The sequence below is a fragment of the Desmospora activa DSM 45169 genome (assembly GCF_003046315.1).
Taxonomy (GTDB): Bacteria; Bacillota; Bacilli; order Thermoactinomycetales; family DSM-45169; genus Desmospora; species Desmospora activa.
In genome coordinates this window covers 1266225-1381567 of sequence record NZ_PZZP01000001.1, presented here as the reverse complement: position 1 = coordinate 1381567, position 115343 = coordinate 1266225, and the positions used below count along the sequence as shown (strand labels likewise).

Genomic DNA, 115343 nt, shown 5'->3' with positions numbered 1-115343 from the left:
TCACCTTAAAGCAAATCGTTGGATTGCGGTTCGCTAGCGATGCAGAGTTTCCTGAACTGTGTAAGCGGGCCGCTGAAGACAACTTGACAGGAGAACAAATCAAGAAATTAATCCAAGAATGGCAAGGGGATTATAATCGAATTTAAATCACAAAAACCACCGTTTGAAGCCGGTGGTTTTTGTGATTTTGGTATCCGGATCCCTTCATTTCGCGTTTCGGTCTATTTCCATCCCTTTGGGAAGAAGTTGTATAGCATATCCCTGTTACCTTTGCACCATGGGAAACAATAAATCTCCATCGTTTTCACCCCGATGAAATAGGGGGTGTACCATGAGTTTCTATGTTGGTTTTCATCTTGATCCTCCCAAAGGGTACGTTCCTTGTACGTACACAGTTTTATCATAAAACGGATGGCCAGAATTTTGTTATCTTGCTCTTACATTCCAAAACACGCTCAACTACCCATGAATTGGGGTATACTGCCTGTGGAGGTGACCGCATGGCACAGAGAAATTTACTCATGAACGACACCCATAAGCAACCGATTTATTGGTCGCTATTTGAATACGATAACTGGAAATTATATATGGCCGCAACATCTAGGGGACTTTGTTACGTCGGTTCCCCCAACAAGCCTTTTGCAGAACTGACGGATTGGGTTAACAATCGTTTCCCGCAGTTTGAACTTGTACGTAATGATGAAAGGTTACAGCCTTATCAAATGGAATTGGCTGAGTATTTTCAAGGCAAACGCCAATCGTTTTCGTTTCCAGTTGATATTCAAGGTACGAGCTTCCAACAGGCGATATGGAATGCCCTTAATCAAATCCCGTATGGGAAAACGGTTACGTATTCGCAAATTGCGGAGCTGATTGAAAAGCCCCAAGCCGTCCGGGCCGTTGGAGCCGCGATCGGAGCCAACCCCGTCCTCATATCCGTTCCATGCCACCGGGTGATCGGAAAAAATGGTACATTGACAGGCTATCGTGGCGGTTTGGAAATGAAAAAACATTTATTGCGCTTAGAAGGTGTGACAAATGATTGATCGATCGGAGCGGATTTTGCGACATAGGATTGGAATACCATTCACCAATCACTGAACAAGCAGGGGTACGTGAAACTCCCACCTTTGTTGAGCCGCCACCAATGTCAAGAAATCATTGACAGGTACGATGAGGAAACCGATTATCGCAGTCGAATCGAGATGACGCGATACCGGTTTGGAATATCGTCAAGCACCGATCTTTTGAGCGAATTTTTGTGAGTCAAGAAGGCTTTATGCCTTAACAACTTCGCGCCTGGGTTTCCGTGATCCACGGAAGCTCTTTTCTTTCTTTTTGGCTGTCTGGTTTCCATTTCAGAAAAATAATTTGACATTGCTGACAATCCTATGTTAGGAAAGGTTTATAGTTGGGGGAGGCGATTGCAAAGGAGGAGTAAACGTGAAACAAAAACCGATTATTGCTGTTTTTTTCGCTTTTTTATCCATTTTTCTCTTGAGCACTCCCATAGGACACGCAGCACCAGGCGACCGTATCGTCGATGAAGGGGAATTCTTTACTAATCAAGAGATACAAGAGTTACAGCAGCTGTTTAACGATCAGTCTTATGCTTACTATCTGAAAACGGTTCCGGACTTAAATGGAGAAAACATTGCCCGTTTTGCAGATGATGAGCTACGATCACTACCGCAGGGTGCAGTCTTAATCGTATTGGCGAAAGAAGAGCAAGAGATCTACATATCGACACGGAATGATCGCATTGATCAGAGGAAGATTGAGGAGGTGACATCTTCTTTTCCGGCATATGCGCAAAGGGGTGACTTCAGCGGCGGCGTCAAAGAGGTGGTACAACAAATTGAGGGATCATTCTTTGGTTCGATTTTCTCCAGTGCTTCTACTTTTTCCAAAGAGACACTATTCGTTATTGTTGGCGCCATAGTCGTCGTTCTCTCGTTTCCGGTCACCTTAGGTCACCAAGTGTATCACATCATCTTAGAGCGGCGCCGTTTCCGCGATCTCTCCAACAAATGGGCAACGCTGGAGCAATCGTTGTACGCTCCCTATAACGAAGTGGATGAGCGTATCAAACTGAGTGCTGGAAAAACATCCGAAAACTTGGACGCCATCAAAAACGGGTTATGGTCGTTAATTGAAGAGGTGAAGGCATATCGGGGTAGTCTTCATTATCCGATTCGATTGTTTAAAAGAAAACAGATGAAAAAAATGCTAAAGAAGATCAATTCGAAGTTAAAGGAAACAAAAGGGCGTTTTAACGAATTGAAAGCGCGGATCGATGAACTGAAGCAATTGGAAAAAGAAGTGTCAGCCAATTTGAAGCAGGGAAAAAGCCGTCTACAATCGATCCACCAACAAGTCACATCCTGGCAACAAGAGAAAGAATGGCCGTTACAGCAATTGCAACACTGCTATGAAGAAGCGAATAATTTACTGGAACAAGCGGAAAAACACGATCACTCCCTCGACTATGTGGCCAGCCACCATTATGCCGAAAAAGCGGAGAAACAAATCAATCAGCTGGAAAAAGACATTCAAACGATGGCGAAGCATGAAGAAGCGGTTCATACGTTGGAAAAGATACAGCAACAAGTATGGACTGACATCGACCAACAGGTAAAAGATGAAAACTTGTTGCTCCCGGACGCCGACCCATATCAATCTGTGAATGATGCCGTCGATTATATTGCAGGTATTCGCGAGCATTTTTGGCAAGGGGATGTTCCCGGGTTTCAGGAGCAATACGATCAGTTTCAACAACTCCTGCAAAAAGGGCAGCGCACAGTGGATCAACTGTTGGAGTTGCGAGACGGGACAGCGGTGGAAATGAATCAGATTCGCTCCACCATTCCGGCAACGGAGGAATTGGATCAGCTGTTTGCAGAGCAGATGGAACGATTGCAACCCATGTTTGAAGGGCTTCATTTTGACGATCTTCCGAATCGATACCAAAAAATGATCGAGCATGCTCACGATATAAAGAAACGCCTGTTTACGATCGAGGAGGATCTCGCCGTCAATGTGCAACAATATCATCGGGCAGGGCAGCGCATGAACGAGGCAAAACAGGTATTTCGCCAGTATAAACAAGAGCATAGGGAATGTTTTGGTCGATACGACCAGTTGCAACAACAATTGTCTAATATCAAACAACGGGTGCAAACTGCAGCGGATAATCTGAACAAATCCGTGAAAACGGCTGAAGCGGAACAGCTGCCGATAGCGGCGGCTACTGTAACCGTAGTTGATGTGCAACAGCAATTAAACGAGATCGATGTCCAGATCAAACAACCCCCGCTAAATATCCACGATTTGGAAACAGAAAGCAAGCAGCTTGAGCGAGATGCGCTCCAATTAAAGCGGGAAGTAAGCCAATGGCGAAAACAAAAGAAGCAAGCTACCGCAGAGTTGGAAAAGGTGCAAGAATCCTATCGTTCCTTCGGCATGTCGGGTGGATTGACGATGCACAGCTATCGTCGGGATTTTAAGCGCTCGACCGATACGGTTCAAATCGCGATCGATAACGGTTCCTATGCGGAAGCGATGGCCGATATCCGCCATGCCAAAGGCATCATCCGGGAGATGGAAAAGGAGTATCGCAGGATACAACAACAAAAACAACGAGATCGCTTGCGTAACTCTTCAACGAAAGGAGCGGGAGCAAGCTGGGGCAATTCTAACTCAAAAGGAGGAGGGGCAAAGTGGTGAATCACTTATATTGATCGGTATAAACACAAAAATGACTCGGAAGCCACAAAAGCGGTTCCTGAGTCATTTTTGTGTTAAATTAGAGCCCTTTATGTTGTTTTTCCATTGCATCCACATATTCTTTTGCTTCTTTTAAGCCAAAGTGGGGATAGAGCATCCTTGCCTCTTTGATTGCCTCGATTTTCTTCCCCTGCGCAAGAAGTTCCACAACCTTTTGATTCTGTTCTTCTTCACCTACATCTAATTTTTTGGCGATTTCACGAAGCAAATAGTGATTCCGCTCTACTTGTCGCTTGATTTGATTGAGTCGTTTTTCGAGCAAACCATAATAAATAGCGAAAAAAACGAGAAGTAATCCACCGACTGATAACACAATCGATTCCAACTCAATCACCCCTCTCTCCCATGCAGTTTGATGAACGGATTTTCGAGAAGATTCACTCTTTATTCAACCGAGCCTTTAACGCTGCTAACTCATCGTCTACTTTGTTAGAAGAGGTGAGGCTTTTCACTTCATCATCAAGGGAGCGGTTGGCACTGCGCATATCCTCGGAGGTTTCTGCTTCTGCTTCATATTGCAGTACTTTCTCTTCCATTTTGTTAAAGCCGTCACGGGCGCTACCATGGTTCACATCGGAAAGTGTTCGGTTTACTTTTGTTCTTGTTTTGGCACTGACGGCACGTGCTTGTAGTGCATCTTTCTTCAATTTCATCTGTTGATATTCATCTTTCATCTCTTGTAACTTGCCTCGTAATTCCTCCGACAACGATTGGGCTTCTTCATAAGAAGCTTGTAGTGTATCTACTTGTTGCTGATGGTTTTGCTTATCTTCCAACAGCCTACGTGCTAAATCTTCCTCACCGGCTTCAAGGGCGTGGATCGCCTGTTGTTCCCGCTTTTCTACAAGTGTCTGCGCGTCATTTAACTTTTTCTCCAACATTTTTTCATTGGCGATCTGGTTAGCTACTGCCGCTTCCACTTCAGCGATATCTTTCCCCATGTCGATCATATATTGATCCAACATTTTGACTGGATCTTCCGCTTTATCCAATGCGGAGTTTAGTTCAGCAGAAACCAGTGTACGAACCCGATTAAAAAAACGAAACATAGAAAGCCCTCCTTGTCATAATCGGTTTTAGTTTACCATAGCTACAGTCATTTGAGCGTTTATTTACAAACAAAGGGAGTCTACGTGATATCCAGAAGAAAATCAAAAATACATCTATTATCTATTGACAGACTAATATTCCTATTTTATTATAAGAACATACATACGAATTCTACTTTGTCTAGCTGATTGTGCGGTGTACCGCCGCACATGCCGTGATGTGTCACATTCATCACCCGGCTCCGCGCGACTTGGCAGGCCTAATGCGGGGATACCCCCCTTTTTCGCCTACTAGTCAAGCGTAGCTACGGCCAAAAAGGGGGGTATCCCCGCAGGCCTGTTCAGTGGCGAAGCCAGCTCCTATGAGTTGTAGTGGACGAAGTCGATTTCCGGCCTGGCCTTGCAAAAGGTCGGGCCCTTTTTCATTCAAGGGTGGGCGATTCATCAATTGCAAAGATGCATTGCTCTTCTATCTCCAGAAGGAGGGTTTCAAGCAATACCGTCTTTCATTCCACGACTAAATCTGCGGACTCTCAGACGGCAACATACTAAAGACGATGTAAGATCTAGCATAAAATCAAAAAATATTTCTATTATCCATTGACAGACTAATGTTCCTATTTTAAAATGGGAACATACATACGAATTCTGCTTTGTCCAGCTAATTGTATGGTGTACCGCCATACATGCCGTGATGTGTCACATTCATCACCCGGCTCCGCGCGACTTGGCAGGCCTAATGCGGGGTGGTGCACCCCTTGTGGCCGCCTAGTCAGGCGAAGCCGCAGCCAAAGGGGTGCACCACCCCGCAGGCCTGTTCAGTGGCGAAGCCAGCTCCTATGAGTTGTAGTGGACGAAGTCGATTTCCGGCCTGGCCTTGCAAAGGGTCGGGCCCTTTTTCATTCAAAGGAGGGATGAGTGATTGGGAGATTCATCAAAGTTGGTTCACGTTAACCGTGCCAAGCGGGAATACCAACAACAAGTTACCTGGTGGCGGGAACAGAAGCCGAAAGCGCAGTTGCCGCCAGAGTTGGAGAAGCTTCTGCGCAACAATGATCCTGCGTTTATTCAAGAGCTAAAAAGATTCGCAGTTGGATTTACAGTAACCGTCCAGCGATACAATCGCGAAACTCGTCGGTATGAGCGGATTGAACCAAACCCCGCTGTAGACACAAATGACGGTTCTTGGTTGTGGACGCTGTATCTGCGAAAAGAACCCTTGGCCAAAGAGGCAGTACGGACGTTGTTGGAGTATGCATCCGATGGTGAGATTAGAAGAATGGCTGAAAATCTAGTGGAGAATAAAGATCGCTACTATTGGATTAACCATTGGCAGTACAGATCATACTGGTCTGGGCGTTATTGGGAGAAATTCATCCCGTTTAGCCATGTCTTTTTCCGCTATGTTAAAGGGATTTATAAGCTGGCGGAACAGCGGAAAGATGAAAAAATATGGTCGGTGTTGGCTTATCGCTTTGATGTAGAGAAACAATTTGGCTGGTATCTTCCTCAAAGCCTTGACCCCTCCAAACGATTTTACTCCCCTAAGACTCATCACTACCTCCGCCGCCGTAGCTGGCGCACGTTGCGAGACCTAGGGGAAAAGGGCTCTCCCGACTATGTTCGGTTGGCGACGGAAGCTTTGTTATGCTATGAAAGCAAAAATGGCATCAAACGCTGGGATATGGATTCTAAAAACTATCGGGATTTTTCGCATTTATGGCTGTTTAACCATATCCTCTTCCACAATAGCTCCCGCTTCGTCTATAAAGGTAGTCAAACCTGGAAGGCTGCCACCGCAGAATCCCCCGATCCCCTCGCTTGGACCGAAGAGCGGGAAGAAGCTTTTCCGGAATTGTGGGATCATCATCCAGACCAATTGCGGCGGCTGTTTTTGGAAGGAAAGGCAGGCCCGGTGATCCAGTTTGCGGCACGGGCGCTCATCCAAGGTAATCCCTCTTATTTGCAAAAGATCTCTCTAGAGCAGCTGCAAGACTTGTTATCTTCGTCGGAACATTACACCCGAAGAAAATGGGCCACTTCGCTCATTCTGGACCGCTTGACGCATCCCGATTTACAAGCGCCGGATTTTGATGCCTGGATGTCCTTTTCTACCCATCAAGATCCGGCGATCCGGAAAGGGGCCACCTGGTTTATCCATCAGTATCGCGATCGCTGGAGTAACGAGCATGTCATTCAACTGCTGCAACGCTTTATCGCCGATTTACGCACAAAAAAAATAACGGATCCACAAACGATCAAAGACTGGGTAGAGCTGACCCAAAACGCTTTCGCTCATGTCTTATCGGAAATTACCACTATCGATCTCGTGAAAGAAATGGTAGAAAGCGATCATCCCGCTTTATTGGAATTGGCAGCTTCTCTGCTAGAGCAGCTCGACATCTCCAAGCACCCCCTAACTGGAGCACAGTTGTTGCCTTTTTTAAGCTGTGGACACGGATCGATCCAAGAGGCAGCACGAGGGATACTGTCGGAGCATTTTGTCGCTTTGGAATTGAATGGAGCGATATTAGCTGAGATCGCTTCAATTCCCGGCGAAGACCACCAGGCGTTTACAACCCAGTTTTTCCGGGAGCGGCGATTGTGGATGGTACCATTGTTGCCGGAGTTTCTGCAAGAGATGTGGATTCGTATGCTTCGTTCCGACCTTCCAGATGACGTCAAGGGGTATATTCGTGATGACCTCTTGGGAGGATTGTTTTTTGACGAATTGGCCGATATCCCCTTTGAAAAAGTGTTACGGCTGATTGAAAGCGACCAGGCTGAGTTACGGGAATTGGGTGAACGCCTGTTCTTGTTGACCGATCCAGAGCCGAGGAATCTGACTGCAGGACAATTGTTGCAGTTGGCCCATTGCCCGCTTGCACGAGTGCGAGAAGAAGTGCGCAATATGATCCCGCGGGAACACCATCGGTTAACGGATGATCTATGGGTCAACCTGGCTGAAACCGACTGGGACGACACTCGCAACTGGGTATTCGATCAGTTGGAGGCCCGACCTGCGGAAGCGATCTCCCCTGATCTCATTTATGGCTTACTGGATACCGCCCGCTCGGATGTGCAGCAGTTGGCGATGACATTGGTCCAAGCCCATGAACACCGGCTTGATCTGTCAGAATTGATGTTTCGCGCTGCTGAAAGCCCTCATCTGCAAGTGCAAGAGTATGCGCTGCAATTGGCCAGTCGGATGACATGGAGGCCGGAATCTCTTCAGCGGATGGAACTCTTTTTCCGCACCGTGCTGTTCCGCGTTCACGGAGGGCGGAAAGCGAAGGAGATGGCACTGGACCTATTATTGCCGCTTGGAGAAGAGAGCAGGGAAAACGCGGAAGTGATTGTGCCCCTATTGGCGGACGTTTCCCATAACTTTGGCCGACAAGATTTTGAACGAGTGTTGCTTGCTATTACACGGATTCAAGACCGTTATCCTGATTTGCAGTCGCCAGTGACGATTTTAGCTTAAGCGTGAAGAGAAGGAGGGATAATTGTGCAATTTCTACAATCGTACGCCAAATCCAGCGGTATCAGCCATGCGGATGGTCGGACACTGGTCGATTTCGCCCCGGACTTGGGGCGGGAGCCCACTTATTTTCAAGGGAAGATCAAAGATCCCATCCGCTACCGCGATGCCATGATCGCTCTTAGAGACGTGGTCGTATCGGATCTCAACTATAAACCGCGGGATCACAGCGCTTACCAGGCATGGGTACAGGAACAATACATGCTGGATATCGCCGATGCGATAGGGGAAAAGGAAGCCATCGGGGAAAAGATCAAGCATGTGCAGGAGCGGCTTAAGGAACTAAATCGATTGCGCAATGAACGGATGGGCAGCTTTTATCAAGCGCAACAACAGTATTTCAACTGGCTTTATAAGAATAGCCCGGATGCGTGGTGGGTGTTGGACCCTGTCATTACGGTTGCGCCGGATCAAGTCTTTTTTGAGGCATTTTCATTGGATGAATCCTCCTATGGGCGATTGGCTGTTCATTCGGAGTTGTTTGACGATGTAAAGGAATTCCAATATGGGACGACCAATATCGATTTCTCCGATAATCTCCTGGATGAGATTAAACGGATTCGCACCTATCGTCCTACCGAATTCCAGGTGGATCCTACGGGGTTTGAAGTGGCGACGGAAGGGCGAGAAGTATACAAAGAGAAAAAAATCGATGTCCCCGTCAGTTGGATTCGCGGCTTTTTACAGGTGCAGTCCGCGATGGGTATGCCTACTGATTCCTTCGATGTCAAGCCGATTGACATCTATAATGTATGTACCTTCCTGCGCCGCAACAAAGAACGGCACAGCCCGCGCTCGCTGCGATACATTTTGAAGCCGGGACAACCAGTTAAGCTGGTGATTCAACCCTGGAACGAGGAAATGACCTTCGCCGGCTCCGTCTATACCGGTGAGGAAGAGAAGGAAATCCGAACCTGGGGGAGAAGACGCCTGTTTCTGTTGGAACGGCTATTACCTTTGGCCGACAAAGTGACCGTTCATTTGTTGGGAACCGGTATGCCCAGCTTCTTTGTGGTCGACCTGGGGACTTTGAGTTTTACCCTCGGCCTTTCCGGCTGGACGCGCAATGACTGGGCTGGTGCTGCCAATTTCGATTTAATGATGGGCAGCGGTGGAGAGGCGACTCCTGATCAAAGCGCGCTGGTCTTTTCGCGGTTGAAACGGAAAAAGACGGCTACTGCAGAGGAGTTGGCACAGGAAACCAATCTCTTTTTATCCACTGTCCAGGCGGCCTTGCGGCAGCTGTGTAGCGCGGGCAGGGTGATGTTTGATCTGGAGATCAGCCGCTACCGTCTGCGGGAGTTGACCCGTGATCCCTTGCCGATAGAGCAATTGAAGTATGCCAATCCCCGGGAAGAAGAAGCGGAACAATGGATTCAAGAGGGGCGGGTATCGCTGGATTCCAGTATCCCTACGGCAGAAGGTGGCGTTGAGTTGAAGGGGAAAGCGAAGGGGAAAAACCGATCTTTTCAACCGGCGGCCACTTTGGACCGGGACGGCCGAATCGTTCACGCCTCCTGCGATTGCTGGTTCTATAAACAAAATCGTTTGATGCAGGGACCCTGTGAACACATCATTGCCGCAATGTCCTTGTATCGAATGCAATAAAGGAGGGAAAATCATGGCGGAAGAGGATATCAAGCAGGAGGCGGGCCCACTGACGCGGGAAGAGTGGATCGCTAAGGTACGCAGCCAGGGCCGGGACAATACCATTCGCGAGGAAATGATCCGCTTAGGATTTTGGAGCAACGATGAATTATCTTCAGAAGAGCAGCGCCAACAAGCAACCGAAGACGAAGAATACCAGCAACTCTTAAAAGAGCTGAATAAGCTAAAAGCGGAAAGCGCCAAGCTGTCCAATCTCAATGAGTTGCTAAAGATTGCAAGAAAAAAGCGCATTGAAGAGAGCAAGCGTAAACGGGCAGAACGAAAAGCTCGTCGCGAGCGGGAGCAGGCCGAGGCGGCACAGCGCTGGCAAGCACACAAGCAAACCCATGTGATCCATGCTGGCCGCGGAGTGTCTGGTGGGTTGCAGTCGACGGTATACGATGAAGCGAAACTGATAGAGAATAACCTTCCGCTGATTCGCTCTTCACTCGAATTGGCAGAAGCGATGGAGATCCCAGTGGGCCGCCTTAAGTGGCTAACCTATCATCGGAAAACGGCTACCCTTAACCACTATCAACGCTTTACAATCCCTAAGAAAAGCGGTGGCCGCCGGGAAATATCGGCCCCCAAAAAGTCATTGCGCGCCGCCCAACAATGGGTAAAAACCCATATTCTCGATGCCTTGACTGTTCATCCAGCTGCCCGCGGCTTTGTTTCCGGGAAAAGCACATTGGATCATGCTGAGCCCCATCTACAACAAGCGGCTGTCGTTAAAATGGATCTCAAAGATTTCTTTCCTACCATCCGTTTTCGCCGGGTAAAGGGATTTTTCCATTACCTTGGATATAGTGAAGCCGTTAGCACCATATTCGCCTTACTTTGTACGGAGCCGCCACGAAAAGAAATACAATTCAACGGCACCCGTTATTATGTGGCGATGGATGAACGTCAACTTCCTCAAGGCGCCTGCACCAGTCCGGCTCTTTCTAATCTGATCTGCCGCCGCCTGGATCAGCGTTTACGAGGGCTGGCAGAAAAGCACGGTTTTCATTATACCCGCTATGCGGATGATCTCGCTTTCTCCTGTGGGGAAGACGGATTGAATGAGATTGGAGCGATCATCAATACTTCTCGCGATATTATCCGCTTTGAAGGATTTGCGGTAAATGAGGAAAAGACGCGGATATTACGCGCTTCCAATCGACAAAACATCACCGGGATCGTTGTCAATCAAAAACCAAACATCCGGCGCAAGGATCTGCGAGCGTTTCGCGCTTTATTGTACAGTGTAGAAAAAAACGGCCTAGAACAGGAGAACCGGCACAATCACCCTCACTTCTGGGATTATATCAAAGGATATGCCAGCTACATACGAATGGTCCGCCCCGATCTAGAGGAAAAACTGGCACCACGCCTACTCCGTATCAGTCAAAAACACGGCCTCCATGCACCTGATTGGTGTAAGCAAGTAGCTGCAAAGTGATAAAAAATCGCTACCACCTTGAGCGTGGTAGCGATTTTTTACGTCCATGATAAAGTTTCACTTATTTAAGAACAAAGGTTCCGTTTGATGTTAAAATGAGAAGGCACCTATTTCTATTAAAAGAATACGAACGATAGCGGAGGGAGGAGCCATGGAATACCCAACAAGACAACAAAACGATCTCTCCACTGAATTTCAAGAAGTGTTAAAAAAAGCAAAGGATTACAGCCGCCATTCCAAAGCGGCCAACACTGCAAAAAGTTATCGTGCGGATTGGGAAGATTTCTCCGCCTGGTGTGAACAGCGCAACTTGTCACCACTCCCAGCCGATCCGCAGACCGTCGCCCTCTATCTGACGGATCTTGCAGACCGCCGTAAAACCTCTACCTTGCAGCGGCGCTTGTCAGCGATTAGTCAGGCCCATCAGGCAGCAGGACACGATTCCCCCACAAACGGATATCTGGTACGAACCGTATGGGCGGGAATCCGTCGGACAAAGGGAACCTATCAGGAAGGAAAAGATCCGATTTTGGTTGAGGACTTGCGGCTAATTGTAGAATCATTGCCCGACACGTTAACGGGAAAACGGGATCGGGCGCTTCTATTGGTCGGATTTGCCGGTGGATTCCGCCGTTCAGAGTTGGTCTCGATTAATCGCGAGGATGTAAAAACCGTTCCGCGGGGAGTGGTGATTCTGCTACGTCGATCCAAGACCGATCAGGATGGACGAGGAGAGAAGGTAGGGATTCCCCGCGGGTCCCGTCCGGAAACATGCCCGGTACGGTCGCTGGAAGCGTGGTTGACAGAGGCCGGTATTAGCGGCGGGCCTGTCTTTCGCCCGATTAACCGGCATAGCCAAGTGCGCAATCGGCGGCTTACGGATCGCTCTGTCGCTTTAATCGTAAAAAAAGCCGTGCAGCAGGTAGGATTGGATCCAACACGATTTGCCGGCCATAGCCTTCGTTCCGGTATCGCAACCTCTGCTGCTATGGCGGGGAAAGACGAACGGGCGATTATGAAACAGACGCGCCACAAATCAACCGGAATGGTACGAAGGTATATACGGGACGGGGAATTATTTAATGAAAACGCGGCATCAGATATCGGTTTATAATTGAAACGACAAAAAACCGGCATGAGCAGCCGGTTTTTTGTTGTAGACTCATTCAGGTTGATCCTGCTGTGATACAATGAAAAAGCGTAGCTACACTACCTGGTGCTTACTGTTGGGAAGCCCCCGGGTTGGCTTGGTTTCGGGAAAATACCGTTATTAATGAACGACCGAAGTACAAGATTAATGCTACCAAGGTGATTAACGCCACCATATATTTAGTCCAATGCGGCCAAGGTGCAGGGGTGATAAACCCTTCGATCAGGGCGGCGATGACAAACAACGGAATAACGCCGACGACCAACTGTCCGGTTACTTTCGCTTCCCGTTTAAAGGATTCGATTCGCGTTAACTCACCGGGTACCCAGAACGACCAAGCCAAGGAAAGCCCAGCAGCACCAGCGATAAAAATAGCGGCAAGTTCCAATACTCCATGGGGCCAGATCAAGGCCCAAAAACCGTACGATTCGCCAGCTCGATGAAAGAGAGCCGCCAAAGCGCCGATCAGCATCCCGTTCATAAACAACACCCATAAGGTGCCGATGCCTAGCAGTGCCCCCAATGCAAAACAGAGAAATGCCACCTTAATGTTGTTTTGCATAATCGCTCCTGAGGTGACCGCGTGATCCCATTGCTCCCGGTTTTCTACATCAGTGGAAGCGGCCGGATCAATGCCTTCTACCATCTCAGGTGGAAGAAAAGCTAAGGCATTCCGCTCATCGATGATGGTGGCACCGAAGGCCCATAAGCCGCCTGCGGTAAATATCAGCATGGCGATCAGAAAAAAGAGGGAGCGTTCATGGAAGAGTGCGGGAAAGCCTGAAGAAAAAAAGCGAATCATTCCCATGCCATCACTTTTGGTGCTGGCGGCATAGACGGCTTGATGACCACGGGCGGTTAAGGTGTTTAAATGACGGGTTACTGGATGTTCGGGGAAATACGTTTGGGCATAAGCCAAATGAGCGCTTACACGTCGGTATGTATGACCCAATTCGTCCAAGTTTTGTTTGGTGATGCGGCGGTCCTTGGCCAGCTCGATCAACGATTCCAAGCGGTTCCATGTTGCTTGATGTTTTTGAATGAATAGACTTAAACGATGTTGGGGTTGAACGGACATCCCATCAGTCACCTCCCGCTTTATTGTACCACGGATGGTGGCTGCGGGTAGAAGGAGAGATCAATCGATGAAGCAGGAAATACAGGTTTCCACTCCGGAATTTGTGAGTCTCCGTTTTACTGCAGCGGGATTGGGCACACGCATTTTGGCATTGCTATTGGATTGGATGATACTCAGCTTTGTATTGGGAGTTTTGGGATATATCGCTCTTTTATTTTTCGCTTTATTAGAAAGCATGGGATCACCACTATGGATGTCCATTATCGCCGGGATCGGATTTGTACTCGCGGTATTTATACCACAACTCTACTATATTCTGATGGAGACGTTTTTTCATGGCCAAACCTTGGGCAAAAAAGTACTCGGGATTCGAGTAGTGACCGACCGTGGTACCGCGCCCGGCTTTTTCGCCATTTTCTTGCGTAATGTACTGCGCGTAGTGGATAGTTTACCTCTTTTATATGTCGTCGGGATCAGTGCCGTATTTATCAACTCGCATGCCAAACGGTTAGGGGATTTGGCCGCCGGTACGATTGTGGTTAGGCAAGAAGAAGAAAGCAGGCTGCCACGAGTACGCCCCCTATACACCCGTGAGAAAAAACCCTTCTTTCAAGGGGAAAAATTGAGTCGAATTCCCGATTCCCGCTGGCTGCAGGTGGCAGAATTTTTGTCGCGCCGGGATGAGCTATTTCCTGAACGTCGAATAGAACTGGCTCAAATCATTTTTGCCAATCTCTTTCCTGGACGCACTTCGGATACGGCTGATACGGAGCGGCTGCTGGAAGCTGCATTCTTTCAATGGCGGGATGAACGACAACGAGTCAACCGCCCGGAAGGGGGTACCACGTGATGCAAGGGAAACGACGTGCACTTGTAACTGGAGCAGGAAGAACAAATGGAATCGGAGCAGCGATCTGTCGGGAATTGGCCCAGCGTGGAATGGATATTCGGTTTACTTATTGGCCTCTGGAAGAAAGGGAGGAGGCTACTGCCGCTGTAGAAGCTTTACAGGAATATGGAGTTAATGCAGAAGCAAGAGCATTTGACCTTTCCCAAACCGAGTCAATCGATTCCATCCTGGAGTGGGCGTCGGAGGGAGGAACCCTTCAGGTTTTGGTCAACAATGCTACTTATTCCCTGCGAGATATCAACTACCAAGCATTAACCCCGGAAATTTTGGATCAACATTATGCGGTGAATTTGCGTGCGCCCTTGTTGTTATCAGCAGCATTTGCCGATCGTTGCCCCGAAAACATAGGAGGGCGCATTATCTCGATGACATCAGGCCAATCATTAGGAGGGATGCCTGGCGAGATCGCCTATGCCGCCACCAAAGGGGGGATTGATGCTTTTACTCGTACACTGGCAGCAGAAGTGGCTGCGAAAGGAATTACCGTCAATGCAGTCAATCCTGGTCCAACCGATACAGGATGGGTAACGCCGGAGATTCGGCGTGAACTATTGCCCTATTTTCCCTTTGGCCGTTTGGGAGAACCGAAGGATGCTGCTCGTTTGGTCGCTTTCCTTGCCAGTGAGGAGGCATCCTGGATCACCGGTCAGATTCTTCACTCCGAAGGTGGGTTTATGTCTCGGTAATTATCATCGCTAGAAACCCTGGTAAAGATGAGCCAGGGTTTTATTTTGGTATTCTTACTCTTTTTCAATGATCCGATTGTGCTATTGTGGTGATACAGGTAAAAAAGGCATTTAATCTATAAAGTTTATAAGCCTTTTTGCTTCATATATAATAGGAAGTGAAATTATAACATTTGAAGCCACGATCCACCACCGCAGCAACTAATCTGCTTTTGCTTCAGGAAACATTGAAGCTGGAATTGGGGGTACATCAGTGGAAATAAAGAGGTTCACATGGAACAATCCATCGCTTAAAAGAGAGAAAAAAGATGATAGATCTGCTTGTGATTATGCGGGTAAAACGAGTGACTCCAACCAATCTTGCCCTGTCAGCAGCGGAAAATACTTTGGTACATATCAGAGAAGTCCATTTGAAAAGAGACGAGACCTTTTTAGTGAAGCGGAAAGCTTCATTCGTCGTTGCTATCAAGAACTAGGAAAACCAGCAATTCAAGCGGAGAAACGACTACTCGAAATTCGGCGAGAGATCGAAAGAAACGGCCATTATATACATACATCTGAAGAGTTAGCTCACGGTGCCAAAATGGCTTGGCGAAACAGCAATCGTTGCATCGGTCGCCTGTTCTGGAACTCCTTACAAGTATTTGATGCCCGTCACCTGCGAAAAGAAGAGGACATTTTTCACGCTCTTTGCCGCCATATTGATTACGCCACCAACAACGGTAAAATCAGGCCAACGATCACCATATTTAAGCCTAAGATCCAAGGCGCACAACAGACGCGCATCTGGAATCATCAACTAATCCGTTATGCCGGATATGAGACGGAAGAAGGTATTGTAGGGGATCCCCACTCCATTCCATTTACAAACGTGTGCCAAGCGCTCGGGTGGGAAGGAGAGGGGACTGATTTTGATGTGTTACCTCTTGTCGTCCAGGTCAGAAACCAAAAGCCCCGTTGGTTTCATATCCCCGAGTCACTGGTGTTGGAGGTACCCATTGATCACCCGGAATATCCTTGGTTTGAAGAGTTTAATCTGAGGTGGTATGCAGTTCCGATTATTTCCGAAATGCAACTGGAGATTGGTGGGATTCAGTACACGGCCGCCCCTTTTAACGGTTGGTACATGGAAACGGAGATCGGTGCCCGCAACCTAGCCGACACTGATCGCTACGATCTCCTTCCCCAAGTTGCAGCCGGCATGGGACTCTCCACCAAAAATAACTCCAACCTCTGGAAAGATAAAGCCCTGATCGAGCTCAACATCGCCGTACTGCATTCCTATAAAAACGCAGGTGTCAGTATCGTCGATCATCATACGGCGGCTCAACAATTTAAGCACTTTGAAAGAAAGGAGGAGGAAGGCGGTCGCGATGTAACCGGAGATTGGATTTGGCTGATCCCACCGGTATCACCAGCAACCACCCATATTTTTCACAACGAGTATGAGGATGAGATCTTATCACCCAATTATTTTTATCAGAGTCGACCTTATGAGTGATCGGGCGTAGTTGAATAATCGGTTTAGCGAAAGGCATTCTCTTCTAGAATGTCTTTTTTTTTGTGCAGGTCAGATAGAATTGAATAAGGCATAATCTTTCAATTGCTACCGCGATGAATCTCCTTTATTATAATAAAAAGATATGATAGCGTTTTCAATCATAGGGAGGTTGTGTTGATGCAAAAAAGATGGGCTTGGGTTTGTGTATTGCTGTTGATCGTAACACCGGCGTTAGCGGCATGTAGCAGTGATGGGGGAGGGGGAGATAAGCTGTTCCTAACCATTGCTGCCGGTGGTCAATCCGGGGTGTATTATCCATTAGGCGCCGCACTCGGTAAGCTGTATGAACAGGAGTTGGATGCTCAGTCGTCGGTGCAGGCTACGGGAGCTTCTGTAGAAAATATCAACCTACTGGATAAGGATCGGGCGGAGCTGGCCATTGTGATGGGAGATGCGGCCACTCAGGCTTATGAAGGAGCGGACCCCTTTGACGGCAAGGTGGAGTCGTTTCAGGCGATCGCATCCTTATATCCCAATTTTGTGCAAATCGTGACGACGGAAGGATCAGGGATCGAAACAGTGGAAGACCTGAAGGGAAAACGAGTTGGCGTTGGTGCTCCCAACAGCGGAGTGGAGTTAAATGCACGGGCTATTTTGGAAGCTTATGATCTGTCATATGATGATTTTAAAGAAGATTTTCTCTCTTATGCAGAAGCGATTGATGGCATTAAAAACGGCACTGTGGACGCGGCTTTTGTCACCTCGGGGCTTCCTAATCCATCCGTTACCGATTTGGGTACTACCAAAAAAGTAAAGGTAGTCCCTATCGAAGGGAAAGGGATGAAAAAACTGCAAGAGTTGTATCCTTACTATGCTGAGGGAGTCATTCCAAAAGATACGTACGGAAATAAAGAGGAGATTACGACTGCGACCATTATGAATTTGTTAGTGGTGAAAAAAGATATGGACGAAGAAAGCGTCTATCAATTGACCAAAACTTTGTTTGAAAACCTGGATCCGATTCATCAATCCCATCATGCGGCAGAGGAAATCAATCTGGAAACCGCGCAGGAAAGCATCCCGATTCCCGTTCATCCCGGTGCGGAAAAATACTTTAAGGAAATCGGAAAGTAAGCAGGCTGTTCATATTCTCGCTTTCATCGCTCCGCGTTTGGATGGGGGGAATGGTTCTTTTACTGGGATGCGCTTGGTTGTTGTGGCCATTGCATATGTTACAGGTTCGTGATGTAGAAACAGAAGAAGTTTATTTTCGAGTGCCGGTAGAAGAAAGTCAAACGGTACGTCTGTCGTGGATCCATTCCATTGAGCGAACGCCCTGGGTGGAAGAGTACACGGTCCGTGAAAAACAGTTTTGGTTGCGGGAAGTACGAGTGAAATCCTTTGGCGCCGGTGTCGATGTAGAGGCGGCAGAGGTGGTCAATCGCGACGGCTGGGTGATCATGCGCGGGATGGATCGCTCCGATCCCGCGTTAATCTTTCGCTATTCTACTAAAGCTGAGTATCGGTTAGAAGTAGAGGGGCATCTTTTCAATCTAAAGCAAAGGGTAGCGCATCACCGACCGCTACAGGTGCGGATCGAAACATACCCACGTTTTTGGTTACTGATTCAAGATGGAGGTGAACCCGATGAAAACACCCCAAGTACAAACGGATAATCAAGCAGTCTTGGAAAAGTACGACAAGGAATCGAAATATCGGGTTTTTGACTCCCGTTGGCCTGCGTTGGTGGTTAGCGTTCTAGCTATCGGAATATCGTTATACCATTTGTACACCTCCGCCTTTCCCGTTCTGAATACCTATCCCCATCGCGCCGTCCATCTGGCGGTGATGCTGGCTCTGGTGTTTTTACTCTATCCCATGCGCAGCAAAAGTCCGCGCAATCGTTTGACGTGGTTTGACGGGATTTTGGCTGGTATTGGTCTAGTTACGGGGGCCTATATTGTTATTAATTATACGGATTTGGTTCAACGTGGTACAACGCTTTACAATGATATAGATCTATGGCTTTCCATCATCACCGTGCTGTTGGTGCTGGAGGGTGCCCGGCGTGTCATCGGGTGGGGATTGCCGGTGTTGGCGATTCTGTTTGTACTTTATGGGGTGTACGGGCGAGAGATTCCGATCGACGCCTTTGTTCACCGTGGCTACAGCTGGGAGGATACCCTTGCCTATATGTTTATGGGGCTGGAGGGGATCTATGGCACTGCTATCGGTGTCTCTGCCACCTATATTTTCTTATTTATCCTGTTTGGCTCGATTCTGGCCAAATCAGGGATGGGTCAGTTTTTTAATGACTTGGCTTTGGCGTTGGCGGGCTCTTCTAAGGGTGGGCCGGCCAAAGTGGCGGTCTTATCCAGCGGATTTATGGGCTCCATCAACGGTTCGGCCATTGCCAACGTGGTATCCACCGGCGCGTTTACTATTCCGCTGATGAAAAAAATCGGTTATGATCGCAATTTTGCCGGAGCCGTGGAAGCCAGCGCATCCGTAGGCGGTCAGGTGCTACCACCGATTATGGGAGCCGCGGCGTTTATCATGGCTGAGACCTTAGGCATCGGTTATGGAACAATCGCCTTGGCTGGGTTGTTGCCGGCACTACTATTTTACCTGAGCGTATTGACACAGGTTCACCTTCGCGCCGAGCGCTTAGGGTTGACAGGAATTCCAAAGAAGGAAATTCCCCGGGTAAAAGATGTGATGAAAGAGCGGGGGCATCTTTTGATTCCGTTGTTGTTCTTGATTTATCTCTTGTTTTTCTCCAGTGTCACCATCTTGTACTCCGCTTTTTGGACCATTTTAGTTACCATCGGTGTGGCGTCTCTGCGTAAAACCACCCGGATGGGGATTGGTGATCTGTTGGATGCCCTGGAGACAGGGGCCCGGGCGACAATAGGTGTAGCCATGGCTTGTGCAGTGGTTGGTATTATCGTCGGTGTGGCTGCACTTACCGGTTTTGGCCTTAATCTGGCTGGCGGCATTATTGAATTTGGTGGTGGCTCTCTCTTCCTTACCTTAGTATTTACGATGCTGGCGTCGATTGTGTTAGGAATGGGCGTACCCTCCATTCCCGCCTATGTGATTACCGTCACCATGGCTGCACCCGCTTTACTGCAGATGGGAGTGGAGCCATTGGTGGCGCATATGTTTGTCTTTTATTTCGGCATCTTTGCCAATATAACCCCGCCCGTTGCACTGGCTGCATTCGCTGCTGCCGGTATCTCAAGGGGAGAACCGATGAAGACAGGGCTACAGGCCCTGAAATTGGCAGCAGCCGGATTTATCGTACCCTTTATGTTTGTCTATTCCGATCAGCTGCTGTTAGTAAATGCAGATTGGAGCGAAAGCATCATGGTGATCCTTACGGCTGTCCTGGGCGTGCTGATGTTGGGTACTGCCTTAGAAGGATATCTATTCGCTCCGGTGTCGGTTGTATTGCGGCTCGCTTTGGTCGTATGTGCGATACTATTGATTCAACCCAATTGGATAACCGACCTGATCGGGGTTTTGGTTGCTGCAATCACCCTGTTGTGGCAATGGCGCAAAAAAGGGAAGGGGAGCGAGAGAATCCTGCCGGCGTGATTTTAACCATTTATATTTCTAGGAAAAACACCCGCAACCTTAGCGGGTGTTTTTCATCATATAGCATTTACTTCTTAAACATCGATCGCAGTACAAAGCTGACATTAGCGGGGCGCTCAGCTAACCGCCGCATAAAATAGGCATACCAATCGGTCCCAAATGGCACATAGACACGAACAGGATACCCTTCTTTCACCAGATTCAGTTGCAATTGTGTCCGAATGCCATAAAGCATCTGAAACTCATATCGCTCTTTTGGGATATCCTGTTTCTCTATAAATTGTTTGATGTGATGAATAACGGTTTCGTCGTGGGTGGCAATGGCCGTAAAACTCCCACTGGTCAGATGTTGTTCAAGAAGGTCGATAAACTGTTTGTCCACATCCGTCTTATCAGGAAAGGCAACTTCTGAGGACTCCTTGTAGGCACCTTTTACTAGGCGAACATTGACACCCTTCTTTCCTAATTCAGCGAGATCTTGTTTACTTTTATGCAAACAAGCTTGGATTGCCAACCCGATCTGATTGGGGAATTCAGCGTGGAGTTTGTGAAACAAGCGAAATGTTGTCGCATTGTGGGCGTAATCTTCCATATCAATCCGGACAAAATAACCATTTTCTGCCGCCCGTGATACAATCTTTCTCGCATGATCATAGCAAAGGTTCTCATCGATATCCAATCCCAATTGGGTCAGTTTAATGGATAAATACATATCCAGATTCGCTTCCTTAACAACGTCTAGCGTCTGGATACAATCAGCGGTCGCCTGTGCAGCCTCGTCACGGGTATAGACGGATTCACCCAAGTGATCCAAGGTTACTTTCAATCCTTGGTCGTTTAATTGTTGTGTGGTTTTAACCGCATGTTTGATCGATTCTCCAGCTACAAACCGTTGCGCGCCAAAACGTAATCCATATCGTTTGGCTAAGCGGTTGGCGGTTTGGCTTTTTGCCATGGTTAAAAATAGATTTCGCATGATTGCTTCCATTCTGATCATCCTCCGTCACGATTAAAGTCCATCACTCACAAAAATAAGTAGCAATAATCATGCCATCGGCTAGTTCTCGATATAAAAGGAGATCATGGGATGAAATGGACAAGTGTGTTAAAATGCATTAAAATTTAAACAAAAGTGTTCATTAATGTTCGGTATATGGCGAGATTCCAATCCTTTCAATGGAGGATGGTCGGATGGCGCAGAAAATGTCTAACACCTTGTTGTTAAACACCTTATTGCAAAGCGTGGAGGAAGCAGTCACCATTGTGGATGAAAAAGCGATCGTCCGTTATTGGAACAAAGCGGCAGAGCGGCTTTATGAAATACCTGCTGACGAAATTATCGGAAAATCGATCTTGGATTTTCCATGGAAGTCCCTTATGGTACAGCGTGTGTTGGCGGATGGTGTTCCCATCCGCAACGCTTATCATGAGCCAAATCCGAATCTACATGTGTTGATCCATACCGTTCCGCTTATCGAAAATGGAAAAATCAGAGGTGCAATCTCAACGGAACGGGATGTGACGCAGATCGTAAGGTTGGGGCACGAGTTGATGCAGAGTTCAAACCACGGGGATGAAGAGGGGGGAGGTTTTGCTGTACAGCGAGATAACCGGCTATGGGATCGTATCTGCGGCAGAAGCGCCGCGATCCAAGAGAGCATCCAGATGGCGCAAAAAGTGGCGAAAACCGATGCCAACATTCTCTTGACCGGAGATTCAGGGGTGGGAAAGGAATTGTTTGCACATGCCATTCATCACTCCAGCTTGCGTGCAGACGGGCCTTTTATCGCCATCAACTGTGGTGCGATCCCGGCTCCATTATTTGAGAGCGAACTGTTCGGATATGTACCTGGCTCCTTTACGGGAGCTGACCGAAAAGGACGGGAAGGGAAGCTGGCCTTGACGGATAGCGGAACGTTATTCCTGGATGAGGTAGGCGAAATGCCTTTGGAGATGCAAGTAAAGTTATTGCGCGTGTTAGAGGAAAAAAGCTTTTATCCCATTGGTGCTGACAAACCAGTCCGTGTATCGATCCGAATCATTGCGGCGACCAACCGGAACTTGCTTGAAGAAGTGCGGCAGGGGCGATTTCGGGAGGATCTTTATTATCGATTAAATGTCGTCAACCTAAGGATTCCACCTTTGCGGGAGCGCCTGGAAGATATTCCACTCTTGGTGCAACGCTTTTTGAGAGAGTTTTCTGCGAAATATAACCGGGTTATACCAGAAATAAGTTCAGAGATGATGATTCATTTAATGCAGTATGAATGGCTGGGAAACGTTCGGCAATTACGAAACACGATGGAGCGGCTCGTGATCCTGGCCGTAGATGGTCAGGCTCATATCGAGCATTTACCAGAAGAGATCCGAGTCGATCGACCAGGGATCTCTATCGACCATGTTCAGTCTAGTTATACGCTAAAACCCAGTCTTTCTGCTTTAAACCAACACCGTCGAAAACATGTATCCAAGGAAGAATTAAAACGGGTACTACATCAGACATATGGCAATAAATCCGCAGCTGCAAAGGAGTTGGGGATTTCCCGTGGAACGCTTTATCATTATTTAAAACGATATGAGCTTTAGTTCTCTCTCAAATTAAACACTCATAGACATTCACTTGAACAATCGATAAACAATGTTGTTCAATTATGGACGGAATCCTTGGCTCTTCTTATAAAACCATCCTTGTTTAGGGGTAATCGTAGGGGAATCAGGAGGATAACAAAGGATTGGCATGAATCTTGTTTATATAAATAAATAACGCGTGGAATCTATTGGGTTCACGTTTATCTGATAAAGGAGGATGTATTCATGACCCTGATCCCTTTTCAAAATGAACCGTTTTTGGATTATTCATTACCAGAGAACAAACAAAAGATGACCCAAGCACTGCAAAAGGTGAAATCCCAACTGGAACAAACGTATCCGCTTTGGATTGGCGGCAAGGATATTGAAAGCGAAACGCTTGAAAAGTCAGTCAATCCGGCCAAACATCAGGAAGTGATCGGTTATATCAGTCAGGCGAACGCTGCGATGATCAAAGAGGCGATCCAGGCTGCTACCCAGGCATTTGATTCATGGCAATTCACTTCTTTTGAGGAGCGTGCCATGTATTTGGTGAAAGCGGCAGCCATTATGCGGCGTCGTAAGCATGAGCTATGCGCGTGGCAAATTTTGGAATCAGGAAAAAATTGGGCGGAAGCGGATGCGGATGTCGCTGAAGCAATTGATTTTCTTGAGTTTTATGCACACCAAGCGATTCGCCTCGGCCAAGGTCAGGAGTTACATCCTTATCCTGGGGAAGACAATCGCTTAGAATACATTCCGCTGGGTGTTGGGATTGTCATTCCGCCGTGGAACTTCCCGCTGGCAATCATAACGGGGATGACCGCTTCTGCAATTGTGACGGGGAATACGGTACTGCTGAAACCTGCGCCGCAATCCTCCGTCATGGCAGCAAAATTTGTGGAAATCATGAAAGAAATCCATTTGCCCAGTGGCGTAATTAACTTTATCCCTGGCCATCCGGAGGAAATCGGGGATCTGATGGTGGGTCACCGTGATACTCGCTTTATCTCTTTTACCGGATCGAAGGCGACTGGGAATCACATTGATGAGTATGCACATCGCAAAGTTGATGGACAGCGGTGGCTAAAGCGCGTCGTGGCAGAGCTGGGCGGCAAAGACGGAATCGTAGTGGATGAGACCGCAGACTTGGATGCTGCGGCAGAGGGAATTGTGGCGTCTGCATTCGGATTCCAGGGACAAAAGTGTTCGGCCGGTTCCCGTGCTATTATTCATGAAGATGTCTATGACGAATTGGTGGAAAAAGTGGTGGCTCAAACGAAAAAACTGAAAATGGGCGCACCGGAGGAAAACTATGCAGTTGGACCAGTCATCGACGACAAGTCATTCCAAAAAGTAACTAGTTACATCGAAATCGGCAAAAAAGAGGCTCACTTGCTTTTGGGCGGAAGCGCTGACGATTCCAAAGGATATTATATTGAACCGACCATCTTTGAAAACTGCACCCGTCATTCCCGGATTATGCAGGAAGAAATCTTTGGGCCCGTCCTTGCAATTTGTAAGGTCTCCAGCTTTGAAGAGGGGATCGATGTTTATAATGATACCGAGTACGGCCTTACCGGAAGTGTGTTCAGCCAAGATCGTCGCCGCTTGGAATATGCGCGCAAGCGGATGATGTGCGGAAATCTGTATTTCAACCGCAAATGTACGGGAGCGCTTGTCGGTGTTCAGCCTTTTGGCGGATTCAATATGTCTGGAACCGACTCAAAAGCGGGCGGGCAGGATTATCTCTTAAACTTTGTACAGCCAAAAGTGGTCACCGAACGATTTTAACCATAAGAGGTCGTGCTGTACGGCACGGCCTTTCATTCATCTTTCATCATAGGAGGGAAGGCGCATGGAGTATGAGTTGATCATTGCAATTGCGATGTATTTTCTCGTTATGCTCGGCATCGGCTATTATGCCTATCAACGGACGCACAATCTTTCTGACTATATGCTTGGGGGAAGGAATCTCGGATCGGCTGTTACAGCCTTAAGCGCAGGGGCATCCGATATGAGTGGTTGGCTGTTAATGGGACTACCCGGCGCGATGTATGCCACTGGATTGAGTAGTGGCTGGATTGTGATTGGATTGACTGTAGGAGCGTATCTAAACTGGCTATATGTAGCTCCCAGACTTCGGACTTATACAGAAATAGCAAATAACTCCATTACAATTCCGGATTATTTTGAAAACCGATTTAAAGACAGCACCGGAAGCCTACGAATCGTATCTGCCTTGGTAATTGTCATCTTTTTCACTTTCTATACGTCATCAGGGATGGTTTCCGGGGGCGAGCTTTTTAAAAGCACTTTTGGTCTGGAGTATGGATGGGGAGTATGGATTACGGCTGGTGTTGTCATCCTGTATACCTTATTCGGTGGATTTCTCGCGGTTAGTTGGACGGATTTTGTACAAGGCACGATCATGTTTCTTGCACTGATTCTTGTTCCCATCGTCGCTTTCACCCAGACGGGAGGAATTAACCCCACCTTTGATGAGATTCACTCGATCGATCCGGCATTGTTGGATATCTTTAAAGGAACCAGTGTTGTTGGTATTATTTCGCTAATGGCCTGGGGCTTGGGATACTTTGGCCAACCCCATATCGTTGTGCGGTTTATGGCGATCGATTCGGTTAAGGAAATGAAAAAAGCCCGTCGTATTGGGATGGGGTGGATGATTTTCTCCATCGTCGGGGCAATGTTTACCGGGTTGGTTGGAATCGCTTACTTTAATCAATACCCGCAGTCGTTGGAAAATCCTGAGACCGTATTTATTGTCCTTTCACAAGTTTTATTCCACCCATTGATCACCGGCTTTTTGTTGGCTGCAATCTTAGCTGCGATCATGAGTACGATTTCATCACAATTGTTGGTTACAGCCAGTGCTCTAACCGAAGATTTTTATAAGACGTTTTTCCGCCGTTCGGCATCTGACAAAGAGTTGGTATTGACCGGACGCCTCTCACTGTTGGGAGTAGCATTGGTTGCGCTTTATTTGGCATTTAACCCGAATGAAACCATTCTAAACCTGGTTGGCTACGCGTGGGCAGGGTTTGGTTCTGCCTTTGGCCCTGTGATCTTGCTCAGCCTGTACTGGAAGCGTATGAATAGGTGGGGAGCGCTAGCTGGTATATTGGTTGGAGCCATTACCGTAATCATCTGGGATCAGATCGAAGCTTTCAATGAGATTTATGAGATGATTCCCGGCTTTATCGCCTGTACGATTGCGATTGTCATCGTTACGTTATTAACCTCGAAGCCGACGGATGAGATGGAGGCAGAATTTGAGAAAGCAGTAAAACAGACCAACATCTAATTTGAAGGGGAGGGGGAGGGGGACAAACCCTGCCTCCTTAACTGCAAAAACCGCCAGTCTTGTATCAAGACTGGCGGTTTTTGCAGTGTATGGTGGGCGGATTGACAGATCAAATTGAATTTACTGAAAATAATCTTCAAAAGCGACGAAAGGAAACAGGTCTGACTTTGTTAAGGTTGCATGATATGATTCCTTTATTACGCAACTCTATGGTTACTTATTATTGACAGCAACCGTAAAGTTGCTTATACTTGATATATGAATTGGGACAAAGACGCTATCTTCAAAGCGCTTGGCGACTCGACTCGTCGGCTTATACTAGACGAACTATCCGAACGCAACGAGCTGACGTTGTATGAACTTACGGCCCGACTCATTATGAAGCACAACCTTTCCATTTCGCGACAGGCGATCGCTAAACATCTTACTACATTAGAAGATGCAGGGCTCGTAAAATCAAAACGAAAGGGAAAATATCGAGTACTTATGTTTAACAACGAACCACTTAAACACATACTGACAGGATGGATAGAGTAATTTTATAATTTCAGAACAGGACTTTCTGAGGAATGTTTGGGATGTTTTGCGTGCAACCCGATTGTTAGCACAGCACCATGCGTTACAAATAACAAAGGAGGCAACAATATGAAAATCGTTGTTACCAGTATATTCGTACAAGATCAAGACAAGGCACTGGAGTTTTATTCAGAAAAGCTGGGGTTTGTAAAAAAGGAGGATGTTCCAGTCGGAGAATTTAGGTGGATAACGCTTGTTTCTCCCAATGATCAGAACGGTACTGAGCTTTTACTCGAACCAAATGACCATCCCGCCGCCAAAGAGTATCAAAAGAAGATATTTGCCGATGGCATCCCAGCAACAATGTTTGGCGTTGCAGATATCCGTAACGAGTACAAACGATTACTGGAAAAAGGCGTGAAGTTTACTATGGAGCCCACAGAAATGGGTAAAATCACAATAGCTGTCTTCGACGATACATGCGGAAACCTTATTCAGATCGTGCAGAAGTAACTTCATGACGAAGTAACCGTACAAAACGACTTATTGGCAAGTTTTAAGATCGGTGAAGTGTTTTTTATCAAAAATGAATCAACTTTATGTTAACCCTGTCCTATTTTAGGATGGGGTTATACATTTATAAGGTATTATATGAGATTACAATGTTTTAACAGAATAAGAAGGTGCCGATTCTTATATTGATGAGGTTTTTTTTATCGAAAGCTCTTATTTCATCTTTCTGATAAGATGGACAATATTGGTGATAATATCTAACATCAATAAGATACCATGATTATGACAAAGAGTAGATTGATTGACTGTCAGCTAAACGAAAAATTGATGAGGGGTGTGTCTTGATGACAAAGAGTAGATTGAATCCTAAGGTCGACGAATTTTTAAGTAAAGCTAATAAATGGAGGGCGGAATATGAGAAGTTGAGAAATATCGCTCTTGATTGTGAGCTGACCGAAGAATTTAAGTGGATGCATCCTTGTTACACGTTCGAGAAGAAAAACATCGTTTTGATACATGGGTTTAAAGAATATTGTGCGCTTCTTTTTCACAAAGGTGCCTTGTTACAGGATGCCCATGGGATTCTAATCCAACAAACAGAGAATGTACAGGCGGCGCGCCAGATTCGATTCACCAATGTTCAAGAAATCGTTGAAATGGAAACCATCTTGAAAGCCTATATTTATGAAGCCATTGAAGTTGAAAAAGCGGGTTTGAAAGTGAAATTTAAGAATACGACAGAATTTATAATTCCTGAAGAGCTTCAAAATAAATTCGAAGAAATCCCTGCCTTGAAAAGCGCTTTTGAAGCATTGACGCCGGGACGGCAACGAGCATACATTCATTATTTTTCTAAGCCCAAACAATCCAAAACGCGAGAGTCAAGGGTTGAAAAATACATGCAGCAAATTCTTAATGGAAAGGGATTGAATGATTAGGTTGTTCGATGACAATTGTCGGTGGACAAGAACTTGCATTATATGCCACATGTCACTGAAGCTTTCAGCAATCCTGCAATAATATACTATATGCCATTGAACCTGAAGGTGTATTGTTGCATGAGAATGCTTGAAAGGGAGTATCCTCATGAATATTGCATCTTTATTGTGCAGTGAATTGCTCTTGTCCCTTACCGCCAGCCTTGTCGAAACGGATTTTTTCACTGATTGCGCGAAAGACAACACCTTTATCGAAAAAGCGAAGGATTTGCTCCATGGCAATCTGAAAAATGTCCTAAGGCTTGATGAGATCAGTGGAAAACTAGGGATATCGAAGTATCAGTTTATCCGATCATTCAAGGCACAAACCGGAATATCACCATACCAATATTTTCTGAACTCTAAGATTGAACACGCAAAGCAACTGATAGAGAAAACCGGTGATATATATGAAGTAGTAGCAGAATGCGGCTTTGTTGATCTTACCCATTTGAACAAACATTTTAAAAGCGTTTATGGAATAACTGCATTTGAGTATTTGTCTCATATCAACCGTGGGGCATAAGATATGGAATTGTTTACGAAGGTTTCTCGTGATGAAGGAGATCACCATCTGACTGATCCGATGTGTATCTTAACCTCAATCGGCTTTTATTTTCCAATTAACTCCTAAAAATTAGGAGCCCAAATTCGCCGTTTAAGCCGGTTTTATTTTTACGATAGTATGATTACACCCTCTGCAATTTTCATTTTTAGTATGTCTCGAAAGGGCTCTCGCGCGTGAGCATCTTGAGCTTTTCTATACAACGTAACAAAATCATTGTTTTGTGAAGTTATTTGAAGATAAAAGGACCATAAATTCGGGCTTACGGGCGAAGCGAGATATCGGATGAACTACTTTTTGGGCATGTTCCGTTATTCCTTATCAAACCGAGAGAATTAACTAGGACCCACCTCATCATACGACAATGTGGTCACATCTGTGCTTTCTCCGCGCTCGACCTCTTCGCGGGTCGCTTCTTGTTCCAACTCCTCGCTGTCATCCATTCCCGGTGCCACCTTAGGACTCTGTTGGTGCTCCTTTTTCTCTTTCATGGGATTCCCTCCAAACGTTTAATCTCACATTCATTATTTTCATTCGCATTGTTTCTATGCATTTTTTCAATCCTGACATATAAGCTGTCATAATTGTTGTTTTAAACTTTGAATCAGATTAATGACTTTGATTAAGAGAGGAGCTTTTGTATGACAAGTAAAAATATGCATTCACCAGCCATTCATCCCTTTCGTATTGAAGTATCCCAAAAAGAATACGTCGATCTGCTGGAACGGTTAAACCACAGCCGCTGGCCTGAAAATTCGCCAAAAACTGGATGGGAACGAGGTGTGCCGCTCCCTTATCTGAAAGAGCTTACCGATTACTGGCAACATCATTATGATTGGCGCGCTCATGAAGAGCAGCTAAACAAAATTCCACAATTCATCACGAATATTGAGGGTCAAAACATTCATTTTATTCATATCAAGTCTCCGGAACCGGCAGCGACTCCGCTGATGCTCATACATGGATGGCCTGGATCTTTTGTGGAGTTTTTGGATGTAATCGGCCCTTTAACCGATCCTCGTTCACATGGTAGTGAATCGTCTGAAGCCTTTCATCTGATTATTCCATCCATACCCGGCTTCGGCTTTTCTACACCTTTAAATGAACCTGGATGGACGCCAGGTAAAATCGCAAAAGTGTTTGTGCAATTGATGGATCTCCTGGGTTACGATAAGTTTGGAGTGCAGGGTGGCGACTCTGGCGCTTTTATAGCGCCTGAAATGGGACATCTTGCACCGGAACGTCTGATAGGAATCCACTTAAATGCCTTGATGACCTTTCCTTCAGGAGAAGAACATGAAATGGATGGCTTGACAGCGGAAGAGCAAATGCGCTTAAAAAGATTGGAAACTTTCAATGATGGATATTTGCAAATTCAGTCCAAGAGCCCTCAAACTCTCGCTTACGGACTTCATGATTCACCGGTCGGTCAATTGGCGTGGATTATTGAGATCTTTAAAAAGTGGACAAACCCAGAGGAAGCTTTGCCTGAGGAAACGATCGATCGTGACAGGCTGCTGACGAATATTAGTATCTACTGGTTTTCTGGAATTTCCGGCTCTTCCGCCCAAATCTATTATGAGTCTATGCACGATGAATCGGCTTGGATAGCCAAAGGTCGCGGTACCGTACCAACCGGAGTTCTGGTATCTCGCTCTCATGATACGACCATAAGGCGATTTGCTGAAAGAGATCATCATATTATACACTGGACTGAAAGCTCACAAGCTGGACATTTTTTCGCCATGGAGCAGCCGGGATGCTTTGTTGAAGATGTTCGGAGATTTTTTCAAAGTCTTAAGTATGGTGTTTAACTCCATTATCGTGGTATTTTCGTATGATTCGTGCTATATATAATAGAGACAACGTTACAAAATGATGGAGTGAGCACGGTGGCGGAAGTATTTTCGCGACGATTACCGGAAAACATTAATCGCATCATTGTTGCGTTTCCTGAAGACGTGCAGGAATTTTTCCATGAAATGATCAGTGCGGATCGTTCTCCGCAAACCATCGCCAATTATGCTTATGACTTCTCCCTCTTCTTTGATTTTCTTGCCAGCCGAAACTTGGAGCTGGAAGATATCACACCCAAGGAGATTAAACGCTTTTTTCGCCACATTGAAAACGGCTATGAACGGACGATTCAGGTGCAAATCACGAAAAAAGATCCTGTAACCGGTGAGACTCGCAAGGAATGGGTGGAAAGAAAACACTTTCGGGAAAACTCACGCTCCGGCAAGCGACGGAAACGGGCATCATTACGCTCTCTTTTTCGTTATCTCCTTAAAACCGATGTCCTGGATCGTGATCCGATGCAAGAGTATGAGGATGCCTCCCTTCGCTCTCGCCATCAGCAAAAAGTACCCGTTTTTCTGACTCGAGAAGAAGCCATGAGGCTGATCGATGCCGTCAGTACCTATCACAATAAACAAAAACGACGCACCCAAACCTGGTACGAATATCGGGATCGATCCATTCTCCTCCTCTTCTTAAACACAGGAATGCGTGTGTCTGAGTTGGTCGGCCTCAATTTGAACAGCATCCAGCATGATGGCGACACTGCCAGAGTTATCATTTTGGGTAAAGGCGGAAAAGAGCGCATGCTGAAACTAAACCGTCCCGCTTGGGAAGCCTTGCACGGCTACCTTGAACAACGTCCGCGAAACGGGTTGCAAACCGAGCACCAAGAGGCTTTATTTCTCAATAAAAACCGTGGCCGCATCAGTCGAAAGGGTGTCTATGAAGCCTTGCAAAAATATGTACGGGAAGCCAACCTCCCTCCCAAGGCTGCCAATATTTCGCCGCACAAATTGCGCCACACGCTGGCAACCCGCCTTCTTTCCAATGGTGAAAATCTACGGGTGGTACAGGAGATATTGGGACACTCCAGTATCCAAACCACCCAGATCTATACCCATGTGATCAACTCCGAGAAGGATGGCGCATTGGACCGGTTAGAATAAAAATGGTCCGTCTCATTAGAGACGGACCATTTTTATTTTTACTTATTGCTCCGATTTTTCTTCAAGGATTTCCCGCTCATGGACCGGCTGCACGGGGCGGCTGTTCATCGGGAAGATCTCTTTAAATGCATCGATTTGTGCTTTGGACATTTCGATCGGCTGTTTTACGACCGACCAGTTGACGCCTTCCGAGCACGGAGGTGTCGTCAGAGAGCCTTTATAGCGGTATGTGCTAGCATCGTCGGGCAGCAATGCGCTTGCATCCAACTTTTTGCCGAGCGCGACTTCTTCTTTGCTCTCTTCTTTCGGCATTTTATCCCAAACAGCGGTCAGCTGATGGTTTTCTTTCCCTTCCTTGATCATGAGACCGACGACTGCCAAGTTTCCATCTTTATCTTGGTGCACCAAGTGGAGCTCCATATCGGTCGGTTTGCCGTCAATCGTGTGCTCACTGGGGGTATGGAAATGGAATTGTTGCAATGTATAGGTGGTGCCGTCCAGCTTAATCGTATTGTCTTGAGAAGCGATATTGGCCTGGATGGTGTGACCGTTGTTAACTACTCCCCAGTCGGCTGCATGGTAACCGAATTTAATCGGGACAAGATCAGCCGGTTTATATTCGGAGATATCGATCGGGGATTGCTCCTTCCCTTCTTCACAGGCAGCAAATTCGGGCTTTAGCTTACCCCAATTTTCCGGTCCGTTCTCTCCTTCATAGGACCAGTGCACATCCTCCTTTGTTTCCGCTTGTTGTTGAGGATTGCCGGCATTGGCACTGCTGCATCCAACAACCAATGCAAAGCTGGCGGACAAAATCAGGCCTGATTTGATAAAGGAAAGTTTGCGCTTATTCACCTTGATTTCCCCTTCTTTAAAAAGATATGTGGTTTGTTGACTTATTTATTATACTAAAAATCTCGGAAATAGAAAGACCTAAATAAAAAATTAATCACAGTCTTAGCAAAACTTTATCCACTAGGTCTTGTACTCTTTATGTTTAAATTTCTCGAGGATTGAGATGGAAGCGATCGTGGAAAACTGAAGCGGGAGGGATAGTATGAGACGCATTCATATGATCGTTTATGGACGAGTGCAAGGAGTGGGTTTCCGATTTTTTGTACAACAGACAGCCAACCACTATCAAGTGAAGGAGTGGGTGCGCAATCGAGATGACGGGAGTGTTGAAGAGGCTCAAGCGGATTCGCCTGCGCTTGACTTCTTTGTCGAAACGGCAAAACAAGGGTCTCGCTATTCCGATATAAGTGACTGGGAAATACGAGAAAAAGAGTGGGATCCATCGCTGGAAAACTTTCGGATTCGTTATTGAGGGATTGGACACGGGATTGTAACCCTTAACCCTTTCATCTCTCTATCGTTATGGCAAAATAAGAAGTATCATTTATTTAGAGTTGTTCTAATTAACGAAAGGTGTGTCCCTATGTCTCAAAAATCCTTTAACGATACTTTTCTCCGCGCCTGTCACCAAGAGCCGGTCACCTATACGCCGGTATGGTATATGCGGCAAGCGGGTCGATATCAGCCGGAATACCGTGCGATCCGGCAAAAATACTCTTTCTTTGAAATGAACGAAATCCCAGAAGTATGTGCGGAAGTAACCCGCTTACCCGTTGACCAACTAGGGGTGGATGCGGCGATTCTATTTGCAGATATCATGACGCCGCTCAAACCGATCGGGGTAGATGTGGATATCCGTTCCGGCATTGGTCCGGTCATTTCAAATCCTATCCGGCATGTGGAAGACGTCAATCGATTGGGTAAACTGGACCCCGAAAGCGACGTTCCCTTTATTATGGCGTCTATTCGCCAATTGCGACGGGAATTGACCGTCCCCTTGATCGGGTTTGGCGGTGCTCCCTTTACCCTAGCCAGCTATATGATCGAAGGAGGCCCTTCGAAAAACTACCACCAAACCAAAGGCTTTATGTATGCCCAACCGGAGGCATGGACACGTTTGATGGATAAGTTGGGCGATTTGACAATTTCCTACCTCCAAGCCCAAGTACAAGCGGGTGCCCACGCTATTCAGATTTTTGATTCATGGGTAGGAGCTTTAAATGAGGAAGATTACCGCACCTATGTCGCGCCTGTTATGCAACGGATTTTTGCTGAACTGAAGGAAACGACGGATGTACCGACGATTTACTTTGGAATCGGTGCCGGGCACCTGTTGGAAGAGTGGAATCAGCTCCCAACCGATGTGCTGGGACTGGATTGGCGTACGTCGATTCCGGAAGCCCGTGGGCGCGGCATCCATAAAACCTTGCAGGGAAACCTAGATCCGTCGCTACTTCTAGGACCCTGGGAGAAAATCGAAGCCAAAGCGAAGGAAATCCTGGACCAAGGTCAAGCGCATCCGGGCCATATTTTTAACCTGGGACACGGAACATTCCCTGAAGTAAAAGTGGAGACCTTGCAACGACTGACCCAGTTTATCCATCAATACTCACGAAAGGAGGGGTAATCGTGACCAAACCGACGATCGGGGTGTTGGTCATGGCCTATGGCACCCCGCGCAGCACGGAAGAGATTGAACCCTATTACACTCATATTCGCCATGGCCGGAAACCACCGCAAGATTTGTTGCAAGACCTAAAAGATCGCTATGAAGCCATTGGCGGTATCTCGCCACTTGCCCGCATCACCGATGAGCAGGCGGCTCGATTAGAGGAGCGGCTTAATCAACTTCATGAGGATGTACAATTTAAAACCTACCTCGGTTTAAAACATATCGATCCTTTTGTAGAAGACGCCGTCCACCAGATGCACCAAGACGGCATCGAGGAAGCCGTCAGCATTGTATTGGCTCCCCACTACTCCACCTTTAGCATCCGCTCCTACAACGGCCGTGCTCAAAAAGAAGCGGAGGCACTGGGTGGCCCCCGTATCCATTCGGTCGAGAGCTGGTATCAACATCCGCACTATGTCCAATTTTGGGCGAATGGCATCCGTCAAATCACCGCCAACCTCTCTCGCGATGAGCGGGAAAAAACCTGTATCATTTTCTCCGCTCACAGTTTACCGGAAAAAATCATTCAAGCAGGCGATCCTTACCCGCAGCAGTTGGAAGAGAGCGCCCGCTTAGTGGCGGATACCGCCGGAATCGACCAATATGCCGTCGGTTGGCAGAGCGCCGGTAACACCCCGGAACCGTGGCTGGGACCCGATGTACAAGATCTAACCCGCGATCTGCACCGGGAAAAAGGCTATACCGGCTTTATCTATTGCCCCCTTGGTTTTGTGGCTGATCACCTGGAAGTGTTATATGACAACGACTATGAGTGTAAAGTCGTCTGTGATGAAATTGGAGCTCGTTACTACCGTCCCCCAATGCCCAATACCGAGCCGGAATTTATCACGTGTCTGGCGGAAGTGGTATCCGACCGATGGACAAATCGATGAATTCCCCGCGCATCGCCATCCTCGGTGGAGGCATCACCGGTCTTTCCGCCGCTTATTATCTGCTGCGGGAGGCAAGAGAGCAGGGTTTTACTCCCCAACTAACACTGTTGGAAGCGGATCGGCGCTTAGGGGGGAAAATTGACACCGAGCGGACCGATGGTTTTGTGATGGAAAAAGGACCGGACTCTTTTTTGGAGCGAAAACCCAGTGCCAAACAATTGGTTGTAGATCTGGGATTGGAAAAAGAATTGGTACGCAATCAGACCGGACAAGCGTATATCCTACACCGAGGCCGATTAACGCCGATCCCGGAAGGAGCCGTGATGGGAATTCCCACCCGTCTCAGTCCCTTTGTTACCACCCGTCTTTTCTCCCCTGCCGCCAAATTGCGGGCCGCAGCGGATTTGATTCTGCCACGGGGCAACTATGACGACGATGTCTCCGTCGGTCATTTTTTCCGGCGCCGATTGGGAGATGAAGTCGTGGATCACCTGATTGAACCCTTGCTCTCAGGGATCTACGCTGGGAATATCGATCATTTAAGCTTACAGGCTACTTTTCCGCAATTTGCAGCGATCGAGGAGAAATACCGCAGCCTCATCTTGGGGATGAAACGGACACGCTCCCCTCAAGCCAATGGCGGCAAGCCACAAGGGGCTTTTCTCACCTTAAAGAATGGATTACAATCCCTGGTGGATGCACTGGATAACGCCTTGCCTCCTGGGAGTATGCGTACAGGAATACGGGTAAAAGAAGTAAAAAAAGAAGCGAATGGGTATCATTTGCTGACCGATTACAGCGAAACAATCGCCGCAGACATCGTTATCGTCACCCTTCCTCAACCGGAAGTAGACTTACTCTTTCCGCGATACGACTTTTTAAAAGCGCACCATTCGTCTCCCGCCACTTCTGTCGCTAACGTGATCCTGGCTTACAATGCCGAAGATGCCCGCCTCGAAATGGACGGAACCGGATTTGTGGTGCCGCGGCGAGAGCCCACCACCATCACCGCCTGCACCTGGACACATCAAAAGTGGCCCCATACGACTCCCGCCGGAAAAGCCTTGATTCGCTGCTATGTGGGACGCTCTGGGGATGAAGCGATCGTCGATGAATCGGATGAGACCATAGTCGGGACGGTGCGACAAGATATCAATCAAATCATGGGGATCACGGATAAACCCCTCTTTACCCGTGTCACTCGTTGGAAAAAAGCAATGCCCCAGTATACCCCTGGGCATGCTGAGTGGGTGGCACAGGTTCGAGCGGGGAGTCGAGAACACCTTCCCGGCATCTTTTGGGCGGGCGCTTCTTATAGTGGAGTTGGGATTCCCGACTGTATCGACCAAGGCAAACACGCTGCCCATGATGCTTTGGCTTTCCTACAACGATAAAGCAACCGCCCTGGCGATATCGCCGGGGCGGTTTTCCTTTTCTTAAGATGATTCTTTTTCGTTTGGGTTGTCGGGCGAGGAAGGAGTAGGTAAAGTGGTTCCCTCCGGCAAGCGATCCTCTGCCTATGTAGAGATGGAGTGTGTCGTGCAGATGTCATAAAGTCTTCTCACTTCGATTCACCCACCAAAAAGGTATAAGCCTCCTCCCCTGTCCATATATATGGTACAAACCGTCTACAGACGGGAGGGGAATACGTGCGTGCCAAATGGAAACCATTGCTGCGATCCTTGCTCATCTATCTTGTCATTATTGGTGTTACTTTGCTGGGAGACCAATACTATCAGCAAAAACAGACACAGTCGTATATCCAGCATTTTAAAGATAAAAAGGGCCAATATCTTCTAAACGAGATCGCGGATACCTATAAGATGACAATTGAACTTTACTCCAACTACAAACTGAACAAAGAGAGAAAAAAGGGATTGGTCAAGAAACTGAATCAATTGAGCAACGACCTGCGCAAGATAGATCAGGAGATTAACAGCGGTAATGCCAATCATCGCATCGACTTTTCATTTGTGTATCATGACATTAAACTGGTTAACATCGCCTTATCCGATTCAACCAAAGATGATATCATTCCTGTTATCATCCTCCATGGGATGGAAGGATTGGGAGAGCTAAAAAAAGAAATCACTTATATCGAATACCGATGATAAGCTTTTTTCATAAATGGTAATGTTGCCCGAAGGCCAGGTGCTTCGAGCAACATTTTTTTATATAATAAAGGGTGAAATGGGCCATGATTGACGCCCCTGACTGAGGAACACTTATGGAGGAGGAGTCCGATTGCCCCAACGTATTTTAATTATTCAAGCTCATCCCCATTCGGACAGCCTTTCATCCTCATTGGCCCAAGCATATCAACGGGGTGCCGAGGCTGCTGGCCGACAGGTGCGTGTATTGGAGCTTGGAAAGCTCGACTTTGACCCCAACCTGGCTTATGGCTACAAACAACCGGTGCCTTTGGAAAAAGACTTGGTAACCGCTCAGGAATCAATCCTATGGGCGAACCATATCGTATGGATCTTTCCCGTCTGGTGGGGCATGCCTCCCGCTCTGCTAAAAGGATTTATCGATCGTGTCTTTTTGCCTGGGTTCGCTTTTCAGTATCATCCACAGGGACGCGGTTGGGAACGCCTATTGACAGGACGCACAGCCAGGGTCTTCGTAACCATGGATGCCCCCTACTGGTATTATCGTTGGATAAACGGAATGCCCGCTCATCGCAGCTTCAAGCGGATGATCTTGCAATTTTGCGGCATTCGTCCCGTACGATTTACCAATCTATGTTCCGTTAGACATGCTTCTGAAAAACAGATTCAACAATGGCTGGAACAGGCTGAGAAATTGGGCGGACAAGTTAGATAGTCTGCTGCCGCCAAGCAATAATAATCCCCCTTTCTACATAAAGGGGGATTATTATGTAGAAATTCGAACCTATGTTTGTTCTCGGTGTATCTTCATGATATACTGGAGGAAATCATATGGAGTTAATTTTGAAATGGTGATTGAAGTAAAAGGAAAGGGGATGAATGTCTTGTCAAAACTATCACCTCGGCAACAAGCCATTTTAGACTATATAAAACAGGAGGTGCGTGAAAAAGGATACCCTCCCTCCGTCCGTGAAATCGGAGAGGCCGTCGGGCTTGCATCCAGCTCAACCGTCCATGGACACCTTTCCCGTCTGGAGAAAAAGGGACTTATTCGCCGCGATCCTACCAAACCACGTGCCATCGAAGTGTTGGATGAAGACAGAGCCAATCGGCCAGATTTGGTGGCAAATACAGTAATGGTTCCGTTGGTGGGGAAAGTGACCGCTGGTGAGCCGATTACCGCCGTGGAAAACATTGAGGATTACTTTCCGATCCCTCGCCGTATGGTCGGTCAAGAGGATTCCGCTTTTCTATTGTCCGTCCGTGGAGACAGTATGATTAACGCCGGTGTAATGGACGGCGATTTTGTCCTGGTCCGTCAGCAACAATCTGCAGATAACGGCGATATCATTGTAGCCATGACCCCTGATACAGAAGCGACCGTCAAGCGTTTTTACAAAGAAAAGGACCATATCCGCCTACAGCCGGAAAACGACCAGATGGAACCGATCCTCTTACCGGAGGTAGCGATCCTGGGTAAAGTCGTCGGCTTGTTCCGGGAATTACATTAAAGGCAAAAAGGAACTGCAGATGCGGTTCCTTTTACGTACGAACCGGACTTTTGGGGTTAGCCCGAGACGACCTTTAACCCGATCACCGCAATCAGAATCAGCGCGAGAAAGAAAAGGCGCCAGCCATCTCGCGCTTCTCCATATATCGCCATCCCTACAAGCGCACTCCCGGCTGCACCGATCCCGGTCCAAACGGCATAGGCCGTTCCCATTGGCAATTCTTTCATCGCCACGGCAAGCAAAGCGAAACTGGTTCCAAACCCCAGCACCAACAGTAAAAACGATCGCCAGTCCCGATTTTGATGCAGTTGATTGATCATGGTGACGCCGACAACCTCAAAGAGACCGGCTAAAATGAGATACACCCATGCCATTACCCTTCGGCCTCCATTTTTGTGATTAACTTTAACCCAGTAACACCAGCCAACAACAACAGAATCAGCAGTAATTTCGCCATTGAAAACGGCTCTCCAAAAAAAGCGATCTCTGCAAAGACGGTGCCCGCTGTTCCCAAGCCGACAAAAACGGCATAAACCGTTCCCGTTGGCAAAGAGCGTCCAGCCATAATCATAAAAGTAAAGCTGATGATAATCGCGATCACCGTTCCCGTCCATGCATAGAAATCATTGGCATATTTTAACCCGATTACCCAAAAAACCTCAAAGAAAGCAGCAACGAATACTTTTAACCAACTTCGATTCACGATCATCCCTCCCATTTATCAAATAAAAAGCCCGAGAAGATACCATTAGGATATCCTCCCGGGCTTTTGTCCCTCCGTGTACACAACCGTTGTTGTGCGTTTTCTCTCGGACCAGTCCAGCGAATACGCTGCGGAACCCTAGAAAACCGTTTGCTATACAGTTCAATCTATATTATCAGAGAAGCGACGGTAAACGCAAGGCACCTAATCGTCTCCGTGAATCCACCTTAATAACTGAGCATCAAATGACTTCAAACATCGGATTGTGTCCACTGCGTTCAAAAACTACCTTTTTATGTTTGGATATTTCTCCTCAATCGAATCCCACAGTTCACACATCGAAAAAAAGGGGCATTAATCGCCTTCCCCCTTCACTTGCAGCGTCAGGGCTTGAAGGTCCAACACTTGGCCCTCTGGGCGGAAGGAACGAAAATCAAGGATGTGAAAGTATTGTTCCACTCGTTCACATAAGGCATCATTTGTATGGAAAGCAAAAAAGCGCTTTGGATTACAGTGGTCCTCTTCCCAAATGCCTTCGCTATCCCTTCCCCCGTAAACGCCCAGATAAAATAATCCTCCCGGAGCCAATATCCGACGAATCTCCGCTAACATTGAATTCCACTCTCGCTTGGGTAGGTGCAGGAGGCAATTGAAGCTCCAAACCGCATCAAACGAATTATCAGGAAATTGGAGATGGGTGGCGTCCATCACTTGCGCATCCAAGCCTTTCTCTTTACATTTCGCCACCATCTCCGGGGAAAGATCTATCGCAAGAGTGACAAATCCCTCCTCGTGAAAAAAGAGACTGTCCTGGCCTGTACCCGCACCAATCTCCAACAGGCGAACAGGCTCCTCCCTTTTCAACAAAGATGCAAACCGTTGTCGTTCCCGCTTCTTCCACTCCGGCTTGTAGCGGGTGTCTCTCATCTGAGCTTCCTGAGCGTAGGCGTGTCGAAGCCTACTCCTTAGCTCACTCACAATGGACCCCCCTTTGCAAAGATTACTGCTTTTTAAGCAGCATTCATTACTCTCCAATTTGTAATCCGATCTTCCCAAATTGCTCTCCTTCATCCAGCCGTTTAAACGCTTTGGCGGCTTCCGACAACGGATACACTTTGTCAACAACAGGGTGCAATTGATGCTGCTCCATAAAACGGATCATATTCCGGAATTCTTCGTTGCTTCCCATGGTCGTGCCAAGAAGGCTAATCTGTTTGTAAAATAGGCTAAATAGCGGAATTTCCACCGTTGGCCCGGTAGTCGTTCCAAAGTTGACCAAACGACCACCGTCGCGAAGTTGGTTGATCGATTGGTGGAAGGTGGCCGGACCCACACTGTCGATCACCAGATCCACCTTCTCCCCTCTCATCTGTTCATTCCAATCCCCTTTGCTGTCAAGGGCGGCATCGGCTCCTAGCTTCAGCGCCTGTTGTCGTTTTTCTTGGCTGCGGGATGTGACGGTTACCCGAGCGTCAGCAGCTTTGGCCATTAACAGAACAAAGGTAGCTACTCCACCTCCGATGCCGGGAAGGAGGAGATGTTGCCCTTTTTTCAATTGCCCTCGGGTAAACAAGGCACGAAAAGCGGTCAAGGCCGCCAGGGGTAACACACCCGCCTCTTCCCACGTGAGATAATCCGGCTTTTTCACTACGTTTTCCTCAGGGACAACTATGTTTTGGGCAAAGGTTCCAGGAGTCGGAACGCCGAGAATCTCAAACCCTGCAGGCGGTGCATCGCCATTCTAAGGCCAGCCGAGACTGGGGTTGATGATTACTTCATCACCGATTTTTACTTTGCTGACCCCTTCACCAACGGCTTCCACAATTCCCGCCCCGTCAGACCCGAGGATGACCGCATCATCTGTGGGGCGATCCCAGATCTGTACCAACAAATCGCGATGATTGAGTCCTGCAGCCTTTAGAGAAACCTTCACCTCTCCCATGCCCGCTTCCCTTTCGGTTACTTCTGTTATCTTTAACTCAGCTAATCCTTTTGGAGATTGATGAACAACTGCTTTCATATAAAAACCTCCTATCGCTATGTATCAGCCGATAAATATTTCCACTGATTTAGATCGATCAAACTTTAAAAAATAACATGACAATGGGTGTCACGATGAAAGGGTATCCTATAGGCGAAAGCAAAGGAGGGGATGTTGATGAAACCATTGCTAGGAAAAGTGGCACTGGTAACGGGAGCAAGCCGGGGAGCCGGACGTGGCATTGCGCTTGAGTTGGGAAAAGCCGGAGCGACTGTCTATGTAACCGGAAGAAGCGTGAGAGGAAATTCTACCTATAATCCGGCTATACAAGCGAATTCCCCGGGAACCATCGATGATACGGCAGATGAAATCAATGCTGAGGGCGGAACCGCGTTTCCAGTTCGATGTGATCATACGAATGATACGGAAGTGGAAGCCCTGATTGCGCGTATCCGCCAAGAGCAAGGGAAACTGGATATTTTAGTGAACAACGTTTGGGGCGGCAATGAACTTGCCGTTTGGGAACCAAATCCCTTTTGGGAACTAACATTGAAACATTGGGACAATATGTTTACCACCGGTGTACGGGCACAGTTGGCAACCAACCATTACGCCATTCCATTCATGCGTGAAAATGGAGGTGGTTTAATTCTACACACCACTTCCTGGGATGACGACAAATACATCGGTCATTTTTATTATGATCTGGCCAAAAATGCACTTAATCGGATGGCCTATGGCTTATCGCTTGAGTTGAAGGAAGAAAATATCGCCGTAGTGGCGGTTTCACCGGGATGGATGCGGACGGAGTTGGTATTAAAGATATTTCACACTGACGAGGAACATTGGCAGGAAGTAGATGACCTCAAACAGACGGAATCCACCCATTATGTCGGCCGTGCCGTCTGTGCATTAGCAAGCGACCCCAATGTAATGAAAAAAAGCGGCGGCGTTTGGCCGGTGGGACAATTGGCTGAGGAGTACGGCTTTACGGATATCGACGGACGGAAAGTGCCGGTTTTTCGCATCTAATCCCTCTTAGACTAAGGAACACCATTTTGTTTTTTAAAATCAAAAAGCCCCCCTCTTGCGAAGGGGGCAAAACTTATTGCCGCACAATTTCATCCAACAAACAAGCGGCCTGATCTTCCGATATCTCTTTTACCAATGCAAGCTCACTGATCAAGATCCGTTTTGCTTCCTCCAGCATCTTCTTATCGCCTGTTCCAAGCGTTCTCTCTTGGCAGGTCTGCTCCAAATCGCGGATCACTTCCGCCCCTTTATAGATATCGCCGCTTTTGATCTTTTCCATATTTAAGCGATATCGTTGATTCCAAGCAACAGAGGCATCCGTATCTTTCTTTTTAAAGAGGAGCAGCACTTTCTCCATCGTCTCATCGCTGACAATCCCACGTACACCGACACTGGGAGCCCGATCCATGGGCAGCATGATCTTCACGCCGCCGATGGGCATCTTCATGACATAGTACATCTGTTTTTTACCCAGAATCTCTTTCTCTTCAATCGCTTCGATGATCCCTGCGCCGTGCATCGGATAAACGACTTGATCCCCTACCTTAAACAGAGAACCACCTCCAACAAGCCCTTTTTCCTATTATAACATACCGGTCAAAAAAATAAATAATTTTAACACACACATTCAGAATGTGTCAATAATCTAAGTGTAAAAAAAGACTTTGATAATAAGACCAAATATGATACACTGTTAATGGTTGTAATATTGAGGTATATAATTCGCATGTTTGAAGGGATTATGATCTCATTTGTCATCCTTTCAAACATGCGAATTTTTACTGGAAAATATTTTCAACACATTTTTGGTGGAGGTTTTTACTGATGATTGAAGGTACCGTGAAATGGTTTAATGCTGAAAAGGGATTTGGGTTTATCGAAGTGGAAGGCCGGGATGATGTTTTTGTTCATTTTTCCGCTATTAACGCCGATGGTTTTAAAAGCCTAGATGAAGGCGACAAAGTACGGTTTGAAATTACCCAGGGCAACCGTGGGGACCAAGCTCAAAATGTAGTGAAGTTATAAGTTGCATGCCGGCAAATCGCCGGCATCTTTTATTTAAGCAAAATCCCGCCATATTGGCGGGATTTTGCTTAACTGCGTATAAACGATTCCATCCGATCCATCGCTTTTTCTAGTTCTTCCATTGAAGTGGCATAGGAAATGCGTACATGATCGGAGGAGCCAAAGGCGGAACCGGGGACCAAAGCTACTTTTTCTTTTTCCAACATCGCTTTTACCCAGTCATCGACCGAGTCGAAGCCGGCAGTAGCTGCCGCTTGTGCTACATTGGCAAACACATAGAATGCCCCTTGGGGAGTATCGGAAGTAACTCCTGGCATCTGCCGAAGCCGTTCCACCACATAATCACGTCGCTCATGGAACGCTTTTTTCATCTGCGCCACCGGAGTTTGGTCGCCGGCGAGGGCTTCCAGAGCGGCATACTGTGCAATGGAAGTGGGATTGGAGGTGCTATGGCTAGCCAGACTGGTCATCGCTTTGATGATGCGGGCATCACCGGCAGCATATCCGATGCGCCATCCAGTCATGGAGTAGGTTTTAGAAACGCCGTTGATGATGACGGTCCGCTCTTTAAAGTCCGCTAGACCGGCAATGCTGACCGGTTGTTGCTCTCCGTATACCAGTTGCTCATAAATTTCATCCGAGACGATCAAGAGATCGTGTTCCCGGCAACACTCCCCTAACGTACGCAACTCATCAGCGGAATACATCGCACCTGTGGGATTGGAGGGGGTGTTGATCAAAAACGCCACTGAGCGTTCTGTAACAGCTTGGCGCAGTTGCTCTACCGTCACCTTAAACCCATTCTCTTCTTTTCCTTCAATAACGACAGGCACGCCACCAGCCAGTTTTACTTGTTCAATATAACTCACCCAATACGGAGAGGGAATGATCACCTCATCTCCCTCATCCAGCGTCACTTGAAACAAATTATAGAGGGCGTGCTTGGCCCCTACCGTTACCGTTACCTCATCCCGAGTGTAGGAAAGGCCGTTTTCCCGCTGGAATTTGGCGATGATCGCATCTTTTAACTCTGGTATACCACCGGCGGGTGTATACTTGGTTTGACCTTCGCGCATCGCGCGATTGGCTGCTTCCAGGATTGCATCCGGTGTATTAAAATCCGGTTCACCTGCCCCCAACACAATCACATCATGACCCTGCTGCCGTAACGCTTTTGCTGTTGCTGTAATTTCAATCGTTTTGGAAGGTGTCAATTGTTGTACGCGGCGGGACAATTTCATCTGTGTTCTCCTCTCTGCATCTTGTCGCCATCATTGTAACATAGACGACAATCATGATGCGCTTTCCACCAGCCTTTTCGTTTCCCGTGCAATCATCAGTTCTTCATCCGTCGGAATCACCAACACTTTCACCCGGGATTCCGGTGTGCTGATTACTTGTAATCCGCGATTGGCGTTTTTCTCCTTATCCAGCTCTACCCCCAGATACGAAAGGCCGCGACAAGTCCACTCCCGTACCAGCGAAGCATTCTCCCCGACACCGGCGGTAAAGATAATCGCATCCACCCCATCCATGGCCGCAGCATAGGCACCTATTGTTTTGCGTAAGCGGTAAGTATACATTTCTAAAGCAAGCTTAGCCTGTTTATTCCCTTCAAACGTCCCTTCAACAATCTCCCGCATATCGCTGGAGAGTCCTGACACTCCGATCAAGCCGCTATGTTTATTCATCATCGAGTTAACTTCCGCCAGTGTTAACTCTTCCTTTGCCATAATAAAAGGAACGATGGCTGGATCGATATCGCCGCTGCGCGTTCCCATCATCAACCCTTCCAGTGGAGTCATGCCCATACTGGTGTCAACCGATTTTCCGCCCTGGATCGCCGTGCAACTGGCGCCGTTGCCGATATGGCACGAAATCAGTTTCAGCTCTTCCAACGGTTTTTCTAACATCTCCGCTGCGCGCTCCGATACATACTGATGAGAAGTACCATGAAAACCGTAGCGGCGCACTTTATGTTTCTGATACAACACTCGTGGCAACGCGTAGAGATATGCATAGTCCGGCATCGTCTGATGAAATGCCGTATCAAACACCGCCGCATGTTGTGCGTGAGGAAGGTGATGGCGGGCGGCATCAATCCCCAAAAGATTGGGTGGATTATGAAGCGGAGCCAGATCCACATTGGCTTGAATCGCTCGCACCACATCCGTGTTGATTAAAGCCGATTGGGAGAAAGCTTCACCGCCGTGCACCACCCGATGACCGACAGCATCCACTTCATCGACGGAATGAAGCACACCCAAGGTTTTATCTACCAACAAAGCGAGCACTTTGTTCAACCCTTGGCGATGATCCAAAATCTCTGCCGTTTCCACCCAAGGCTCTTTTCCGGTCACCTTATGGGTTAGAATGGAGCGATCGGAACCGATCCGTTCCACTAATCCGCTGGCCAATACACTTTCTTGGGCCATATCGAACAGTTCATATTTGATGGATGAGCTGCCACAATTGATCACCAGCACCTTCATTGTACACCCTCCTTCCCGATCCGATCGCCGTCCTCATCATAGTGGAAAAAACCTTCACCCGTTTTAACCCCCAGTTGACCTGCTCTCACCATCTTCTTCAACAAGGGTGCCGGACGGAATTTGTTGTCACCGTATTCGCGGAAGAGTTGCTCCATCGCCGCCAACACCGAATCCAGTCCAAATCGATCCGCCATTTCCAGTGGACCGTAGGGGAAGCGATAACCGCGCTTCATCGCCGTATCGATCGCTTCAGGCGAGGCCACTCCTTCCATCAGTGTATACAGTGCTTCGTTGATCAGGATCACAATCAGGCGCGTCGTGACAAAGCCAGGGGATTCATACACTTCCACCCCGACCAGGTGGAGTCGCTCCAGCAAGGCTTTTACTTCGTCAACCGTCTCTGGACTCGTCCGCAATCCCCGTACAATCTCCACCAAATCCACCCGTGTGCTGGGATGAACAAAATGGAGGCCGATCACCCTTTCTGGACGTCGGGTGACGGCCGCCAATTCGGTCAAGCTCAAGGTTGAGGTGTTGCTGGCCACAATCGTGTTAGAAGGGCACAGCCGATCACAACGATCAAACACCTCTTTTTTGGACTCCAGATCCTCTGTAATGGTTTCAATCACCAAATCTGCATACTGTAGCGGCGTCTCTTCATTGGTAAATTGAATGCGGGAGAGGATCAATTTTTTCTCCGCTTGCGTGATTCCCCACTTGGAAAGCTGTTTATCCAAACTGAGTTCAATGTGATGGTGTGCCTGTTTAGCCAAAGCTTGTGTTTTTTCGATGACACTGACATCAAACCCTTTTTTGGACAAAAGCTCCGCAATTCCTTGCCCCATCGTGCCGCCGCCATAAACGACGACATGTTGAATGTCTGACAAAACCCATTTCTCCTTCCCCAACCTTACACGCGGTCATCCATTGACCGCCTTAGGTTCTTCCATATATCGCTTCAATAATTCCCGGAACTGCTCCCCTGATAGCACCTCTTCTTTTAAAAGGATGGTAAGGGCAGCGTCAAAGACAGGGAAATAGCGATCCAACAGCTGGACCGTCCGAACATGAAGCTCCTTAAGTATCTTAACAGATTCTTGGTGGAGTGTCTCATTGCTAACCAAATCTTTATCAATGATTCCCAAATCCGACAAACCGGCTTCAATTAATGCACGGGTAAAACGATTGGCTTGTTCGTAATCGTTTTTAGCTCCAGTTGAGCGATTCTTGTATACCTGTTCCTCAGCGGCAGCACCGGCCAAACAGATCATAATCTGATCTTCAATTTGCTTTCGGGTGTGAAGGTAGCGATCCTGACCAGGGTGATGGCGCACATATCCCAATGCCTGTCCTCGTGGAGCCAACGAAACCTGAGAAACAGAGTGAGGACGAACCCATTCGGATACAATCGCATGACCCAACTCATGAATGGCGACGCGCTCCCGCTCTTCCTGTGTGGCTTCTCGATCCGTTTTTTCTCCCATCATCACCTTATCGATCGCCTCAGACAAATGCCGTTGCCCAATCTTATCACTGCCGTTCCGCATCGCATAAATCGCCGCTTCATTGGTGAGACTCTCCAACTGAGCACCGGAAAAGCCAAATGTCTCCACCCCAATTTGTTCCAGGTCCACATCATCAGCCAAGGGCTTATTATGCGTATGCAACTTTAAAATGGACATACGCGCTTTTTTATCCGGGAGATCCACCGTAATATGTCGATCAAAGCGTCCCGGGCGCAACAGGGCCGAGTCCAACATATCTTTGCGGTTGGTGGCGGCAACCACCAACACCTGCACTTTGCGGTCTGTCGTCATGCCGTCCATTTCCGTCAGCAACTGATTTAACGTCTGATCATATTCGCGATGCTGCGAGCCGGCGCGCTGTCCACCGATCACATCGATCTCGTCGATAAAGATGATAGCGCTGTTTTTATTGTTTTTCTTCGCCTCTTTGCGCGCCTTATGAAACAACTCGCGAATCCGTTGTGCACCGACACCCACATACATTTCGATAAATTCACTTCCGGATGTGGTGATAAACACTGAATCCGTGTAGTGAGCGGCCGCTTTAGCCATCAACGTTTTTCCTGTACCGGGAGGTCCAGACAACAGAATCCCTTTAAGCGGGCGAATCCCGTATTGGCGAATATGGTGACGGTGGATCAAAAAGTCGAGCGCTTCCCGCAGTTCTTTTTTTGCCCGTTCTTGCCCTCCGATTTGATCAAATGATACCGTTGGAACAGCCTCTTTAGAGTGAAGGATCTTCTTTTTTCCAGAACCGGAACGGGAACCCATCATCACCCAAACCAGACCGGCGATACCGGCCAGAACTAGGATCGGCATAGGACTGAGTCCCAGATACAGCAGAAAAAGCAGTGTAGCCGGAACCACCCCTACCACGATGCCTTTACCCATTATCCTTCACCCCACTCTCTTTCTTATGCAAAGGAAGAATGCGATACAATCGCGCTTCTCCCTGTTTGATTTCGATATACAGATGGCTATCATCCATAACAACATAACTTTCCGCCCCAGATGGTGTTGCCTTCTTTACCGCAGCGGGAATCGCGGAATAACGCTGGTGAGCCAGCCCTTCCTCCACACCAAATACCATTTCACCCCAGGCTTGGTTTAAAGTTTTATCAGGGTGATCCAGCATTTCTATTTCTAACGGTCGCCCTCCCGCAATCGCCGTCAATTGTTTCTGCAATGACGGATACTGCTGCGTCAACGAAAAGTGCGCATCTGCCTCTAGGCGAATCGTGATTTTGTCGGGAGAAACCGTGATCTCTTTCGCTGTCACCGTTGGTGTTTCTGCTATTGTCTGCTTTAGCGGACGCTCCAGGTTTGTCCATTGAAAGAGGGTATATCCCCCAAACAACAGCAATAACGAGACAATCAGTGCTGTCACGGCTACTGGCCAACGAAGAGACATGGTCCCCCACCTTTCTACGCAATACACTAAAAGTATTGATAGAAGTATATCACATTATATATACGAAAGCAGGGGCACAACGGCGATCCCGTCATGCCCCTGCTTTCGTTTATCCTTATTTATCGGGCTCAAACGTATACTCAACCAGTTCGTTTGCATCAGAATCTTCCAATGACGTAACCCGGATCACCATCTGACGTAAGTGGTTTTCATCAAATTGAAATCGATATTGAAAAATAAACTTACGGCTCGCTTGGCTGGCCGCTCCTTGATCATACGGTTTTCCCATCCAGTGTCCCAGTTTATCCCCCAGATCTTCCTTATTTAGATCCACGACATACCAATCCTGCCCTGCTTTCGTTTCCTTGTTCACGCGTTGTACAGAATCCCGTACCAACTGAAAGTGATCCTGGGGAGCGACCAATCCAAACTGGCGTGTACTCAACTCTTCCGTCTGATCTCCTCGGGTTAATTTGATCATTCCATCTTCCTGTACGGCTTTGATCGATTCCTCTTTTTCGGTATCGGTACTCGTTAAGTTCCATTCCCCATCTTTTTCTTTTCCTGCAAACGAACTACCGTCTTGTAAAGACAGGGTAAAATCTCGTTGATCCTTTTTCATCTCCGTTTCGATACGCTGTAAAAAAACCTGATCCCATTGCTCCGTATCCGCTTCTTTTTCCGCTGTCTCCTCCGGTGCTTGCTCGGCGATTGAATCATGTTTGATGCAGCCGATTAAACCGACACAGAAAAAGACGGACAACAATATCAACCCAATTCGCACCGTTGCCCCTCCCTCCATGGACTATAATTCCAATGTACGAAACACCGCTCCCGTTTATCACCGAAAGCGGAAAAAGCCCCGTCCAAGGGATGTCGGACGGGGATACGTGTAAAAAGTGTAAGTCATACTCCCGGCCAGGGAGGTGACAATAACGGTACATAAGGAGGTGAGCCAATGGATGCTTTTTCGTCCCCCGGTCGGATCTTGGAGGAGCTGGACGGGCACTTCCCCGCCGAGGAACTGGAAGCAATCCGGACGCTTCTCCAGGTTGAAGCATGGGCTTCTCCTTCTTCGCGATGGAAAAGGAAAACAGAGGACTCCTCTGATATCCCTTTGCGTTATCACCTGGAGATCGAATTAAACGAATAACTTATTTCTATTGTAACTTGATTACTCCTGCCTATACCCCCATCCATTGATTACCTGCCGACTGGCAGGTTTTTTTATTCGGATGGTGCGATCATTTCAAAAGCCCGCTGGGCTTCCCAGCGTATTTTTTCCTCATCCAGCGTAAGCAGATGGCGGTTGCGCATCAATGGGTGTCCATCCACATAAACATCCTGCACATCACTTGCCCCGGCGGCATAAACCAGATGAGAGACAAGGTCATGGGCCGGCTGCATATGAGGGACAGAAGTATCCACTGAGATAAAATCCGCTTTTTTGCCCGCCTCCAGCGTACCGATTTCATCCGATAAAAAGAGCGCCTCTGCACCAAAGCGAGTACCCATTGCTAACGCTTGCTCCGCAGGGACTGCCTCTGGATCCTGATTGGCCCCTTTATGGATGAGCGCAGCCAACTGGATTTCCCCCAACAGATCAAGATTGTTGTTGCTGGCGGCCCCGTCTGTTCCCAATGACGGCGTAAGGCCATGACGGAACATAGCGGGAATGGGAGCGATTCCACTGCCTAACTTTAAATTGCTTCCTGGATTATGGGAAATTTTTACACTCCTGGCGGCCAGCAACGCGATCTCTTCTTCGTTTACATGGACAGCATGGGCGACTAGGGTGGGACGTTGGAATACACCCAACCGATCCAGGTGTTCCACTGGGCGACACCCATATTCGTTTACATTTTGCTCCACTTCCGCCGCGGTTTCCGACAAATGAGTGTGAATCGGCTGATCCAGGATTTCCGCTTGTTCTACAATCTGTTCAATATAAGCAGGGGGACAGGTGTAGGCGGCGTGCGGCGCCAGCATCGTCGTGATGCGCCCATCGGCTTTTCCGTTCCAATCGCGTACAAACTGAACGGCCTCATTTAACTTGGATTGCCGTTCCTGCTCCGATACTAAACCGATTACGCCGCGGCACAGACGAGCCCGGATGCCGGAATCCGCCACTACTTGTGCTACTTCATCCATATAATCGTACATATCGGCGAAACAAGTTGTCCCGCCACGAATCATCTCCACCACCGCCAAACGGGTGCCCGCCCGCACCTGGCGCGCCTGAAAACGGGCCTCCAGCGGCCACATATATTTCTGCAGCCACGTTTGTAACGGCAAATCATCCGCGTATCCCCGCAACAGCGTCATCGCCGCATGGTTGTGCGTGTTGATCCATCCCGGCAACAGTAGACGATCCTTCATATCCACGATTTTATCCACTTCTGCTTCCGGTGGTGAGCCAGTGCCCACCCAAACAATGCGATCCCCTTTGATCAACATCGAAGCTTCCGATAGGAGCGGCTCTCCTTCTTTCATTGTCAAAATCGTCGCATTGGTAAATAGCCGTATCACTTTTCTCCGTCCCCCTTTCTCCACCTACCATAGCTTAAAGGCAAATCAGAGACAAGTGATTAACGTCGTTGCCGAATAAAGCTTAAAATATCATCAAGGTTGTAGCCGTTGTTTTGCCGTAACGGCGAAAACAGATCCCCCACTTGTGCCAAACGGCGGTGAATCGTTTGTAGTGTAAATACTTCCGGTTGCAATGACGGGCGTAATTCTTCCCAGCGCACCGGGGTTGAAACCGTCGCCTCTTCCCGCGCTCGCGGTGAATAGGGTGCAATCAAGGATTTGCCGCGCCAGTGTTGTAGATAGTCAAAATACACCTTAGTCCCCCGCTTCGATACGGTTCGCTCTACGGTAATCAAGTTGGGATGTTTCTCCCGTAGATAGTGAGCGATAAATTGATTCACTTCTCTTGTTTCTTCAAAGGTGTAACCCGGCAGCAGCGGCACATAAATTTGTAATCCTGTCGCGCCTGAGGTTTTTACCACCCCATCCAACCCCAACGATTGTAGCGTTTCCCGTGTTAGCAGGGCTGTCTCCTTCGCTTGCTCAAATCCTTTGGCACCTTTTTGAGAGGGATCGATATCAAACACCAGATCCGTCGGCCGATCCGGGTTTGAGCAACGGTCAAAAGAGAGGTGGAATTCCAGACAGGCCAGATTCCCCAGATAAATAAGGGTAGACGTCTCTTCTAACCGCATATAACGCACCTCACCCGCTTCGCTAATCGGTATCCAATCGGGAGTATGAGCAGGTGCGTTTTTTTGATAAAACGACTTTCCCGCCGGTCCGTCAGGAAAACGGATCGTCGTCAAGTAACGGTCTTTACAGTAGGGAAGCAAATAGGGAGCAAGCCGGGTCAGATGCATAATCCAATCCCATTTGGTAAGGGAAAGAGCGGGAAACAACATCTTTTCGGGATTCGATATGCGGATTTCACGGCTGTCGACGGTAACAGTTTGTGCCGTGGCTACCATGTAAACCTCCCTTCCTCCACTGACGCCCAATTTCCGGGCGAATGCCAGCGGACAAGAGTCCAAAATGGACATTGAATCATAAAGTGCAGTGTGCCTAAAAATCAAACGAATCGGAGGGAACAGAGTTGACACAAGAACAAGGTTTTCCCGATTATGCCCCTGTGCCGGACTTTCCAACCCACGACGGATTCGGACCCTCTTTTTACACGCAACAGGCTAATCCTTACTCCCCTTATGGATATGCCGCATATGGAAACCCAGGTGGTCCGCAGACTAGTCTTTTCCCGTTTTTTGGTTTCCCCTTTTTCCGCCCGTTTCCGTTCTTCCCCCCATTCGGTGGTCCCTTTTTCGGCCGCCCCTTCTTCTGGTAAACCGCTCACATTCCGGCCAAGGGCCGGTTTTTTCTTTTAGGCGTTAAATCCGAGGATGGTCGGTGAGCGTAACGTACCATGTGGTGTCCACTCCAAATAACGAACCTTGACGGAAAAAGATGGCCGGATCCAAATAACCTGTGGATCATATACCGGGTTTACCACCGCAGGAGACGCCACCTGTAACTGCGGAATCCATTCCGTCAGCAGCGTCAACTCCTGCTCACTTAACCCAGAGGCGGCACGTCCAATGTAGTACCACCCACCCGCCTCCTCCACTCCCAACAAAAGCGCATTGACACGTCCTTTTTTAAAGGAAGCTCCCACCAGATGAGCCATGAGGGTACGAAAATGTTTCACTTTACGCCAGTCGGCATGCTTTTGCCCGACACGGTAGGGACTGGTTTTTCTTTTCATCACGATCCCTTCCCATCCCCGTTCCCGGGTTGCATGCCACAAAGCGTTGCCATCTGCAAAAGAATCCGTCACAGCGATCCGTTCCGTCTGCGTTTTCTCCAGCAGCAATCGCAATTGCTCATCGCGCTGCTCCCAGGCGTGTTTCACCAGATCTTCTCCGTTGATATGCAGGAGATCAAACAACTGAAACTGCACCGGTATCGCCTGATAAGCGGCTTGAATTTTGCGCGGATTTTGCAGTAAATCCCTTTTTAGCACCTGAAAAAAATCAGCTCGCCCCCGATGAACCACAATCACTTCTCCATCCAGGACAGCGGATCGGCACGAAATCCCCTTTAACTCGGTAACCAGCTCAGGGTATTGGGCGGTTCGTTCCGCTTTTTTTCGATTCCATAATCGCACCTGTCCATCCTCCAGATAAGCCAAGATGCGAACGCCGTCCCATTTCACTTGATAAATCCATTCATCGGAGGAGAGCATTGCTTCCGTTTGTATCGGTTCCATCGGTTTTATTGGGAACATGGTTTATCCTGCCCCGATCCGTCTTTGCCCACGCATGAAACAACCTCCTCTTTACATAGGGTGGGGATGGAGGTGAATGTAATGCCACTGTTGTTAGTCCAAATCGCTCTCGTGGTCATCTGTTTTCGCTGTGCGTATCATCTGATACAAATGGTGCAAGCCAATCGACAACCCATTTTGGAAGTCTTATATCAAGCATCCATCTTGATTGTGGCGCTGTGGTTGTTTTTAGGTACCCTTTAATCCTCTGTTCGTATCTTTGTCCATATTCGACCATACACTGGTATAAAAAAACCAGGGGAGGTCGTTATGACAGAACGCCTGCGTTTACGATGGATACCGGTAATCTTAGGCACTGTTATTGCCGTCAATCTCATGTTAGTGGCGATGCTGGTGGCCCGTGAAACGACCGCTTTGCCGGAGTCCCTACCTGCTTTATCACAGCCGGGCACACCACGCCTAACCACCGATTATCAAATGGAATTAGAAAAAACGACGCGTGAAGGAAACTGGGTTGTGGAACATTACCGTCAGGTAAAAGTGCGTCTCGATACAAACGGGCGAGAGGTGGACCGAAACCCGACCTCAGAGGTGACCCATATCCGCTATTGGCAAGGAAAAGAGTAGTCGCCTATTTGGCGGCTTTTTTCTTGCGACCCCCTTTCCCTTTTTTCTCCCCGGTCTGTTCCAGGCTGGCTTTTAGCGCTTCCATTAGATCGACCACCCGTTCCGGCTGTTTCTCCGGTACAGTTACCACTTCTTCTCCCTTCACCTTTTTCGCGATCATCTCTTCCACCGCTTGACGGTAAGTATCCTGATACTGCTCAGGGTTAAAGGTAGTCGTCAGATTTTCAATCAACTGCCGCGCCATCGCCAACTCTTTTTCCGGCAACTCCGTTTGACCGGGAACATCCGGAACCGCCTCCGCTTGCCGTACTTCATCCGGATAATAGATGGTCTCCATCACCAAGCACCCTTGATAAACCCGCACCACCCCCAAGGTTTGCTTGGATCGAATCGTCACCTGGGCCACTCCGATCCGTCCACTCTCCCGCATCGCCTCCCGCAACAACGCATAAGGGCGATCGCCGTGATCACCCGGTCCCAGATAATACGTCCGGTCAAAATAGACGGGATCAATCTCCTCCAACTGCACAAAATCCAAAATCTCAATCGACTTTCGATTCTCCGGCATCACCGCATCCAGTTCTTCTTTCTCCATCAGCACAAACTGGTTGTCGGCATACTCATATCCTTTTACAATCTCTTCCCATGGCACTTCTATTTCGCAATGGGGGCAGGTGCGCGTATATTTGATCGGAGTTTTACACTTTCGATGCAAATTGCGAAACGAGACCCCTTTCTCTTTTGTAGCGGTGTACATCTTAACCGGGATATGGACTAACCCAAAACTGATCGATCCTTTCCATACCGTATGCATAATGGTCACTCCTATTGCGTGGTTGTTCCCGTCAGCGGAATCGCTTCCCAACACTGCCGTGTTCCATCCGGGTTTCCCTCCAGCCAGTGGCACAACCCTTCAAAAAACAGCGGTTCATTCCAGGTGGGAACATCTTCGATCGCTTTGCGAAAATGCTGCCGGGCTTCGCCTGGATTTTGTTGCTGTAAAAAGACGCGCCCCAACTGATAATGCCCCAATGACCGGATAAACCCATTTGTGTCCGCCTCTCGGATCACTTGCAACGCTATTTCTTTGGCCTCATCCCATTCATCGCGATGGGCGTGAAGGCGTGAGCGTAGCACCAGCCACAGGGGCTCATTGGCCAACGAGGTCGGTAGCTGGCTAATCATGTGGTTGATTTCATCCAATTCGCCTGCTTGAAAGCGGAACCATACAAATGTAAACAAAAGGTCAGTATCGTTAGGAGCCAGTGTCAACGCCTTTTTCAATAAAGCCATCGCTTCCCCGTACTCTCCCTGCTGCCACAAATGCCAGCTGATGCCGTGATAGCCCGACACTTTGACGGGATCGTGTTGTAAGAGCTTGCGATACCATTTTACGGCTCCCTCCATATCACCCGTCGCTTCAAAATCGTGGGCGATCTCCTCCATCATTTCCGGCTGTTTCACTTCTTCAAAGGCAGCCAACCGCCAGTACGCCACACTTTCCCATCGACCCAGCCGCTCATAACAACAGGCCAGATAATACATCGCCTCCCAATCCCCCTCGCTGGTTCGCAACGCATGAAAAAAACGAGGAATCGCCTCGTGGTAATTCTTGAGGCGGTAATAACAGGTCCCGAGGTTAAACCAGGAGTCACCGTGATCCGGATCCAGCTCTAATGCCTGTTCAAAGTGGCGAATTGCCTGTTGTTCCCGTCCGCATTTCACCTGAACACAGCCCAGCATGTGATGGGCAAACGTTTGAAAGGGAACTTGCTCTGCCGTCTTTAACACCAACTCAAAATGACGTTGTGCCTCCTCCCACTGTCCGGATTGAAATTGGGAAAGAGCTAAGTAAATTCTGCCGAGCAAAAATTCCGGTTCCGAATCCACCACATGACCAAAAAAAGGACGTGCTTCCTGAAACATTTTTAATTGATAATACCCTTGTCCCTGCCGAAACGACCGTACCACCCGTTCATCCAGCCAAAACTCTTCCCCTAACTCCTCCGTTGCTTCTCCATCCAGTTCGGGGTGTGTTTGCAACAATACAGCTATCCCTTCCTCCAATGCGATCCATCCTTCCAACAACTCCCCCATCCACCGCCGGATGCTCTGCACTTCTTCTCGCATCTGGGACTGTTCAGATGGCGACGCCGTCGGATACTCCGCTTGGATCAAATCCATGCGCTCACGATAATGCTGCAACCATTCCTTTCGCATGTCGCCGCCTCCTCATTCATACTTATCTTGAGTATCTGCGTGTGTGGAGGAAACCATGCGAAGGTGGATAACCATTGGTATACTGGATCAAGCATTGTTATACTAGAAATTGATGAATGTAGTGATTTGGAGGAAAACAATATGATCGTAAAACCGAAATTTAAAGGATTTATTTGCACGACTGCGCACCCTGCCGGTTGTGAACAACAAGTAACGGAACAGATTCAATATGTAAAAGAGCAACCCAAAATCGAGGGACCGAAGCGTGTGCTGGTTATCGGATCCTCTACCGGATATGGCTTGGCCTCGCGGATTGTCTCCGCTTTTGGTGCAGGCGCATCCACTATCGGAGTCTGCTTTGAGCGGCAGGCAGCAGGAAAACGGACCGCCACTGCCGGTTGGTATAACATGGCTGCTTTTGAAAAAGCGGCACAACAGGAAGGGCTCTACGCTAAAACGATTAACGGTGATGCCTTCTCCCAGGAGATCAAACAGCAGACCTTGGATCTGATTAAACAGGACTGGGGCCAAGTGGATCTCGTCGTTTACAGCCTCGCGTCACCAAAGCGTGTTCACCCCGTCACCGGCGAAATGTTTTCTTCGGTGATTAAACCGGCGGGAAAACCGTATACCAACAAAACCGTCGACTTTCACAGCGGTAAAGTGTCGGAAGTCACCATCGCCCCTGCAACCGAGGAAGAAATTCGTCATACGGTGGCTGTCATGGGTGGTGAAGACTGGAAGATGTGGATTGATGCGTTGCAGGAGGCCGATTTGTTGGCACCGGGGGCGACCACTATCGCCTACTCTTACATCGGTCCCGCTCTCACCCATGCCGTCTACCGGGATGGAACCATCGGAATCGCCAAAAACGATTTGGAAGCGACTGCGCGGCAACTCCATGATCAGCTTCAGGAACTCGATGGACGGGCCTACATATCCGTCAACAAAGCCCTCGTCACACAGTCCAGCTCCGCCATCCCCGTTGTTCCACTGTATATATCCATGCTCTTCCGCATCATGAAAGAAAAAGGATTGCACGAAGGCTGCATTGAGCAAATGCAGCGGCTGTTTAGCGATCGACTGTATGCCGGTGAAGTGCCCGTCGATGACAAAGGCCGAATTCGGCTGGATGACTGGGAAATGAAAGATGAGATTCAGGAAGCAGTTACACAGCTGTGGGAGCAAGTCGAGACCGCCAACATCGATGAACTGAGCGACTTGGTCGGATATCGCACCGATTTCTTCCGCTTGTTTGGATTTGAGTATGACGGCATCGATTATGACAAAGAAATCGATGTGGAAGTGGATATTCCCAGCCTAGCATCAAAGGCGTAAGCCAGTGAGAAAACCCGACTCCTATGAGGAGTCGGGTTTTTTTATTGTTATGATACATTTTGTGATTTGTCATCATATTTTAACAAACAGAACTGGTTACCTACTTCTTTTTAGGGACGAACTTTAATAAACTGTACTCGCGAAACTGTTGTAACTTCACATCATCTGGGGGTGATAAAACCGTGATGCCAAAAGAAAGGCGCCAACGAATGAAAGCGCTCATACAGCAGCACCAAACGATGCGAATCAGTGAACTCAGCAAACGGTTGCAGGTGTCTGAGATGACCGTGCATCGTGATCTCAAGCCGCTTATTGAAGAAGGTTTGGTAAGTCGCACCTATGGTGGGGTCGAGTGGAAAACTCCCGTTGAGAACCAATCGCGCGGATGCCCGCTCTGTGAACGCACCGGGGATCAACGACTCCTCTATCGATTAATGTTAAACGATCAACAGGTAGAAACGGCTTGCTGTCCCCATTGTGGCCTTATACGTCACCGTCAGAAGCGGGGGCAGGTGGTACAGGTCCTCTGTCAGGATTTTTTTACCAATACCACCATCAGTGCTGAACATGCTTGGTTTGTATTTGACCCCCAGGTGGAGATTGGTTGTTGCCATCCACAGGTGGTATCGTTTGCTTCCAAAGAAACAGCAGAGCGTTTTATTGTGGGGTTTGGCGGTTCTCTTCACTCCCATGCTTCTGCCAGCGATCAGTTACATGGAAACGCAAGAGCTTGTCATTCATCCCAAAAAGGAGTGGATCCATCATGATAAAAAAATGGAGTATCGTATTGCTAAGTGTCGGCTTGCTTTTGGTGGGAAGCGCATGCTCGTCGGATTCCGATCATAAGAACCAAGAGAATCATGAACACCATTAAGCCTCAATCGAAGGATACTCCTACACAAGGACGTTCTCAAGCCCTCTTCCGCGCGATTTGGCGCTGGCATTTTTATGCGGGGATGATTTTCTCTCCGTTCTTAGTCATCCTGGCGGTAACCGGCGGTGTCTATCTGTTTAAGCCCCAGATTGAAGCAATGATGTACAAAGACTGGTATCAGGTGGAGGCGGAGGGGAAGGCTTTAAACCCCTCTGCACAAATCGATCAAGTGAGACAAGCATATCCGGACGCTGACATTACCCGTTACCGCCCTCCAGAAGAGGAGAGCCGCTCATCTGAAGTGGGCATCACGGATGATGGCCAGTCCCTCACCGTTTTTGTCAATCCGTACAATGGAACTATTCTCGGGGAATTGAACAACGATAAACGGCTGATGGATCGGCTGGAGGAAATACACGGGGAATTGATGGCCGGGACATGGGGCGATCGACTGGTTGAATTGGCAGCCTGTTGGGCTCTCATCCTCCTGATTACCGGTATCTATCTGTGGTGGCCACGGGAACGGCGAGGTGTTTTTGGGACCATACTTCCCCGTCTTAAAGCAGGGAAGCGAACATTTTGGCGCGATCTTCATGCTGTCCCCGCTTTTTGGCTGTCGTTAGGAATCGCCTTTTTGATTCTGACCGGTCTGCCGTGGTCTGGATTTTGGGGCGAACAAGTGCAAAAAATGGGGGTAGAAGCGGGTATCGGTTATCCATCGGCCGTTTGGTTTGGTGAAAAACCGGAGTCGACCGTTCCTGCCAAAGATATAGCCGACGTTCCCTGGGCAGCAGAACAACGACCCGTTCCACAATCAGAAGATACGAGTGCCGCCCCTCTTTCTATCGATGAAGTGGTGGCTATCGCCGCTGATCTTCAAGTTCACCCCGGCTATGATATCTTTTTTCCGGCGGATGCCAAAGGGGTATACACCCTTTCCGTTTTCCCCGCTAAATCCACTGATGAGGCTACATTGCATGTGGACCAATACAGCGGAAAGGTGCTTAGTGATTATCGGTTCGACGACTACGGTCCCATGGCAAAAATCATTGCAACCGGTATCACCTTGCACAAAGGAACTCATTTTGGGCTTCCAAACCAATTGGCGGGGCTGATCGTCTGCATCGGGATCGTCGCCATCGCTGTAACTGGGATCATCATGTGGTGGAAACGAAAACCGAGCAATCAATTAGGGGCTCCTACCCTGCCACGTGATTTTAAACTGGTCAAAGGGGTAGGGATACTCGTCATCGTGCTGGGATTGCTGTTTCCGCTGGTAGGACTCTCCTTGATCCTCGTACTGTTGCTGGATTGGTTGGTCATCCGGCACATCCCCTCCTTAAAAAAATGGCTGGGCTGATTACCGCAAAATAGACGCTAGGATAAAAGCGCCTCTGGATCAGAGGCGCTTTTTGTTTAAGATGGAACCTTATCTTCAAATATAGCCAGCTTCCGCAATTTTAAGGCTACTTGATCACCAGATTTAATCTGGAGCAACTCATAATCTTCCCGATTTACTTCCGCCTGGATGTGTTCTTTGTCGTCCACGTGCGTTAATTCTAGCCGGACAGTCGGGCCGATCGGATGGATATGCAAAACCTTCGCTTCCAGATCGGCTTCATCCTTCTGTGTAATGATCTCCACATCATGTGGGCGTACATAGCCGACGACCGCTTCTCCATCCAATTTTTTCGTTGTAGATGCATCAACTTCGATCGACCCCAATTTGGCGATTCCATCTTCAATTCTACCGTGGAATATATTGACGCTCCCCATAAAATCAAACACAAACGGATTAAGCGGAGATTGGTACACCTCTTCCGGAGTACCCACCTGTTCGATTTTCCCGTGATTCATCACGACCACCCGATCCGCCAATTCCAATGCTTCCTCCTGATCATGGGTAACAAACACCGTTGTAATGGCCAATTCATCGTGCAGCTTTCGCAACCACTGCCTGAGATCTCGTCGTACTTTTGTATCCAAGGCACCAAACGGTTCATCCAGCAGCAGCACCTTTGGCTCCACCGCCAATGCTCGCGCCAATGCTACCCGCTGCCGCTGGCCTCCGGACAATTGATCCGGATAGCGGTTGGATAGCCCTCGCAGTTGAACCAAATCAAGCAGCTCCGATACTTTTGCTTGAATCTCCGCTTTGGCGGGACGGATGCGTCGGGGGCGTACCCGCAACCCAAATGCTACATTTTCAAATACCGTCATATGGCGAAAAAGGGCATAATGCTGAAATACAAACCCAACTTGACGCTTTTGTACATCATCCAGTGTGACGTTGTCCCCGTTGATGTACACCTCCCCTTCATCGGCAGACTCCAGCCCGGCGATCACTCGCAACAAGGTGGTTTTTCCCGATCCCGATGGACCTAGCAGCGCCACCAATTCACCGGGGTTGATTTGCAGAGAAATTTCATTTAGGGCATGGAACGTGCCAAATCGTTTTATCACTTGATCGATATGAATATTCATCGATGGCCCCCCCTACGATCACATCATTCCGTTACAGATCCCGGCCCACTTTCCACTCAACGATACTTTTGGCGATTAACGTGATTAATGCCAGCAGTGTCAGCAGAGAAGCGACTGCAAATGAAGCCGTAAACAGATACTCATTGTATAGGATCTCCACATGGAGCGGAATCGTGTTGGTCATGCCGCGGATATGACCGGAGACCACGGATACCGCCCCAAATTCCCCCATTGCTCTGGCATTACAAAGAATCACTCCGTAAAGAAGTCCCCACTTAATATTAGGCAAGGTGACCCGCCAAAAGGTTTGCCACCCGCTGGCTCCCAAGCTAATCGCCGCCTCTTCGTCCTCCCTTCCCTGGGATTGCATCAGGGGAATCAACGTACGGGCTACAAACGGAAACGTGACAAACAACGTCGCCAACACAATTCCCGGAACAGCAAAAATGATATCGATTCCCCGCTCCGACAACCACGGCCCCCACCACCCCTGTGCTCCGAAGAGCAAAACGAATACGAGGCCGGCGATCACGGGAGAGATGGAGAAGGGAAGATCAATGAGGCTGATCAAGGTTTGTTTACCGCGGAAGGAAAACTTCGCGATCGCCCATGAAGCCGCTAATCCAAATATGGTATTGATTGGGACGGCGATGACGGCAGTTAAAAGCGTCAACTGGATTGCCGCCAGCGCATCAGGATCTTGAATCGCCTGTGTATATCCAAACCACCCTTGTTTAAAAGCTTCCACAAAGATAACCACCAAGGGAGCAATCAAAAACAGGAGCAGAAACAAAGCAGCACACGCAATCAAGATCCAGGGGATGAGAAGCTTCCCCCAAGACCTTTTACGGGGTGACGGGATAGCTGTTTGCGGGGGTTGGATTGTCGGTTCCGCTATTTCAATGCACCCCTCTCCATTTGCTTCTTCGATTTTCCCAATGAGTTTGAAAACCGTTGATCAGGATCAGCAGGATAAAAGAAAGTAACAACATGACAAAAGCGACTGCGGCCGCTCCTTCATAATCAAACTGTTCCAGTTTTGTCATGATAATCAGCGGTGCAATTTCCGTTTTAAACGGCATATTACCGGAGATAAACACCACCGACCCATACTCCCCCAACGCCCGAGAAAAGGCGAGTACAAAGCCGGTTACCACAGCTGGAAGTAACTCCGGAAGTATTACCCGGAAAAAGGTTTGCGCAGGTGTTGCACCTAACGAGGATGCCGCTTCCTCCACTTCCTTGTTCAACGTTTGCAACACCGGTTGAACCGTTCGTACTACAAACGGCAATCCGATAAACGTTAGCGCAACTGTAATTCCAATCGGAGTATAAGCCACATCGATTCCAAAAGGATCGAGCCACTTCCCCAGCCAACCATTGGGAGTATACAAAGAGGTTAACGCGATTCCGGCGATTGCTGTCGGTAAAGCAAAGGGCAGATCGACCAATCCGTCCATCAGCTTTTTACCGGGAAAATGATAACGGACCAGCACCCATGCTACTAACACACCAAAAACCACATTGATTCCCGCTGCTGCAAGCGACGTTAACAAACTGAGGCGATAGGAGGCAACCACCCGTGGTTCGGTAACAACGTTCCAAAAGTCGGACCAACCGAGACCGATTGTCTTTATAAAAATAGCGGATAAAGGGATCAACACAATCAAGCTTACATAAAGAAGCGTAAAGCCCATCGTTGGCCCAAAACCAGGCAATGGGCTAACACGCCAGCGACGCTTGCTCACTTTGGGACAGCTCCCCTACTTGGAATAGATTTGATCGAAGATACCACCATCGCTAAAATGCGTTTGTTGAGCTTTTTGCCAACCACCAAAGGTGTCATCTACCGTAATCAAGTTAAGCTCTGGAAATTGATCTTCATATTTTTTCTGCACATCAGGATTGATTGGACGGTAATAGTGCTTTGCCGCCAACTCTTGCCCTTCTTCGGAATACAGGTATTCCAGATATGCTTCTGCCACTTTTCGCGTTCCCTTTTTATCCACCACCTGATCGACGACTGCGACGGGTGGTTCGGTCAGGATGCTAAGCGAGGGCGCTACGATTTCAAATTTATCCTTGTCCAGCTCGTTCAAAGCTAAGAACGCTTCGTTTTCCCAGGCAAGCAACACATCTCCGATTCCCCGCTCCACAAAGGTTGTGGTAGACCCTCGCGCACCGGAATCCAACACAGGAACATGGGTATACAGCTCTTTTACAAATGCTTTGGCCTTCTTTTCATCCCCGTTGTTATTTTCCAATGCATAGGCCCAAGCGGCTAGATAGTTCCAGCGGGCACCCCCCGATGTTTTTGGGTTAGGCGTGATTACTTCAACATCGTCTTTAAGCAAATCATCCCAATCTTTAATCCCTTTGGGGTTTCCTTTGCGCACGAGGAAAACAATAGTAGACGTATAGGGAGAACTGTTGTGTTCCAGCCGATTTTGCCATCCTTCTTCGATTTTGCCTACCTCCTGGATGGCGTCAATATCATAACCTAAGGCCAATGTGACCACATCAGCATCCAATCCATCGATCACCGCCCGCCCTTGCTTGCCGGAGCCTCCATGGGACTGTCGGAATGTAACTTTCTCTCCGGTTTCCGCTTGCCAGTGCTTTGCAAAGGCCTGATTATACTCTTGATAAAACTCCCGCGTCGGATCATAAGAGACATTGAGTAGTTGTGTCGCCCCACCCTCTCCTTGAGAAGCGGAGCATCCGACCATCGCCACCAAACCCACCAATATCGCCAGCAAGGGGCGGTACCTTCTCTTGTTCAACTTCAACCTCTCCTTTAAAAGTGAAATATATTAAGAAAGACCCTCCTTTCCCCATGCCAAAACAAGGGTAAAGAGGGCCTCCGTTGGAACGGTCGGCGAATACCGATAATCCTTAGTTATTTAGTCGTGATTAAATCACATCTTAGCGGTTTTCTTATCCGCTGTCAATCCCTTTTCAGCCCCCCCACCAACATATGTGGGCGCATGTGATGTGACACAAAAAAATGGGAATGAGCGGATCGATAAATAATAAGATATCATTCTTTTGTTTTGGAGAGGCTCGCAAAGGCGGAGATATGTTGTGAGAGAATACATTCAAACTATAGGTGCAGGATAACGCAACATCAGTAAAAAATACAAACCCTGAATAAGTAACTGTTGGGGAGATTTTTTCTTGTGTAACGATCGAGGCAAGTTTGTTGAAGAAAAAGGTTTACAACAAATACTTGACTCTCCCTCATAGGGGAGACATTAAACTCAACTTGTAAGCTAATTAATTAAGAGGAGGAAGTAAAATGAATTTAGATATTAGAGACATAAGAAAAGGTGACATTAAACCTATTAAAACAATTATTACAGATACTTGGAACGCAAAGGATTTTATTGAGGATGAGGACATCATAAATGCAGCAGTTACAATGATGTTCATAAGTCCAATATTAAACAAAAGTACTTTTGGAAGGGTAGCTACATTAGATGGGAAAGTTATTGGTGTAATATTTGGTTCGAGAGTTGGCGAAAAAACCTCTTATAAATTGCTACAAGATGATTATACAAGAGAATTGCTACAACTTTTAAATCTAAATGACATAGAACGGAATGTATTTGTTGAACTTACCGGCAAAACAAATGAAGCATACAGCAAGTTAATTAGAGGAAAAGAAAATGAGTTTCAAGGTTGTTTAGAATTCTTCGCGGTTTCTGAAGAGGCTAGAGGAAAAAAGATAGGTACGAAATTATTTAATGAGCTCATTTCTTACCTAAGAAATACAAAAGCAAATAAAATTTATGTATATACTGACACAATGAGTAGCTATGGATTCTATGACCATAACAGATTTATTCGTCTTGATGAAGAAGTAACTGTATTTAATCTACCTGACGGAAAACTTGAAAATACAAATTTTATTTACGAATACAAACTTTAAGTTGAAGGTCAGTCTACCTCATCTATGGGGTAGACTTTAGACTTATTTGGAATTGAGAGAAATGGTTATATTGATTAAAAACATCTGTCACTAAATAAAACAAATAAATCTTATTACACATTAAACTGTTCTTCTCTAAATATTCTTTTACTAACTCAAATGTCTCACTTTCAGCATCTCTTGTACAATTAACAGTCAAATATTTTCCCTGTGGTAATTCTGATACATTAAAGGTATCTTTAAGTAATTTATAATCATGCGATGTTATTAGACGAAATACATCACTAACTTTCCATTTATCATTATGACATGTATAAATTAATCCATATTGAAAAGTTTGGATAGCAAATTCGTCTAATTTTTTATCTAATTTATCAAATGATTTAATTTCATTGAGTTCCCCTTCTTGTGTAGCTGAACTTAAAATATATCTACTTTCAAAATTTTGGATATTAAATCCAGTTTTCACGATTTCATCCTCAGATGTTTGGATAGCTGTTTTTAAAATGTTTATTCGTTTATTCAGTTGTTCTAATTCCTTTATTTCTTTATGAATTTCTTCTTTTTTCTGCTCTAAATATAGTTTAAGGTAATTAGTATCGGCTTTAGCAAATAAGGCTTTAATTTCTTTAACACTAACATTACTTTGTTTACAGATTTTTATTATATCTAAATAGATGAATTGGTTAATTGTATAATAACGATAACCATTATCGGGATTAATGTATGCAGGGATTAATAAGCCCATCTTATGATAATAACGTAAGGCTTTTATCGTAATATTCTTTAATTTAGAAACTTCTCCAATTGAAAAGTATTTTTTATTAACCATAAACGTCCTCCGATAAGCCTTGTGTGAAAATCGTTCAGACCCACTAACTCCTACCCTTCTTAATAAATCACAAATTGTGTTCTCATTCAACTAACGGAGGCTAGAGTTTAACAAGCCATATTTACAAGTCGATGCCTTGCCTTAGCGTACAGGAATACGACTTTTTTAGTTCAAAATTCTGTTAGCGTACAAAATTTCCGAATTGCTGGCGGGACCCCACCCTGAGAAGGATAGCGGCGATCATGATCTTCATGCAGGGGGACTATCGGCGCCGCTCATTAAAGTGGGCCAAATGTTGGGCCGAGTAACAGGATCTTATATTGGGCATGAAAAATATTATGCTCGCCTATCAATGGCGCAGTGATTCGGCCATCACAACAATAACTCCATCGCTGCGCGTTCTTTATCCGCAATCTCGAGCAAAAGTTTGGACGCCTGCTGTAAATCCTGGTGGCTACCCGTTCTTCCCGCATGGTCGATCAAAGCCGAGACATTGACCCACATTGGGGCGATTGCCGTAAACAAACGGTGGGCTTGTTCGATATTCGGGTCTTCTAACTGATCGACGCATTCTTTTAGGAAATCCCGATACAGATTTCGAAACAAAGCGCCGCCGGTTCCCGCGCGTTCCATCAGCAATGCAGCCAGGCACAGATCATGCTCGATATTGTTGCTGCGGGAAGGCCACTTCAGAATTTCATCGCTCATTTTGACAATGCCTTTATTTCCGATATTGCGAATGGGCGGGTGCAAATAGTCATGCGCATTTTTGGTCAAGGATGCGCGTATAGCGGGAGCGAGTGGCGGCAAGGCGTCGATCGGCTCAAGCGTAAAAGAACGATTCCGGGAACTCATCGGCCCCTTTGCGTTTCTGGCCGCGGTCAAGCTTGTCAAACGCGTCTTCACCAGTCCGCCCTGTTGTTTGGTGTCCGCCATGTAGGCGTATTCGTCATCCACGCCGTATAGGACCGCATAGTGACCGGCAAAGTGCACGTTGTTCGTGAAATAGTCCAAGTAATAGGAATCCAATTTTAGCCCGACCGGAAGTCCGCGATCGATGCAACTCCGTACGTTCTGCCACGCTTTGTTGACGGACGACGTTTCTTGAATTTTAACGGTCAATTCAAGCCTATTGGCGAGGTTGGCTGTCAGTTCATCTGGTTTTACCCTTCCTCCGATGAACGGAAAGTCCGTTCTCTTTGAGTCCCAATAAATGAATCCGAGCCCTTGCCCGAGTCCGAACAGCATCGGCTCCGACAGCTGTCCCCCCGCAAATTGCAGTAAATTGCCCATGGCTGTCGTTTCGCAATGTTTGCCTTGGTAAGGAACAAAACCTTCAATCATTTTGGCCATTTTCCCTTGTCTCCCCCAGCAATTCTTTAATTAAACAGGAAACGAACTCTAGTTCACATTCAATCAGGCTTACTGGATGCAAGAACAGCGCTCTTACGTTCAGCGGCAATCGAACGCCACCTTGCGATTCGTACTTCTGTCTTATCTTTTTTGAAGCCTCTCGAAGAAAATCCAACCGTTTCCGCAAAGCAACTATGGCCTTGTCCTTCTCAATAAGAGGCAAAGCGGCCAAGCCGAGATCGAAGCGGTTGTCGCGCTCCCGTGTTGACGACAGACTGTCAAAGATTTCATTTCTCAGCTTGGCCATACCGGCTTTGGTGAGGGCAAAGCGGGTCGGCATTGGTCCCTTTCCGGATTTTCCGTCGGATTCCTCAGATGCGATCCATCCTTTATTGCTCAGTTTCTTCAGTCCTGCGTAGATCGAAGTCGTGCCGATATTCGCCCATTCCCAATAGCCTCGCTGAGCGACTAACTTCTTGATATCGTACCCCGAAGCTTGACGACATTCCGCGATCATTTGCAGCAGCATAAATTCGACATTTGAAATTGGGTGCATAGACAGACTCCTAATCTTTAGTATTTCATATATAAAATATAACACTAGTGAAATAATAATTCAATAACCGGATCTATTGGAGAACGACAGGCGTGTATGGCTCTCTAGATCGGCTGAATTTGTATTTGCGGTGACCGCACCCAAAAACATCATATGTTAGCCAATGCGCGCAATAACAATGCCTTTTCTGAGGGGATATTGTATTGCTTACTCAGTGATTCATTTAAATCAATAAACACGTCACAAAGTTCAGCCGTTACCTGTTCAATTGATTGTGGATGGCGATAGGCGGTCCAGTTGCATAGGGATTGTTGCTGTTCATAGGATAATGGACTACGGTCTCCTTCAATTTTTGCCCAATCCGTTGGGGCATTCGGTACCTTACCCATCTCCATATACCAGCCCTTTGTAATCAACCAACGTAATTCGTCGATGCCCTTTAAGGCGTAATACAGCTCCCCTCTCATTGTTCGACGGTATACTTCATGAGCAAACGAGACAAACTTTCTACGCCATAATGCGATTTCCTCATTTGTTGGTTTATACACGAGCTTTTGGGATTGTTCCCGGATTTCCTGGAGCAGGCCTGATTCATCTTTTACGATATGAATCGCTTGCAGCCATACCGAAGGAGTTAGATCGGCCGGGATATAATAAAACACGTCCACCTTGATAAAGTCGTCATAGTGCGCAACCGTATAGGGCAATCCTTCCCCCGGATCCTCAAAAAATAACACTTGCCCCCAGCGTTTCGCCCTTTTATGCTTGCTAGCGATATATCTGGACTTATTTTCTTTTACTACGATGCGAAGATCAATGTCGGAGTAACGATCAGGATTTCCCTCCCCGAGTGATCCTCCATAAAAAATACCGCATATGTTTTCGTCCGACAAAAGATCAGCTTCAATTCGCTTTCTCAGAGATTCTCGCTTTTGCGGTAATTTTTGATCCCGTTGTTGCCATTTTGAGCTCCACATGATATTCCTCCAAGATAGATATAAGTCCGCTTATCCAGTTGAGGACGTGACAAAAGTTTCCCCATACTATCGTAAAATATATTGAGACTTCAACATTAGTTCCTGTGTTCCCTGTAAAAAAAAGAGAACCGAAAATAATCGGTTCTCATGTTTAATTCTTCATTCTAGGTTTGTATTGCAAACTGATTTGAATTAGTATCAAACAATTGTCCCGTGTACTTCCGCCCCAACCAACTCTTTCACCTGATTGTTTTCACCCATGATGGCCACTTTGGGGACATGATTACGGGCTTCTTCTTCCTCCAGCCAAGCATAAGCAATAATGATGACGGTGTCTCCAGGTTGGACCAGGCGGGCGGCAGCGCCGTTGAGGCAAATGGTACCGCTGCCACGGGGGCCGGGGATGACATAGGTTTCAAGGCGGGCACCGTTGTTGTTGTTAACGATTTGCACCTTTTCATTGGGCCAGATATTGACTTGTTCCATCAGCGCCTCATCAATGGTGACACTACCGACATAGTTGAGGTTGGCTTCGGTTACGGTGGCCCGATGAATTTTGGACTTCATCATATTGCGCAACATCACGTTCACTCCTCTCTCTGCCAAATCCGATTATCGATTAGACGGGTGGAACCGACACGGGCGGCTACTGCCGCCAGAACGGCTTTGCTTTGGTCGAAGGATTCGACCGGTTCCAGATCGGGATAAGTTAACACTTCCGCATAATCCAACGTCACACCCGCTTCTGATGTGATCATATCCGCCAGATAGGCGGCGGCTTCCTCTCCTTTTTCCCACTCCCCCGCTTCCCAACGCTTAGTCGCTTCCTGTAGCGCACGATTGAGGATCAAGGCACGCTGGCGTTCCGTTGGAGAGAGATACACATTGCGTGAGCTCATCGCCAAACCGTCCGGTTCGCGCAAGGTGGGACAAGGCACAATGATTACCGGCATATGCAAATCTTCCACCATGCGTTGGATCACCGCCACTTGCTGTGCATCTTTTAAGCCAAAGTAAGCGCGATCCGGCTGAATTAGGTTAAACAGCTGCGTCACCACCGTTGCCACCCCATCAAAATGCCCCGGGCGGGAAGCCCCACAAAGGCGGTCGGTCAACTCATTTACCATTACTTGAGTCACCAGTGGACGGGGTAACATCTCTTCTGGCGTGGGTGCAAACACCCAGTCCGCTCCCGCTTCTTGCGCCAATGAAAGGTCCCTTTCCAAATCGCGGGGATAATGCTCAAAGTCTTCGTTGGGGCCGAACTGTAGCGGATTGACATAGATTGATACCACCACAGTTTTACATTCCTGGCGGGCACGGCGAATCAAACTGAGATGCCCTTCATGCAGATAACCCATCGTCGGCACCAAACCGACCGGTTGCAACGCCTCCGAGCGGCGTTGTCGCAACTGTTTTTGTTTAGATATCACTTCCATCGAATGCTTTCCCTCCATACAACCCTTCCGCTACAGCGGCATCCATTCGGAACGTATGCTTCTCCGTCGGAAAGTGTCCGGCTTTCACATCCTTTACATACGAACCGATACCCGTACGGGCTGCTTCTCCTATAGAAGCGTATTGTTTAACAAAGGAAGGAACGCGACCATCCCCATAACCCAACAAATCGTGATAGACGAGCACTTGACCGTCACACCCGCGCCCGGCACCGATGCCAATCGTAGGGATGGTCAACTCGCGGCTGATCCGGATGGCCAATTCTTCCGGTACACACTCCAGCACTAGTGCAAACACACCCGCCGCTTCCAACGCTTGCGCTTCTTCCAGCAAGCGTCGGGCTTCCTTTATATTTTTTCCCTGAATACGATAACCGCCTAGTTGATTGACCGACTGCGGAGTTAACCCGATATGCCCCATCACAGGGATGCCTGCGGCGACACATGCTTCAATTCCCGGAATAACGGCATGGCCTCCCTCTACTTTTACCGCCTGGGCGCCTCCTTCTTGTAAGAGGCGTCCCGCTGCCTTTAAGACCTCCTCTTTTTGGAGGTGGGCAGTTAAAAAGGGAAGGTCCGTCACTACCAATGCCCGGCGTGATTTTCGGGTCACCGCTTTGGTGTGGTGGAGCATCTCATCGATGGTGACAGGCACGGTTGAATCATACCCCAACACAACCATTCCCACCGAATCCCCTACCAGCAAAACATCCGCTCCACCGGCTTCAGCGAATACAGCCGAAGGCGCGTCATAAGCCGTCACCATCGCAATCGGTTCCTTTTGCTCTTTCATGCGGCGCAAGGTGGTTACCGTCATCCGTTTAGTTGTCGTCATCATTTAACCTCCTTTTTGTGTGGGAGGCAGAGGCTGTACATCAAAAAACGCCTACAGCCACAACGGGACCATAAGGCGTTGGAGTTGCCAAGTCACCTCTGTCTCCGTCCCTAAGGGCTCGAAGCAGATCCTGTTTGATGGCTTTTACTCGCTTGATTTCAGTCGTGCAACTCCTGCCGGATGTTGCCGACAATTTAAGGGTAACGCATTTGAAATGGAAATACAATGTTTTACACTTCGATATCCGACGAAAAGATCGGAAGAGTGTGGTCTCCTTGCTGGAGCAACAACGCTCCCGTCGCATCCAACCCGATCGCTTCCCCTGTCACTTCACCCTGGGGCGTGAAAGCACGGATGACATTGCCCAGCATCCCGGCATATTCCTCCCACAGGATACGGATCGGTTCAAAGCCATGGGTCAGATATCCTTCATACATCTGCTCCAGCTCCCCTAGAATCGCCGCAATCAACTCTACACGGTGGTATGTATGTCCCCCTGCAATTGCCAACGAAGTCGCTTTTTCCTTTAATTCGTCTGGCCACCAATCGGAGGTGACATTGACGTTGATTCCGGTTCCCATGACGACATATTGAATGTGGTCCTGTTCGCCCCGTAACTCAGTCAGGATGCCACACACCTTTTTCCCTTCGATTAAGAGATCGTTAGGCCACTTGATGCGGACATCCAATCCAGTAGTTTGTCGTAGTGCCCGTGTCACCGCCACTGAGGCCATCAGCGTCAGTTGGGGTGCCTGGGTCAAGGGAATAGGAGGACGCAAGATGATGCTCATCCAGATGCCGTTGTTTGGCGGGGAGTGCCACATACGCCCCAGCCGCCCTCTCCCCTGTGTCTGCTCCTCGGTAATGACTAACGCTCCCTCTTCCGCTCCCTCTCGTGCCCATTCATGCGCGGCTGGCTGGGTGGAGGGAATCTGACGCCAATACCGGATTGCTTGTCCAAAGCGACGGGTGGTTAAATGCGGCTTTAACTCTTCCGGCGCCACCCGATCCGGGCGATATAACAATCGATAACCGCTACGAGGGCGGGCCTCAATTTGATATCCTTCCTTACGCAACTCCTCGATATGCTTCCAAATCGCCGTACGGCTACAATTGACATGCCGACTGATCTCCTCCCCGGAGACAAATGAGCCACTTCGCTCCAGCAGCAGTCCTAGTAATGATTCACGAATCCGGTTTGCCAAACGCTTCACCTGCCTCGATCAACGCTTGTTTTGTATTGGGGATTCGCCCCAGTGCTACTTGCTCCAACAAATGCTCCAACATCGGTTTTAGCCATGGGCCGGGTACTCGGTGCAAGGAATCTGCCAATTCCTGGCCATCCAAAGCCAACTCTTCCCGCCTTAAAATCGGCATCACTTCCAGCCATCCGACGGCGTCCTGGCTTAATCGCTCTGTGGCTTCCACCCCTAACCGTTCCAAACCTGGGAACAGCGAAATCCCTTCCCGATACAGATCACCGCCATATTCCAACATCCACCGTTTTGCTTCCTCCGCGGTGGGAGGTGCGGGGCTATACGCTGCAATCTGTGCTAGCGCGACCATTCGTTTGACGCTGCGGCTGGGAAGGCGCAACGATTCTAGTCGCATCCCGATTTTATCCGCTTCCACCCCACATGCCAACAGGAAAAATACCCACCGTGTATCGGAGTCAGGAAATCGATCCAAATGGGATAACGGCACTTGCGGTTGATCCGCGATGGAATCCCATTGAAAAAAAGGAGGAAGACAGCAAAACAAGCCATGCATCCACAAGAGTGATATGCTTGCAGCGGGGTGTGGTGCTTTCCACATTTTATCCAACTCCGCCGTTACTCGTTCTACCGCCAACGGACGTAGGTTTTCCCGACAAGAGGCAATCGCTGCTTCCGTTCGCGGATCGATCGTAAAACCGAGCTGCGCATGAAAACGAATCGCTCGCACCATGCGCAGAGCATCTTCCGTAAAGCGTTCCAATGGTTCCCCTACCGCCCGGATCGTTTTGCGCTTTAGATCTTCCTGCCCGCCAAAGGGATCCATCACCTGCCCCCGTAAGTCCTCCGCCATCGCATTGATGGTAAAGTCCCGCCGTGCCAAGTCTTCCGTCAAATCGGAGACAAACTGCACTTCATCCGGGCGTCGATGATCGGAGTAGCCCGCCTCTCGCCGAAAGGTGGTAACCTCTACCGCCGCCCCCTCCGCCGTTACCGTTACGGTTCCGTGAGCCAAGCCGGTGGGTGCCGTTCCGGGGAAAAGCGCCATTACTGCTTCCGGATGAGCATCCGTCGCCACATCGTAATCAGCAGGCTCCACTCCCCGCAGGCGGTCACGGACACATCCTCCCACCAAAAAAGCCTGATAACCGGCACGCTCCAGCTTTTTCATCGTTTTTAAGGCCGCTTCCCGATTGGCGGACATGGTTGTCCTCCTCTCAGCCTTCAATCACTTGTTGATACAGCTGTTCATATTCGTCTGCAATTTTTTCCGCACAAAAATGATCCCGCACCCGCTGTAAGCCATTTTGTGAGAAGCGTTGATACAAATCCGGGTCGGAAAGCAAGCGGATGGCGTCTTTGGCCATACTGTCCACTGCACCAATGGGAGAGAGCAAACCTGCCTCGCCATGGCTTACCACCTCGGGAATTCCTCCCGAATTGGAGCCGACAGTGGGCACACCACAAGCCATCGCTTCTAACGCTACTAGGCCGAAGCTTTCTTTTTGTGACGGCAGCAATAACAGATCCGCCAATGAGATCAGGCGAGCTACTTCATCTTGTTTCCCTAGAAAACGGACCCGGGATTCCACTCCGAGCTCCTCCGCCAGCTGCATCGCGAGCGACAATTCCGGACCTTCCCCAACCAAAATCAAACGGGACGGAATCTCTCGCTGCACTTTGGCGAAAATGCGGATCACATCGGGAACCCGCTTTACGCCGCGAAAGTTGGAGATATGCAGCATCAATTTCTCAGTGGGAGAAGCGTAGTTGGAACGGATATCGGAAACGTCTAAGGGCCGATATACCCGTTGGTCGACAAAGTTATAAATGCGGTGCAACGGTTTATCAATACACAACAATTCCTTCGTCTGCCGGATTAAGCTATCCGATACGGCCGTCACTGCATCACTCTGGTTGATTCCATAGCAGATAATATCTTTCAGGGATGGATCTTCCCCCAATACCGTAATATCCGTTCCATGGAGTGTTGTCACCACTTTGAGCCAATCTCCCACCATCTCTTTGGCCAAGTGGGCGCAAATCGCATGAGGAACCGCATAGTGAACATGGATTAAATCGAGCCGGTGCATTTTAGCCACCTGAGCCATCCGACTGGCCAACGCCAAATCGTATGGGGGATAACGAAAGACGGCGTAACGGTTGGCCTCCACCTCATGATAATGGATATTGTGATAAAAGCGTCCCAGGCGAAAGGGCATATCGTAAGTGATAAAGTGAACTTGATGGCCCCGTTCCGCCATCAGCTTCCCCAACTCCGTCGCCACAACCCCGGAACCGCCATGGCTGGGATAACATGTAATACCAATTCGCATGTGAAGGCTCCTCTCTTCCCTAATCCCTCTCAGGCAATAATGATCGCAACGCGATTGGACGGGGGCTGGCTAACCCCTCGCCATAAAGGGCTCCGATTTGATGCCCCCACAATTGATCGCGCCCCTGAATCATCGGTAGGTATGTCGGTCGGTTGAGTGGTGTTTCCACACGGCCCGGCCCAGGAACAAACTGACTTTCAAACGCCAGGATCGCCGCTTTTTTGTGCTCGTAACCTTCGCTGATATCGATGATGACATCGGCTTTTCCCGTGTCATTGATAAAGTAGTGAAAGATTCGCTCGACCCGATGGGGCTTTTGCCCGCTCGCCTGATCCCGCTTACGGATGGCGGCGTCAAAAATTGCTTCCCTTACCAAATGGGCGCAAGCAGTATGATCGGGATGACGGTCTTCCCAATGAGGAGCCAGCACCACCCGCGGCTGCAATGAGCGAATGACTCGCACCATCGCCTCCACCTGTTCCGGTGCTCCCGTCAAACCACGATCCGGTAACCCTAAGCGAATGCGGTGTGATAACCCTAGGATCTCCCCCGCTCGATCCGCTTCTGCCCGTCTCTGCCTGACATTGCCGTTGGAAGATAATTCACCATCCGTCAAATCGCAGATCGCCGTCCGATATCCTTGTGCCGCATGCTTTAATAGAATACCGGAGGCTCCGATCTCCACATCATCGGGATGCGCTCCAAACGCCAGCACATCCACCTTTCTCTCCTCTGCCGCTGTCACATTAGTCACCTTCTTTTTTATTGACAACCCTACGCCAATCCAGGTCTCCTTGCCGAATCGAGCGGATAAATACTTCTGCGGAAGCGAGATTGGTGGCAATTGGTACATTATGTACATCCGCCAGCCGCATTAATGCCAGGATATCCGGCTCATGAGGTTGGGAAGTCAGCGGATCACGAAAGAATATGACACAATCCATCCGATTTTCCGCCATCATCGCCCCGATCTGTTGGTCTCCACCCAAGGGGCCGGACAGAAAACGATGTACCTTTAATCCGGTGGCTTCTGCAATTCGCGACCCTGTCGTTCCGGTCGCATACAGTTCATGTTCCCGTAGTAACCCTTGATATGCAATCGCAAACCGGACCATCTCCTCTTTCTTTTCATCGTGAGCAATTAATGCAATCCGCATGCTTTTTCCCTCCCTCGTTTGCGCGAAAAAACCCACACGGTGATTTCCACTACCGCGTGGGACTGCCTTTTTCTGGGTTTGCGTCAGTTCACATTTATTATATGCCTCAATTATATTGAAATCAAGAAATTACGCATCCCGAAAGAAAAGTGGCTATAATTTGCGGAATATGATACACGGTTTAATCCTCTTTCAGGGTGTTTTGATTTTACTGATTCGCTCTCTATGCCTCTCTCCCCAGTCTTTCATGAGTACAATAATCGGTTCCAAAGTTCTTCCATACTCCGTTAGCGAGTACTCTACTTTTGGAGGGACTTCTTTATAGACCTCTCGGTGAATTATTCCATCCCGTTCCAGTTCTCTTAATTGTAACGTTAGCATACGTTGTGTAATTTTCGGATATAACTTTCGGAACTCATTAAATCTCTTTTTGTCATCAATGAGATGATAAAGAAGAATGCCTTTCCATTTACCACCAATCACATCCGATGTTGCCTCAACCGGACATCCTTCGGTGTTAGAAGGATAATCAAATCCAACTTTTTGATTTCGCATACCGTTCTCTCCTAATAGTATATTTTTTGATACTATATACAATTAATGTGCGTACTTTTTATTTTTTATTATACAACTACTGAATATCGTGCAAATCAAATCAGTGAAGAAGAAATTGCCGAAAGCGCTATTCGGTATGTCAAGCACATTACAAATGTAGAGTTAAATCCGGAGATTCGCTTACATAACTATCTAAAACAATTAGAAAGAAAAACGATTCAAGTCTAAGAGTCAGACGAATGATGTGTAACCCTTCTGGAGGTAAAACCAAAAAAGCCGTTTCACGATACATCTACACTGAAAGATGGTTGAGAAAAGGCTATCGAAAATCTGGTTCAAGTAACGAGTTGGCGTCTGTACTCCACAGGCGTCAACTCGTTTTGTTTCAGTTGAATTTGTTGCTCATTTAATCAGCGAAAGCGGCGGAAAAATTTCCGTAGGTCTCCAATCAGCAGATCAGGCACCTCAAGCGCCGGTAAGTGGCCGCCATGGTTAAACTCGGTCCAGTGCACGATCGAATAGTTAAGTTCAGCGATACGGCGTACTGGCAGGATGAGATCGTGCGGGAAGACTGCCACTCCCAACGGGACATTGCATGGCTTGAGATGCCTCCCGGATTTGGCGGCCTCATAATAGAGCCAAGCTGACGAGCTTGCGGTTCCCGTAAGCCAGTAGAGCATCACGTTGGTAAGCAGACGGTCAATCGCGACTGGACGTTCCCGGTCGGTCCAATTGTAGAATTTTTCAGCGATCCAGGCCAGCTGCCCAACCGGTGAGTCGGTAAGGCCGTAGGCCAAGGTTTGTGGCTGCGTGGACTGGATCCTCATATAGCCGGCAGGTTTAGCTAAGTAGCGCTCGATGCGCGAGAGACGGACCTTCTCCTCCTCGGAAAGGCCACTAACATTACTAGGTGGGGTTACCAAATAGTTTAGGTGCACACCGACGACGCGGTCCGGTTCCAACGCACCTACTTCACGGGAGATTGCCGAACCCCAGTCACCGCCTTGAACACCATATCGATCATAGTTTAGCCGCTTCATTAGTTCTGCCCAGGCGAGGGCAATTCGCTGAACGTTCCAGCCGGTTTCGCGGGTGGGACCGGAGAGAGTGAAACCGGGTATGGAGGGGATCACCAAATGGAAAGCGTCGTCTGGGTCACCGCCATAGGCTCGCGGATTGGTAAGGGGGCCGATAATGTCGATGAACTCCACGATCGAACTGGGCCATCCATGGGTGAGAAGCAAAGGCAGTGCATTCGGTTCGGGAGAACGTACGTGCAAAAAATGCACATCTGCACCATCTATCGTTGTGGTAAATTGGGGAAGCTCATTTAACTCAGCTTCGTGCTTGCGCCAGTCATACTTATGTTGCCAGTATTCCACCATTTCCTGTGCATACTTAAGCGGCACGCCGTAATCCCACCCTACTTCAGACAGTTCGTATGGCCAGCGGGTGCGAGCCAAGCGGTCTTGCAACTCATCCAGTTCCGTTTGTGGGAAATCGATGCGAAATGATCGAATGTTAGTATCGGCCATGTAAAAACCTCCTTTTTCTAACAGCGAACTAGCCTTTTGTTATGGTGTTGAGTCATCGTTTATTCGCCTTTGGAGTACCTGTTCACTGACATTACATAGCATCTTTTCAAGCAAGGAAAGCATGAGCGCATATTCGTCGTCATCCATGCCAGCCCGACTTTTTTCATGAATCTCATCCAAAACAGTCTGTATTTTCGGCACGACCAACCCGCCTGATTCTGTTAAATAAAGCAAATGGTAACGTTTATCGTTGGGATCTGTCTCCCTTTGCACATACCCTTCAGCCTCCAGCTTTTTAATCGCCTTTGCCGTCGTCGTCTTGTCAATCAGAAGTTCTTTGCTCAGTGCTTTTTGCGAAATCCCCTCTTTTTTCGCGATTGTCAACAAGAAGATATACTGCCCGCTTCCGATACGGTATGGTTGAAGGCGGTCTGATATGAGAATTTGCAGATGACGGTAAATAGCCGAAATGTACTTCCCAGGAGTCTCAGTCCCTTCGGAGCAAGACCGAATCGTATGGTTGTCCACCCAAAACCCACCTCAAATAGAATGCTATTGCAACTATTGCTAATATAATGGAGATAGCATGCTATTGCAACTATCATCCTTAGCCATCGGTAATTGCGGAATTTGCACCCATTCACCGGCTGGCGGGACCCCTACCAAGACATTCCGGCTTCGATCTCTTTTATAATCCTGACACTTAAGATGTCAGGATTCAACCTGTATACTTATTAAACCGATTGCCGAAAAGCCTACAGATGAGAGGAGTGAAAAGATGAAGCTGGATCGTTTGCTTGGCATTACGATGGCGTTGATGACGAAAAAAAGGGTAACAGCTGCGGAACTGGCGACCCGGTTTGAAGTATCCATTCGCACCATCTATCGCGATGTAGAATTAATCAATCAAGCGGGCATACCCGTCGCTTCGTTTACCGGTGCCGACGGCGGCTTTGAGCTGATGGACGGTTTCTTCTTGACTAAACAATTCTTCTCCATCGATGACTTTTCGGTGATCTACCATGTTCTTATGAACATGGACGGAGCTCTTGGAGGCCAATTGACCACATTAACAAACAAAGTCGGCAGCCTGCATCCGGCTTTACTAAAAGGAGGGATCAACCCTAAAATCCTGTTTGATCTAAGCTGTGCGGAACGAGAGAAGGCAGTGATTTCCCCTCTCTTCCAAGCGGTTCATCAGACCCGAGTAGTTGAATTCTCATACACAAACGGATCCGGCGAGGTTTCCGAGAGACAAGTAGAACCGAGCCAGCTTTGCTGGGCGTACGGAGTGTGGTATTTGGAAGGATATTGTTTGTTGCGTCGATCCAAGCGAACCTTTCGGATTTCAAGAATTTCGCAGCTTCAGGTTTCCGAGCAAACGTTTCAACCGAGGAAAGAACTTCCGAACTCCTCACCAACAGCGAATCAAGGGATGAAAGTCCATTTGCGGTTTGACTTACATGCACAACCACGAGCCCTTGAACAATTTCAGGATGAGTACATTCACCAAGGCACCCATATCGATGTCCATACCGTTTTCTATTCCAAAGAGTACGCTCTCTCCATCATTTTAAGCTTCGGCTCAAAGGTAGAAATTATTTCTCCTGATAGCTTAAGACAAGATTTAATCAAGCTGACAGATGAAATACGGGGCATCTATTGTAATCGACCAAAGGAGGATGAAACATGACAGTTTTGGTTACAGGAGCGACGGGGACGGTTGGCCGCCATATTGTTGCCCAACTCGTACAAAAAGGGGTCCAAGTGCGGGCACTGACACGCAACCGGAAGAATGCCCGTTTTCCGGAAAATGTGGAGGTCGTTGAAGGCGATCTGATGTCACCGGAAACATTGACTCCTGCCCTTCGGGGTGTTACCGCCCTCTATTTGATTCCATCCAGCGACCAGGCTGGCTCCACATTGGAAACCGGTCCGGAAGTGATTGAACAGGCAGTGAAAGCCGGTATTCAACGCATTACTTTTTTAACGCTATATGGAGAAGGCCCGGTCGAGGAAGCCATTCAACACAGCGGTCAGCAATGGACATTCATTCAACCGGTCGGATTTATGGCCAACGCACTGGATGATTGGCGGGAATCGATCCGTGAGGAAGGAGTTGTACAGGTGCTGAATGGCACCGCTAAAGGAGCGCTTATTCATGAGAGAGACATTGCTGCGGTCGCGGTCGCAACCTTGCTGGAAGATGGCCACCATGGTCAGTGTTATACCCTCACCGGACCAGAAGCGATTTCGACGGTTGAAGCCGTGGAGCTCATCAGCAAAGCGATTGGTAAAGACATCAAAGTGGAGGAGTTGACCGAGGAGCAAGCACGGCAACAGTGGCGGGAAAAAGGATATGACGAGGAATCGATCCACTTTTTTATGGAGATGAACAACAATCCGCCCGCAATCGGTTATACCGTTTTACCGACTGTTGAAAAAGTAACCGGACGCCCGGCAAAAACGTTTGCGGAGTGGGTAGCCGAGCATAAAAGCCAGTTTATGTAGTCTGTTAGAGGCGGATTGAGGCGAAATGGACTAAACACTGAAGGGAATGTGATTATGAGTAACACACAGACCTTCCGAGGATTTGCCACCATCAGTTACTGGGCGGATAATTTGCCAGCCGCAAAGAAATGGTATACGAAGTTGCTAGGTATCGAGCCGTACTTTGAACGCTCAGGAGCAGACGGGCGGCTCGGTTATGTCGAGTTTCGCCTTGGGGATTATCAGCATGAGATGGGCTTGATCGATCGCCGATACAAGCCAGATGGTGCAATGTCAGGACCGGGCGGTGCCGTTCTGTATTGGCACGTCGACGATGTAACCGCAACCCTTGAGAGACTGCTGTCCATGGGAGCGAAAGAGTACGAGGCACTCACCCACCGTGAGGAAGGATTTATCACCGCTTCCGTAGTCGACCCCTTCGGAAACATCCTTGGCATTATGTACAACCCACACTATCTGGAGATTCTAGGATCAACCAAAAAGAAGTGACCTGCACGGATTCATGTATGCCTTGATTTAACATTCAAAGGAGGCCGATCACCCTTTTCAGGATGTCAGGTGACGGCTTCCCATTCAGTTAAACTCAATGAGGCGGTTCATGATCCTCAGAAGGTGACCGATATCCGACATATGTAGGCCGGTCGTCGGCTCGTCCATCACCTGCTCTTTTTACGATAAAGATGCATGGTTATGGGAACAAAGATCAACATCATAGCGAGAGATATCAGCATGACCACAGCGATTTGTTCCCATGTGGCGGTACCATGCATCAACCCTCGAACCGCTGTTACTAATGCTGAAATGGGATTAAGCGCTACAAACCAACGCAGAAAAGACGGTAAAGTCCCAGGATCAATAAACGCGTTACTGACAAACGTGAGCGGGTACAAAAACATCATACTGGCCATCATGAGGGATTTATCAGATCTAGCCACCAGTCCGAATGTAGTCCAGACCCATGACAAGCAAAAAGAGAATACTAAGATGATCAAAATCGCCCCTGCAACACCACTAAACCCACCATCTGGTTGAAACCCGAGTAATAAACCAAGGGAGACCATCACGACACAAGCCATTGTATAGCGAATCGTATCAACCAATAATAAGCCGACTAATGAAGAGGGCAGCCAGATGGGTAACGTTCGAAATCGATCAAAGATCCCTTTATTGATATCCTTATTGACATCCAACCCTGAATAAATCGTAATCTGCGTGACAGTCATGACAAGGATTCCCGACAATAAAAATTGTAGATAATCATTGGCCGACCCCGCGATCGCTCCGCCGAATAAATACGTAAACATAACCAAAACAACAGCCGGAAAGACGACGACATCAAAAAGTTGCTCAGGGAAATGTTTCATTTTAAGCAGTGATCGTGATGCAAACGTGAATGAAGAATATAGAGCATTTGGGGGATTGGGGCGTTGGTTGGAGTAAATCACATCATGGAAACGATCTTCCTTGTTATAGGCTTTATTCATTTTGCTACCTCCTGCATGTTATTTCTCTTTTATCGCTTTTTGACTGGTTAAAGTTAAAAACACCTCATCAAGGCTGGGTTGTCCCAGTGAAAAATGATTTACCGTGATATCGGTATATACCAATTCACGAAGGACCAATAATTCATCTGCGCGTACTTTCGCCTGTTTACGAGAAAAACCCATGAGTCGAGAAATGGGAACGAGATTTTCAAAACCCGTTAGGTCTTCATCAATAGAAGTATACTGACCAGTCAGGCTAATGCACTTCCTAATTGCGTCGGTCTCCGATATTAGATCATGTCCAAAGATACTTGCCTGCCCCTCATCCGGTCGTAGCAGTGTCGAGAGCATCCGTATGGTCGTCGTCTTTCCCGCGCCATTCGGCCCTAAAAAACCGTAAACGGTCCCCGCTTGAATCGATAAATCAACACCATCTACCGTCCGTTTCTTCCCGAAGGATTTAACGAGCCCTTTTGCTTGTACGGCGACTTCATTCACAGCGATCACCTCATTTAGAGCTGTTCTAATTTTTAATCCAATACTGACTACCATCTTTGTTACGGTCCATAAACCCATATTCAATGAGATAACGCCTGATCGTAGCGAAATCCTCATAAATGGAGCTTAAGATCTGGTTCACTTCTTTTTCGGTATAGATTTTATCCGGTTCAAACCGATTCAAAATATACTGCAACACAATAATCTTGCGTTTCTCTTTGCTTGGAAACGTCTTCAGCCTGCCGTTTTGAAAGTATGTTTCCAATACCTTATCTCTCTCCATAACTGTAATCGCATAACGCTCATCGACCATGGTTGCCCCGCTATGGATATCGATAAATTCATCATCACCAACATTCTTTTCGTCTTTTAACAAGCCCATGATCGCAAGAAAAACCTTGGCCTGCTTCTCTTTTTCCTTAAACTTGAACCGATGGTTTCGGATAGTAGAAGTGCTGCCGCCGTTTAGTTCTGCTACGATCTCTTTGTCGCTCAATCCTTGCTTAAAATAACGCAGCAATTCTTTTTGATGCTCGGATAACCCTGTATATTTTTTTCCCATGGCAAGCAAATGTTCGAACATTGATCCATGCGCACGATTGACATGAAAGACGATCGCTTTCTTGGCTTCATATAAAGTTCCATCAATCGGATAAATCACACCCTCCTCAAACCTCTCTTGGCATAGCAGACAGGTATAATGACCACTTGCTTTCTCATAAATAAATCCTTGTTTCAATTCTTCCACCGATGCGGTCCAAAATCGTTCAATCGTCATTTTTGTAAACAAACCACCTATTCGTTTATTATATACACAAACATATTATAATAACGTTTAGTGAAATGCAATGTCACTTTATGTTGAAATATTTACAGAAAACCCGGTCCCTTGTAGGGTACCGGGTTTTGAACGCACTTTTATGGTGATTATGCTTGAATAATTCCTGCTCATATCGCCTATTGCCCTCGACAAGAGAAAAAAGTTGCTTCACTTTTTCCTTGCCAGCAAATTGATCATGCTCGCCTACACAGCGCTAGACATTGAATGCTTCCAAGCTACACCTTGACTACTTTTAACATTTGGCGAATGGCTCCAAGATGATATGCCGAATGAGCCAAAGAAGATAACACTTCATTGGCCAGTAGTTCATTCCATTCAATAGTATCAATCGATTCTAAAAATGTTAAGTATTCGTTTCGCAACCTTTCCTGAATTCGGTTCCATTGCTGCTCATCTACTGAATGAATATCCCAACTCTTTCCCCAATCCATTTGCGGTTGTTTTCCTTTTTTTAAGATTTCATTGGTTCCCCACATGTGATAGCGGATGTGATCAGCATGTGCAGCCAATGTTGTTCCATGAACTGACATTGAGGCTTGGTCGCAAGACATTCCCTCTAGTACACCGAAAATTCCAGAATTCGGTTCAGAATTTGTGAACCAACTTCCTTTTATAGGAACTGGGGGTCCTTCGAATGTTTCTTTTACCATCGTTTTAACCGAGTTTCTTAATGTTTCACTCATGTTTAGCCCCTCCAATAAATTTTGTTATGCAAACACACAACTGCCAATTGCGAACTGATTTCAAAGATACTTTTGCAAAACGACTTTATGAGTGAAATCAGAACATTGTTCACAGAAGTATATAACCCTCTATAACTATATTGGTGGTTATATTGTAAAGTGGTTGATTCTAACTGTCAATACCTTTTATAATGGTTATAAGAAAAATTCAAAGTACTATTGCTCGGACTGTCAAAATACTTACGGTAAGACAAGGAGAAGTCACATGTCTGATATAAATAAAGATGTACACAAGCATGATTTACTTGGCGGATGCTTGTGTTTGGATTTTGCCAATACAGTAAGTTGGCATGATAGCAGTGAGAAATCACAGGAGTTGCTGACGAGTTACGAGAAGCTGGTAAACTGGAGTTTGCATGCCAATATTCTTAAGAAACAACAATCGCTTTCACTACTAAAAAAAGCAGAAAATCAACCTTCTAAGGCAAAAGAGGTTCTTCAACAAGCTATTGAGCTGCGGGAATCGATTTACCAAATTTTTAGTCTAGTATCAAACAATGAAACACCAGCCTCTAAAGATCTTTCTATTTTGAATGAAGCCTTAGGCAATGCTTACGGGAGAATGAGAGTAGTGCCTGGTGAAAATAAATTTTCATTACAATTTTTGAATTGTGAAGAAACATTAGACGGAATGCTACCACCGATTGTTCGATCTGCTATAGACCTACTTATTTCTGAAAAAGAACTAAGTAGGGTAAAAAAGTGTGAAGGGGATCCGTGCGGTTGGCTATTTTTGGATACAAGCCGCAATCGTAGCAGACGTTGGTGTTCGATGGCAGACTGCGGGAATCGTGCAAAAGCAAGGCGGTTTTATCATAATAAAAAATAATAGCTCCTAATACATGGCATAATGCCAACATCTTTTCAAACATGGGTTTCACCTAGTCTTTACGCAGCTACTGATTTGTACTTTACTCCTGAAGATAGCACATATGAGACAGAACAGTTGCCGAATACCGCCTTTCGTCATTGAGTCAATTTGGGGTCATTGCTGGGCGTGCAACTAAAGCAATTGCTTGAAATCTAGCAGCAATAAACAATAACAAATGCTATCATAGGCCACCACTTTTGAGGAGTCGGATGCAAAGAAGTTGTTTCTTTTTCCCAAAATCTCTTCTCGTCGATCCATTAAAAGGGCATTTATTATGTGCTCATTCGCTGCCCTTACATTATCTGTGTAGATGTATTTTCGTTTTATGTCTAGCAAGTCTTTAGGGTTACATCTGGATTATCAGTATTGTTGTAAAAAACGCTTGACAAATATCCGATAAAAGGGAAAACTAATTATAAACCAACCGTTTGGTTTGTTAGAAGCGAGGTGAAATGATGATTAACACAAAAGAACATATTTTAAATGTTTCATTAAAACTTTTTATGCAAAATAGTTACAAAGAGGTCACCTTGAAAGAAATTGTTAAGCAGACAGGAATGTCAAAGGGGGCATTTTACCATTATTTCGAGAGTAAGGAGCAGCTTTTTATTGAGGTAATTAATTTTGCCTTTTCTTCGGTGATGGAAGTTCCTTATAGTAACTTTAGTAAGAAATCTTTTTATCAATTTTATCATGATTATATCAATTACTTTATAAATGAAGAGGCTAGTAAGTTGACTGTAAATTACATTTCTCTTACTTTTGATGCATTAAAGTTTGTTCCTGGTTTCCAGAAAAAACTTCTTGAATCTCAACAAGGGCAAATGAAGGCTTGGAAGGATATCATCCAAGCAGCTAGAGAGCAAGGCGAAATCAACTCACCAATGAAAGATGAAGAAATCGCAAGGATGTTTATCTACTCGATTGATGGATTCGGTTTGCATAGTGTATTGGAACAAGCAGATATTGAAGATATTAGGAATTCTTTATTGACTCTATGGAATAGTTTCTACGAGGAATTGAAGGTTTAATTTTTTTGAAAGCCACAAACCGACAGGTCGGTTTGTGGGGTGTTCCAAACAGCAAAATACATTCAAAATATAAAAGGGAGTGAGATCGATGAGTACTAAAATCAAGCATATTCATCATGTAGGCCATGTTGTAACAGATATGGAAGTTGCCCTTGAATTATACCGAAAACTTGGCTTCGTATGTCCTAACCCATCTTATCCAACGATGGCTGAAAAAGAAGGCGAGGCCCCCAAGCCACTTGGTGCGGCAAATACACATGCTACATTTCTTCATAATTTTATCGAAATCGTTACTGTAGTTGATGACGAAAAACGAATTCCTCGTAATGCCAACCTTGTCCCCCTTCAAGCTCCACCGACTGTACTTCCTCGAATTCTTGACAATATTCGCCGTACTGTTTCTAAAATTTCTAACTGCCTATCACGTTTTGAAGGAACACATATTTTGTGCTTTTGTACATCTGATGCAGAAGCATCTGCGGCCCAATTGGACCAAGAGGGTGTCAAACATAGTGGTGTTAATCCCACTCAACGCCCTATAGAAACCATCAATGGAAAGAAAATGGTTCCTTTAAACGTTATAGAAATTGATGGAGAAGATGTTCCCGAAGGTCGACTGGCCATTGCAGATAATCCGTCATTCGATATTTTGAAATTACAATCCCACATGGATCATCCGAATGGAGCGTATGAACTTGTGGAAGTAATTCTTTGCGTTGCCGATTCTGAGCTTGATGATTTCACCAAACGCTATCAGCGCTATTTAGGCCATGATGTACAAATGAAGGGAGTGAAACACATTTTTGATCTTAATGGTGCACACATAACAATTGTTCCTAAATCTCGATTAAACGATATTTTGCCAGGTAAAGTGTCGCCACCTTTGCCGGGGTTTGTCGGATATACGGTTGCTGTGCGTGATATCTCCGCTACACGTAAATATATTGAAGAAAATGGATTCCCAGTAGTAGATACGAAAGAGGGAGACATATTCGTGCCAGCTTCCATGTCACTTGGTACTGCTATCATCTTTAGGCAAATTAGGGAGTAGGACGTTAGCTTATACATTGATATTGTGGGTCTATGTGGATAATTTGGTCAATTTTCCACATCCGTACAAAGCTCACCTGTACGTTAAGCAGTCAGTTGTTTGGCTTCGTTTTTCTTTTACAATCCCTTTCTTATAGCCGTTTACCAGGCTTCTTCGAATTGAACTGAACAACTTCATCGCTGGTCAACAACCCACACAGATCAATCGAGACTGCCGCCTCTTCGTCGCTCGTCGCTAATCTCGCTATTTTCGGAGTCGTAGCCAGTTTCGTCATCGCTGTTGGTTTCAGATCCGTTGCTTCAGGGTTGGTGCTGCTTTCGTCGTCGCTCTGTAATCCACAGCCCGTGACCCACAGCAGAAGAAGGGATAACAATATCACTGCAATTTTCTTTTTCATTTGCGCATCCCTTATAATGAAGGTGGTATACGATAGCAAGACAGCTTTTAGGAATGTTTGCTTTACTTCTGCTTCCGGGGATCGCTTATATAAAAAAGAGCGCGGGTGTAATTTTTCTTCCCGCGCTCTTTTGCAATAACTCTCATCCTGTACAAAAAATCTCTTCTCACATCGCCTCTTGCCTCTTAGCTCCCCCTTTAAACTGACTGTTGTACAGATCCGCATAGAAACCGCTTTGTGCCAACAACTCCTCATGTGTCCCCTGCTCGATCACATTTCCTTTATCCATGACGAGGATGCGGTCTGCATCCCGAATGGTAGAGAGGCGGTGGGCAATCACAAAGCTGGTTCTCCCTTTCATCAGTTCGTTCATCGCCTGTTGAATATGCACTTCCGTACGAGTATCCACACTGCTGGTCGCTTCATCCAAAATCAGGATGGCGGGGTCGGCCAGGATGGCACGGGCAATTGTCAACAGCTGCTTTTGTCCCTGTGAGATGTTGGATGCTTCCTCATTCAGAACGGTGTCATAGCCGTCGGGAAGCGTGCGGATAAAGTGATCCGCGTGGGCAGCTTTGGCAGCGGCGACTATCTCTTCTTCCGATGCCCCTTCCCGCCCATAGGCGATATTTTCGCGGATAGTGCCGTTAAAGAGCCAGGTATCTTGTAATACCATGCCAAACATGCTGCGGAGATTGCCCCGTTTCATCTCAGCGATATCAACGCCGTCGATGGTGATCTTGCCGTCGTTTACATCGTAAAAGCGCATCAACAGATTAACCAACGACGTTTTGCCGGCTCCGGTCGGTCCTACGATCGCCACGGTCTGCCCTGGTTGAATATCGATGTTCATGTCTTTCATCAGCATGGCATCCTCTTTGTAGCCAAATTGGACATGGCAAAATTGAACTTGGCCCTGTGGAGACGGAATCACTTTAGCATTTTGAGCTTCTGGTGTTTCCTCCTCCTCGTCGAGCAGTTCAAATACCCGTTCGGCCGATGCGATCGTGGATTGAATCATATTGGCAATATTGGCCATCTGCGTAATCGGTTGCGAAAACTGTCTAGCATACTGGATAATGGCTTGAATATCCCCGATCGCAATCGCCCGTTGTGTTACAAGTACGCCACCGATGACACAGATCAGAACATAGCCGATATTATTGATAAACGTCATTAACGGCATAATAATCCCAGAGATAAATTGCGCTTTCCAACCAGAGTGATAGAGCTTTTCATTTACCTGGTCGAATTGGGCAATCGATTGCTGCTCACGCCCAAACGCTTTGACCACGCGATGCCCAGTAAACATCTCCTCCACATGACCGTTAAGCTCACCCAATGCTTGCTGTTGTCCCATAAAATATCGTTGGGAACGGGAAGCGATTGATTTGGTAACAATAAAGCTGAGCGGCAAAACCAATACGACCACCAGGGTTAATATTGGGCTAATTGTCAGCATCATCACAACGACACCAACCAGCATAATGATCGAAGTAATCAGCTGTGTTAAGCTCTGCTGCATCGTGTTGCTGATATTGTCCACATCATTGACGGCACGACTCAAAATTTCACCGTGGGTGCGGGCATCAAAAAATTGAAGCGGCAATCGCTCCAGCTTTTTGTTTACTTCTTTGCGCAGGTGATAAACAGTCTTCTGCGTCACACCTACCATCATCCATTGTTGAATATAGCCAAAGAGCGCACTAAAGAGATAAAGCCCGCCTAAGAAAAGAAGGATTTGCAGGATATAGCCAAAATCGATCGCCGCCCCTGCGACACCCTCTATTTTCATCGTCATTCCTTCAAATAACTTGGTCGTCACGTTTCCTAACAATTTCGGGCTGATAATGCTGAATACCGTACTGAGCACGGCTGCTACCAATACCGCCAACAAGCGAAAACGATGGGGCTTTAAATAGCCCGCCAGCCGTTTTAGTGTACCCTTGAAATCCTTCGCTTTTTGCACCGGCATGCCGACACCGGGCCCTCCTCCAAACATGCCCCTGCCTGATCCATGTTGATGGCGACTTTGACTCATGCGATCTCCTCCTCCGACAACTGCGAAGACACAATTTCCCGGTAAACGGTACAGGTTTCCATCAGATCCTGATGATTGCCGATGCCTGCAATCTTCCCTTCATCCAATACGATGATCTGATCGGCGTCGATAACGGTACTCACCCGTTGCGCCACAATCAACAGGGTAGAAGCGGTTGTTTCCTCCTTTAGTGCGGCACGCAAGCGGGCATCCGTTTTAAAATCAAGCGCCGAGAAACTGTCGTCAAAGATATAAATGGCAGGCTTTCGTACCAAGGCACGGGCAATCGAGAGCCGCTGCTTCTGTCCGCCGGAGACATTGTTGCCCCCCTGTGCGATCACCGCATCATATCCGTCTTTCATTTCTGTGATAAAGTCTTCCGCCTGGGCGACCTCAGCCGCATGCTTCACTTCCTTATCTGTGGCGTCTTCTTTGCCGTAACGGATATTTTCGGCGATCGTACCAGAGAAGAGAACCGCCTTTTGCGGGACAAATCCAATTTTGGCTCGCAACTCCTTCTGTGACATCTCCCGTACATCCATCCCGTCGATCTGAATACTACCCTGATCCACATCGTAAAAGCGGGGAATCAGATTAACTAGGGTTGATTTCCCTGAACCGGTTCCGCCGATGATCGCTGTCACCTCACCGGGTCTAGCTTGAAAGGAAATGTTGGATAGGGCCGGCTTTTCCGCACCGGGATAATGAAAGCTCACATCCTCAAAAACGACCACACCCTTTTTCTGCGCAGGCTGCTTCACCTCGTTGCCATCCTCAATGTCAGGGATCGTTTCCAGCACTTCATTGATGCGGGTGGCGGATACCGACGCACGGGGGACCATAATAAACATCATCGATGCCATCATCAGCGACATTAGAATCAAAGTGGCATATTGAATAAAGGCCATCAATGCACCGATTTGCATTTCACCGTTGTCGATACGGATGCTCCCAAACCAGACGATGGCAATGGTTGAAAAGTTAAAGAGGAGCATCATGATCGGCATCATCGCCGCCATCAGTTGATTCACTTTCATCGCGGTATCGGTTAAGTCTAAGTTGGCTTGATCAAATCGTCTCTTTTCATGCTCCGTACGGTTAAAGGCGCGCACCACCCGGATGCCGGTCAACCCTTCCCGCAATACGCGGTTTAATTGATCCAACTTTACCTGCATGGCACGAAAGAGCGGCATCCCTTTGCGGACAATCAAAAAAATTACCACCGCTAGGACCGGGATTGCCACAATAAACACCATCGACAGCTTGGCGTCCTGTAAGACGGCCATGATTAGACCACCGATACACATCATCGGGGCCATAATCATCATGCGGAGCATCATCACCAACACTTGTTGCACCTGCGTGATATCGTTGGTCGTCCGGGTGATGAGCGACGCAGTCCCAATCTTATCAAACTCCTGCAATGAGAAGTTTTCCACATGGGAAAACACCTTGCTACGCAGCGTCTTACTAAAGCCCAACGATACCTTGGCGGAACAATAACTAACGACGATGGAGCAAATCATGCCCCCCACCGTTACCAGCAACATCAACACTCCAACCTGCATGATATAAGGGATATCTCCCTGCACAACCCCTTTATCCACAATATCTGCCATCAGCGTGGGCAGATACAGCTCCGCCAAGGCTTGTAATAATACAAACACCAATACCAATACTATGGAAACCCGATATGGCTTCAAATAACGAAACAGTTTACTCATTCACCCTCACCTTCACTCACTTGCGACGGATTTTTTTGTTCGTGGAAGTAACGCGTTGCTTTGGACATAAGTTTGCTTAATTGCAGACTTTCTTTCTCCCCCAAATACGCAACCAACCCTTGAAAGGAGCTTAAAAAGGCATCCTCCGCTTCTTGTTGCACGGCCTCTCCTTGCTCAGTCAATCGGATACGAACAGCACGACGGTCCGCTGGATCCACCTGACGCTCCACCAGCCCCTTTCCTTCTAATTCATTAATCAATTGCGTAACAGTAGGAGGTGTCACTTGAAGATGTTTGCTGATCTCCGACACCTTCATTTCCGGTTTATCGAGGCTCGATCCCCTTTTTATACAAAACAACACCCTCATCTCGCTTGGCTTATACCGGAAAAACGTTTGTTGGTGCTGCCAATTCGTCTTGGAAAACCGCAAAAACGATTTCATCAGTTTTTCTGCTGTTTCATGGTCGTTCAAGTTCATATATCCTCCTGCCATGAATATTAGTTTAGCAACCTAATTATATGAGCGGCTCAACAATCTGTCAACACTCCATTAAAAAAGGAACCCGCATCACTGCAGGCTCCTTCTAATGGCTTGATTGCTTGGGGTTTGTCTTAAACGGTTACCATGGGGCGTATATTATCTTGGCTCCCTCCGTTTATGCACGGGAGATGATTCCCTTTATACCATCACGCGCTTTAGATGCGCCAAGTAGCGAGAACGAACGATAAGGAAATAAATCGTCTGCACGAGGGTAAAGATCCCGATCGCCATCAGTACCGACATCGTCATATTGCCGATATGATATTGGTCTTCTATCGCTGAAAGGCCAATCCATGCCTGGATCGCAGCAAAGAAAAGCGGAATATAGAAGAGAAGCGCAATTTGAATGGTTGCCGCCTTTTTCATCTCTTTTGGGCTCAGACCGATTTTCGATAAGCCGTGGTAATAACGCTGATCCTGTTGCAAGTCATTAAACAACTTAAAATAGAGGAAACTGGCAATAAATACACTAAAGATCATCGCGATAAAGAGTCCGACAAACAGCATGACATCGGTTCCTTGCTTCATCATCATATAACTTTCCGCACGGGCCATCAGAAACCCCTCTGAATTTCCTTGCTTAATTTGGTCAATACCCCAGTTATACAGTTGCTTGCTTAATGTCACCTCCAATGAATCGGCGGCCGGAAGACTGTCGTTGGGCCAGTCACGGACGAGATAGTGGAGAGAGCGTGTCTCTGGGCGGTCCGGCGGTAACTCTTTGGCGATTTGATCATGAGTGGTATCATTGACAACCATCACATGATACATACCAAAGAGTGATTTTGTAAATTGGTTTTTAATTTGCAATGAATGTTGGGGAGTAGTAGTTGTGAGCGTCATGCGAGCAAGATCTTGCGGCAACTCATCATCCGTTAATTTCGATTGAATCAACAGCGCCTCACCCGGCTGCAAGGAACTCCTTGGGAGTGATAGCAATTTTGCCAAGTCTTCATAATCGGATTGCCGCAGGAGGGTAAAAAAGCCTTCCTGGTTCTGGGCTTGCACAACGATTTCCTGAAAAGCAAACTTCTCAACCTCCACACCCGCCTGCTTCAGCTCATGCTCCAGCTTCTTTATACTCGCGCTGTCTGCCTCATCCCCCTCATAGAGGTGATAAGAAAACGCAAACGGACTATCTTTATACGCGGACTCTGACTGGATTTTTATGGCCCAGACTATTCCGGCTGCGGTACAAGCGATTACGGTTACCATGGTCACCATAAAAAACATGCGGGCATTATCCTTGATCTTATAGGCCATTTCCGATACCCACAGCAAGTTGACTCCCCGCCAGGAGAAGGAGCGGTTCTTTTTTAAGAGTCGAATGATCAATACGCTCAGCTGTGTAAAAAAGAAATAGGTGCCTACTATATCCAACAACAGGATGACCAGCATCGTCCATTCATCGTCGATTCCCTGTTTCATCAGGTAGAGACCACTGGCGAAGGCAGATATCGACAACAGTGCGAGCCAAATGGATGCTTTCGGTTCTTTTTTCGGTTTTTTGGAACCGAGTAACATTTCGATTGCCTTGCTTTGCCGCACCAGCACCGTTGTAAACAGGGAAATGATCGTATAGAGACCGATAAAGGCGACAACGGTAATCCCGAGGGCTTTCATCGGCATATACATCGGAAGCTCTTTCATATCCAATACATTGGCGCCCAGCAACAGGAACAGCTTGGAAAAGAGAAGGCCGCTTAAGACTCCGGTAACAACTGCTACCGTTCCGATCAACATATTTTCCAGGAAAATTAAGCGATTCAGTTGGCCTCTGGCTGCTCCCAATATGGTGAGAATCCCAAACTCTTTCATCCGTGCTTTTAGAAACGCGCTAATCGAATACAATACAAACAGGAACGAAAAGAAAAACGTCATATAAGCGGCGGCTGTCATCCCCGCCTTCGCCATGATTCCCATCTCACTTTGGGCGATGTCCGGATGAAAAACGAACATCAGATAAGTGAATAAGGCCATGACGGCGAATGAACTGCTTAAAAAGTAAGCGATATAGGAGTGACCGTTTCTGCGTACATTATTTAGGGCGAACTGTCGAAAATTCACTAGCGTTCCCTCCCAAAAAAGACAACATATCGATAATTTCTTGGAAAAACGCTTGTCGATTTTGACCGCGGTAGACCTCGTTATACAACTCCCCGTCTTTGATAAATACGACCCGCTCACAATAACTCGCCGCGATGGGATCATGCGTGACCAACATCATCGTAGTGCCGTAAGCATGATTGATCTTTTCCATCATCTCCATCACTGTGCGGGAGGATTTGGAGTCTAAGGCTCCTGTCGGCTCGTCCGCCAATAGTAACGACGGTGCATGGATCGCCGCTCGGGCAATCGCCGCCCGTTGACGTTGTCCCCCGGAGACTTCATATGTCCGTTTATTTAATATCTCCGTAATCCCCAACTTTTCCGCCACTTCCTCCAGCTTTTGATCCATATCCTTGACGCTCTTTTTGTCCAAGGTTAACGGCAACACTATATTTTCCGCAATCGTCAACGTATCCAACAGGTTAAAATCCTGAAATACAAAGCCCAGGTGACGGCGCCGAAATCGGGCCAAGTCGTTTTTCCTCATTTGGTGCGGATTTTTCCCATTGATCAAAACCTCGCCTGAACTGGGGGTATCGATCGTGGACACCATGTTGAGAAGCGTCGTTTTCCCACTCCCCGAAGGACCCATAACCCCGATAAATTCACCTTTTTCAACCGTTAAATCGATATTGTTTAAGGCGCGTGTCGAAACTTTTCCGTTATAGACCTTGCTTAGTTGGTGAGTTTTCAACATCTCCATTTTTTGCTGCCCCTTTCGTTCTGTAAGTATTGTTTTAACCCAACATCTTCATTTATCAATTTAGGGGAGAATGGATTTTGGTGCTATGGATTTACCTTAATGGAACCTTACTTCTTTGTAAGGTGCGTGAACGAGGGTATATAAAAAGAATCCTCCGGCATATAGCCGAAGGGGTTGAAAACCTTTTTATTTGTTTGTATGCGCGGGAGTGGAACGGCGGAAAACGAGGCGCACGACCGTGCCGACTCCTTCTTTCGATTCCAGCCGGACGTGATGTTCCAATCGGCTGCATATTTCACGAACCAAATACAACCCCATCCCAGTCGATTCGGGATAGTCTCTGCCGTGTCGTCCGGTAAAGTACGGATCAAACACCCGACGACGATCTTGTTTGCGGATGCCTACCCCTTCATCACGCACTTCTAGAATCACTCTCTTTCCTCGATCTTCCCCGTAAAATGTAATTTTCTTTCCGATTCCCGCTGAGTAACGGACAGCATTGGTCAATAATTGCGTGAGAATAAAGGATAACCATTTCTCATCAGAGTAAATCGTCAAATGATCCGGTATCTGAACATCCGGATATAGTTTATGACGGATAAATAGACGGCGATTTTCCGATATCACCTGTTTCACCAGTTGTGATAAATGAATCGATTCCACATGAAAATCATGTTCAAAATGCTCCAGACGCGAAGCGTATAACACCATATCCAGTCCTTTATACAGACGGTCCAATTCTTCCTTTATGCTGTCGTTATGCGGGTGATCCTCCTCTTGTATCGTCAGATCGATCACGGAAATCGGCGTTTTCATTTGATGAACCCATTGGGTGATAAAGGTAATATGATCGTGCAATTTATTCTTATAATGAGCGATTTCAGCTTGATAAAGCCGGAATTGCTTCGTCATCAGCCGATCTAGCGCCTCCGAAAGCGGAGCGTTGTCCGTTTTTTGCATCGATTCATCCAAGGAGACGATTTCTTGTGAAAGGCGGCGATAAAACGAACGATGACGAATATAGCGTTGTAGCAAATAACAAAACAAGAAAAAAGCACTTAAGCCCATCGGGTACAACAGGACAGATCCGCCTCGGTAGCCATCCAGCCAATAAACAAGGGGAAAAAGCGCCATCTGTATGCCGTATATGATCAACAAAAGCATATGATCCCGCCAAAACAGCTTCACGCCTCTTTCCTCCATGTTACCTTCAAGCGGTAGCCTGCTCCCCTAACGGTTTCAATCGCCTCTTCAATTCCTAATTCCCGCAGCTTTTTGCGCACACGGGTCACATAGACGTTTAACGTATTATCATCGATAAAGTGCTGATCATCCCATAACTTCTCCAATAGCCGTTCCCGGCTTACCACCCGCATCTGGCGTTCCATCAACGCCTCGATCAAAGCTGCTTCCTTTTGGCCTAATTCGACGGATTTTCCGTTTAACGAAAGCTGTAGCCGTTCCGGATACAAAGTAAGCCCCTCCGCTGTTATCGTTCGCTCTCCTTGTTTTGCATAAGACCCGTAGGCACGACGCAGGAGACTCCCGATTTTGGCCATCACCACTTCATAATGGAACGGTTTGGTAATATAATCGTCCGCGCCATATTCCAAGGCCATCACCTGCTCCATTTTCCCTTCGCGCGCCGATATAAACAGAATGGGGCAAGTAGAGATGGAGCGAATTTGCCTACACCAATAATAGCCGTCAAACTTCGGCAGATTGACATCCAACAATACCAGATCAGGGGAAATCCGTTTAAATTGCTGTAACACTTGCGTAAAATCAGTCGTAACCACCGCTTGATATCCGTATTTCTCGATATGCGCCTTCAGCAATTGGGTGATCTTTACGTCGTCTTCCACAATCATAATCGTCCCCATGGTTGCCCTCACCGCCGTTATCCAAGTTAACCGAAGCACCTGTCAACACTTCAAAACCATTGTATCTCTTGACCTGACATTTTTTCAAAGATCCATTCTAACACTTTAGTTGATTTGATAAAAATTCCTATAATTAGGAGCGCGTAATGGAACCGGAATTCTACTGTTGGCGCTCATGGATTAGACGGATTTTTTTGAATCGTGTTCACTTGCCTGACTTTAAATATTTACTCGCAGCTCACTAACTTCCGGTAATCATATATTATCGGTAGTTAGTGGATCGATCCTCCCTACTGAGAACAATGTAGCTAACCATGAACAATCCGCCTCCAAAAATCTCGAATATAATATCGCGCGAAATAATAGGCCCCACGGATCGTCGATCCATGGGGCTCCACCAGAGAGTTTGATTTGTCGCTATTTATTCAAGTTGTCTACGGCAACACCCATTCAATTTATGGTTAATTGGAGTTAGCTTATTACCTTTTGGTCGGAGGTGTGGATATGTTTAATACTCCCCTTAGCCGTTTTCGTGTCGTCAGCATGTTGGAAGGGATCTCCTTCCTTCTGCTTCTGGGAATTGCGATGCCGCTGAAATACTTGGCCGATATCCCCTCCCCTGTCACCATTGTGGGTTGGATTCATGGTGTTCTCTTCATTCTCTATCTCGCAGCCGGGGCCCATGTATCCTGGAGCGATCGCTGGTCGATCAAACGGATGGCAGGTGCGCTAATCGCTGCCCTCCTCCCCTTTGGACCGTTTGTATTTGATGCCCGATTGAAGCGGGAACAGCAGGGTTGATTTTTTCTACGCTTTGAATAATGGTAATTCCTAGACGAAACCTGAACAAATAGGCAAGCGCCAACTTATCGGGTACGCTTGCCTATTTGAGTCCAATTGATTATTTGATTAAGCGTCGGTATCCAGCATTGCCGGGATATCGATTTCTTTCACACATGAAACATTGGAAAGATTCACGACACACTTTACTAATGAAACCATATCTTGAACTGGGATTCTTGTACCATCATAAGTAGATATCGCTTTTTCTAATCCATCTTCGTAAGGAATAGCTGCCGCAATATTACCCGGATTGATACACGTTACTCCTATTCGATATTCCCGTAAATTTTCCCGCAAAGAATGACCGACACCTCGTAATCCAAATTTCGAAGCGACATACGCCACCTGTTTACTCCCGTTATTTTCAAGGCCATTAACCGATCCCACTAAAACAATCTTGCCATTTTCTGACCTCTTCATGTTGGGTAATAACTTTTGTATACAGGTGATCGCAGAAGTTGTATTGACATTGATAATGTTTGCGATATCGGTTGGATCATCCCTCTTAAAGTCATAGCTATCTTGAAATCCTTCCTTTTCCCATATCCCCGCATTGTATAGGAATACATCGATCGTTTCATCGTTTATCGCTTTCGCAATAATGTCACTTGAAGATGGTAATGATAAATCAGCCTCTATCCAAACTCGCTGAGTCCCATCATTGATTTTTAAACTATCCGGTTTACTTCTAGAAACAATCCATACACGATCACCCTTGTTGGGTAACCCTTTCGCAAAAGCATCACCTAATCCTTTGCTCGCCCCAAGTATAAGGAAGTTCAAACGATTTACCTCCATCATTTTTAGGTTTTTGGAAGTTGTCAGCCAATGCACTTCTTCTCTAGTCAACCATAAGTACAACCTTCCCACGCCCGTGCCCGGTTTCAACCTCGCGATGAGCGTCGGCGGTTTGCTGTAATGGGAAAGTCTTTCGAATGTGAATGTGTAACTTCCCCTGCGTATAGAGATCGACCAGCTCAGTGAGACGAGCAGCGGAGCGTTGGCTGCGAATGAGACGAACGCCCAATTGTTCCGCCAGTTCAAAAGCAACGAGCGTCCCAATACGATCTTTATCGTTAACAAGTGCAACTGAGGCGTACAAGGCGTCTTTTCCAGCGGCATCGAGAGCGGCGTCTACACCATCCGGCGCAAGGACTCGCACCCGTTCCACAAGATCGTCTCCATACGAGACGGGGATGGCCCCTAGTGAGCGCAGGTATTCATGGTTTCCCGCACTGGCGGTACCGATGACCGTCGCCCCCCAAGCACGGGCCAACTGTACCGCAAATGTACCGACTCCACCGGCGGCAGCATGGATCAGTACCGTATCACCTTCACCTACACCGAGCTCTTGTAAAGCGGTGTGAGCCGTCTGCCCGGAGGCAGACATCACTCCCGCCACCTCCCACGGCATCTCCTGCGGCTTCGTTACGATCTGGTCGGTGCTGACCACCACATATTCCGCATAACAGGCCAGCAAAGCCCACCCGAGAACCTCGCTACCGACGGAGAACCCGGTAACCCCTTCTCCCACTTGATCAACCACTCCGGCAAACTCATTACCAATAACCTGCGGGAATCGGATCGTGATGCCGGGAGGATTCCAACCGCTGCGTACTGCATAATCAAAGGGCTGAACACCGGCCGCTTTGATGTGGACACGAACTTGGCCTGTACCCGCTTGTGGAAGCTCCGCTTCTACCAATTGCAACACCTCAGGGCCACCATGAGAGGAAAACGCTACGGCTTTCATCGTGTGATTCATCGCAATCAACCTTTCTACGGTAAATTCGGTCGTCATTTCTCATCAAGATGATGAATCAATCGGTTCAACACCATAATAACCGTCTCTTTTTACCATCGAATCGAGGATTTCGTCTAATTGAGCCGGACTGACATAATGACGAGCATATAGATTCTCTTTTATCGAGATGCCATCCATATGGGTTCGATTTAACACTTGCCAATGGAAGTGGGTTAGGCCTTTCTCTTTGAGAGGCCTTTCCACATAACGAGTGATCGCCTTATCCGCTTCTTTCAAATACCAACCGAAACCGTAATGAGCATTTGCCATTGTTACACCTCCCTTCCAACGACTGAAGCATCAAAAGGTTTTGGCTACTTCCCTCGCTTTGTTTATCCCTGCTGCAATAATCGCCTCGCTTCGCTCGGGAAATTGATGATGTCCCTCTACAATCACCGTCTGGATATCTGTGATCCCAAAAAACCGCAATTGATTCTGAACAAAACTTACCGCCATCTCCCCAGGATCTCCTTCGGGATAGACGCCACCCCTGGCGTTTAATAAGGCCACTTTTTTATCCGAAAGCAATCCGACATGCCCTTCTTCTGTATACTTAAAGGTTTGGCCTGGTCGATGCATATAATCCAAATACGTATGCAAGACAGCAGGTACGGTCAAATTCCACAGCGGAAATGCGATCACCACTTTATCCGCTGCGATAAATTGCTGCAAGTGTTTGTTGGCAATATCGGAAAGCGTCTTCTCTTTCAGTGTGAGCGCTATTTTTTGCGCGGATTTATAGTTGGCATGAATCATGTCGGCACCGAGATAAGGTAGCCGTTCCGCATACAAATCCAACTCCACCATTGGTTCATTCGGGTGTGATTCCCGATAACTGTTCAAAAAAGCATCATACAAACGAACACTGACAGACTGATCCGATGGACGGTTATTCGCTTTTACAAACAGAGTAGCTGTCATATTTCTCCCTCCAAATATGGATATCAATTTATACACCTTGAGAATCAGTTTGCTGCACCCTGCCAAATTGGAAATAGTACAGCAACAGAATCCCAACATACATCGCAGCCAGCACCAAATAAATATTGCTGAAAACGAACGCTTCGGGGTATCCGTTGATCGGGTTCCAATGGATACTGGACCCCAGATCCACCACCTTGCTGTAAACCCCTGCCGAAGCAGCACCGGCAATAAAATTCAACAAGGACAACAGACCCATACCAACCCCGGTCTGCTCCGCTGGCAACGTGCGGGAAATTGCATTGGACAACGTAATTTGCATAAATGTTTGCCCCACATAGCAGAAAATCAGTAAAACGGCGATTACAACCGGCGCGACCCCAGCAAAGGTCGAGAGGGACGCAAAACCAATGAGTAGCAAAGCGGATGCCGTATAGAAAAGAAACGAATTCCCTTTCACATCCGCTAGCTTCCCGCCATAGCGACCCAATATTGCCGCTGCTGTGGCGGCGGGAACCATTGCAAATCCGACGATTCCCACATCGAGATGGTTCACATCAGCCAGCAACAATGGACTGAGAAAAGGAATGGAAAATCCGGTCCCTGCAGCCAAAAAAGCGATCATCAAACCGAAGGAATAACGCTTATTGCGGAACAGACGCGGTTGTACAAACGGATCTGCTGCTGTTTGAATGCGTACCAGAAACAATAGGAACATGATGAGCCCACCAACGGCTAATAACCACACCCCATTTGTAACTGCCAATAGGAAAAGCACCACCATCCCCGCCAACAATCCGCCGCCGAGCCAGTCGATAGTACCCCCTTTTCGCGATTCTTCGATTAAATGTTTACGGTAAAACGGCAACGTAAACAGCGTAAACAAAGGCACAAAGAACAGCCACCGCCAATGGACAAAACTGACGACAAAAGAGGATACAATCGGACCCAATGCACTGCCAATCGCCAGAGCCGTAGCAGTTATACCAAAAGCCCGCCCTCGCCGCTCCGGCGGAAAATAGCGAACAGGGATAATCATCGCCGTTGCTGGTATTACGGATGCTCCCATAGACTGTAGAATTCGGCCTGCAAGCACCATCCAGTACGCATGGGCGGCAAGGCCGATGATTGAACCGAGGGCAAAGAAGATCAACCCAAAAGTGAGCAAATTTTTAAGCGGGTAACGATCGGCCAATTTTCCGTAAGTAACCGATCCAATCGCGTAAATCAACATATAAGCGGATGAGACCCAGCTTACTTGTGCAAAGGAGAGTTGAAAATCCGCGCTGATTTCCGGCAGAACAATGTTAAACATGGTTGCACTCATAACGGCTATGACCATCGTAAACGCAAGGATAAGAATCAATTTATCGCCGGCTTGTTGCTTGATTTCAGTTTCCACTCCTAACCCCTCTTTTCTATGGTGAGTGCATCATTTGAAGAACTACCATGATTGTAGCAAGCGATGATCGTTGACGCTTCCGGCAACGGGACGACCAGCGGCTACACCAAAGCGCGGACCCGGCTGTAAGACCTTGACTCAGACTTTAGTCTGAGAAGACAGCACAGCGGAAAAGCGGACTCCACCACCCCTATCAATCACCGAAATAAAAGAAGAGCCTAGCGGCAAATACAATGCTAAGCTCTTACATACAATGCACTTCATAAACCCATCACAAAAAACAATCTACTTCACTCCAACAAAGTCGCAGCATGGGTAAAGATACCCGGCGTTCCTCCCGTATGCCAGAACAATACCCGCTGCTGTGACCAGTCTTCCCTTTCCGCACAAGCGATCAACCCGGCCAAAGCTTTACCAGTATAAACCGGATCCACGAATAACCCTTCCGTCTCCGCCAATAAGCGAATCGCTCGCTTTCCTTCGGCGGTGGGGCGGCCGTAGCCCCCGCCGACATGGGCAGCGGTGATCTCGATCTCTGACGGTGGAATGGGTTCAAACGCCAACGCTTGTGAAAGCGAATCCGTTAGTCGAGCTACTTCCATTGTGGCTCTCTCCTCATCCAACCATACACTGACGCCTAAGATTTGCTCAGTCAGCTGTGGGTACAATTGCTTTCCCACTAACAAGCCTGCCAGCGTACCCCCGCTTCCTACCGCTACCACAACACGGTTAAAAGGTGACAAGTTTTGCTCTTCCATTTGCCTGACACATTCTTCTGTCGCATGTACATAGCCATAATCGCCGCGAACAGTAGAGCCGCCCACCGGAATCACAAAAGGTCGCTTCCCCTCCGTTTCCGCCTCTTGCGCCTTCGCTTTCATCGCTTCCAGCAACGCTTCTGAGCCATATACCCCAGATAAAAAACAGCGGGCTCCCATCAGACGATCCAGCAGCAGATTGCCCTGTTCCTTGCCGTAACGACTTCCGGCAAAGACAAGCCAGGCCTCCATCCCTGCACGCCGGGCCGCTCCCGCTGTTAGTCGGGCATGGTTGGATTGAGGGCTCCCCCCGGTAATCACCACATCGCAACCAGCCTCTTTTGCTTCCCCCAGCAAAAACTCCAGCTTCCGCACCTTATTCCCGCCCAATGCCACCCCGGTTAAATCATCCCGCTTCACCCACAGCCCTCCAATTCTCAACCGTTGCGCTAAGCGGGGCAATGGATGAAGGGGAGTTTCTCCCCATAAAAGAGGAAACCGGGGATAACGCTCCCGGTTTTCCAACGTGATCAACCCTCCAATAAATTTTCTAGCCCGTACACCAACCCGTTTAACTCCATCACTTTCTCCACCGCCAGCTTAACACCCGGCATAAACGACTCGCGGTTAAGCGAATCATGGCGAATCGAGAGCAACTGTCCAGGACCGCCCATCAACACTTCCTGGTGAGCAACTAAGCCGGGAAGGCGGACACTATGAACACGAAATCCGTTTTTATAGGCTCCACGGGCTCCGTCCCAGGTTTCCGTCTCATCGGGATGCCCTTGTTTCAACTCCGGTCGAACTTGGGAGATCATCTCCGCCGTTTTTACCGCTGTCCCCGACGGCGCGTCCAATTTGCGGTCGTGATGCATCTCAATAATCTCCACATGAGGAAGGTAGCGAGCAGCACGAGCGGCAAACATCATCATCAACACCGCACCGATGGCAAAGTTAGGAGCGATGATGCCGCCCAATCCCCGTAATTGAAAGCGCTCGGACCACTGTTCCACCATCGCTTCATCCAAGCCAGACGTCCCTACCACCGGGCGGATGCCCGCCTCCAGCGTCAACTCCATATGATGTTCCACCGAAGCGGGAACCGTAAAATCCACCAATACATCCGCCTCAACTCGATCCAACACTTCCGCCAGCGTAGCGCGAATGGGCACGCCAAATGTGCCGATCCCGATCGCTTCCCCGATATCCTCCCCCACTCCACTGCGGGAAACAGCTGCCGCTAATTCTAACCCCTCTTCCCGTTGGATTAAGCGGATTACTTCACTTCCCATTCTCCCTTTTGCTCCTGCGACAATGACACGAATCGGTTTCATCGTTTTAGCTGCCCCCTGTTGCATCATTTTCTTCAATGGGTGTCCAACGATCGGCATCGCGGACTTCATACTTGTTCATCACTTGCTGAAACGCTTGCTCCAGATCGATATTCAACGAATTGGCGAAACAGATCAAAATAAACAGCAGATCACCCAACTCCATCTCCATGTTTTGCTCCGCTTCATCCGGCTTTTTCGGCTTTTCCCCGTAGCGATGATTCACTTCCCGGGCCAGCTCCCCTACTTCTTCCGTCATACGGGCCAGCATGGAAAGAGGGTGAAAATATCCTTCTTTAAACTGGGATATGTATTGATCCACTTCCCGTTGCATCGCTTTCATCGATTGCTCTTCCATTGTCACCCCTCCTTCCGTTGTCCACTCCATCGTACCCGATCCCATCCTGGAAGACAAACCTTTGCTCCCACCGAACGAGGTGGGTATAATAGAGCAGGACTGACTCAACGGAAATGGAGGCGCAGCAGATGTCGCAACCCATACAAACCTTCGCCAAAAAACACCTCAAAAACCTGCTCACCATCAGCCTAGGAGCATTTATCTTCTCTTTGGGTATCAACTATTTCGCCATACCCAACCAATTATCGGAGGGAGGGTTTACTGGGATCTCCCTGTTGCTGTTTTATCTATTTGAATTTCCTCCCGCTATCGTCATCTTAGTCCTAAACATCCCGCTTTTCTTCGTCGGATACAAAGTTTTTGGCAAAAGGACGATGGCCTATACCGTATTTGGTACCGTAGCCGTCTCTGCTACCCTCAGCCTTACCCAAAATTGGGGAGAGCCCATTCCTGGCGACCCCTTGTTGGCCGCCCTCTACACCGGCGTGATGGTGGGAGTAGGACTAGGAATGATCTTTCGTGTCGGCGGAACCACCGGCGGCGTCGATATTATCGCGCGCCTCGGCCATAAATATTTGGAGTGGAGCATCGGTCGCACGATGTTTTTATTCGATTTGATGGTCATCGGTGTATCCGCCTTTTACATCGGACGGGAAAAGGCGATGTACACGGTTGTAGCCGTTTTTGTGGGAGCACGGGTCATCGACTTTATCGTAGAGGGATTGGATACCAAAAAAGCCGTCACCATCATCTCCAACTCTGCCGTCGCCATCTCGGAAAAGGTAAACGAGGAAATGGATCGCGGGACGACACTGTTAAAAGGGCGTGGCGGATATACCGGTACCGATAAGGAAGTACTCTATATTGTGCTTAGTCGAACAGAGCTTCCCCGGCTGAAACAGTTGGTGAATAAGGTGGACCCTTACGCTTTTGTCGTTGTGCATGATGTTCGGGATGTGTTTGGAGAAGGATTCACCTTCGATCGGACCTGACAGTGTATGATCGCTGTTCGTATCGATATTTTACAAGGGCGACATACCCTAACACCGTTGCAATTACCGTCGTCAAAAGAGCGAGTGGCCAACCGATTGGGGGTGGGACGTTAACCAGATGCCGGATGGTTTCTGCTTTCCCTTCAAATAAAGCGGGTAAGAGCGCTTCCCACTCCTTGATATGCTTCTCGATCGCCATTACATCGGAAGGCGCCCCCTCGCTGATCGTTTTCATTCGTTCCTCCAACAACCAGCTCGTTTCGGCGGAAAAAGAGATGGCTATAGCGGGCCGGATTTGATCCATATGATGATTCCATGCTTCTAACGCCCACTCAACTTCTTTGCTTTCCCCTTGTTGTAGCGCTTTCTTCATTTCATCCAACTCTTGCTGAAACACCTCCTCATACTCGTGCCACAGCGGTTGATGCGGATGGGTACGCGCATCCAACGCCAACCACAATCGTTCCGTCCTTGTCAAGGCCACGTGCGGTTGTAGTGATGAATCGTTTAACACCTGATCCAGCTCCACGATACAATCTGAAATAATCGCGATTTCATGCGGCTCCCATCCCATCGACGCAGATGACGCATAAAAATCCTCCGCTAAGACCTGTAACCGTTCACGAGCTTGTCCCCACTTTTTCTCTCTTACCTCCTTATGAATCATAGCAGCTTCTTGCTCCCATTGGTCCTCATCAGCTACTGCAGTCTCCACCCCGCTAAACCAAACCAAGCACACAACGACGCCCAGCGTAAACCACCCCCGTCGCATCTTCCACCCTCCCCGTACTCACCCTTGTTCCCATCCTATGCCACGGCCTGTCCGAACATGAAGAGAAAAAAGTGTTTTAACGAATGTACACAAGAAGCCTCCCGCTTCAACAAGTGATGAGAGGATTAGCGCACCAGACTGAAGGAGCAAAGTCCATTACCACAGCTGTTGACCGAGCGTGGGATATTCATTTTTCGGTTTGCCTTTCCATTAGCGACGGCAACTCCCATTTCCGTTCAGGGCGTGGCGGGAGAACTAACCAAGTAAACAACGCCAAACTGACAAAGCTCAGCCCCACGGTAAAAGCGGCCACTGCCGCGAGATGATCATAGAGCGAAACTTGCAACCATGGATGGATACCAAGACCATAGTCCAAACAATCGTTTAACAACGTCCAAGCCGCCACAAGACTTAGCTCGCGGATGCCGAAAGTAAAGAAACGACTGTATAAGATCGCTTGCCACGCCATCCCTAAGTGAGAAATCGTCAACATCCAATCCGTCCACCGGAGCGCTTCCAACAGCGGTGGCTCGTTCAGCCATGCACCGGCAAAAATCATCGCTACCGCCCAGATCCCGTATTTAAATAAGGTGACGGCTGCAAAAGCTTCCAATAACGGACTTCGCCGTTTGATCAGGTATACCAGCAATACCAACGTAAACGCCGCACTGGCGGTCGGGCTGTCGGGAACAAATAGGTTAAGCCAACTGCCGATGGAAACCAACTGATTTTTATACCAATAGAAGCCATAAATGGTTCCCAAGAAATTGATTATAAACAGCAGCCATAGGAACCACCTGTGGTCCAACCAGCTGAGAAAGGTTTGCCAACACCATTTCCACATCGTTGCTTCCTCCCACTATAAAAAAATAACTCGGCCGATCGGCCGAGTTATGTAACAGTATGGTTTGCGAGCCGCTTTTGCTCGAACCTTTAATGGTCGCTTTGACCTTCCTTTTTCTCTTCCCCAGTCGTCTGCTTCAGCAACCAGTCGACCAGCACTTTTTTCTCCTCTTCCGTTCCTTGGAACATACCTGCTGGCATCGTTCCTTTTCCGTGATCGATGATGTCGAATAGCTCATCTTCTGTATAACCATCACCGATCCCCCTTAGTGACGGCCCTTGGAGCCCTTCCAGCTCCTGACCGTGACAGTTGACACAGGCATTGTTCTTATAAATCTCAAAGCCTGGATCCTCCACCGCCACAATTTCCGTATTTTCATCCGCACCTCTAGGCAAGGAGGCTAACTGTTTCTGGTGTTCGTCTTCCGCTGCCCATGTGAGAATGACGATCGAGATCAAGCTGAGCATCATCAGACCGGTTGTAACCGGACGTTTAAAGGGACGACGCTCTTTGGAACGGTCCAACCAGGGAACCAACATCAATGCTCCAAACATCACACCGGGAACAACCACTGTCCCAATCACCACAAACGGACCGGAGGCCCATTCAAACTTGAGCAACTCATAAAGGAACAAGAAGTACCAGTCCGGTACCGGCAGGAAGCTGGTATTGGTCGGATCGGCCAGTTCACCCAACGGCGGTTCATGAGCCATCACGAGAGCCATGAAACCGACCATCACAACGACCGCCACCATCCATTCCTTCAACAGGAAGTTTGGAAAAAACGCTTCCGTTTTCCCTGGGAACTCGGAGTAATCTTTGGGATATAACTTCTCTTTTTTTGCTTTTACACGGGAATCACCCACATAATGGACCTGTTTTTCATTCCCGTCCGAGTTGTGTGCCATGAACATTTCCCCCCTAACACATTAGACTTATAGCGGACCCGAAATTCCCTGTCTACGAATCAGGATAAAGTGGGCCCCCAACAATCCAAGCAAAAGAGCGGGGAGGAAAAACACATGGAACGCGAAGAAACGGGCCAGTGTCTGGGCGCCAACGATTTCTCCCCCCTGCATAAATGAGGCGATGCTGTCACCCAGGAAAGGGACGCTGGAGGCGATTTCAATTGTCACCTTGGTAGCGAAGTATGCTTTGTTATCCCAGGGCAACAGATAACCGGTTAAACCAAGACCTAGCATGGTGAAGAAAATCAACATCCCAATGACCCAGTTAAATTCACGCGGATGCTTGTATGAGCCGGTGAAAAACACGCGTAGGGTATGAAGAAACAGCATCACGATCGAGACACTGGCACCCCAGTGATGCATCCCTCGGACAATCTGTCCAAATGCGATTTCATTCTGGAGATAGTCCACGCTAGCCCAAGCGTTCTCGATATCCGGCACATAATACATCGCCAGAAACATTCCCGAAAGAATCTGGATAACGACGATAAAAAACGTCAATCCGCCAAAGCAGTAGATAAACGCCGAAAAGTGATGGGCCGGGTTGACGTGTTCCGGCACTTCGTGGTCGGCCAGATCACGCCACATGGGTGTAATGTCCAACCGTTCATCCAACCATTCATACGCTTTCGTCAACATGGCCTACGCCCCTCCTCCCTGCTGGGTGGGGCCCAGCAACAATCTTCCGCCTTCCACCCGATAGGCGTATTGATCCAACGGCCCAGTAGGTGGCGTTCCCGGTACATTAGTCCCATCTTCTTCATACAGACCGCCATGGCAAGGGCAGTAGTATTGTTTCAGGTGCCCTCCACCTTCCCATGTGACTGTGCAACCTAAGTGTTTGCAGATGGGAGATAACGCTAGGATTGCATCTCCTTTTTTCGATACCCAGGCGGTGGCACTCTCCCCTTCTTCCGGTTCGTACCAGCCATCTTTCCGTTTAATGCGAAACTGGACGGACTTCGGCCTCTCAGTGAATTCGTCAACGGAACCGACGTCCACGAATTCTGTGTCCGTCCCTTTTTGCAATATCGGGTCAATGGCGAAGCGTACCATGGGGTAAAGCATGGTTGAACCGAGAAATCCGGCTGTGCTGGCGATGGTATACGTTAAAAACCGACGCCGCGAGATACCCGGTTTACCCTCTGTTTGTTTACTTTCGCTCACGACTCGTCCGACCTCCCTCTATACAGCATAACGTCCAACCGGACTGGAACCATAAACGGTTTACTAGGACATTTTCCATGATAGCCAACCGCTTTAACCCATGTCAAGGACGTGCCTCTGCTTGTGATACAGTCAGAATATACTATTCCCTCTGTCAATCGAGTCATACCTCTTCTGAAGTTTGCCACATCGACACAATTTGTTCAACCACACGATTGGCGGCGGTTTCAATATCCTCATCCATCGAAACGGTGATCCCGATAACACCTTTCATATCGGAGAAGCTTGGTAACTCCCAGTCTGTCGGGGCTAAAATCACCACATGCAAAAAAGGAGCGGCAGCAAATTCGTTAATAACTTCTTTCAAGTAACGGTGCCACACTTCTCTCGTCTGCGTTCCATAAGGGATCGGGGAGGTAAGAAAGAGTCGTCCCTTTAAATTTCCCTCCACCAAGGCGGCAATCCGATTTACCTGTTTCGCTTCTTCTACATCCAGTCGTTTATCCGGAAATCGGATACGATAGACCGGCAACAACAAGGTGTCCACATATGCGGCCGTTTGGCTCCATTTATCGGGATCAATTTGAGAAAGCCGCACAAAACCACCTCCCAAAGCACGAAAAAAGACCGGCCTCTGCCGGACATTATATCGAACCCATCATTGTTTTTCGATGATTTTTAACCACTGTTCGGTTAATTGTAAGAATTGCTGCTCGTCACCATTGGCCAACGCTTCATCGATACGACGATACAAATCCTTCTTGCGATAATCCCGAACCGCTTGATCGAGGATGACCTCCGCAAACAGACCGAATAAGGAATCTTGGACAAGATCTTGTCTTTCCATCGGATTTACCTCCAATATAGCTATAGCGGCGTATTCTGGGCAACTGGTCTTATCCTCAAAATGGAGCGTAATATACAAGTCATCATTGGAACAAGACCGAATATCGTAAAAGGCGGTTTCCACGTCGGAAGTGACTCGCTTTCGTTTTGAATACTGAAAGGGCGTCATCGATACACATCGGGCGGAAACGATCATCGTTTTGGGAAGATGGCGCAAGCAGTCAACAAAATGGGTGCGACCGAGCACTTCATCATCCGAAGAGAGGTAATTGAGGAGCCAAGCAGCTTCCCGTCTTTGTAGCTCACAACGGTTCAGGAACCATTGAATAAACTCCTTCTTTTCAGAGATCGTGACACAATCGCTCATATTCCGTCCCCCCATCCGCTCCACATTGAATATTGCGAACTTTATTCAACTATACGTTACGATCCCCTGAACCATGCGCGGAAAAGCAACGTTCTACTACATCCTATTCCATGTCCAAGCGCTTGTTTCCTCCCGGTAAACGAATCTGGATTTTGTTTCCTGTGATGGAGTCACTAAAGCGGCTATCCAACTTCTTTTCCGCAAAACCATTTAACCCCTGTAACCAGATGTGGCCGCCCTCATTCATACGGACCCAGGGTTGTTTTTTTTCGTTTCGTCCTACCGCCACTAAACCCAAATGAGTCATCATCCGGATGATTCGTTGAAACAGCGAGGAAGGTGTTTCATAATAAAACGGCTGCAGCCAGTGGGAAACCGCTTCTTCCAATCGGTCCGACGGAAACCATCGTGTATGAGCCAATAGATCAATCCAGCGGACAATTACCGGTAGTTGTGAAATCGGCTTTTTATAGAGACGCATCCAAAACCGAAACAACTCCCGCCCTTCCTCATTGTCCTTACTCTGTAATTTCCCGATTCCATCCGCACTTAAACATAGGCGAAAACTTTCTTCCTCCTCCCGGATGTACCCTCGGAAAAAAGCATAATCATAGAGCAGTGAAAAGCGATCGGGATACAGATGGTAGCGACGTCCAAAACCAAAGCGCCATCCTTTGCGATCCACCAGCTCTTCAGGAACAGAAAAGCGTTTAAACAATTGGCGCTGCTGCTGGCGATAAATACTCCCCTCCGATGTGAGTGGCACCTCCTGCTCCATCAGAAAGCGCAAGAAATGGAGCAAATCATCTGCCAACATTCCCACCTCATTGCGGATAAAAGCCGGTTCCGGTTCACCTTTTACCATTGTTCTATCCGCAAATAAGCGCAGAATTCGATGGCGCAAATCCTGTGGGATATGAAACAACATCCGATCCCCTCGATGAACACCCGGAAATATCCACCCCCGCTCAAGACCAGTCCGTACCAACGTACGTGGATTCTCTTCCTTTTCTCCTAAAGCCGCCCGTCCTTTGGCGATCAAATCTTCTTGACTATAACGTTCGCGGCTATCAAAGCAGAGTTGTTCCAAAAATCGAACCTCAGCTTCCTCCAGCGAATCCATCATCCCCGACAAGCGGGAAGGGCGTCCTAAGTGATTTAGTAGTGATGCGATTAAATCACCTTTAGAGTGAACATCTGCTCCACACCGGTAATGGTTTGCCATTCTTTTTAGATGCTCGATATCCGCATACGTCAATAGATCGGCAAAGTTCATTGTTTCGCTCCTCTTTCCAACCTCTTCTCTTCTATTTTGGCTCTTTGGAGAGCGAATCATACTTTTGTTGAAGGATGATGTTTGTGATGCAAACTTGTTTACAATTTCGGGATTATAAAAGTGTATTGTCTCCGCTTCATCCACATTGACCCATCTTAGCCGCTTCCCTCAAAAAAATCCCCCCGCAGCAACGGGAGGATCTCACGGTATCCATTTATCTTTGTTAAGGCATCTGTTTGACATGATCAAATTCATCTTGAATCTCTTGTGGTGGTTCTTTACTCAGCAAGCTGATAACGACGATGGAAAGTGAAGCTAAGAGAAAACCGGGAACAATTTCATATAGTTCCGAACCGGTATATTTCCACAGTAAAACCGTTCCTCCCCCGACAATGATGGAAACAAGCACTGCCCATTTGGTTGTTCGCTTCCAAAACAGCGAAAATAACAGCGCAGGACCGAAAGCCGCTCCAAAACCCGCCCAAGCGTATGAAACGAGATTTAAGACGGTGTTGCTTTCGTTGAGCGCCAGTATAAAGGCGATGCTGACAATGAGAAAAACTGCTGTCCGGCTAGCCCATACCAATTCGGTTTGTGTCGCTTTTTTCCGAACAAAGACCCGATAAAAATCTTCGATTAACGCACTGGAGGAGACGAGCAGCTGAGAGTCGATCGTACTCATGATGGCGGATAACACCGCTGCCAACAATATTCCTGCCACCCAGGGGTTGAAAACGACTTGAACCAGTTGTAAAAAGACATGTTCCGGATCATTTAAGGGGTTATCCGGACCAAAATAGGCTATGCCGATCATCCCGACCGCGATAGCACCGTACAGAGGCAGAACCAGGCCGCAGACAATCGCGATCAGACGGGATTTGGGAATGGCGGCCGTGCTACGAATCGCCATAAACCTCGTTAAAATGTGGGGTTGTCCAAAGTAGCCTAAGCCCCAGGCCAATGCGGAAACAATGGATACAAGAGCAATGGAGCCCGTCGTCTCCCAGAACACACCGCTCTGGTAGTCAAACTCCACCGCCTGCGAAATATCCAGCAGTGAAGGATTCACCTGTCCGATCGCTGTAAACAATTCCCCGAACCCGCCCAGTTGTATGATGGCTACAATCGGAGTGATCACCAATGCCAGAAACATCAGCAACCCTTGGATAAAATCCGTGTAACTAACCGCGATAAACCCACCGAGAAAAGTATACAAAAAGATAATAATCGCCCCGAGCGTCAACGCCAACGTATAATCGATGCCAAAGGTGGCCTCAAACAGCACACCACCAGCCACCAACCCTGATGCGGTATAAAACAAAAAGAAAACAACGATAAAGACGGCGGAAACAATTCGCAGGAGATGGGAATGATCGCGGAATCGGTTTTCCAAGAATTCAGAAATAGTGATCGAATCATTTGAATAGGCAGTATAATTACGCAGCCGTTTTGCGACATAATGCCAATTGATCGCAGCGCCGACAGCTAAACCGATCGCGATAAACAGACTCCACTCACTGACGCTGGAAGCATACGCCACTCCGGGCAATCCCAGCAACAGCCAACCGCTGAAGTCACTTGCTGAAGCAGAAAAAGCGGTTACCCAGCTGTTCATTTTTCTGCCGCCCAGAACGTAATCAGACATTGAATTTGTTAAGCGATACGTAATCACCCCGATGACAAGCAACAGGAACAAATAGACACAAAAAGTGATAATGGTCGGATTCACTCCGCATCCCCCCCCTTCTTCGCTTTTACATACGATACAAGTGCCCACACAATCAGCAGCGGCATCGGAAAGAAAATCCAAAACCAAGTCCATGGAGTAAATGAGTATTCCATCGTGATCCCTCCTTTACCCTTTATCCCTTACGATCTTCTAGGCGTTTTTCCTGCTTTCGCACCACATCCAAATAATTGTAGACCGTTTGTTTGGATACATTCAGCAAGGAAGCGATACGTTCCGAGGCCCCCTGCACCAAGAAAATCCCCCTTTCATCCAGCTCTCGGATCACCTCCACTTTCTCCTCTTTTTTCATTTGCTCCACACTCATCGGAAACAAATGCAACACTTCCTTGATCATCGCCTCAAACACTTCTTCCATATTATTCGCGTAGTGCTCAGTCATATCCGATTCATGGATATAGGGTAAACCTGTCGATAACGTTAATTCGTATAATACCGTTTGAGCCTGTAATAACGCCGTCATATCAAAATTGATCCCACAATATCCAATCACTTGTTGCTCTTGATCGCGAATAAACAAAATCGAACTTTTAAGCATTTGACCGTCTACGGTTCGGGAAGTAAACCCGTATTTATTTTTTACGTCGTTTCCATGCCGCCTTAACTCCTTCAAGATAATATTGGTCGTTGGCGCACCGACGGGGCGGCGAGTCACCTTCCCCTTGATATAGATCAAGGATGAAGAAGGTTGACGCAAATCGTGTATCACAACCTCTACCCGATCACCGAAAGTTTCCACAATCATATCAGCGATCTCAATATAGGGTAGAAAGATTACAGGGACGTTTTTCTCCATTCGTAAAACAATCCCTCCTTCTCGATTTTTACTTATAGTAAATATGATTAATTAAAAAGTCAACTCAATCTCTAATTATAGCGAAATGGAAAGGATGAAATTTGACTGATAACATAGACGTTTATATAATGATTAAAAAATGAAATGGAAGTGGCCAACAATGGGTAACGCTTTTGTTTACGGAAACACCCCTTGTTTCCTCAACGGAGAAAAAATTAGGCCGAGAACCCCTTTGCACCACCTCGATGCCGTTGTCTATGGGATTCCATTTGAAGGTGGTGTCACCTGGGGAGATTATACCGGCTGTGAATTGGGGCCCAAGGTGATGCGGTTAGCTTCAAAACGATATTCCGGCTTTCTCCCTGAGCTGGATGGTATTGATGTGTTTCAACACTTAAAACTGGGCGACCTCGGAGATATCCCGGTCAATCCCAATGATTCGACTGAAACAATGAATCGGATTACCTCATTTACAAAGTCAAACCTATGGGATCATAACGTCTTTCCGATCGGACTGGGCGGAGATCACAGCGTTACCTATCCGATTGTGAAAGGGTTGATTGAAGCGCGCAATGTTAAAGTCGGCATCATCCATCTGGATGCGCATTATGACAACTACCCCGCTCACAATGATGATTTATATGCGCGTAACACGCCCTTTGCTCGCCTGTATGAGCTGGAGGGCGTGCGCAATGAAAGCATCATTCATACTGGTATTCACGGCCCCCGCAACAAACCAGAAAGTGGCCAACTGGCCAACAAAGCGGGAGCCGTCACCATCACCAGCCGTGATATACGGGAACACGGGAATTTATACCGGTTGGCTGACCAGATTTATGCACAGGCCAGCCGCGATGTGGATGTGGTCTATTTGAGCATCTGCAGTGATGTGATGGATTATGCCTTTAACCCCGGTGGCCCGCCGGATGGAAACGGCCTAACCTCCTATGAATGTTTAACCCTTATCCACGAATTCGGCAAAAAAGGGATCGTGGGCATGGATTTTGTCGAAGTCTACCCACAGTCGGATGTGAACCAATTCTCTGCCCACCTCGCTTCCACCATTATTTTGTATGTGTTAGCGGGGATCATTAAGCAAAAGCAGGGATGAAGAAAAGAGCTCGGTTCTTACACCGGGCTCTTTTTGATGTGGTTTCACAGTTGAGAGTCTCTCCTCATGGATATTTACTCGTTCCTCAAGTCCGAAACGGGAATAACTCTCGCACTTTATTATCCCTCAGCCAAATTCCTCCCCAAGCGAGAATTGCGATATAGACTGGAAACAACGTATGTGAAAAAAGCGGATAATCCATCCGAATTTGCGTAGCAACCGCCCCGCCAAAATAACCAGTCAACATTATCGCCCCTAAAACAGACGTGCGGGGAAGAGTGTAAAGAACGGTTGAAAGCAGTCCAAGTGTTCCAATCACTGCAATGTGATGCTCCCCATATCCGAGTTCAAGTGTTCCCTTTACAACCGCAGCAGGCTTAACAAATTTCATTACGCTGTCGAAAACCATAAACAGGATTACAACGCCACTCATGATATTCGCCGTCCAAAGCCTGCTTTTTGAAATGACTTTCGTCATTTTTTTA

General features: G+C 47.6%; 118 protein-coding genes, 3 pseudogenes and 1 riboswitch (1 of these 122 only partly in view). Of the genes and pseudogenes, 49 read left to right on the top strand and 72 right to left on the bottom strand.

Annotation, left to right across the window (positions count from 1 at the left end):
- The 3 genes from C8J48_RS06845 to C8J48_RS06835 form a co-directional block, all read left to right on the top strand.
- Window positions 1–146, top strand: partial view of a DUF6526 family protein gene (locus tag C8J48_RS06845; RefSeq protein ID WP_107725567.1) — the 3' portion only. The gene continues 289 nt to the left of window position 1, outside the view; 146 of the gene's 435 nt are visible here — the last part of the coding sequence; its start codon lies off the left edge, out of view; it ends in the stop codon at window positions 144–146.
- A gap of 354 nt (window positions 147–500) precedes the next feature.
- Window positions 501–1046 carry a methylated-DNA--[protein]-cysteine S-methyltransferase gene (locus C8J48_RS06840; RefSeq protein ID WP_281261191.1) on the top strand — a complete coding sequence of 182 codons (546 nt, stop codon included), beginning with the start codon at window positions 501–503 and terminating at the stop codon, window positions 1044–1046.
- Between the two features lie 397 nt (window positions 1047–1443).
- Window positions 1444–3726, top strand: a complete 2283-nt coding sequence (locus C8J48_RS06835) for a septation ring formation regulator EzrA (RefSeq protein ID WP_107725566.1) — start codon at window positions 1444–1446, stop codon at window positions 3724–3726.
- 79 nt (window positions 3727–3805) lie between these two features.
- On the opposite strand, the gene C8J48_RS06830 is transcribed toward C8J48_RS06835, so the two are convergent.
- Both C8J48_RS06830 and C8J48_RS06825 read right to left on the bottom strand, forming a co-directional pair.
- Entirely contained in the window at window positions 3806–4111 is a 306-nt protein-coding gene (locus C8J48_RS06830) for a hypothetical protein (RefSeq protein ID WP_170105231.1), read from the bottom strand.
- Window positions 4112–4163: 52 nt separating this feature from the next.
- Window positions 4164–4835, bottom strand: a complete 672-nt coding sequence (locus C8J48_RS06825) for a PspA/IM30 family protein (protein WP_107725564.1) — start codon at window positions 4833–4835, stop codon at window positions 4164–4166.
- 922 nt (window positions 4836–5757) lie between these two features.
- Here C8J48_RS06825 and C8J48_RS06820 point away from each other — a divergent pair.
- The 4 genes from C8J48_RS06820 to C8J48_RS06805 all read left to right on the top strand — a co-directional run bounded on the left by C8J48_RS06820 (window position 5758) and on the right by C8J48_RS06805 (window position 12581).
- Window positions 5758–8319, top strand: a complete 2562-nt coding sequence (locus C8J48_RS06820) for a hypothetical protein (protein WP_107725563.1) — start codon at window positions 5758–5760, stop codon at window positions 8317–8319.
- A 24-nt stretch (window positions 8320–8343) separates the two neighbouring features.
- A complete protein-coding gene (locus C8J48_RS06815) occupies window positions 8344–9984 on the top strand; it encodes a hypothetical protein (RefSeq protein WP_107725562.1) in 1641 nt (546 codons plus the stop codon).
- A gap of 13 nt (window positions 9985–9997) precedes the next feature.
- On the top strand, window positions 9998–11467 hold the full coding sequence (locus C8J48_RS06810) for a reverse transcriptase family protein (protein ID WP_107725561.1): 1470 nt from the start codon (window positions 9998–10000) through the stop codon (window positions 11465–11467).
- 151 nt (window positions 11468–11618) lie between these two features.
- The gene (locus C8J48_RS06805; RefSeq protein ID WP_107725560.1) at window positions 11619–12581 is read left to right on the top strand and encodes a site-specific integrase; all 963 of its coding nucleotides are present in this window, start codon (window positions 11619–11621) and stop codon (window positions 12579–12581) included.
- 106 nt (window positions 12582–12687) lie between these two features.
- On the opposite strand, the gene C8J48_RS06800 is transcribed toward C8J48_RS06805, so the two are convergent.
- On the bottom strand, window positions 12688–13695 hold the full coding sequence (locus C8J48_RS06800) for a stage II sporulation protein M (protein ID WP_107725559.1): 1008 nt from the start codon (window positions 13693–13695) through the stop codon (window positions 12688–12690).
- Window positions 13696–13762: 67 nt separating this feature from the next.
- Here C8J48_RS06800 and C8J48_RS06795 point away from each other — a divergent pair, with 67 nt between their 5' ends.
- The 6 genes from C8J48_RS06795 to C8J48_RS06770 all read left to right on the top strand — a co-directional run bounded on the left by C8J48_RS06795 (window position 13763) and on the right by C8J48_RS06770 (window position 20392).
- Entirely contained in the window at window positions 13763–14545 is a 783-nt protein-coding gene (locus C8J48_RS06795; protein WP_170105229.1) for an RDD family protein, read from the top strand.
- A complete protein-coding gene (locus C8J48_RS06790) occupies window positions 14545–15291 on the top strand; it encodes an SDR family oxidoreductase (protein ID WP_107725557.1) in 747 nt (248 codons plus the stop codon). The genes C8J48_RS06795 and C8J48_RS06790 overlap by 1 nt, the downstream gene beginning before the upstream one ends.
- 253 nt (window positions 15292–15544) lie before the next feature.
- Entirely contained in the window at window positions 15545–16792 is a 1248-nt protein-coding gene (locus C8J48_RS06785) for a nitric oxide synthase oxygenase (RefSeq protein WP_281261190.1), read from the top strand.
- A gap of 177 nt (window positions 16793–16969) precedes the next feature.
- Window positions 16970–17926 carry a TAXI family TRAP transporter solute-binding subunit gene (locus C8J48_RS06780; protein WP_107725556.1) on the top strand — a complete coding sequence of 319 codons (957 nt, stop codon included), beginning with the start codon at window positions 16970–16972 and terminating at the stop codon, window positions 17924–17926.
- A gap of 77 nt (window positions 17927–18003) precedes the next feature.
- A complete protein-coding gene (locus C8J48_RS06775; protein WP_170105227.1) occupies window positions 18004–18468 on the top strand; it encodes a DUF1850 domain-containing protein in 465 nt (154 codons plus the stop codon).
- Window positions 18440–20392 carry a TRAP transporter permease gene (locus tag C8J48_RS06770; protein ID WP_107725554.1) on the top strand — a complete coding sequence of 651 codons (1953 nt, stop codon included), beginning with the start codon at window positions 18440–18442 and terminating at the stop codon, window positions 20390–20392. The genes C8J48_RS06775 and C8J48_RS06770 overlap by 29 nt, the downstream gene beginning before the upstream one ends.
- A 67-nt stretch (window positions 20393–20459) precedes the next feature.
- Here the strand turns inward: C8J48_RS06770 and C8J48_RS06765 are convergent, their stop codons facing one another.
- Window positions 20460–21380 (bottom strand): proline dehydrogenase family protein, encoded by a 921-nt coding sequence (locus C8J48_RS06765; protein WP_107725553.1) that lies wholly within the window; start codon window positions 21378–21380, stop codon window positions 20460–20462.
- A gap of 203 nt (window positions 21381–21583) precedes the next feature.
- Between C8J48_RS06765 and C8J48_RS06760 the strand changes: the two genes are divergently transcribed.
- From C8J48_RS06760 to C8J48_RS06730, 7 genes and pseudogenes are all read left to right on the top strand, one after another.
- Window positions 21584–22978, top strand: coding sequence for a sigma-54 interaction domain-containing protein (locus C8J48_RS06760; RefSeq protein ID WP_245891084.1), 1395 nt, complete (start codon window positions 21584–21586; stop codon window positions 22976–22978).
- A gap of 228 nt (window positions 22979–23206) precedes the next feature.
- On the top strand, window positions 23207–24754 hold the full coding sequence (pruA, locus tag C8J48_RS06755) for an L-glutamate gamma-semialdehyde dehydrogenase (RefSeq protein ID WP_107725552.1): 1548 nt from the start codon (window positions 23207–23209) through the stop codon (window positions 24752–24754).
- 64 nt (window positions 24755–24818) lie between these two features.
- A complete protein-coding gene (gene putP, locus C8J48_RS06750) occupies window positions 24819–26285 on the top strand; it encodes a sodium/proline symporter PutP (protein WP_107725551.1) in 1467 nt (488 codons plus the stop codon).
- A gap of 258 nt (window positions 26286–26543) precedes the next feature.
- On the top strand, window positions 26544–26822 hold the full coding sequence (locus C8J48_RS06745; RefSeq protein ID WP_107725550.1) for an ArsR/SmtB family transcription factor: 279 nt from the start codon (window positions 26544–26546) through the stop codon (window positions 26820–26822).
- Between the two features lie 108 nt (window positions 26823–26930).
- Window positions 26931–27314 (top strand): VOC family protein, encoded by a 384-nt coding sequence (locus tag C8J48_RS06740; protein WP_107725549.1) that lies wholly within the window; start codon window positions 26931–26933, stop codon window positions 27312–27314.
- Window positions 27315–27658: 344 nt separating this feature from the next.
- The gene (locus C8J48_RS06735; RefSeq protein WP_107725548.1) at window positions 27659–28252 is read left to right on the top strand and encodes a YdeI/OmpD-associated family protein; all 594 of its coding nucleotides are present in this window, start codon (window positions 27659–27661) and stop codon (window positions 28250–28252) included.
- 130 nt (window positions 28253–28382) lie between these two features.
- A pseudogene (locus C8J48_RS06730) lies at window positions 28383–28817 on the top strand (helix-turn-helix domain-containing protein); the annotation flags it as partial.
- A 374-nt stretch (window positions 28818–29191) separates the two neighbouring features.
- Here C8J48_RS06730 and C8J48_RS18675 read toward each other — a convergent pair.
- The gene (locus C8J48_RS18675; protein ID WP_170105225.1) at window positions 29192–29347 is read right to left on the bottom strand and encodes a hypothetical protein; all 156 of its coding nucleotides are present in this window, start codon (window positions 29345–29347) and stop codon (window positions 29192–29194) included.
- Between the two features lie 150 nt (window positions 29348–29497).
- On the opposite strand from C8J48_RS18675, the gene C8J48_RS06725 reads away from it, so the two are divergent.
- Window positions 29498–30670 (top strand): epoxide hydrolase family protein, encoded by a 1173-nt coding sequence (locus C8J48_RS06725; protein ID WP_107725546.1) that lies wholly within the window; start codon window positions 29498–29500, stop codon window positions 30668–30670.
- A 78-nt stretch (window positions 30671–30748) separates the two neighbouring features.
- Window positions 30749–31822 carry a tyrosine-type recombinase/integrase gene (locus tag C8J48_RS06720; RefSeq protein ID WP_107725545.1) on the top strand — a complete coding sequence of 358 codons (1074 nt, stop codon included), beginning with the start codon at window positions 30749–30751 and terminating at the stop codon, window positions 31820–31822.
- A gap of 42 nt (window positions 31823–31864) precedes the next feature.
- Here the strand turns inward: C8J48_RS06720 and C8J48_RS06715 are convergent, their stop codons facing one another.
- Window positions 31865–32677 carry a carbonic anhydrase gene (locus C8J48_RS06715; RefSeq protein ID WP_107725544.1) on the bottom strand — a complete coding sequence of 271 codons (813 nt, stop codon included), beginning with the start codon at window positions 32675–32677 and terminating at the stop codon, window positions 31865–31867.
- Between the two features lie 202 nt (window positions 32678–32879).
- Here C8J48_RS06715 and C8J48_RS06710 point away from each other — a divergent pair, with 202 nt between their 5' ends.
- The 7 genes from C8J48_RS06710 to lexA all read left to right on the top strand — a co-directional run bounded on the left by C8J48_RS06710 (window position 32880) and on the right by lexA (window position 38864).
- The gene (locus C8J48_RS06710; protein ID WP_107725543.1) at window positions 32880–33149 is read left to right on the top strand and encodes an acylphosphatase; all 270 of its coding nucleotides are present in this window, start codon (window positions 32880–32882) and stop codon (window positions 33147–33149) included.
- Between the two features lie 111 nt (window positions 33150–33260).
- Complete coding sequence (gene hemE / locus C8J48_RS06705) at window positions 33261–34304, top strand: uroporphyrinogen decarboxylase (RefSeq protein WP_107725542.1); 1044 nt, start codon at window positions 33261–33263, stop codon at window positions 34302–34304.
- A gap of 2 nt (window positions 34305–34306) precedes the next feature.
- Entirely contained in the window at window positions 34307–35242 is a 936-nt protein-coding gene (gene hemH / locus C8J48_RS06700; RefSeq protein ID WP_107725541.1) for a ferrochelatase, read from the top strand.
- Window positions 35227–36636 carry a protoporphyrinogen oxidase gene (gene hemY, locus C8J48_RS06695; protein ID WP_425430448.1) on the top strand — a complete coding sequence of 470 codons (1410 nt, stop codon included), beginning with the start codon at window positions 35227–35229 and terminating at the stop codon, window positions 36634–36636. The genes hemH and hemY overlap by 16 nt, the downstream gene beginning before the upstream one ends.
- A gap of 255 nt (window positions 36637–36891) precedes the next feature.
- On the top strand, window positions 36892–37353 hold the full coding sequence (locus tag C8J48_RS06690; protein WP_107725540.1) for a hypothetical protein: 462 nt from the start codon (window positions 36892–36894) through the stop codon (window positions 37351–37353).
- Between the two features lie 133 nt (window positions 37354–37486).
- Window positions 37487–38068, top strand: a complete 582-nt coding sequence (locus C8J48_RS06685; RefSeq protein ID WP_107725539.1) for an NAD(P)H-dependent oxidoreductase — start codon at window positions 37487–37489, stop codon at window positions 38066–38068.
- Between the two features lie 169 nt (window positions 38069–38237).
- Window positions 38238–38864, top strand: a complete 627-nt coding sequence (gene lexA, locus C8J48_RS06680) for a transcriptional repressor LexA (RefSeq protein WP_107727623.1) — start codon at window positions 38238–38240, stop codon at window positions 38862–38864.
- Window positions 38865–38920: 56 nt separating this feature from the next.
- Here the strand turns inward: lexA and C8J48_RS06675 are convergent, their stop codons facing one another.
- The 4 genes and pseudogenes from C8J48_RS06675 to C8J48_RS06660 form a co-directional block, all read right to left on the bottom strand.
- Window positions 38921–39238: a DMT family transporter gene (locus tag C8J48_RS06675; protein WP_107725538.1), complete on the bottom strand. Its 318-nt coding sequence runs from the start codon at window positions 39236–39238 to the stop codon at window positions 38921–38923.
- Window positions 39238–39567 (bottom strand): DMT family transporter, encoded by a 330-nt coding sequence (locus tag C8J48_RS06670; RefSeq protein WP_107725537.1) that lies wholly within the window; start codon window positions 39565–39567, stop codon window positions 39238–39240. Before C8J48_RS06670 ends, C8J48_RS06675 begins: the two co-directional genes overlap by 1 nt.
- A gap of 53 nt (window positions 39568–39620) precedes the next feature.
- Window positions 39621–39720, bottom strand: a riboswitch (guanidine-I (ykkC/yxkD leader).
- 201 nt (window positions 39721–39921) lie between these two features.
- Window positions 39922–40545 carry a class I SAM-dependent methyltransferase gene (locus tag C8J48_RS06665; protein WP_107725536.1) on the bottom strand — a complete coding sequence of 208 codons (624 nt, stop codon included), beginning with the start codon at window positions 40543–40545 and terminating at the stop codon, window positions 39922–39924.
- Window positions 40546–40591: 46 nt separating this feature from the next.
- Window positions 40592–41587 (bottom strand): annotated as a pseudogene (locus C8J48_RS06660) (zinc-binding dehydrogenase).
- Between the two features lie 138 nt (window positions 41588–41725).
- On the opposite strand from C8J48_RS06660, the gene C8J48_RS06655 reads away from it, so the two are divergent.
- On the top strand, window positions 41726–42580 hold the full coding sequence (locus tag C8J48_RS06655; protein WP_107725535.1) for an SDR family NAD(P)-dependent oxidoreductase: 855 nt from the start codon (window positions 41726–41728) through the stop codon (window positions 42578–42580).
- 73 nt (window positions 42581–42653) lie between these two features.
- Here C8J48_RS06655 and C8J48_RS06650 read toward each other — a convergent pair whose 3' ends face one another.
- Window positions 42654–43133 carry a CarD family transcriptional regulator gene (locus C8J48_RS06650; protein ID WP_107725534.1) on the bottom strand — a complete coding sequence of 160 codons (480 nt, stop codon included), beginning with the start codon at window positions 43131–43133 and terminating at the stop codon, window positions 42654–42656.
- Between the two features lie 272 nt (window positions 43134–43405).
- Between C8J48_RS06650 and C8J48_RS06645 the strand changes: the two genes are divergently transcribed.
- Window positions 43406–43606: a cold-shock protein gene (locus C8J48_RS06645; protein WP_107725533.1), complete on the top strand. Its 201-nt coding sequence runs from the start codon at window positions 43406–43408 to the stop codon at window positions 43604–43606.
- A 68-nt stretch (window positions 43607–43674) separates the two neighbouring features.
- Here the strand turns inward: C8J48_RS06645 and C8J48_RS06640 are convergent, their stop codons facing one another.
- From C8J48_RS06640 to C8J48_RS06615, 6 genes are all read right to left on the bottom strand, one after another.
- Entirely contained in the window at window positions 43675–44847 is a 1173-nt protein-coding gene (locus C8J48_RS06640; protein WP_107725532.1) for a pyridoxal phosphate-dependent aminotransferase, read from the bottom strand.
- Between the two features lie 51 nt (window positions 44848–44898).
- Window positions 44899–46098 carry an acetate kinase gene (locus C8J48_RS06635; RefSeq protein ID WP_107725531.1) on the bottom strand — a complete coding sequence of 400 codons (1200 nt, stop codon included), beginning with the start codon at window positions 46096–46098 and terminating at the stop codon, window positions 44899–44901.
- Window positions 46095–46985, bottom strand: a complete 891-nt coding sequence (locus tag C8J48_RS06630) for a 3-hydroxyacyl-CoA dehydrogenase family protein (protein ID WP_281261189.1) — start codon at window positions 46983–46985, stop codon at window positions 46095–46097. The genes C8J48_RS06635 and C8J48_RS06630 overlap by 4 nt, the downstream gene beginning before the upstream one ends.
- A 33-nt stretch (window positions 46986–47018) precedes the next feature.
- The gene (locus tag C8J48_RS06625; RefSeq protein WP_107725530.1) at window positions 47019–48515 is read right to left on the bottom strand and encodes an AAA family ATPase; all 1497 of its coding nucleotides are present in this window, start codon (window positions 48513–48515) and stop codon (window positions 47019–47021) included.
- Window positions 48508–49035 (bottom strand): hypothetical protein, encoded by a 528-nt coding sequence (locus tag C8J48_RS06620; RefSeq protein ID WP_107725529.1) that lies wholly within the window; start codon window positions 49033–49035, stop codon window positions 48508–48510. Before C8J48_RS06620 ends, C8J48_RS06625 begins: the two co-directional genes overlap by 8 nt.
- 115 nt (window positions 49036–49150) lie before the next feature.
- Window positions 49151–49819 (bottom strand): hypothetical protein, encoded by a 669-nt coding sequence (locus C8J48_RS06615; RefSeq protein ID WP_107725528.1) that lies wholly within the window; start codon window positions 49817–49819, stop codon window positions 49151–49153.
- A 174-nt stretch (window positions 49820–49993) separates the two neighbouring features.
- Here C8J48_RS06615 and C8J48_RS06610 point away from each other — a divergent pair, with 174 nt between their 5' ends.
- The gene (locus C8J48_RS06610) at window positions 49994–50188 is read left to right on the top strand and encodes a hypothetical protein (protein ID WP_107725527.1); all 195 of its coding nucleotides are present in this window, start codon (window positions 49994–49996) and stop codon (window positions 50186–50188) included.
- 74 nt (window positions 50189–50262) lie between these two features.
- Here the strand turns inward: C8J48_RS06610 and C8J48_RS06605 are convergent, their stop codons facing one another.
- Complete coding sequence (locus C8J48_RS06605) at window positions 50263–51528, bottom strand: amidohydrolase (RefSeq protein WP_107727621.1); 1266 nt, start codon at window positions 51526–51528, stop codon at window positions 50263–50265.
- Between the two features lie 95 nt (window positions 51529–51623).
- Window positions 51624–52535, bottom strand: coding sequence for a non-homologous end-joining DNA ligase (gene ligD, locus C8J48_RS06600; RefSeq protein ID WP_107725526.1), 912 nt, complete (start codon window positions 52533–52535; stop codon window positions 51624–51626).
- A gap of 125 nt (window positions 52536–52660) precedes the next feature.
- Here ligD (C8J48_RS06600) and C8J48_RS06595 point away from each other — a divergent pair, with 125 nt between their 5' ends.
- Window positions 52661–52906 (top strand): hypothetical protein, encoded by a 246-nt coding sequence (locus C8J48_RS06595; RefSeq protein WP_107725525.1) that lies wholly within the window; start codon window positions 52661–52663, stop codon window positions 52904–52906.
- A gap of 36 nt (window positions 52907–52942) precedes the next feature.
- On the opposite strand, the gene ligD (C8J48_RS06590) is transcribed toward C8J48_RS06595, so the two are convergent.
- Complete coding sequence (gene ligD / locus C8J48_RS06590; RefSeq protein ID WP_107725524.1) at window positions 52943–53845, bottom strand: non-homologous end-joining DNA ligase; 903 nt, start codon at window positions 53843–53845, stop codon at window positions 52943–52945.
- Between the two features lie 81 nt (window positions 53846–53926).
- On the opposite strand from ligD (C8J48_RS06590), the gene C8J48_RS18670 reads away from it, so the two are divergent.
- Window positions 53927–54088 (top strand): hypothetical protein, encoded by a 162-nt coding sequence (locus C8J48_RS18670; protein WP_170105221.1) that lies wholly within the window; start codon window positions 53927–53929, stop codon window positions 54086–54088.
- Between the two features lie 66 nt (window positions 54089–54154).
- On the top strand, window positions 54155–54472 hold the full coding sequence (locus tag C8J48_RS06585) for a hypothetical protein (protein WP_107725523.1): 318 nt from the start codon (window positions 54155–54157) through the stop codon (window positions 54470–54472).
- A gap of 4 nt (window positions 54473–54476) precedes the next feature.
- Here C8J48_RS06585 and ku read toward each other — a convergent pair whose 3' ends face one another.
- Window positions 54477–55286, bottom strand: coding sequence for a non-homologous end joining protein Ku (gene ku, locus C8J48_RS06580; RefSeq protein ID WP_107725522.1), 810 nt, complete (start codon window positions 55284–55286; stop codon window positions 54477–54479).
- An 11-nt stretch (window positions 55287–55297) separates the two neighbouring features.
- A complete protein-coding gene (locus C8J48_RS06575) occupies window positions 55298–56692 on the bottom strand; it encodes a tetratricopeptide repeat protein (protein WP_107725521.1) in 1395 nt (464 codons plus the stop codon).
- Window positions 56693–56833: 141 nt separating this feature from the next.
- Here C8J48_RS06575 and fabV point away from each other — a divergent pair, with 141 nt between their 5' ends.
- From fabV to C8J48_RS06560, 3 genes are all read left to right on the top strand, one after another.
- Complete coding sequence (gene fabV / locus C8J48_RS06570; RefSeq protein ID WP_107725520.1) at window positions 56834–58030, top strand: enoyl-ACP reductase FabV; 1197 nt, start codon at window positions 56834–56836, stop codon at window positions 58028–58030.
- Window positions 58031–58215: 185 nt separating this feature from the next.
- Window positions 58216–58797, top strand: coding sequence for a DeoR family transcriptional regulator (locus C8J48_RS06565; RefSeq protein ID WP_107725519.1), 582 nt, complete (start codon window positions 58216–58218; stop codon window positions 58795–58797).
- Between the two features lie 93 nt (window positions 58798–58890).
- Window positions 58891–60264 (top strand): PepSY-associated TM helix domain-containing protein, encoded by a 1374-nt coding sequence (locus C8J48_RS06560; protein ID WP_107725518.1) that lies wholly within the window; start codon window positions 58891–58893, stop codon window positions 60262–60264.
- Window positions 60265–60320: 56 nt separating this feature from the next.
- On the opposite strand, the gene C8J48_RS06555 is transcribed toward C8J48_RS06560, so the two are convergent.
- The 4 genes from C8J48_RS06555 to C8J48_RS06540 all read right to left on the bottom strand — a co-directional run bounded on the left by C8J48_RS06555 (window position 60321) and on the right by C8J48_RS06540 (window position 64117).
- Window positions 60321–61388: a sulfate/molybdate ABC transporter ATP-binding protein gene (locus C8J48_RS06555; RefSeq protein ID WP_107725517.1), complete on the bottom strand. Its 1068-nt coding sequence runs from the start codon at window positions 61386–61388 to the stop codon at window positions 60321–60323.
- A 31-nt stretch (window positions 61389–61419) separates the two neighbouring features.
- On the bottom strand, window positions 61420–62211 hold the full coding sequence (cysW, locus tag C8J48_RS06550; protein ID WP_425430474.1) for a sulfate ABC transporter permease subunit CysW: 792 nt from the start codon (window positions 62209–62211) through the stop codon (window positions 61420–61422).
- Between the two features lie 76 nt (window positions 62212–62287).
- On the bottom strand, window positions 62288–63136 hold the full coding sequence (cysT, locus tag C8J48_RS06545; protein ID WP_107725515.1) for a sulfate ABC transporter permease subunit CysT: 849 nt from the start codon (window positions 63134–63136) through the stop codon (window positions 62288–62290).
- Between the two features lie 15 nt (window positions 63137–63151).
- A complete protein-coding gene (locus tag C8J48_RS06540) occupies window positions 63152–64117 on the bottom strand; it encodes a sulfate ABC transporter substrate-binding protein (RefSeq protein ID WP_107727620.1) in 966 nt (321 codons plus the stop codon).
- A 569-nt stretch (window positions 64118–64686) separates the two neighbouring features.
- Between C8J48_RS06540 and C8J48_RS06535 the strand changes: the two genes are divergently transcribed.
- Window positions 64687–65319: a GNAT family N-acetyltransferase gene (locus tag C8J48_RS06535; protein ID WP_107725514.1), complete on the top strand. Its 633-nt coding sequence runs from the start codon at window positions 64687–64689 to the stop codon at window positions 65317–65319.
- Window positions 65320–65341: 22 nt separating this feature from the next.
- Here the strand turns inward: C8J48_RS06535 and C8J48_RS06530 are convergent, their stop codons facing one another.
- From C8J48_RS06530 to C8J48_RS06470, 13 genes are all read right to left on the bottom strand, one after another.
- Entirely contained in the window at window positions 65342–66151 is an 810-nt protein-coding gene (locus C8J48_RS06530) for a MerR family transcriptional regulator (protein WP_107725513.1), read from the bottom strand.
- A gap of 372 nt (window positions 66152–66523) precedes the next feature.
- Window positions 66524–67504: a BtrH N-terminal domain-containing protein gene (locus C8J48_RS06525; protein WP_107725512.1), complete on the bottom strand. Its 981-nt coding sequence runs from the start codon at window positions 67502–67504 to the stop codon at window positions 66524–66526.
- Window positions 67488–68060: a PadR family transcriptional regulator gene (locus C8J48_RS06520; protein ID WP_107725511.1), complete on the bottom strand. Its 573-nt coding sequence runs from the start codon at window positions 68058–68060 to the stop codon at window positions 67488–67490. Before C8J48_RS06520 ends, C8J48_RS06525 begins: the two co-directional genes overlap by 17 nt.
- A gap of 149 nt (window positions 68061–68209) precedes the next feature.
- Complete coding sequence (locus tag C8J48_RS06515) at window positions 68210–69037, bottom strand: aminoglycoside 6-adenylyltransferase (RefSeq protein ID WP_107725510.1); 828 nt, start codon at window positions 69035–69037, stop codon at window positions 68210–68212.
- Window positions 69038–69235: 198 nt separating this feature from the next.
- Window positions 69236–69619 carry an aspartate 1-decarboxylase gene (gene panD, locus C8J48_RS06510; RefSeq protein ID WP_107725509.1) on the bottom strand — a complete coding sequence of 128 codons (384 nt, stop codon included), beginning with the start codon at window positions 69617–69619 and terminating at the stop codon, window positions 69236–69238.
- A 5-nt stretch (window positions 69620–69624) separates the two neighbouring features.
- Window positions 69625–70476: a pantoate--beta-alanine ligase gene (gene panC, locus C8J48_RS06505; protein WP_107725508.1), complete on the bottom strand. Its 852-nt coding sequence runs from the start codon at window positions 70474–70476 to the stop codon at window positions 69625–69627.
- Window positions 70460–71332 (bottom strand): 3-methyl-2-oxobutanoate hydroxymethyltransferase, encoded by an 873-nt coding sequence (panB, locus tag C8J48_RS06500; RefSeq protein ID WP_107725507.1) that lies wholly within the window; start codon window positions 71330–71332, stop codon window positions 70460–70462. Before panB ends, panC begins: the two co-directional genes overlap by 17 nt.
- Window positions 71333–71559: 227 nt before the next feature.
- Window positions 71560–72543, bottom strand: coding sequence for a biotin--[acetyl-CoA-carboxylase] ligase (locus C8J48_RS06495; RefSeq protein ID WP_425430447.1), 984 nt, complete (start codon window positions 72541–72543; stop codon window positions 71560–71562).
- Window positions 72515–73747, bottom strand: coding sequence for a CCA tRNA nucleotidyltransferase (locus tag C8J48_RS06490; RefSeq protein ID WP_107725505.1), 1233 nt, complete (start codon window positions 73745–73747; stop codon window positions 72515–72517). The genes C8J48_RS06495 and C8J48_RS06490 overlap by 29 nt, the downstream gene beginning before the upstream one ends.
- 13 nt (window positions 73748–73760) lie before the next feature.
- Window positions 73761–74879: an N-acetyl-alpha-D-glucosaminyl L-malate synthase BshA gene (gene bshA, locus C8J48_RS06485; protein WP_107725504.1), complete on the bottom strand. Its 1119-nt coding sequence runs from the start codon at window positions 74877–74879 to the stop codon at window positions 73761–73763.
- Window positions 74880–74898: 19 nt separating this feature from the next.
- The gene (gene bshB1 / locus C8J48_RS06480) at window positions 74899–75624 is read right to left on the bottom strand and encodes a bacillithiol biosynthesis deacetylase BshB1 (protein ID WP_245891082.1); all 726 of its coding nucleotides are present in this window, start codon (window positions 75622–75624) and stop codon (window positions 74899–74901) included.
- Window position 75625: 1 nt separating this feature from the next.
- Window positions 75626–76036: a methylglyoxal synthase gene (locus C8J48_RS06475; RefSeq protein WP_107725502.1), complete on the bottom strand. Its 411-nt coding sequence runs from the start codon at window positions 76034–76036 to the stop codon at window positions 75626–75628.
- Between the two features lie 192 nt (window positions 76037–76228).
- Window positions 76229–76591 (bottom strand): winged helix-turn-helix transcriptional regulator, encoded by a 363-nt coding sequence (locus C8J48_RS06470; protein ID WP_107725501.1) that lies wholly within the window; start codon window positions 76589–76591, stop codon window positions 76229–76231.
- Between the two features lie 81 nt (window positions 76592–76672).
- Between C8J48_RS06470 and C8J48_RS06465 the strand changes: the two are divergent.
- A pseudogene (locus tag C8J48_RS06465) lies at window positions 76673–76819 on the top strand (NAD(P)H-dependent oxidoreductase); the annotation flags it as partial.
- A gap of 182 nt (window positions 76820–77001) precedes the next feature.
- Here the strand turns inward: C8J48_RS06465 and C8J48_RS06460 are convergent.
- Both C8J48_RS06460 and C8J48_RS06455 read right to left on the bottom strand, forming a co-directional pair.
- Entirely contained in the window at window positions 77002–78126 is a 1125-nt protein-coding gene (locus tag C8J48_RS06460) for an epoxide hydrolase family protein (protein ID WP_107725500.1), read from the bottom strand.
- 39 nt (window positions 78127–78165) lie between these two features.
- Window positions 78166–78654, bottom strand: a complete 489-nt coding sequence (locus C8J48_RS06455) for a MarR family winged helix-turn-helix transcriptional regulator (RefSeq protein ID WP_107725499.1) — start codon at window positions 78652–78654, stop codon at window positions 78166–78168.
- A 250-nt stretch (window positions 78655–78904) separates the two neighbouring features.
- Here C8J48_RS06455 and C8J48_RS06450 point away from each other — a divergent pair, with 250 nt between their 5' ends.
- Genes C8J48_RS06450 through C8J48_RS06440 form a run of 3 tightly spaced genes read left to right on the top strand, consistent with a single transcriptional unit; the run spans window position 78905 to window position 81126 of the window.
- A complete protein-coding gene (locus C8J48_RS06450) occupies window positions 78905–79819 on the top strand; it encodes a helix-turn-helix transcriptional regulator (protein ID WP_107725498.1) in 915 nt (304 codons plus the stop codon).
- On the top strand, window positions 79816–80637 hold the full coding sequence (locus tag C8J48_RS06445; RefSeq protein WP_107725497.1) for an NmrA family NAD(P)-binding protein: 822 nt from the start codon (window positions 79816–79818) through the stop codon (window positions 80635–80637). The genes C8J48_RS06450 and C8J48_RS06445 overlap by 4 nt, the downstream gene beginning before the upstream one ends.
- A gap of 54 nt (window positions 80638–80691) precedes the next feature.
- On the top strand, window positions 80692–81126 hold the full coding sequence (locus C8J48_RS06440; protein WP_107725496.1) for a VOC family protein: 435 nt from the start codon (window positions 80692–80694) through the stop codon (window positions 81124–81126).
- A gap of 167 nt (window positions 81127–81293) precedes the next feature.
- On the opposite strand, the gene C8J48_RS06435 is transcribed toward C8J48_RS06440, so the two are convergent.
- The 4 genes from C8J48_RS06435 to C8J48_RS06420 form a co-directional block, all read right to left on the bottom strand.
- Window positions 81294–82121: an ABC transporter permease gene (locus tag C8J48_RS06435; RefSeq protein WP_107725495.1), complete on the bottom strand. Its 828-nt coding sequence runs from the start codon at window positions 82119–82121 to the stop codon at window positions 81294–81296.
- An 18-nt stretch (window positions 82122–82139) separates the two neighbouring features.
- The gene (locus tag C8J48_RS06430; RefSeq protein ID WP_107725494.1) at window positions 82140–82673 is read right to left on the bottom strand and encodes an ATP-binding cassette domain-containing protein; all 534 of its coding nucleotides are present in this window, start codon (window positions 82671–82673) and stop codon (window positions 82140–82142) included.
- Entirely contained in the window at window positions 82645–83397 is a 753-nt protein-coding gene (locus C8J48_RS06425) for a DUF2087 domain-containing protein (RefSeq protein ID WP_107725493.1), read from the bottom strand. The genes C8J48_RS06430 and C8J48_RS06425 overlap by 29 nt, the downstream gene beginning before the upstream one ends.
- A gap of 278 nt (window positions 83398–83675) precedes the next feature.
- Window positions 83676–84143, bottom strand: coding sequence for a hypothetical protein (locus C8J48_RS06420; protein WP_107725492.1), 468 nt, complete (start codon window positions 84141–84143; stop codon window positions 83676–83678).
- 265 nt (window positions 84144–84408) lie between these two features.
- On the opposite strand from C8J48_RS06420, the gene C8J48_RS06415 reads away from it, so the two are divergent.
- The 3 genes from C8J48_RS06415 to C8J48_RS06405 all read left to right on the top strand — a co-directional run bounded on the left by C8J48_RS06415 (window position 84409) and on the right by C8J48_RS06405 (window position 87156).
- Window positions 84409–85032, top strand: a complete 624-nt coding sequence (locus tag C8J48_RS06415; RefSeq protein WP_107725491.1) for a CGNR zinc finger domain-containing protein — start codon at window positions 84409–84411, stop codon at window positions 85030–85032.
- 497 nt (window positions 85033–85529) lie between these two features.
- Window positions 85530–86105, top strand: a complete 576-nt coding sequence (locus tag C8J48_RS06410) for a TetR/AcrR family transcriptional regulator (protein WP_107725490.1) — start codon at window positions 85530–85532, stop codon at window positions 86103–86105.
- Window positions 86106–86193: 88 nt separating this feature from the next.
- Window positions 86194–87156: a VOC family protein gene (locus tag C8J48_RS06405; RefSeq protein ID WP_107725489.1), complete on the top strand. Its 963-nt coding sequence runs from the start codon at window positions 86194–86196 to the stop codon at window positions 87154–87156.
- Between the two features lie 130 nt (window positions 87157–87286).
- Here the strand turns inward: C8J48_RS06405 and C8J48_RS06400 are convergent, their stop codons facing one another.
- From C8J48_RS06400 to C8J48_RS06365, 8 genes are all read right to left on the bottom strand, one after another.
- Entirely contained in the window at window positions 87287–87553 is a 267-nt protein-coding gene (locus tag C8J48_RS06400; RefSeq protein ID WP_107725488.1) for a hypothetical protein, read from the bottom strand.
- 166 nt (window positions 87554–87719) lie between these two features.
- Window positions 87720–89594, bottom strand: a complete 1875-nt coding sequence (locus C8J48_RS06395; RefSeq protein ID WP_107725487.1) for an ABC transporter ATP-binding protein — start codon at window positions 89592–89594, stop codon at window positions 87720–87722.
- Window positions 89591–91318 (bottom strand): ABC transporter ATP-binding protein, encoded by a 1728-nt coding sequence (locus C8J48_RS06390; protein WP_107725486.1) that lies wholly within the window; start codon window positions 91316–91318, stop codon window positions 89591–89593. The genes C8J48_RS06395 and C8J48_RS06390 overlap by 4 nt, the downstream gene beginning before the upstream one ends.
- Window positions 91315–91791, bottom strand: coding sequence for a MarR family winged helix-turn-helix transcriptional regulator (locus C8J48_RS06385; RefSeq protein WP_245891081.1), 477 nt, complete (start codon window positions 91789–91791; stop codon window positions 91315–91317). Before C8J48_RS06385 ends, C8J48_RS06390 begins: the two co-directional genes overlap by 4 nt.
- Before the next feature lie 207 nt (window positions 91792–91998).
- The gene (locus C8J48_RS06380; RefSeq protein WP_107725484.1) at window positions 91999–93927 is read right to left on the bottom strand and encodes an FtsX-like permease family protein; all 1929 of its coding nucleotides are present in this window, start codon (window positions 93925–93927) and stop codon (window positions 91999–92001) included.
- The gene (locus C8J48_RS06375; protein ID WP_107725483.1) at window positions 93899–94672 is read right to left on the bottom strand and encodes an ABC transporter ATP-binding protein; all 774 of its coding nucleotides are present in this window, start codon (window positions 94670–94672) and stop codon (window positions 93899–93901) included. The genes C8J48_RS06380 and C8J48_RS06375 overlap by 29 nt, the downstream gene beginning before the upstream one ends.
- A 186-nt stretch (window positions 94673–94858) precedes the next feature.
- Window positions 94859–95860: a sensor histidine kinase gene (locus C8J48_RS06370; RefSeq protein WP_245891080.1), complete on the bottom strand. Its 1002-nt coding sequence runs from the start codon at window positions 95858–95860 to the stop codon at window positions 94859–94861.
- On the bottom strand, window positions 95857–96555 hold the full coding sequence (locus tag C8J48_RS06365; protein ID WP_107725482.1) for a response regulator transcription factor: 699 nt from the start codon (window positions 96553–96555) through the stop codon (window positions 95857–95859). The genes C8J48_RS06370 and C8J48_RS06365 overlap by 4 nt, the downstream gene beginning before the upstream one ends.
- 504 nt (window positions 96556–97059) lie before the next feature.
- Between C8J48_RS06365 and C8J48_RS06360 the strand changes: the two genes are divergently transcribed.
- Window positions 97060–97356: a DUF3817 domain-containing protein gene (locus C8J48_RS06360; RefSeq protein WP_107725481.1), complete on the top strand. Its 297-nt coding sequence runs from the start codon at window positions 97060–97062 to the stop codon at window positions 97354–97356.
- A gap of 108 nt (window positions 97357–97464) precedes the next feature.
- Here the strand turns inward: C8J48_RS06360 and C8J48_RS06355 are convergent, their stop codons facing one another.
- The 8 genes from C8J48_RS06355 to C8J48_RS06320 all read right to left on the bottom strand — a co-directional run bounded on the left by C8J48_RS06355 (window position 97465) and on the right by C8J48_RS06320 (window position 103972).
- Window positions 97465–98196, bottom strand: coding sequence for an SDR family NAD(P)-dependent oxidoreductase (locus C8J48_RS06355; protein ID WP_107727618.1), 732 nt, complete (start codon window positions 98194–98196; stop codon window positions 97465–97467).
- Window positions 98197–98239: 43 nt separating this feature from the next.
- Window positions 98240–99151: an NADP-dependent oxidoreductase gene (locus C8J48_RS06350; RefSeq protein ID WP_107727617.1), complete on the bottom strand. Its 912-nt coding sequence runs from the start codon at window positions 99149–99151 to the stop codon at window positions 98240–98242.
- Between the two features lie 54 nt (window positions 99152–99205).
- Window positions 99206–99472 (bottom strand): hypothetical protein, encoded by a 267-nt coding sequence (locus C8J48_RS06345; protein WP_107725480.1) that lies wholly within the window; start codon window positions 99470–99472, stop codon window positions 99206–99208.
- A 30-nt stretch (window positions 99473–99502) separates the two neighbouring features.
- Window positions 99503–100123, bottom strand: a complete 621-nt coding sequence (locus tag C8J48_RS06340) for an FMN-dependent NADH-azoreductase (RefSeq protein WP_107725479.1) — start codon at window positions 100121–100123, stop codon at window positions 99503–99505.
- A gap of 28 nt (window positions 100124–100151) precedes the next feature.
- The gene (locus C8J48_RS06335) at window positions 100152–101525 is read right to left on the bottom strand and encodes an MFS transporter (protein WP_211316596.1); all 1374 of its coding nucleotides are present in this window, start codon (window positions 101523–101525) and stop codon (window positions 100152–100154) included.
- A gap of 290 nt (window positions 101526–101815) precedes the next feature.
- Complete coding sequence (locus C8J48_RS06330) at window positions 101816–102808, bottom strand: 1-aminocyclopropane-1-carboxylate deaminase/D-cysteine desulfhydrase (RefSeq protein ID WP_170105219.1); 993 nt, start codon at window positions 102806–102808, stop codon at window positions 101816–101818.
- Window positions 102809–102813: 5 nt separating this feature from the next.
- A complete protein-coding gene (gene dapB, locus C8J48_RS06325; protein WP_107725477.1) occupies window positions 102814–103617 on the bottom strand; it encodes a 4-hydroxy-tetrahydrodipicolinate reductase in 804 nt (267 codons plus the stop codon).
- Between the two features lie 4 nt (window positions 103618–103621).
- Window positions 103622–103972 carry a nucleotide pyrophosphohydrolase gene (locus C8J48_RS06320; protein WP_107725476.1) on the bottom strand — a complete coding sequence of 117 codons (351 nt, stop codon included), beginning with the start codon at window positions 103970–103972 and terminating at the stop codon, window positions 103622–103624.
- Between the two features lie 128 nt (window positions 103973–104100).
- Here C8J48_RS06320 and C8J48_RS06315 point away from each other — a divergent pair, with 128 nt between their 5' ends.
- The gene (locus C8J48_RS06315) at window positions 104101–104964 is read left to right on the top strand and encodes a YitT family protein (protein ID WP_107725475.1); all 864 of its coding nucleotides are present in this window, start codon (window positions 104101–104103) and stop codon (window positions 104962–104964) included.
- Here C8J48_RS06315 and C8J48_RS06310 read toward each other — a convergent pair.
- The 10 genes from C8J48_RS06310 to C8J48_RS06265 form a co-directional block, all read right to left on the bottom strand.
- Window positions 104945–105736, bottom strand: coding sequence for a sporulation protein YpjB (locus tag C8J48_RS06310; RefSeq protein ID WP_107725474.1), 792 nt, complete (start codon window positions 105734–105736; stop codon window positions 104945–104947). The two genes, C8J48_RS06315 and C8J48_RS06310, sit on opposite strands and share 20 nt — an antisense overlap.
- Window positions 105737–105923: 187 nt before the next feature.
- A complete protein-coding gene (locus C8J48_RS06305; RefSeq protein ID WP_107725473.1) occupies window positions 105924–106580 on the bottom strand; it encodes a DUF1405 domain-containing protein in 657 nt (218 codons plus the stop codon).
- A gap of 89 nt (window positions 106581–106669) precedes the next feature.
- Window positions 106670–107488: a menaquinol-cytochrome c reductase cytochrome b/c subunit gene (locus tag C8J48_RS06300; protein WP_107725472.1), complete on the bottom strand. Its 819-nt coding sequence runs from the start codon at window positions 107486–107488 to the stop codon at window positions 106670–106672.
- 27 nt (window positions 107489–107515) lie between these two features.
- Entirely contained in the window at window positions 107516–108187 is a 672-nt protein-coding gene (qcrB, locus tag C8J48_RS06295; protein WP_107725471.1) for a menaquinol-cytochrome c reductase cytochrome b subunit, read from the bottom strand.
- A gap of 3 nt (window positions 108188–108190) precedes the next feature.
- Complete coding sequence (locus tag C8J48_RS06290) at window positions 108191–108715, bottom strand: Rieske (2Fe-2S) protein (protein WP_107725470.1); 525 nt, start codon at window positions 108713–108715, stop codon at window positions 108191–108193.
- Between the two features lie 163 nt (window positions 108716–108878).
- Window positions 108879–109313: a DUF2487 family protein gene (locus tag C8J48_RS06285; RefSeq protein WP_170105217.1), complete on the bottom strand. Its 435-nt coding sequence runs from the start codon at window positions 109311–109313 to the stop codon at window positions 108879–108881.
- 60 nt (window positions 109314–109373) lie between these two features.
- Window positions 109374–109928, bottom strand: coding sequence for a YpiB family protein (locus C8J48_RS06280; RefSeq protein ID WP_107725468.1), 555 nt, complete (start codon window positions 109926–109928; stop codon window positions 109374–109376).
- 103 nt (window positions 109929–110031) lie between these two features.
- On the bottom strand, window positions 110032–111204 hold the full coding sequence (locus C8J48_RS06275; protein WP_107725467.1) for a hypothetical protein: 1173 nt from the start codon (window positions 111202–111204) through the stop codon (window positions 110032–110034).
- Window positions 111205–111427: 223 nt separating this feature from the next.
- Window positions 111428–112933 carry a sodium/proline symporter PutP gene (gene putP, locus C8J48_RS06270; RefSeq protein WP_107725466.1) on the bottom strand — a complete coding sequence of 502 codons (1506 nt, stop codon included), beginning with the start codon at window positions 112931–112933 and terminating at the stop codon, window positions 111428–111430.
- 133 nt (window positions 112934–113066) lie between these two features.
- A complete protein-coding gene (locus tag C8J48_RS06265) occupies window positions 113067–113747 on the bottom strand; it encodes a helix-turn-helix transcriptional regulator (protein ID WP_107725465.1) in 681 nt (226 codons plus the stop codon).
- Window positions 113748–113907: 160 nt separating this feature from the next.
- On the opposite strand from C8J48_RS06265, the gene C8J48_RS06260 reads away from it, so the two are divergent.
- A complete protein-coding gene (locus C8J48_RS06260) occupies window positions 113908–114858 on the top strand; it encodes an agmatinase family protein (RefSeq protein ID WP_107725464.1) in 951 nt (316 codons plus the stop codon).
- Between the two features lie 85 nt (window positions 114859–114943).
- Here C8J48_RS06260 and C8J48_RS06255 read toward each other — a convergent pair whose 3' ends face one another.
- A complete protein-coding gene (locus C8J48_RS06255; RefSeq protein ID WP_107725463.1) occupies window positions 114944–115336 on the bottom strand; it encodes a DoxX family protein in 393 nt (130 codons plus the stop codon).
- Between the last annotated feature and the right edge of the window lie 7 nt (window positions 115337–115343).

Bases quoted from the DNA above. Each gene is read 5' to 3' on its own strand.
- C8J48_RS06840 (WP_281261191.1), top strand. From the start codon at position 501: ATGGCACAGAGAAATTTACTCATGAACGACACCCATAAGCAACCGATT.
- C8J48_RS06825 (WP_107725564.1), bottom strand. From the start codon at position 4,835: ATGTTTCGTTTTTTTAATCGGGTTCGTACACTGGTTTCTGCTGAACTA.
- C8J48_RS06810 (WP_107725561.1), top strand. From the start codon at position 9,998: ATGGCGGAAGAGGATATCAAGCAGGAGGCGGGCCCACTGACGCGGGAA.
- C8J48_RS06805 (WP_107725560.1), top strand. From the start codon at position 11,619: ATGGAATACCCAACAAGACAACAAAACGATCTCTCCACTGAATTTCAA.
- C8J48_RS06800 (WP_107725559.1), bottom strand. From the start codon at position 13,695: ATGTCCGTTCAACCCCAACATCGTTTAAGTCTATTCATTCAAAAACAT.
- C8J48_RS06795 (WP_170105229.1), top strand. From the start codon at position 13,763: ATGAAGCAGGAAATACAGGTTTCCACTCCGGAATTTGTGAGTCTCCGT.
- C8J48_RS06790 (WP_107725557.1), top strand. From the start codon at position 14,545: ATGCAAGGGAAACGACGTGCACTTGTAACTGGAGCAGGAAGAACAAAT.
- C8J48_RS06780 (WP_107725556.1), top strand. From the start codon at position 16,970: ATGCAAAAAAGATGGGCTTGGGTTTGTGTATTGCTGTTGATCGTAACA.
- C8J48_RS06770 (WP_107725554.1), top strand. From the start codon at position 18,440: ATGAAAACACCCCAAGTACAAACGGATAATCAAGCAGTCTTGGAAAAG.
- C8J48_RS06765 (WP_107725553.1), bottom strand. From the start codon at position 21,380: ATGGAAGCAATCATGCGAAATCTATTTTTAACCATGGCAAAAAGCCAA.
- C8J48_RS06760 (WP_245891084.1), top strand. From the start codon at position 21,584: ATGGCGCAGAAAATGTCTAACACCTTGTTGTTAAACACCTTATTGCAA.
- pruA (WP_107725552.1), top strand. From the start codon at position 23,207: ATGACCCTGATCCCTTTTCAAAATGAACCGTTTTTGGATTATTCATTA.
- putP (WP_107725551.1), top strand. From the start codon at position 24,819: ATGGAGTATGAGTTGATCATTGCAATTGCGATGTATTTTCTCGTTATG.
- C8J48_RS06745 (WP_107725550.1), top strand. From the start codon at position 26,544: ATGAATTGGGACAAAGACGCTATCTTCAAAGCGCTTGGCGACTCGACT.
- C8J48_RS06740 (WP_107725549.1), top strand. From the start codon at position 26,931: ATGAAAATCGTTGTTACCAGTATATTCGTACAAGATCAAGACAAGGCA.
- C8J48_RS06735 (WP_107725548.1), top strand. From the start codon at position 27,659: ATGACAAAGAGTAGATTGAATCCTAAGGTCGACGAATTTTTAAGTAAA.
- C8J48_RS18675 (WP_170105225.1), bottom strand. From the start codon at position 29,347: ATGAAAGAGAAAAAGGAGCACCAACAGAGTCCTAAGGTGGCACCGGGA.
- C8J48_RS06725 (WP_107725546.1), top strand. From the start codon at position 29,498: ATGACAAGTAAAAATATGCATTCACCAGCCATTCATCCCTTTCGTATT.
- C8J48_RS06710 (WP_107725543.1), top strand. From the start codon at position 32,880: ATGAGACGCATTCATATGATCGTTTATGGACGAGTGCAAGGAGTGGGT.
- hemE (WP_107725542.1), top strand. From the start codon at position 33,261: ATGTCTCAAAAATCCTTTAACGATACTTTTCTCCGCGCCTGTCACCAA.
- hemY (WP_425430448.1), top strand. From the start codon at position 35,227: ATGGACAAATCGATGAATTCCCCGCGCATCGCCATCCTCGGTGGAGGC.
- C8J48_RS06675 (WP_107725538.1), bottom strand. From the start codon at position 39,238: ATGGCATGGGTGTATCTCATTTTAGCCGGTCTCTTTGAGGTTGTCGGC.
- C8J48_RS06655 (WP_107725535.1), top strand. From the start codon at position 41,726: ATGAAACCATTGCTAGGAAAAGTGGCACTGGTAACGGGAGCAAGCCGG.
- C8J48_RS06645 (WP_107725533.1), top strand. From the start codon at position 43,406: ATGATTGAAGGTACCGTGAAATGGTTTAATGCTGAAAAGGGATTTGGG.
- C8J48_RS06640 (WP_107725532.1), bottom strand. From the start codon at position 44,847: ATGAAATTGTCCCGCCGCGTACAACAATTGACACCTTCCAAAACGATT.
- C8J48_RS06635 (WP_107725531.1), bottom strand. From the start codon at position 46,098: ATGAAGGTGCTGGTGATCAATTGTGGCAGCTCATCCATCAAATATGAA.
- C8J48_RS06625 (WP_107725530.1), bottom strand. From the start codon at position 48,515: ATGGGTAAAGGCATCGTGGTAGGGGTGGTTCCGGCTACACTGCTTTTT.
- C8J48_RS06620 (WP_107725529.1), bottom strand. From the start codon at position 49,035: ATGTCTCTTCGTTGGCCAGTAGCCGTGACAGCACTGATTGTCTCGTTA.
- C8J48_RS06610 (WP_107725527.1), top strand. From the start codon at position 49,994: ATGGATGCTTTTTCGTCCCCCGGTCGGATCTTGGAGGAGCTGGACGGG.
- C8J48_RS06605 (WP_107727621.1), bottom strand. From the start codon at position 51,528: ATGAAAGAAGGAGAGCCGCTCCTATCGGAAGCTTCGATGTTGATCAAA.
- ligD (WP_107725526.1), bottom strand. From the start codon at position 52,535: ATGGTAGCCACGGCACAAACTGTTACCGTCGACAGCCGTGAAATCCGC.
- ligD (WP_107725524.1), bottom strand. From the start codon at position 53,845: ATGTTCCCAATAAAACCGATGGAACCGATACAAACGGAAGCAATGCTC.
- C8J48_RS18670 (WP_170105221.1), top strand. From the start codon at position 53,927: ATGCCACTGTTGTTAGTCCAAATCGCTCTCGTGGTCATCTGTTTTCGC.
- C8J48_RS06585 (WP_107725523.1), top strand. From the start codon at position 54,155: ATGACAGAACGCCTGCGTTTACGATGGATACCGGTAATCTTAGGCACT.
- ku (WP_107725522.1), bottom strand. From the start codon at position 55,286: ATGCATACGGTATGGAAAGGATCGATCAGTTTTGGGTTAGTCCATATC.
- C8J48_RS06575 (WP_107725521.1), bottom strand. From the start codon at position 56,692: ATGCGAAAGGAATGGTTGCAGCATTATCGTGAGCGCATGGATTTGATC.
- fabV (WP_107725520.1), top strand. From the start codon at position 56,834: ATGATCGTAAAACCGAAATTTAAAGGATTTATTTGCACGACTGCGCAC.
- C8J48_RS06565 (WP_107725519.1), top strand. From the start codon at position 58,216: ATGCCAAAAGAAAGGCGCCAACGAATGAAAGCGCTCATACAGCAGCAC.
- C8J48_RS06560 (WP_107725518.1), top strand. From the start codon at position 58,891: ATGAACACCATTAAGCCTCAATCGAAGGATACTCCTACACAAGGACGT.
- C8J48_RS06555 (WP_107725517.1), bottom strand. From the start codon at position 61,388: ATGAATATTCATATCGATCAAGTGATAAAACGATTTGGCACGTTCCAT.
- C8J48_RS06540 (WP_107727620.1), bottom strand. From the start codon at position 64,117: ATGGTCGGATGCTCCGCTTCTCAAGGAGAGGGTGGGGCGACACAACTA.
- C8J48_RS06535 (WP_107725514.1), top strand. From the start codon at position 64,687: ATGAATTTAGATATTAGAGACATAAGAAAAGGTGACATTAAACCTATT.
- C8J48_RS06530 (WP_107725513.1), bottom strand. From the start codon at position 66,151: ATGGTTAATAAAAAATACTTTTCAATTGGAGAAGTTTCTAAATTAAAG.
- C8J48_RS06525 (WP_107725512.1), bottom strand. From the start codon at position 67,504: ATGGCCAAAATGATTGAAGGTTTTGTTCCTTACCAAGGCAAACATTGC.
- C8J48_RS06520 (WP_107725511.1), bottom strand. From the start codon at position 68,060: ATGCACCCAATTTCAAATGTCGAATTTATGCTGCTGCAAATGATCGCG.
- C8J48_RS06515 (WP_107725510.1), bottom strand. From the start codon at position 69,037: ATGTGGAGCTCAAAATGGCAACAACGGGATCAAAAATTACCGCAAAAG.
- panD (WP_107725509.1), bottom strand. From the start codon at position 69,619: ATGTTGCGCAATATGATGAAGTCCAAAATTCATCGGGCCACCGTAACC.
- panC (WP_107725508.1), bottom strand. From the start codon at position 70,476: ATGGAAGTGATATCTAAACAAAAACAGTTGCGACAACGCCGCTCGGAG.
- panB (WP_107725507.1), bottom strand. From the start codon at position 71,332: ATGATGACGACAACTAAACGGATGACGGTAACCACCTTGCGCCGCATG.
- C8J48_RS06490 (WP_107725505.1), bottom strand. From the start codon at position 73,747: ATGTCCGCCAATCGGGAAGCGGCCTTAAAAACGATGAAAAAGCTGGAG.
- bshA (WP_107725504.1), bottom strand. From the start codon at position 74,879: ATGCGAATTGGTATTACATGTTATCCCAGCCATGGCGGTTCCGGGGTT.
- C8J48_RS06475 (WP_107725502.1), bottom strand. From the start codon at position 76,036: ATGCGGATTGCATTAATTGCTCACGATGAAAAGAAAGAGGAGATGGTC.
- C8J48_RS06470 (WP_107725501.1), bottom strand. From the start codon at position 76,591: ATGCGAAATCAAAAAGTTGGATTTGATTATCCTTCTAACACCGAAGGA.
- C8J48_RS06460 (WP_107725500.1), bottom strand. From the start codon at position 78,126: ATGGCCGATACTAACATTCGATCATTTCGCATCGATTTCCCACAAACG.
- C8J48_RS06450 (WP_107725498.1), top strand. From the start codon at position 78,905: ATGAAGCTGGATCGTTTGCTTGGCATTACGATGGCGTTGATGACGAAA.
- C8J48_RS06445 (WP_107725497.1), top strand. From the start codon at position 79,816: ATGACAGTTTTGGTTACAGGAGCGACGGGGACGGTTGGCCGCCATATT.
- C8J48_RS06440 (WP_107725496.1), top strand. From the start codon at position 80,692: ATGAGTAACACACAGACCTTCCGAGGATTTGCCACCATCAGTTACTGG.
- C8J48_RS06435 (WP_107725495.1), bottom strand. From the start codon at position 82,121: ATGAATAAAGCCTATAACAAGGAAGATCGTTTCCATGATGTGATTTAC.
- C8J48_RS06430 (WP_107725494.1), bottom strand. From the start codon at position 82,673: ATGGTAGTCAGTATTGGATTAAAAATTAGAACAGCTCTAAATGAGGTG.
- C8J48_RS06425 (WP_107725493.1), bottom strand. From the start codon at position 83,397: ATGACGATTGAACGATTTTGGACCGCATCGGTGGAAGAATTGAAACAA.
- C8J48_RS06420 (WP_107725492.1), bottom strand. From the start codon at position 84,143: ATGAGTGAAACATTAAGAAACTCGGTTAAAACGATGGTAAAAGAAACA.
- C8J48_RS06415 (WP_107725491.1), top strand. From the start codon at position 84,409: ATGTCTGATATAAATAAAGATGTACACAAGCATGATTTACTTGGCGGA.
- C8J48_RS06410 (WP_107725490.1), top strand. From the start codon at position 85,530: ATGATTAACACAAAAGAACATATTTTAAATGTTTCATTAAAACTTTTT.
- C8J48_RS06405 (WP_107725489.1), top strand. From the start codon at position 86,194: ATGAGTACTAAAATCAAGCATATTCATCATGTAGGCCATGTTGTAACA.
- C8J48_RS06400 (WP_107725488.1), bottom strand. From the start codon at position 87,553: ATGAAAAAGAAAATTGCAGTGATATTGTTATCCCTTCTTCTGCTGTGG.
- C8J48_RS06395 (WP_107725487.1), bottom strand. From the start codon at position 89,594: ATGAGTCAAAGTCGCCATCAACATGGATCAGGCAGGGGCATGTTTGGA.
- C8J48_RS06390 (WP_107725486.1), bottom strand. From the start codon at position 91,318: ATGAGTAAACTGTTTCGTTATTTGAAGCCATATCGGGTTTCCATAGTA.
- C8J48_RS06375 (WP_107725483.1), bottom strand. From the start codon at position 94,672: ATGGAGATGTTGAAAACTCACCAACTAAGCAAGGTCTATAACGGAAAA.
- C8J48_RS06365 (WP_107725482.1), bottom strand. From the start codon at position 96,555: ATGGGGACGATTATGATTGTGGAAGACGACGTAAAGATCACCCAATTG.
- C8J48_RS06360 (WP_107725481.1), top strand. From the start codon at position 97,060: ATGTTTAATACTCCCCTTAGCCGTTTTCGTGTCGTCAGCATGTTGGAA.
- C8J48_RS06355 (WP_107727618.1), bottom strand. From the start codon at position 98,196: ATGGAGGTAAATCGTTTGAACTTCCTTATACTTGGGGCGAGCAAAGGA.
- C8J48_RS06350 (WP_107727617.1), bottom strand. From the start codon at position 99,151: ATGAAAGCCGTAGCGTTTTCCTCTCATGGTGGCCCTGAGGTGTTGCAA.
- C8J48_RS06345 (WP_107725480.1), bottom strand. From the start codon at position 99,472: ATGGCAAATGCTCATTACGGTTTCGGTTGGTATTTGAAAGAAGCGGAT.
- C8J48_RS06340 (WP_107725479.1), bottom strand. From the start codon at position 100,123: ATGACAGCTACTCTGTTTGTAAAAGCGAATAACCGTCCATCGGATCAG.
- dapB (WP_107725477.1), bottom strand. From the start codon at position 103,617: ATGAAACCGATTCGTGTCATTGTCGCAGGAGCAAAAGGGAGAATGGGA.
- C8J48_RS06320 (WP_107725476.1), bottom strand. From the start codon at position 103,972: ATGGAAGAGCAATCGATGAAAGCGATGCAACGGGAAGTGGATCAATAC.
- C8J48_RS06315 (WP_107725475.1), top strand. From the start codon at position 104,101: ATGTCGCAACCCATACAAACCTTCGCCAAAAAACACCTCAAAAACCTG.
- C8J48_RS06310 (WP_107725474.1), bottom strand. From the start codon at position 105,736: ATGCGACGGGGGTGGTTTACGCTGGGCGTCGTTGTGTGCTTGGTTTGG.
- C8J48_RS06305 (WP_107725473.1), bottom strand. From the start codon at position 106,580: ATGTGGAAATGGTGTTGGCAAACCTTTCTCAGCTGGTTGGACCACAGG.
- C8J48_RS06300 (WP_107725472.1), bottom strand. From the start codon at position 107,488: ATGGCACACAACTCGGACGGGAATGAAAAACAGGTCCATTATGTGGGT.
- qcrB (WP_107725471.1), bottom strand. From the start codon at position 108,187: ATGTTGACGAAAGCGTATGAATGGTTGGATGAACGGTTGGACATTACA.
- C8J48_RS06280 (WP_107725468.1), bottom strand. From the start codon at position 109,928: ATGAGCGATTGTGTCACGATCTCTGAAAAGAAGGAGTTTATTCAATGG.
- C8J48_RS06275 (WP_107725467.1), bottom strand. From the start codon at position 111,204: ATGAACTTTGCCGATCTATTGACGTATGCGGATATCGAGCATCTAAAA.
- C8J48_RS06265 (WP_107725465.1), bottom strand. From the start codon at position 113,747: ATGGAGAAAAACGTCCCTGTAATCTTTCTACCCTATATTGAGATCGCT.
- C8J48_RS06260 (WP_107725464.1), top strand. From the start codon at position 113,908: ATGGGTAACGCTTTTGTTTACGGAAACACCCCTTGTTTCCTCAACGGA.
- C8J48_RS06255 (WP_107725463.1), bottom strand. From the start codon at position 115,336: ATGACGAAAGTCATTTCAAAAAGCAGGCTTTGGACGGCGAATATCATG.